The sequence below is a fragment of the Mesorhizobium sp. M0119 genome, from assembly GCF_040322615.1.
GTDB lineage: Bacteria > Pseudomonadota > Alphaproteobacteria > Rhizobiales > Rhizobiaceae > Mesorhizobium.
Genome location: NZ_JAMYTU010000002.1, coordinates 113543 through 226797, shown reverse-complemented (window position 1 = coordinate 226797; position 113255 = coordinate 113543). Strand labels below are relative to the sequence as shown.

Genomic DNA, 113255 nt, shown 5'->3' with positions numbered 1-113255 from the left:
CCTGGTGCTGACGCTGACGCGCGAGCCGGCCCGCCGTCCGGCGGATTATGCGCGGCGGATCGATGCCGCGATGATGGTGCAAGCCATGACGAGGCTGCCTGCGCCACCGAAGCTCGCCTTCGTCTGCGGCTCGAACGCATTCGTGACGGCCGCCGCCGAGGCACTGATCGATGCCGGCGTGCCGGCGGCACTCATCCGCACCGAACGCTACGGGGTCTGACCCGGTTCTGCTTGCCCGGTTGCTGCCTTCGCTGCCCGGCATAAACGGGCCAAAAACAGGCAGAACGGCGAGGCCGCGTTTGGCTGAAATGGTTAACGATTCGACAAACAACCTCGGTTGCGACTTTTATCGGTTTGGAAAATCGAACCGAACGGTTCGTTTCTGTTGACAATGCGTGCAGGATGTTGTGAACGCTGCCTTCCCAAGTCGCCTTGCAGCTAGGCCGATGCTATGGGCTATCTACTTGATCTTTAGTAATAAAATTGTGGCGAAGGGAATCTCTGGCACAATTTCAAGGTGTAGATTCTTGGTCCACACCAAACAACTTCGTGATTGGAAACTGGCCATTGGCTTTCCCACATCGGGGCTGTCCGAACGACGCGAATTCCTCCCAAGACACGCCGCTAGACGGACCGAAAACTAAGATACTGGAGTACTAAAATGAAAAAGATCGCTCTTGCCGCCGTCGCCGTTTTGGCCATCACCGGCAGCGCCTTCGCTGGCAGCGACAACTTTGGTTCCAATGGTGCGAACCAGCCTGCCGCTTCGGTCGACAGCTCGTACACGGCTTCCATTCAGAAGCCGGTTCATGCTGACCAGCAGCCTGTCCAGGGCGCCGACCGTAACCTCTTCGGCAACAACTAACAGCCGATCCCAGTATCAGGGCGGCGGGCATATCCGCCGCCCGGGATCTGAAAAAATTCAGGAGTATTAAGATGAAAAAGATCGTTCTTGCTGCCGCCGCCGTTTTGGCCATCGGCGGCAGCGCCTTCGCTGGCAGCGACAACTTTGGTTCCAACGGTGCCAACCAGCCTGCTGTCTCGGTCGATAGCTCCTACACGGCTTCCCTCAAGACGTCGGACCAGGCTGAAAAGCAGCCGGTTGTCCAGGGCGCCGACCGTAACCTCTTCGGCAACAACTAACAGCCGATCCCACCATCAAGGCGGCGGCATGCCCGCCGCCTGGATCCGAGAAATTCAGGAGTATTAAAATGAAAAAGATCGTTCTTGCTGCCGCCGCTCTCTTGATTGCCGCCGGCAGCGCTTATGCCCGCAACGACAATGTTGGCGGGACCGACATCAACAAGCAGACGACCGACAATGTCGACAACACGCAGACGTATTCGGTGCGTGACAGCAACTCGCCGATCTACAAGCTGCTGAATTCGTCTGGCGATGTGCCTAAGTCCGCGCCTCAGGGCGCCGACCGCAACCTCTTCGGCAACAACTAACAGCCGAACTGGAACTAAAAACAAGAGCGGCGGGCCACGCCCGCCGCTCTTGTTTTTTGCATAGCGGAAAAACGCCTGCCTCAAGCCGCCTTTGCTTCTGCTTCATGGAGCGCGAAGGAGTGTCCGTCCGCGTCGAAAATATGCAGGTCGCTGGCGTCCGCCGTCAGCCGCATCGCCGCTCCGCGCTTGACCTCGACATTGCCTGGCAGCTTGGTCACCAGCGGCAGGTCGGCGCGGCCGATGTCGACATAGACGAGCTGGACCTCGCCGAGCTGCTCGACATAATCGACCGTCCCTTCGAACAAATAGTCGGCGCCGGTGGCAATCATCAGATCCTCCGGCCGCACCCCGAAGCTCACCGCAGCGCCTTTCGCCGAGGCAGGCGTTGCGATCGGCACCGTCGCCTTGCGGCCGCCGACATGGCTGACAACGGTGGGGTTGCCGGTCCTGTCGATCGTTGCCGGCAGGATGTTCATCGCCGGCGAGCCGATGAACTGGGCGACGAATAGATTGCCGGGCCGCTTGTAGAGCTCCATCGGCGTGCCGACCTGTTCGATATGGCCTTCCTTCAGCACCACGATGCGGTCGGCCAGCGTCATCGCCTCGACCTGGTCGTGGGTGACGTAGATCATCGTTGTGGCCGGCATCGATTCCTTGAGCTTGGCGATCTCGATGCGGGTGGCGACACGCAGCGCCGCGTCGAGGTTGGATAGCGGCTCGTCGAACAGGAAGACCTTGGGATTGCGCACGATGGCGCGGCCGATGGCGACGCGCTGGCGCTGGCCGCCCGACATCGCCTTGGGCAGACGGTCGAGATATTTGGTCAGCTGCAGGATCTCGGCCGCCTGGCGCACCCGCTTGTCGATCTCGGCCTTGCTTTCCTTACCGATCTTCATCGAGAACGCCATGTTGTCGTAGACCGTCATGTGCGGATAGAGCGCATAGGACTGGAACACCATGGCGATGCCGCGCTTCGACGGCGGCACGTCGTTGACAATCTCGCCGTCGATCTTGAGCTCGCCGGAGGTGATCTCCTCCAGCCCGGCGATGCAGCGCAGCAGGGTCGACTTGCCGCAACCCGAGGGGCCGACGAAGACGATGAATTCGCCCGACTTTATGTCGAGGTCGACGCCGTGCAGAATGTTGAGATTGCCATATGATTTCCTCACTTGCCTTAGCGTGACATCGGCCATGGTACCCTCCAGTTCTTCCTAGAATTCAGTCGATACGCCCGAACCAGGCGCCGTAGCCGCCGAGGCGGATAGTGCCGGCGCCAGTCTGTCCCGAAAACCCGTGTCCCGGCAAGGGCTGCAGTGAGCGGCCGCCAAGATCGACCTCGGCCGGCTTTGCTCCGAGATTGAAGGCGCAGACGATCTGCTCGTTGCCTTCGCGGCGCGTGAAGGCGACGGTGTCGCCCTCGCTTTCGATGAACTCGATATCACCCTTGGCCAGTGCCGGATGGGCGCGGCGGAAAGCCAGGAAGCGCCGGTAGTGCTCGAGCAGCGAGCCGTCGTCGCCTTGCTGCACATTGACGGCTTGGGCAAGGTGCTTGCTGGGCACCGGCAGCCAGGGCTTTGCCGTCGAGAAGCCGCCATTGCGGGCCGCGCCGTCCCAAACCATCGGCGTGCGGCAGCCGTCGCGGCCTTTGAATTCCGGCCAGAAGCGGATGCCGTATGGGTCCTGCAGATCCTCGAAGCTGAGTTCGGCCTCGCTAAGCCCGAGCTCCTCGCCCTGATAGATACAGACCGACCCGCGCAACGACATCAGCAGCGCCGAGATGACCTTGAGATAGGCGGTCGGGTCGGGCTCGCCGGCTGCCCAGCGCGAGGCGGGACGCATCACGTCATGGTTGGAAAAGGCCCAGCACGACCAGCCGTCGCTGGCCACCTTGCCGAAGGTTTCCAGCACCGAGCGCACCTTTGCCGCGCTGATCTTCTCCGGCGCCAGGAAGTCGAAGGAGTAACACATATGCACGCGCTTGCCGCCGGCCGTATAGGCCGCCACCACTTCCAGCCCACGCTGCGAATCGCCGACCTCGCCAACCGCGGCCGTCGCCGGATATTCGTCGAGCAAGGCGCGGAAGCGTTCGAGGAAGCCGAGATTTTCAGGCCGGCTCTTGTCATAGAGATGGTCCTGGTAGTTGTAGGGGTTGACGGCTGGCGCCGTCTGGTCGTTGCGCTGCTCGGGCGGCAGCGGCGGATTGTCTTCCAGGCCCTGGCTGTGGAAATAGAAATTGATGGTATCGAGGCGGAAGCCATCGACGCCGCGCTCCAGCCAGAAGCGGGTGACGTCGAGCAGCGCGTCCTGGACCGCGCGGCTATGGAAATTGAGGTCGGGCTGCTCGGCCAGGAAATTATGCAGATAATATTGCTGGCGGCTGGTGTCCCACTGCCAGGCCGAGCCGCCGAAGATCGACAGCCAGTTGTTGGGCGGCGTGCCGTCCGGCTTGGCATCCGCCCAGACGTACCAGTCGGCTTTTGGATTGCTGCGGCTCGAACGGCTTTCCTTGAACCAGGGATGGATGTCGGCGGTGTGCGAGAGCACCTCGTCGATCATCACCTTAAGTCCAAGCCGGTGCGCCTCGGCGGTCAGCGCGTCGAAGTCGGCCAGCGTGCCGAACATTGGATCGACATCGCAATAATCCGACACGTCGTAGCCGAAATCCTTCATCGGCGATTTGAAGAATGGCGAGATCCAGATGGCGTCGACACCGAGCGAGGCGATGTAGGGCAGCCGGCCGATCATGCCCCTGAGGTCGCCGATGCCGTCGCCATTCGAATCCTGATAGCTGCGCGGGTAGATCTGGTAGATCACGGCACCTCGCCACCAGTCGCGATCTGTAACGAGATCGGGCTTCGGGGTGGCCTTCAAAGCGGATTGCATGATCTCAACCTCCTTTCACCGAGCCGGCAAGCAGCCCGCGGACGAAATAGCGCTGCAGCGAGAAGAACACGATCAGCGGCACGATGATGGTGACGAAGGCCGATGTCGTCAGGATCTCCCAGTCGCCGCCGCGCGAGCCGAGCAACGCATTGAGCTTGGCGGTCAGCACGATCTGGTCGCCTTCGGTACCAAGGAAAACCATCGCCACCAGCAGATCGTTCCACACCCAGAGAAACTGGAAGATGGCGAACGAGGCCAGCACCGGGAACGACAATGGCAGCACGATCTTGACGAAGATCTCGAAATCGCTGGCGCCGTCGATGCGCGCCGATTCCATGATCTCGCGTGGCAAGCCGGCGATATAGCTTCTCAGGAGATAGATGGCAAAAGGCAGGCCGAAGCCGGTATGCGCCAGCCAGATGCCGAGATAGGTCTTCGACGGCACGCCGAAGAAGCTGCCGACGCCGTTATAGAGCTTCAACAGCGGGATCAGCGACATCTGCAGCGGCACGACCAGGAGGCCGATGATGACGGCGATGAGCAGGGCCCGGCCGGGAAAGCGCATCCAGGCCAGCGCGTAGGCGGCGAACGCGGCGATCAGGATCGGGATGACGGTGGCCGGAATGGTGACGGTCAGCGAGTTCATGAATGAGCGGCCGATGCCTTCCGAAAACAGCACCGTGTCGTAATTGTCGGTGGTGAATTTCGGCGGCGCCGACGAGGCGTAATAGACGCGCTGGCCGCGTTCGCTTTCGAAAGCCTTCGGCGAGGTCATGACGAAACTGCCGTCGGCATTGAGCTGCAGGGTCACGCCGTCGCCGAGATCGGCTGTCGTGCCGGCGGGATATTGCGTCGGTGCGGCCGACTTGACGCCGAAGGCGCTGATGTTACGGGCCGGGCCATCGCCGAAAATATTGCCTTGCAAGACGAACTTGCCGTCCTTCTCGACCTGCGCCGAGGCGGGCGGCAGCCGTCCGGCTTCCGTCTGGCTGGAACTGGTGAACGAGTTCCACCAGCCCGAAGCGATGATCTGGTCCTTGTCGCGCAGCGACGAGACCAGAATGCCGAGCGTCGGGATCGTCCAGATCGCGACGAAGATGAAGACGGCGATATGGACGCCGAAACGGCTGACAAAGGACTTTCCGGTCGACGCGGCCATCTCAATGTCCTTCCGTCTCTTTGTTCGCCTGGCGGATGTTCCAGACCATGATCGGAATGACCGCGATCATGATGATGATGGCGATGGTGGCGCCGCGACCGAAATCGCCGCCGCCGCGGAACATCCAGTCGAACATCAGATTGGCCAGCACCTGGCTGTTCCACTGGCCGTTGGTCATGGTCAGCACGATGTCGAAAACCTTCAGCACCAGGATGGTGATGGTGGTCCAGACGACGGCGATCGTCCCCCAGATCTGCGGCACCATGATCTTCCAGAAGATCTGGAAAGGGTTGGCGCCATCGATGACGGCGGCTTCCAGCGTCTCTTCCGGAATGCCGCGCAAGGCCGACGACAGGATGACCATGGCAAAGCCGGTCTGGATCCAGATCAGGATGATCATCAGGAAGAAATTGTTCCAGAACGGCAGCGATATCCAGACCTGCGGCTGGCCGCCGAAATACTGGATGATGGCGTTGAGCAGGCCGATCTGCGTCTGCCCGTCGCCGCGATACTCGTAGATGAATTTCCAGATGACGCTGGCGCCGACGAAGGAGATCGCCAGCGGCAGGAAGATCAGGCTCTTGGCGATGGTGCCCCACCAGATCTTGTCGGTGAGCACGGCGATGATCAGCCCGAGGAAGGTGCAGGCGGCCGGCACCACCGCCAGCCAGATGATGTTGTTGAGGATCGAGTTGCGGAACTCGCGGTCGCCGAACGCCCATTGATAGTTGGCCAAGCCGACGAAATGGGCGCCGCCGCGATCGAGAAACGACAGCCTCAGTGTCTCCACCACCGGGTAGATCAGGTAGATAGTGAGAATGATCATCGCCGGGCCGACGAACAGCCAGGGTCGGATCACCCCCTGCCGGCGCAGATTGTTAATCGCCGCCTTGCCGGAAACGCCGCGTGCCGGAAAGATCGTGTCGAGTGCCTTGTTGGCGCCCCAGAAATAGGCGACGCAGCCGCCCACGCCGATGATGATGACGAATATCGCCGAAAAAATCTGAGCCGCCATGGGTCCCTCCCCCTGCGCACGGATCCGCCAGTCGATAATGGCTTTGGCGACGGGGTCATGCGCCGATTCAGTTGTCTGGAGCGCGACCAGCCGGAAAGCAGGTCACTGGGCGCGCGTCATGCCGGAATGCGTTGTGCTCACGACAACCGACGCGACGCCAAGCACCGGATAAGGTCCGGGCCGTTTGAGGCCCGGACCGCATCACATTCGGAACTCAAGCCGGCCGCTTACTTGATAGCGTCCCAGCTTTTCTGGATGTCGGTGGCGACGTCCTGGGCAGACTTGCCGCCGACCAGGTCGATCATGCCGGTCCAGAACGCACCGGCGCCGATCTTGCCCGGCATCAGGTCGGACCCGTCGAAGCGGAAGGTCGAGGCGTTGGCCAGGATCTCGCCCTGCTTCTTCAGCGCGTCGCTGGCATAGGCGTCCTTGTTGACCGACTTGAACGGCGTCACGAAGCCGCCCTGTGCCATCCAGATCTCATGAGCGAGCGGCAGCTTCAGGAATTCGATGAAGGCGCGCGCTGACTTGGAGTCCTTGGTGATCATGGCCAGCGTGCCGGCGCCGAGCACCGGAGTGCCGAGCTCGGGCTTGGAGGCGTAGGGCGGGTAGTAGAAGAAGTCGGCATCCTCGCCGATCTTGGTGCCTTGCGGGAAGAAGGTCGGGATGAACGATGCCTGGTGGTGCAGATAGCATTTCGGCGGCACCGAGAAGAGGCCCTTCGGGCTGTCGCGGAAATCGGTGGCCGCAACCGCCTTGGCGCCGCCCTCGACCATCTTGTCGTCGGTCGCGATCTTGCCGAAAATGTCGATGGCGTTGACCACGGCCGGATCGTTGAACGGAATTTCGTTCTTCACCCATTTGTCGTAGGTCTCGGGCGTCTGGGTGCGCAGCATGATGTCTTCGACCCAGTCGGTCGCCGGCCAGCCGGTGGCGCCGCCCGAACCAAGCCCGATGCACCATGGCGTGCCGCCGTCGGCGATGATCTTCTTTTCGAGCTCGGCAAGCTCTTCCTGCGTCTTCGGCACCTTGTAGCCGGCTTCCTCGAAATTGTCCGGCGAGTACCAGACCAGCGATTTCACGTCGGCCTTATAAGGAAAGGCGAAGAAGCCGGGCTTGCCGTCCTTGTCCTTGAAGGTGCCGAGGTCGACCCAAGATTGGCCGGCGCCGTAATTGTCCTTGACCCAGTTGGCGGTGTCGTCGCCGAGCGGCGTCAAAAGGCCCTTCGATGCCAGATCCTGGATCAGGCCCGGCTGCGGCAGCACGGCGATGTTGGGCGGGCTGCCGGCCTGCGTGTCGATGACGATCTGCTGCTCGTAATTCTCCGACGAGGAATACTTGATCTCGGCGCCGGTAGCTTCGGAGAAGTAATCGAGAACGGTGCGGATAAGCCCTTCGTCCTCGCCGCGCCACGGCCCGAAGATCGTCAGCGTCTCGCCCTTGAGGTCGACCTTCTTGAGCTCTTCGTAGTTGGCCCAGTTGAAACGGGGATCTTCGCCCGGCTTGAACTTCAGTTCGGCTTGCGCGGGCATGGCCAGGGCGAGCGTGGCAAACGCAGCGCCCAGCAGAAGCATTTTCTTCATCGGTATTCCCTCCCAGTGGTGACAAACACCGAACGAAACCTCCATTCCGTCCGCCGGCGCTGCAGGACTGTGACTCAGTCGGAAAGGAACTGCAACCTTTCGCAGAGTCTTCCAAAGCGCTTTGGTCATTTTGATCTCGCCACTGAATTGATCGGGAGTCAAGAGGAAGCCGGCTTAATCGATTTAATTTCTGCGGTCGAGTGCCGGCGAAAGTGCGCTGCAGCACAGTTTTCTGGCGGTGCAGCAGCAAATTCGGCTTCAAACCGGTCCGAACCGTGCGTATGGTCACTGCGCTCGGCAACGCGGTTCGTAGCGGCCACATCGATTCAGATTAAAAGCGCTTTGAGGTTTGGAGGCCTCCAGTGAACCTCAAGCAGCTCTCCCACATGCTGGCGCTTTCGCAGACCACGGTCAGCCGCGCATTGAACGGCTACCCGGAAGTCAACGAGGAAACGCGCCGGCGGGTGATGGATGCCGCCAAGCGTCACGGCTATCGCCCCAATCCGAGCGCGCGCCGGCTGGCGACCGGCAAGACCGGCATGATCGGCTATGTGCTGCCGACGGGAACGACCGTCGATATCGACCCGCATTTCGTCGAGTTCCTGTCCGGCCTCGGCGACTATGCGCGTTCGCACGAGCTCGACCTAGTGCTGTCACCGGCCGATGCCGACGACCAGGAGACGACCTACCGGCGCATTGTCGCCAACCGGCAGGTCGACGCGGTCTATATTTCCTCGCCGAGGCCTGCCGACCGGCGGGTGGCACTCGTCAATACGCTCGGCATTCCGTTCATCGTCCATGGCCGCAGCGAAGGCTTCGATTTCGACTACCCCTTCACCGACATCGACAATGAGGGCGCCTTCCACGAGGCGGCGCGGCTACTAGTGCAACTCGGGCACAGGCGGCTGGCACTGATCAATGGCGACGATCGCGAGACCTTCGCCATCTATCGCGAGCGCGGCGTGCGGCGCGCGCTTGCGGCAAGCGGCCTGGTGCTTCGCGATCAGCATGTCTGTTCCCTGACCATGACCGAGGAGAACGGCTACCGCGCCGCCAGGCGTCTGCTGGAACAAAGCGACGCGCCGACCGCGATCGCCTGCTCCAGCCTGATCATGGCGCTCGGCGTGGTGCGCGCGGTGCGCGATCTCGGCCTGACCATTCCGGGCGACGTGTCGCTGATCGCCCATGACGACGTCTTTCCGTGGCTGAAGCCGGAAAATTTTTCAGTGCCCTTGTCGACCACACGTTCGTCGATCCGCCTGGCCGGCGCGCGCATCGCCGAACGGCTGGCGGCGCGGATTTCCGGCCTGGAGGAGGGCGCTCGCGGCGAGGTCTGGCCGGTCGACCTGGTGGTCAGGGGATCGGTCGCCGGCGCGCCTGCCTAGGGGCACTCAATCACTCTGAACGGCCGAGGTCGACCTTGGCGGCTGTTGGTCAGCATCAGCGAGTGCGTCCTGGTCTCAGGCCGCGGATTTGAGGTGATCGATGAAGGCGCGCAGCTTCGGCAGGACCTGGCGCTTGCCAGGATGATAGAGGAAGACGCCCGGCGTCGTGGTGGCGACGCCGTCCAGCACCGACTTGAGTTTTCCTTCGGCTATCGGACCTTCGGCGAGTGGTCGCGGTGTCTGCGCCAGCCCAACACCCCGCATCGCAGCCCCGACCAATGTCGAATAGTCGTGCGCGATCAGTGGGCCTGAGACGACCGCTTCGATTGCACCATTGCCGTCGATGAACGACCAGGGCGCGATGCTGCCATTCGAGCGGCGCAAGCGTAAGCAGGCGTGGTCGCGCAAGTCGTCGACACGCTCGGGATGGCCGTGGCGCTCGAGATAGTCAGGGCTCCCGACGACCACGAACGAGAACGGCGCTGTCAGCCGCACTGCGACCATGTCGGCGGCGATGAGCTGGCCGAGGCGGATGCCGGCGTCGAACCCGCCGGTCGCGAGATCGACCATCTGGTCGCTCACGGCGATCTCCAGTTCGATCTCAGGATAGGCTTGGCAGAACGACGCGAGCACCGGCTCCAACATCAGCGGCACGATGGCGCGGGGCACAGACAGGCGTAGCAGACCGGTCGGCCGTTGGCCGATATCGCGGGCAGCCTCGCCGGCCGCGACGAGCTCCTCGAATGCTGGGCCGGCACGGTCGAGGAACCGCTGGCCAGGCTCGGTTAAACCGACGCTCCGCGTCGTGCGGACGAACAGCGCCGTGCCCAGGCGGGCTTCCAGTGCGCGCACCGCCTGGCTTACGGCGGACGGCGTCACGCCGAGATCGGCGGCGGCACGGCGGAAGCTGCGGCGCCTGGCGACGGCCAGGAACGCCTCGACGCCCTCCAGCGCACCATGTCGGACTGTGTAGTTCTGCTTCATAGGTTGTTGTGATTACACCGGATAGTCGAATTGCGGTAGCGGGCTTAAGGCCGCGTGAACCAACTGTTGAGAGGAGGCCAAATGTCCACGGAAATGGTGTTCCAAATCCATCTTGTTCTCGGCTATGTCGCGTGGCTGCTTTGCTTCGGAGCGTACGGTTTGCCGTGGCTCAGGTCGATGGACCGGGTCGCGGCGCAACGCGCTATCGCTACGCTGCACAGCTTCCGCTTCTTCGGGCTCGTCTTCATGGTTCCAGGCGTCGTAAGCCCCAATCTGCCCGCCGATTTCGCCGTGTTCGCCGCCTACGGCGTTTTCGCGACTGGCGTGCTGGCCATGCTGACGCTGCTCACGGTGAGGATACGCCCGCTCTTCTGGCCGTTGGTCGCCGCCTTCAACGTCGTAGGGACGGTCGACCTCATCGTCGACTATTACCACGCCATTCAGATCGGCCTTCCTGCACGCGCGGGGGAACTGGGCGCCACCTACGCGATCCCGATCATCTACGTACCGCTGCTGATGATCACGCACATCGCCGCGTTCTATTTTCTGGCACGTCCTCGGCAAAACGCGACTTAAGCGGGCGCGGCTACTCCTTCGCCGCTTCCGCCGCCTTGGTGTCCGGCAGGCCATTGCCGAAATCATTGTCCTGAAGCCGGAAAATTTTTCGGTGCCGCTGTCGACCACACGTTCGTCGATCCGCCTGGCGGGCGCGCGCATCGCCGAACGGCTGGCGGCGCGGATTTCCGGATTGGAGGAGGGCGCCCGCGGCGAGGTCTGGCCGGTCGATCTGGTGGTCAGGGCATCGGTGGCCGGCGCGCCGGCCTAGGGGGGCCCACCTCGATCACTCCGGGCGCCCGAGTTCGACCCCGAGCGGCCGGCCGACCCTGAGCGCCCGATGACGCGGGCCCACCCGTAGCAGAGAACGGACTGAAGAATAGCCGCGCTGCAGCAGCAAAGGAGATCGATCGCTTCCCCATACCAAAACCGCTATCGGTGGAGTACCGAATCGGCCGGCTGAGCCGTCGTTATCGGATCGGCATGACGATGCACAATCTTCCACAGACCATCTTCTGGGCGAAAGACGCTCGTCGCGCGTAACGCAAGAGGCGTGACATCGCTCCGACCGCCAACCTTGGACCTGAGCCGCTCCACTTCGACGATGTATGCCAGCTCAGACGTCACACACTTTGCTATGTTCTCGAAGCCGGTAGCGTCGCCGTCCCTGTAGTTCGATGCCGCTTGCTCCATCGTCTCAACGACCTGCTCCCATCCATGCGCGAATGGGCCAAAGGGATTGCCCAGTGTTACATCGTCTCGTTGGGAAAAGAGCTTCTTCGCTGGCGCGGGGTTTCCTTTCATGAACTCATCCAGAGCCAGGTGGTATTTTTCAACTGCTTGATCGAAGTCACTGGCGTCGAGGGACACGTCATCCTCCCTGTCGTTTTTATTTCTGATCAGGACTGGCGACCACAGGTCTACATTCTGTGTGCCCGCGGTGAAGCATTTTCCCTACTGCGGCGTAGTGCAGGTTGGCTTGGTCATTATAGCACGGCGTGAGACAAGTTTCGCGACAGCGTTGTGAGACGGCTCGGTAAATGGCCGCTCTCCACCGAGGCCGGTGGAAACCTGTCGCGATATCCTGAGCGTAGAATTCTGTTCTCGAATAATGCTGCTGCCCTTGAGAGCGTCGGCCAGAGTCGAGCTTTTACACGGCCTCCACCTTTCTCGGCCATTTGCGACAACCAACTGATTGAGCTTTGATAAGGCAGAAGCTTCAAACAAAAGACTTAGTCCTTCGCCGCCTCGGCCGCCTTGGTGTTCAGAAGGCCAAAGCCGAAATCATTGTCGCGCCCCGTGGGGCCGAGATCCTTTGCCGTGGCGGCCAGAGCTTTCTCGACCCAGTCGGCGGAGCGGTCGGGCGCGGCATGCAACAGATTGGCGATCGCGCCGGTCACGATCGCCGCTGCAAAGGAAGTCCCGGTCACCACGTCCGAGCCGGCGCCGCTCGGCGCCACCATCTCGACGCCGGGAGCGGAGATGAAGACGTAGGCGCCGCGATTGGCCTGCGCCATCAGCCCGTCCTTGGCATCGGTGGCCGTCACCGCGATCACGCCGTCGAAGGCGGCCGGATAACCATAGGGCGCCTTCGGCCCGTTATTGCCGGCGGCCGCGACCAGCACCATGCCAAGCGCGCGTGCATTGCCGCAGGCGATGCCGAGCAGGTCGTTCTTCGGACCGACGAAGCTCATGTTGATGATGCGGACATCCTGCTCCGCCGCCCAGTCGAGCGCCGAAAGGATCACGTCCATGGTCGACTTGCCGCCCTCGAAGGCGCGGGCGTGATAGATCCTGGCGCCTGGCGCCATGCCTTTGAACGCGCCGGTGCCGGCGATCAGGCCGTCGACCGAAGTGCCGTGATCGCGCGCCTTGATCGGCACGTCGGGCATGGCATCGAACTGCCCGGCAATAACGCCGGAAAGCGCCGCATTGCTGTCGTCGATGCCGGTGTCGATGACGCCGACGCGGACATTCTCGCCGCTGGCTTCGTTGGCGTCGAGCGCGATGCGCTCGAACGCATAATTGACGATGCTGGCCGCCTGCTGCAGCGCATAGACGTGGTTGGCCTCACGCCGCAAAGTACGGCCGTCGGCGGCAAGCTGCGCCAGCACGACGCCGACCGGGCGGCCATCGGGAATGCCGAAGCGCACCAGTGTGTTGCCGAGCAGCCGCGACTGCCGCTGCGAGCGTATTTCGAGGCCGAACGAGGCGGCGATCTGCTGGACCGCGCCGGCATCGCCATTGACGGTGACCAGCACCTCGTCGGGCACGAAATCGCCGATCACGGCGCGCGGCGGCTCGGTTGCGACAAGATCGGTGGGTGCTACAACCGGACCAACCCGCGCGGCAGCCTGTATTGCCGGCGTGCCGGCGGGCGGAGTGGACGGCGGCGCCGCAGGATTGCCAGGAGGTATCGGCGCGTCGGCGACTACGGCAGGATTGGGGAACAAGTCGACAATCAAGCCCGGAAGAAACACCGCGCGCGTCGTTCCAGGAGCCGGCGCTTTGCCGCCGTCCTTCTCGCCGCCGCCATCCTTGGCGCAGTCGGCGTTGGCAGCACTTCCCCTGTTCAGGCAGTCGATCTCAGCCTGGGTGAGGTTCGGGTCGTTGGTCTGCGCCATCGCGGACGCGGCAAAGATTGTCATCGCCGCCGTCAATCGAATGACCGCCTTAGCCGCCATCAGCCGGTTTCCTTCCCTCCAGGGCAGCTTCGGTGAAAGGCTGGGCGGCAATAAGGCCAAGCAGCTTCTGATAGTCGGCGGCGGTCTTGGCCGGAACGCCGAGGCGGAAGACGCCGTCGGGGATCGGCCCGCCGGCGATCTTCAGCTGGTTCTGGTCGAGAAAAGCGACGATGTCGGACAGCTTCGCATCCGGTTTGAACTTCACCAGTGCAAACGGCATTTTGGCCAGATCGTCCTCCGATCCGGCAATCTCGAAATCGCCACCTCTGTTGCCGGTCTGCACAAAGGATTGCGCGACGACCAGGGCCAGCAGCACCGCGGCCGCCGCCCAGGCGACGCCGGCGGGCACCGCCATGAAGCGGCTCCAGGCCTGCGTCAGCCAGGACGATGCCGCAGGCGCGCGGGCCGGGCCGGCCTCGGCGCCGAGCGCCTTGGCGAAGCGGCTGAGCGCATCGGCCGGCGGGCGGATTGCCTCGTTGGCGGCAGCGGTGCCGGAGAATTCGGCCTCGGCCTCGCCAAGTGCGGCCATCGCCGCCGGATCGCTCGCCAGCCATTCCTCGATGGCTTCGAGCTCGGTGCCCTCCAGCGAGCCGTTCAGATAAAACGGCAGCAGCATTTCCATTTTGTCGCGGCGCGACATTTTTTCAGCGGCGCTCATGGCCACCCCCTGTCGTAACCGGCGGCCTTGAGGGCTTCGCCGAGTTTCTTGCGGGCGTAGAACATCCTGGTCTTGACGGTGGCGACCGGGATGCCGAGCACCTCGCCGATCTCGCTCACCGATTGCCCGTGATAATAGGCAAGGTCGATCACCGTGCGGTGCTCTTCCGGCATGGCATCGATGAAGCGTCGCAAGGCAGCGGCCTTGTCTTCCTTCATCGTCACGACTTCCGGCGTGTCGGCACCGTCGGCGACCTGGGCCGCGTCATCGTCGTCGATCCAGTCTTCCTTCTTCTTGCGCAGCAGGGACAGCGCCTTGAAGCGGGCAATGCCGAGCAGCCATGTCGAGACCTCCGAGCGCCCCTCGAAGGCCGGCGCCTGCCGCCACAGCTCGAGGAACACCTCGTTCGCGATATCGTCGGCCATCAGTTCCGATCCCGTCTGGCGTGCCACGAAGCGGTAGACCCGCGCGTGGTGGCGCATGAACAGGAGCCGCACGGCGGCACGGTCGCCCTTCGCGACCCGCTCGACGAGCGCGCGATCGGTCTCCGCGGCCGTCATCGCCGGTCGAGCCGCCCGGCTCCTGCCTGCTCTGTCGCTGATCGGCCCAAAAAGGTTCACCGCATCCGCCCGAGAATTCTTGCGGAGGCTAGCCGAAGAGCGGAGAGGTTGCCAGAGTGCACAATTCTCCCCCTTTTTTGGGATACTGTCTCAGTCAGTGGCGCCAAGCGGAAGGCGGCCGCCAGGCTGGCAATGACGGCGGCCACGAGGTGGCTCATACCTATCGGGCAAGGTGCAGTCGTTCAGCCGCGGGCGGAGCGTAATTGGACGACATCGCCGTGCAGGGATTCCCGACAGTTTTGTAACTCAACGGTCCGCTGCCGGGCGACTAAGGTCCCGATCGCAAATGGCAATCCAGCCTGAAGAAACGAAATGTCATGACCAACAATAGCTTTTGCGGCCGCGATTCTCGTGGATCAGTCGCCGATGGCGGTGTTCGATGTGGTCAAGCGTCGACGCGAGTGGTGGGGCGCATGAAGCCTTGCGCGGTCGGAAGGAGCTTTCCATGAGACTGATTAGGCTGAAAGCGCCGGGAGGCTTGGAGAATCTCAAGCTGGTCGAGGAAGGTTGCCCAGAACCAGGGCCGGGTGAGTTGCTTGTCAGGATACGTGCGTGTTCGTTGAATTTCCACGACAGCATGGTGGCGCTGGGCAGGAAACCGTGCGCCGATGGCCGTATCCCGCTGTCCGATGGCGCCGGAGAGGTGGTTGCGGTCTCAGGCGGTGCCCAAGAATTCAAGGTCGGAGATGCCGTCGTCAGCACCTATTGGCCCCATTGGCTGGCAGGCGAACCGACGCCGGCCAATAAGAGCGGCGAATTGGGAGATGATGTTGACGGCTATGCCCGCGAGTATGTGTGCATGCCCTGGCATGCCTTCACAAGGGCACCGGCAGACTTCACGCATGTGGAGGCGGCAACGCTTACCTGTGCCGGCGCCACCGCCTGGAAAGCCCTGATGGTGTGCGGCCAGGTGAAGCCCGGTGATACGGTGCTGGTCCTTGGCACGGGAAGCGTATCGCTGTTCGCGTTGCAATTCGCAAAAATTGCCGGCGCTCGGGTTATTGCCACCTCCTCATCGGAGGAGACGCTGGAAAAGCTAAAGCGGTTTGGGGCCGACATTGTCGTCAATTACAAGGCAGTGCCGGATTGGGGCCAGAAGGCAAGGGTTTTGACGGACGGACGCGGCGTCGATCATGTGATCGAGGTTGGCGGACCCGCCACGTTGGCGCAGTCGATAGCAGCCTGCAGGATGGGCGGTCACATCGCACTGATCGGTGTCTTGACTGGTTTTGCCGGGCAAGTTTCGATCCCGGCGCTGTTTTCCAATCAGATTAGGGTCAGCGGAGTCTCGATTGGCAACAGGGCAGACCAGGACGACATGATTCGTGCCATAGAGGCCAACCGTTTGAAACCTGCTATCGACCGCAGTTTTCCGCTGCAGGAGATCGCCAGTGCCTTCAAGTACTACGATTCCCAAAAGCATTTTGGCAAGGTCTGTCTCGAACTTTGACTGCTGTATCCGGCCTCCATTCGGCGTCGCGCATTTCGGCCCGGCTTCATGTTCTCCGCAAGCAAGCAGGCTAGGCAGCAATCAGTCGAGAAATGGCTCGGCCTTCATCGTCGCCGGCACCGGCACGCCGAGGCGCGCAAGCACTGTCGGCGCGAGCTGCAGCTGATTGAGCACCGTGTTGGCTTCCGGACCCTCGCCGGATCCGAAGTAGTAAAGTGCGAAATCCTGCATCTCCTCGTCGTGGCCGCCATGATGGCCACGATCGGTCTGGCCATGATCGGCGGTGACGATCACCTCGTAGCCGGCTTCCCGCCAGCGCGGCAGGAAGCCGGCGAGCATGGCGTCTATTGCACAGACGGCATGATCCATCTCGTGGCAGTCATGGCCGAAGCGGTGGCCCATCGAGTCCAGCGTGCAGCTGTGCAGGATGCCGTAGTCGATGCCGTAGCGCCTGGTCAGCATGGTCAACGTCGCGAACAGGTCGACGTCGCTCGGCGTCATCTGGTTGCTGGCATTGTAGCCGGTCATGGTGTGGAACCGGCCATGGCTGATCGGCCTGCCCGGCTGGTCGAACTCCATGTCCTCGACCAGGTCGAACGGATAGGCCCGGAAGAATTCGGACCAGTAGGAATGGGTGACCGCACCCGTCTTGCCGCCGGCTCGGCTGACTTCGGAAAAGATGTCCGGCTGTTCGACGCGAAACCGGTTCTCGTTCGACAGGATACCGTGCACTTGGGGCGGCACGCCGGTGTGGATCGAGGCATAGCAGGATGCCGAGGTCGACGGCAGGACGGAGCGCATCTTCCATACGCGCGCTTCGCCTGATTGCACCCAGCCTTCGAGATTGCCCATCAGCCGTCGCCAGTTTCGGTAAGGCACGCCGTCGAGGATGATGAGCAATAGTTTTGTGTTGAGCGCCAAGGGCGCCTCCATGCGGCTTAAGCGGAAAAGTCAGGGCGGGCCTGCCGTTCAATCCACGCCCGGACAGGATCGTCGGGCCCAAAGGGCGGCCCGCTAGTTCCCCGCGCTGGCCATGCGCCGTCCCTTGATCGCCTTTTCCAGCCAGCCGATCTCCATTTCTGGCACCGACGACAGCAAAAGATCGGTGTACGCATCGAACGGTGGCGTCAGCACCTTGCTCTTGGCGCCGTAGCGCACCACTTCGCCGCGATACATCACCGCGATCGAATCGGCGATCGACTTCACTGTTGCGAGATCATGGGTGATGAACAGATAAGCGACGTTTTCCTCTTTCTGCAGCCCGAGCAACAGCTCCAGTATGCCGTGGGCGACCAGCGGGTCGAGCGCCGAGGTCACCTCGTCGCAGATGATCAGCTTCGGCTTGGCGGCGAGCGAACGGGCGATGCAGACGCGCTGCTTCTGGCCGCCCGAAAGCTCGGCCGGATAGCGGTCGACATAGCCTTTGCCCATTTCGATCTTGTCGAGCAGTTCGGCGACGCGGGCGTCACGTTGCCTTCCGCGCATCCCAAAATAGAATTCCAGCGGCCGGCCGATGATGGTGCCGACCGTCTGCCGCGGGTTCATCGCCACGTCGGCCATCTGGTAGATCATCTGCAATTGGCGCAGATCCTCCTTCGGCCGGTCGGCAAGCCGGTTGGCGAGCGGCCGTCCGTCGAAGGTGACGGTGCCTTGTTCGGGCGGCAAGAGGCCGGTGATGGCGCGCGCCAGTGTCGATTTGCCGGAGCCGGACTCGCCGACCACAGCCAGCGTCTGGCCGGGGAAAATGTCGACCGAGACGTTCTTCAGCACCTTGATGTGGCTGCGGCCATAGGCGGCGGTGATGTTCTTGACCGACAGGAACGGGATCGTGCCGGGCTTCTGCTCCTGGTGTTCGATCTCATGCACCGAAACCAGCGCGTTGGTGTATTCCTGGCGCGGCTCCTTGATGATCTGGCGGGTGCCGCCCCATTCGACCAGCCGGCCGTGGCGCAGCACCATGATCTCGTCCGAGACCTGGGCGACGACGGCAAGGTCGTGAGTGATGTAGAGTGCCGCCACATGCGTGTCGCGGATGGCGTCCTTGATCGCCGCCAAGACGTCGATCTGCGTCGTCACGTCGAGCGCAGTGGTCGGCTCGTCGAAGACGATCAGGTCGGGCTCCGAGCACAGCGCCATTGCTGTCATCACGCGCTGCAGCTGACCGCCCGACACCTGGTGGGGGAAACGCTCGCCGATGCTTTCGGGGTTCGGCAGGCTGAGCTTCTTGAACAGCGCCACGGCGCGCTTTTCGGCTTCGGCCCGCGTCGCCGTGCCGTGCAGGAGTGCTGCCTCGACCACCTGGTCCATCAGCCTGTGCGCCGGATTGAAGGCCGCTGCCGCCGATTGCGCGACATAGCAGACCTCGCGGCCGCGCAATTTGCGGAACCCTTCGTTGCCGCCCTTCAGGATGTCGCGGCCATTGAGGATGACCTCGCCGCCGGTGATGCGCACGCCGCCGCGGCCATAACCCATCGACGACAGGCCGATAGTCGATTTGCCGGCGCCGGACTCGCCGATCAATCCGAGCACCTTGCCCTTTTCGAGCGTCAGCGAGATATCGTGTACCAGAACGATATTCTTCGGCGCCTCGCCCGGCGGATATACGGTCGCCTCGATGCGCAGATTACGGATGTCGAGCAGCACGCCGGACTTCGGTTGCCCGGGCTTCGGTTGCCCGGGATTCGGTTGCTTGTCAGCCATTACCCGCGTCCTCCCTTCAGGCTTGTCGTGCGGTTGAGTACCCAGTCGGCGACGAGATTGACGGAAATCGCCAGCGCTGCGATCGCCGCAGCCGGAATGAGGGCGGCGCCTATGCCGAATACGATGCCATCCTTGTTTTCCTTGACCATGCCGCCCCAATCGGCGTCCGGCGGCTGCACGCCAAGCCCGAGGAAGGACAGCGTCGACAGGAACAGCACGGCATAGATGAAGCGCAGGCCGAGTTCCGAAACCAGCGGCGACAGCGCATTGGGCAGGATTTCGCGGAAGATGATCCAGCCGCTGCCTTCGCCGCGCAATTTGGCCGCCTCGACGTAATCCATGACGTTGATGTCGACGGCGACCGCCCTCGACAGGCGGTAGACGCGGGTCGAGTCGAGAATGCCCATGACCAGGATCAGCGTCACTAGATTGGATGGCAGCACCGACAGCACGACAAGGGCCATGATCAGTGTCGGGATCGACATCAGGAGATCGACGAGACGCGACAGAAGCGTGTCGAACCAGCCGCCGAAAACCGCCGCCGAGAAGCCGAGGATGGCGCCGAGCGAGAAGGACAGCGCGGTCGCCAGCACCGCGATGAACAGGGTGACGCGGGCGCCATAGATCATGCGCGACAACAGATCGCGACCGAGATTGTCGGTGCCCAGCCAATGCGCCGCCGACATTGGCTCCCAAGGGACGTCGCTGACGATCTCGGCATTGCCGTGCGGCGCGATCCACGGCGCGAAGATTGCCGCCAAGACGAACAGTGCCGTCAGCACGATGCCGATCAATGCCGGGATGGGGATGCGTTTGATGACGAGCATACCCGCCCCCCTCATTTCGGATGTCTGAGGCGCGGATTGGCGACGATCGCCGCTATGTCCGCGATGATGTTCAGGCTGATGTAGACGGCGGCGAAGATCAGCCCGACCGCCTGCACCACCGGCACGTCACGCTTGGTGACGTGGTCGACGAGGTATTGGCCCATGCCTGGATAGACAAAGATAACTTCGACCACGACGACGCCGACGATCAGGTAAGCGAGATTGAGCATCACGACGTTGATGATCGGCGCAATGGCATTGGGGAAGGCATGCCTGCGGATGACCGCGAAGGCCGAAAGCCCCTTGAGTTCGGCGGTTTCGACATAGGCCGACTGCATGACATTGAGGATCGCGGCGCGCGTCATGCGCATCATGTGGGCGAGCACCACCAGGGTCAGCGCCGCCGCCGGCAGTGCGATGGCCTGAATGCGTTCGCCGAAAGGCATCCCGTCATAGACAGTGGAAATGGCGGGAAACCATTGATGTTGCACCGCGAAGAAAAAGACGAGAACATAGCCGACGAAGAATTCCGGGAAGGACGTCGAGGCCAGCGCCAGTCCCGAGATCAGCTTGTCGACCCAGCCATTGCGGTAGCGCACCGCGATCAGCCCGAGGATGATCGCCAGCGGCACCGCGACGACCGCCGCCCAGAAGGCGAGGAACAGCGTGTTCCACAGCCTTCCCTTGATCGAGGTTGCGATATCCTGACCGCTCGACATAGCCGTACCGAGATCACCGGTCAGGATGCCGCCGAGCCAGCGAAAATAACGGATGTAAGCCGGATCATTGAGGCCGAGCTGCTCGCGCAGATTGGCGAGCGACTCCGGTGTCGCTGACTGTCCGAGAATGGCTTGTGCGACGTCGCCGGGCAGGATCTGGGTGCCGGCGAAGATCAAGACCGAAACGGCCAATAGAAGGATGATGCCCAGCGCAATGCGCTGGGCCACCAGTTTCAAGATGGGTGAGGACATATCCGCAAGGCCGGGCTCAGGCTTCGAGCCAGCACTTCGCGAGAGCATATCCGTTCATCAACTCCTGATGCGGATCATCCACCCAGCCGGCAACCTTGGCGCCCGTCGCGTCGATGAACTGATTGAACATCGGCAGGATCAGGCCGCCCTCGTCGCGCACCATCACAGCCATGTCGTGGTACATTGCCTTGCGCTTGGCCTCGTCGAGCTCGGCGCGAGCCGCCAGCACCATCTTGTCGAAATCCGGACGCTTGAACCGTGTGTCGTTCCAGTCGGCCGTCGACAGATAGGCCGTCGAGTACATCTGGTCCTGCGTCGACCGGCCGCCCCAGTAGGAGGCGCAGAAGGGCTGCTTGTTCCAGACTTCCGACCAGTAGCCGTCGCCCGGCTCGCGCTTGATCTCCAGCTTGATGCCGGCCTTGGCCGCGCTTTGCTGGAACAGCTGTGCGGCATCGACGGCACCGGGGAAGGCGACGTCCGACGTCCGGAGCAGGACGGCACCGTCATGGCCCGACTTCTTGTAGTGGAACTTGGCCTTGTCGGGATCGTATTTGCGCTGCTCGATCTCGGTGAATAGCGGGTACGATGCATTGATCGGGAAGTCGTTGCCGAGCGAGCCATAGCCACGCAGCACCTTGTTCAGCATCTCCTCGCGGTCGATCGCCAGCTTCAACGCCATCCGCAAGTCGTTGTTGTCGAACGGTGCGGTGTTGCAGTGCATGATGAAGACGTAGTGGCCGGGTCCCGAATGGTTGCGGATGGTGACGCCGGGCACGCGCTTGATCAGGTCGACGATCTTCGGCTCGACGCGGTTGATCATGTGGACCTGGCCGCCCTGCAGGGCCGCCGTACGCGCCGTGGCGTCGTTGATGACGATGATCTCGATCTGGTCGGCATGGCCCATCTTGTCGCCCTGCCAGTAATTGGCGAAGCGCTCGCCGCCATGGCGCACGCCGGGCTCGTTGGTGGTGACCTTGTAAGGACCCGCCGAGATACCGGCATCGGCCTTGTCCTTGCCGCCATTCGGCTGAATGATCAGGTGATAGTCGCTAAGCAGGTAGGGCAGGTCGGCATTCGGCTCCTTCAGCGTCAGCACCACTTCCTTGCCGCTGGCCTTGATGCTCTCGATGCCTTTCATGTAACCGAGCGCGCCGGACTTCGACTTCTCGTCCGAATGGCGTTCGAGGGTGGCGGCCACGTCCTCTGCAGTCACCTTCTTGCCGTTGTGGAACTCGACGCCATCGCGGATCTTCAGCGTCCAGGTCTTGGCGTCGTCCGACGAGCCGATCTCCTCGGCAATGCGGTTCTCGAGCTTGCCTTCGGGAGACAGCTCGACGATCAGTTCGCCCCACATCTTGCCGAAGGCGAACGGCACCTGCGTCATGAACAGCGCCGGATCGAGGCTGTTGGTGGATTCGCCACCGACCAGGCCGGCCTTGAGCGTGCCGCCCTTGACCGGACCCGCCGCACGGGAAGCGCTGGATAGCAGCGAGTTGGCGAAGGTTGCGGTGACGCCGAGCGCTGCCGCCCGGCCGAGAAAATCGCGACGGCTCAGCTTGCCGGACGCAACGCGCCGGCTCAGATATTCCAGTTCGTTCGACATGTTGAGTTCCTCACTCTGTTGGTCCGACCTTATGGTCGTTTTTCTCATTTCAATCGGGAGAATAATGACCGTAAGGGAAAGCGGTAAGCAAGACCGAATGCGACATGCCGTGGCGTAAATCGTGCGTCGCAATTGGACCAATCGCTATAAGCGCTCAAAGCAGTGCACGCGGGATTTTCTCCTCGAAGTTGCGCTCGAAGACCAGTTTCTCGCCTTCATAGGCTTCAATTCTGGCGCTAACCATGAAGCTTTGCGCGTCGGAGCGCATTTCGGCGAAGGTTTCGGTGCGCACCGACCATTCATTTCGCGACAGCGTCTGGGTCCAATGCGTTTTGCCCGACGCTGACAGCGGATTGTCGGGATGGATCGCCCATGTCTCTCTGGCGATGCTGCCGTTGGCGAGGCCATGCTCTCGGTCGCGCACTTCGCCGAAATCGTCGACGATGGAAAGCGTGATCATTCCGGTCTTTTCGTCGCGATCGACATGACGCTCGGAATTGGCGGCGCGGACCGTTTCGGTTGCCCAGGGCGTGGCGCCTTCGGGGGCGGGGAAGGTGACCTCGTCGCCTGTCGCCGGCGGGCGCAGCGGCAGCATCAATGTCGCGGCCGACAATTCCAGCCGGACCGGCTCCGGCGACGGCCAGATCATCGGCCAGTACGCGTTCGAAACGGCAACGCGCAAGCGGTGGCCGGCCGGCACGCGATAGGCGCATTGGTCGAGCACCACCCGGGCGCTGACGGTTTCGCCGGGCACCAGCGCTTCGGGAAATTCGTGCGAGTTGCGATGCGTCAGGTTGAGCACGCCGTAGGAGATCAGCTCCGACGCTCCGTCCGGATGGACGTCGCACAGCCGAACCGCGATGTTCGCCTGGCGCCGGTCCGACGAGACCCTGACCAGAACTTCGGGAGCACCGACGATGTCGACCGCTTCGGTCAGCACAGGCTGGTCGAAACACACCGACAGCGCATCGTCGGGGCGCTGGTCACCCGGCAATTCCGGGCCGAAGGTGAAGGGGAAATATTCGCCACCGGCAAGGCCGCAGTTTTGCGGCGAAGCGACGACAGCGCGGTTGCCTTCAGCGATAAGCTCAACCTCTTGCGTCTTGATGTTGGGTGACGGCCATTCCGATTCAGCGACCCAGCGGCCCGGCCGCTCGGGATGCCAGCGCGCCGGACGCACGCTGTCCATGACATAGGCGCGGTAGGCGGGGTCGGCCTCGACGCCGGTGTCGATGTCCTTCAGCCAGCGGTCCCACCAGCGCAAGGCCTCCTGCAGGAAGCCGATGCGCGGTTCGGGCGCGGCGTAATGCGGGTATTTGTGGATCCACGGGCCGACGATGCCCTTGACGGGCGCCTCGATATTGGCGGCGAGATAGGAAATCGTATTGCGATAGCCGTCATGCCAGCCGCCGATCGACAGCACGGCGGCGTGGATGGCGGAATAGTCCTCGCAGATCGAGCCGCGCTTCCAATAGGCGTCGCGGTGCTGGTGCTTCAGCCACAGCGGCGCCAGGAAGGGCTGGTTCTCCAGCCGGGTCAGCCACAGGTCGCGCCATCTATTGTCGCCGGCCAGCAACGGATCCGGCGGCCGCGACGAATAGGACAGCATGGTCGAGGCCCAGCCGAAATTCTCGATCAGCAGGCAGCCGCCCTTGTAATGGATGTCGTCGGCATAGCGGTCGACCGTCGAACAGAGACTGATGACCGCCTTTAGCGCCGGCGGCTGCTTAGACGCCACCTGCAGGCAGTTGAAGCCGCCCCACGAAATGCCCATCATGCCGACATTGCCGTTGCACCAGGGCTGGGCCGCCGCCCAGGCGATGACGTCGCAAGCGTCCTGCAATTCCTGCTCGGAATATTCGTCGTCCATCAGCCCTTCGGAATCGCCATTGCCGCGCATGTCGACGCGGATCGAGGCGTAGCCGTGGCCGGCGAAATAGGGATGCGTTAGCTGATCACGATAGATCGTGCCGTCGCGCTTGCGATAGGGCAGATGTTCGAGGATTGCCGGCACCGGATCGTCGGCAGCATCGGCCGGCATCCACACCCGCGCCGACAGGCGGCAGCCGTCCGGCATGACGATCCCCATGTCCGGAAATTCGACGACCTTGCGGGGAAATTCAGTGACGGTTTTCATGCGGCCACATGATGGAGCCGCTGCCGATGCGTCGTGGGCCAGCCAACGAATTCGGCTGGTCAATCCGCGTCAATTCAGCGGTATGTCGTTTTCGGCCTTGCTTGCCTGGTAGGCATCGGACAGCCCATCATAACGTGCGGAGATCGTCTTGATGCGTGCTTCCAGCCGCTCGCGCTCGGCGTTGGGCAGCAATCGTACGAGTCTGCGGATCGAAAAGCTCTTCCAGTAGGCATTCTCGGCATTGTAGCCGCCGGGATCGAGGGTGAAGACCTCCTTCAGGATCTTCAGATCGTGCGGGATGTCGAAGTTGTCGCGCGAGTCCTCATGGCTGAACAGATAGTAGAAATTGTCGAAGCCGGTCCAGGTGATCGCCGAAAGGCAGAGCGAGCAGGGTTCGTGCGTGGCAAGAAAGATCGCGTCCTTGGTATCGACGCGCTCCGCCTTCGGCATTTCGTAGAAGCGCTTCAGGCAGTGCACCTCGCCGTGCCAGAGCGGGTTTTCCGTCTCGTTGTTGGTTTCGGCAAGCACCAGCGAGCTGTCGTCCTTGCGGAGGATCGCCGCGCCGAACAGCTTGTTGCCATGCGCGACGCCCTCGGCCGTCTTCGGCACGATGTCGTGCGCGATGACGTCGAGCAGGCGGTCGATCAGCGAAATGTCAGCCATCACCGGCTCCCATCGGGAAGATGAATCTCGTAGGCGTGCGAGAAGTGGCACTCTTCGAGGTTGGAGCCGTCGCCGCCACGGTCGACGACCAGGAAGTCCTGGGGCTCGCCGATCGGCGTCAGCACGCCGTGCCACAAATTGCGCGGATAGTTGACGCCTTGCCCGGGCGCGGTGATGAACGCATGCGGCTCGCCCGGGCCTTCCTCGCCATCATGGCAGACGACGACCAGGAACGGCCGTGGTGACAGCGGGATGAAGGCCTGGCTGCCGAACGGATGGCGCTCCACCATGGTAAGCTTCAACGGCAGCTCATAGGGCGTGCCACGCACCATCGAGAGCAGCACGCGCGCATTCGGCCCTCGTGCTTCCGCGGTGGCGAGAGCGTGATAGCGCTCGGCCTTGCCGCCATTGATCGGATAATGGTTGTCGCCGCCCATATCGATGACGTCGCCGAATTCGGCGAAATTCTCGCGGGTCAGCGGCCGCGCGACGATGCGGGTCATGGTGTAGGTCTCGCCACGCCGGCGCTGCCAAGCTTGGCGTGGCGGTTGACGTCCTTGTAGAGGAGGTAGCGGAATTTGCCTGGCCCGCCGGCATAACAAGCCTGCGGGCAGAAGGCGCGCAGCCACATATAGTCGCCAGCCTCGACCTCGACCCAATCCTGGTTGAGACGATAGACCGCCTTGCCCTCCAGCACATAGAGCCCGTGCTCCATGACATGTGTCTCGGCGAAGGGAATGACTGCGCCCGGCTCGAGCGTGACGATGGTGACGTGCATGTCGTGGCGCATGTCGGCCGGATCGACGAAGCGCGTGGTCGCCCATCGGCCTTCGGTACCCGGCATCGGCGTCGGCGCGATGTCCTGTTCGTTGGCGAAGAACGCTTGCGGCGTGTCGATGCCGTCAACTGCATCATAAGTCTTGCGGATCCAGTGGAAGCGGACGGCGCCGCCGCCTTCATTGCGCACCGTCCACCCGCTCGCCGGCGGCAGGAAGGCAAAGCCGCCCGGCCTTAAGCTATGCTTCTTGCCGGCAAGCGAAACGCTTAGCTCGCCTTCGACCACGAACAGCGCACCTTCGGCGGCGGCGTCAAGCTCAGGGCGGTCGCTGCCGCCGCCGGGCGCGAGCTCGACGATATATTGCGAAAACGTCTCGGCAAAACCCGACAGCGGCCGCGACAGCACCCAGACGCGTGTCCCATCCCAGAACGGCAAAGCGCTGGTGACGATGTCCTGCATCACGCCTTTGGGGATGACGGCATAGGCCTGTGTGAATACAGCGCGGCCGGTCAGCAATTCAGTCTGGCCGGGATGTCCGCCCTGCGGCGCATAATAGGTTCGCTCGGCCATTTTCATCATATCCATAAATTCAAGCCTGTTGCGGAAGCCAGGGCCTATCGCGGCAGCCAAAGCCTATTGCGGAAGCATGTCCTTGAGACGAAGCAGCGCGATGCGCTCGACCTGTCTGCAGGCGGTTTCGAATTCGACATCGTGGCTGTTGCCGATACGCGCCTCGAACTCGGCCAGGATCTCCTCCTTGGTCTTGCCTTTCACCGCAATAATGAAGGGGAAACCGAAACTGGTGACGTAGGCGGCATTGAGTTTTGCGAACAGCTCGCGCTCCTTGTCGGTCAGCGCGTCGAGGCCGGCCGAAGCCTGTTCCCTCGACGATTCCGCCGTCAGCCGCTTGGCCTGCGCCAGTTTTCCGGCAAGGTTCGGGTGGGCGTTGAGAACTGAAAGCCGCTCGGCCTCGCTCGCCGCGCGAAAGGCGCGGCAGAGCGCATTGTGCAGCCCGCCGGCACTGTCATGCGCCGGGCCGAGCTCCAGCTCATAGGCGCGCTCGGCAATCCACGGCGAATGCTCGAAGACGCCGCCGAATGCGTGGACGAAGGCCTCGAATTCCATTTTCGACGGGCGTAGCGCCGGCAACCGGAACGGATGCGTCTCCTGCCAATGTTTTGCAATGTCGATGCGCCGTGCCAGCCAGACCTTGTCGTGTGATTTGACGTAGTCGATGAAGCGCTTCAGTGCCGCGACCCGGCCCGGCCTCCCAACCAGGCGGCAGTGCAGGCCGATATTCATCATACGCGGCCGCCCTGCCTTGCCCTCGGCATAGAGCGTGTCGAAGCTATCCCTGAGATATGCAAAGAACTGGTCGCCGGAGTTGAAGCCCTGCGGCGTGGCAAAGCGCATGTCGTTGGCGTCGAGCGTATAGGGGATGACCAGCTGCGGCTTCGCCGACCCGTCCGGTGTCACATGCTCGAACCAGTAAGGCAATTCGTCGTCATAGGTGTCCGACACATAGTCGAAACCGCCTTCTTCCGCTGCCAGACGCACGGTGTTGATCGAGGTGCGGCCGGTGTACCAGCCGGTCGGCCGCGCCCCTGTCACCTCATAATGCAGCCGGATCGCGGCTTCCATATCGCGGCGCTCGTCTTCTGGCGCGTGGTCGCGGTAGTCGATCCATTTCAGCCCGTGCGAGGCGATCTCCCAGCCGGCCTCCTGCATCGCCGCGACCTGGTCGGGCGAACGCGCCAGGGCCGTGGCGACGCCGTAGCAGGTGATCGGCACCTGTGCCTCGCCGAACAGGCGCAGCAATCGCCAGAAGCCGGCGCGGGCGCCGTATTCGTAGATCGATTCCATGTTCCAGTGGCGCTGGCCGGGCCAGGGCGCGGCGCCGACGATCTCCGACAGGAAAGCCTCCGAAGCCTTGTCGCCGTGCAGGACGCAATTCTCGCCGCCCTCTTCGTAGTTGACGACGAACTGCACCGCGACATGCGCCCCGCCGGGCCATTTCGGATCCGGCGGATTGGCTCCGTAGCCGCGCATGTCTCGTTCGTAACGCATTCTCGCTCCTGCCGGAAAGTGTGATCAGAATAGTCGAAAGGAGTGCCTGCGCATTCCCCCGAAATTTTTGAAAGTGTTTTTGTCGCGCTCCGCTCGACCGGGACTTATGCATCGCCTTTAATTGGCGCACAATTCATGAATAGTGTTCGACCGTGCAAGGAATGGAGCAGCCAGTGGCGGAAACGTCGAAAGCCGAAGGCGGGCGCCTGACGACCCATGTCCTCGACACTGCGGCCGGCAAGCCGGCGGCCGGTCTGTCGATCGAGCTCTATCATCTTGACGGCCAGGCCCGGACGCATCTGAAGACGGTCGTCACCAATGATGACGGCCGCTGCGATGCTCCGCTGCTTGCCGGCGCGGAATTCCGTACCGGCGAATACGAGCTGATCTTTGCGGCCGGCGATTATCTGCGCCGGCAAGGGACAAAACTGCCGGAACCGGCCTTCCTCGACCATGTGCCGATCCGCTTCGGCATGGCCGAGCCGGTGCACTATCATGTGCCGCTGCTCCTGTCGCCTTTCGGCTATTCGACCTATCGGGGAAGCTGAGATGGCTGGGATCAAGACACGCAACGAAATCCGCTTCATCCTCAATGGCGAGGACGTCGCGCTCGACACGGTTGCACCCGACCAGACACTGCTCGATTGGCTGCGGCTCGACCGCTCGCTGCGCGGCACCAAGGAAGGTTGCGCCGAGGGCGACTGCGGCGCCTGCACGGTGCTGGTCGGCAGGCTCTCCGGTGGAACACTGGTCTATGAAAGCGTCAATGCCTGCATCCGCTTCCTTGGCTCGCAAGACGGCACGCATGTCGTGACCGTCGAGCATCTGCGCGGCGACGCAGGAAAACTGCACCCCGTGCAGCAGGCGATGGTGGATTTCCACGGCTCGCAATGCGGCTTCTGCACGCCGGGTTTCGTCATGTCGCTTTATGCTCTGTGGATGCGGTCGCCGGAGCCGTCGGACGCCGCCATCGAAAAGGCGCTGCAGGGCAATCTCTGCCGCTGCACCGGCTACGAGGCGATCATGCGCGCCGCACGTGCCATCTCCAGCTACGGCAAGGCGGCAAAGGATCCGCTGGCGGCGGAGCGCAAGGCAGTCACGGCCAAGCTCGAAGCGATGAAGGACGGTTCGCGCATCGAGATCGGCTCCGGCAACAAGCGGCTGATCGTGCCGGCCAATGCCGACGATCTGGCCAGCGTGCTGGTCAAGGAGCCGGGCGCCACTATCGTTGCGGGTTCGACCGATGTCGGCCTTTGGGTTACCAAGCACATGCGCGATATTGCGCCGGCGGTTTTCATCGGCAATCTCGATGGTCTGTGCGGGATGTCCGAGGACAAGGGCGTCATCTCGATCGGCGCCGGTGTCACCTATAGCGAAGCCTTCGCGACGCTGGCGAAGCGCATCCCGGCGCTAGGCCCGCTGTTCGACCGCATCGGCGGCGACCAGGTGCGCAACATGGGCACAATCGGCGGCAATATCGCCAACGGTTCGCCGATCGGCGACACGCCGCCGCCGCTGATCGCACTCGGTGCCCGCCTGACGCTGCGCCGCGGCGACAAGCGGCGGACGATCCCACTCGAGGATTTTTTCATCGCCTATGGCCGACAGGACCGGCAGCCCGGCGAATTCGTCGAGGCCGTGCATGTTCCGGTGCCGGGTAGAGAGACGAAATTTGCCGTCTACAAGATCACCAAGCGCCGCGACGAAGACATTACGGCAGCGCTAGGCGCGTTTTTCCTGAAGCTCGCCGAGCATGGCACGGTGGCGGATGTGCGCATCGCCTATGGCGGCATGGCGGCAACGCCGAAGCGAGCCTTTGGCGTCGAAAAGGCATTGCTTGGCAAGCCCTGGACGGAAGCGACGGTCGAGGCGGCGATGGCCGCGTACGCCGGCGATTTCACCCCGCTAACCGACATGCGGGCAAGCGCCGAATACCGGGCGCTGGCGGCGCGCAACCTGCTGCTGCGCTTCTTTGCCGAAACCACCGGCACCCGGGCGCCGATCCAGGTATCACGGCACGAGGCGGCATGATGAACAAGCACGCCACCCCAAACCTGAAGGCGCAAAAAATCGCCGGCGGCGTCGCCACCGACCAGCGCCATGATTCCGCGCACAAGCATGTCAGTGGCACGGCCGTCTATATCGACGACATGCCGGAACCGGCCGGCACGCTGCACGGCTGCCTTGGGCTTTCGACGGCGACGAGTGCCACCATCACCAGCATGGACCTTTCGGCGGTGCGCGCCGCACCCGGCGTCATCGATGTGCTGACGGCGAGCGACGTGCCAGGCGAGAACGACATTTCGCCGACCGGCCGTCACGACGAGCCGGTGCTGGCTGACGGCAAGGTGCAATTTTTCGGTCAGCCGATCTTCTGCGTCATCGCCGAAACCCGGGAGCAGGCGCGCCGTGCAACGAGGCTGGCCAAGGTCGAATACAAGGAATTGCCGTTCGTCGCCGATATCGGCGAGCTCGATCCCCGGAAAGACAAGCTGGTCACGCCGCCGCTGACGCTGAAGCGCGGTGATGCAGCGGCTGCGATCAACGCGGCGCCGCGCCGGCTGAAGGGAAAAATGCGCATCGGCGGCCAGGAGCATTTCTATCTCGAAGGCCATATCGCCTTGGCCATCCCTGGCGAGGACCACGACGTCACCATCTATTCCTCGACCCAGCACCCGAGCGAAATCCAGCACATGGTCAGCCATGCGCTAGGTGTTCCGAGCCACGCGGTGACGGTGGAAATCCGCCGGATGGGCGGCGCTTTCGGCGGTAAGGAAACGCAAGGCAATCAGTTTGCGGCATTGGCCGCTATCGCCGCGAAGAAACATCATCGGGCCGTGAAAATCCGGCCCGACCGCGACGACGACATGATCGCCACCGGCAAACGCCACGATTTCCTCGTCGACTACGAGGTCGGCTTCGACGACGAGGGCAATATTCTGGGCGTAGATTTCATGTTCGCGGCGCGCTGCGGCTTCTCGGCCGACCTCTCCGGCCCGGTCACTGACCGCGCGCTGTTCCATTGCGACAACACCTATTTCTGGCCGGCGGTGCACGCGCAATCGGCGCCACTCTACACCAACACGGTATCGAACACCGCCTTTCGCGGCTTCGGCGGCCCGCAAGGCATGGTCGGCGCCGAGCGCGTCATCGACGAAGTCGCGTTTGCCGTCGGCAAGGACCCGCTCGAAATCCGCAAGAAGAATTTCTACGGCACCAGCGACCGCAACATCACGCCCTACCACCAGACGGTCGAGGACAACATCATCCACCGCATCGTCGCCGAGCTGGAGGCGAGTTCCGACTATGCGAGGCGCCGCCGCACCATCGATGCTTTCAATGCCAACAGCCGCTTCATCAAGCTCGGACTGGCGCTGACGCCGGTCAAGTTCGGCATCTCGTTCACCGCCACCCATTACAACCAGGCCGGCGCGCTGGTGCATGTCTATACCGATGGTTCGGTTCATCTGAACCACGGCGGCACTGAGATGGGGCAGGGCCTCTACGTCAAGGTGGCGCAGGTTGTGGCGGAAGAGTTCCAGATCGACCTCGATCAGGTCAAGATCACCGCGACGACGACCGGCAAGGTGCCGAACACCTCGGCCACCGCCGCGTCTTCCGGCTCCGATCTCAACGGCATGGCGGCGCAGAACGCCGCCCGCCAGATCAAGGACCGGCTGACCAATTTCGCCGCCGAGAAATACCAGGTGCCGCGCGACCAGGTGCTGTTCTTGCCCAACCGCGTGCGCATCGGCAACCAGGAGATCGCCTTCGCGGATCTCGTCAGGCAGGCCTATATGGCGCGCATCCAGCTTTCGGCGGCGGGTTTCTACAAGACGCCGAAAATCCATTGGGACCGCGACAAGGGCGAGGGCCACCCCTTCTACTATTTCGCCTATGGCGCCGCGTGCTCGGAAGTCTCGGTCGATACGCTGACCGGCGAATATATCGTCGAGCGCACCGACATCCTGCACGAAACCGGCCGCTCGCTGAACCGCGCCATCGATCTCGGCCAGATCGAGGGCGGCTTCATCCAGGGCATGGGCTGGCTGACGACGGAGGAACTGTGGTGGGACGACAAGGGGCGGCTGCGCACCCATGCGCCATCGACCTACAAGATCCCGCTCGCGTCGGACCGGCCGAAGATTTTTAATGTGACTTTGGCCGACTGGGCGCAAGCAGGCGAGCCGACGGTGCACCGCTCCAAGGCGGTCGGCGAGCCGCCCTTTCCGCTCGCAATGTCGGTGCTGCATGCCCTATCGGACGCGGTGGCGAGCGTTGCCGGCCACAAGATCTGCCCGCGCCTCGACCCGCCGGCCACGCCGGAGCGTGTGCTGATGGCGATCGAACGGCTGAAGCGGGAAGCCAGGACCGGCACTTGAATCCCGGAAAACGTGCAATTCAGGCCGAAAAACTCTATATTTCCCAATAGGGAACGCGAATGATGAACGCGAAAGTGCAGAGCCTGAAAGCCTTTCTTGCCGGTGCCGGCCGGGTCGCCTTGGTTGAGGTGGCCGGGACAAAAGGTTCGACGCCGCGCGAAACGGGTGCCTTCATGCTCGTCTCAGGATCGGCCACTTTCGGCACGATCGGCGGCGGCCAGCTCGAATACATGGCGATCGACAAAGCGCGGCAGATGCTTGGTCGATCTGCCGCAGGCCCTGGCGAGGTTGGCGCCGCCCCTCATCCGCCTGCCGGCACCTTCTCCCCGTATAGTGACGGGGAGAAGGGGGCTGGCCGCAACGCTGTCGCCACGCTCGACATCGCGCTCGGGCCGGAGATCGGGCAGTGCTGCGGCGGCAGGGTCGAGCTGCTGATCCGGCTGGTCGACGCCGCGCTTGAGGCCAAGCTTGTTGCGGAGGCGGAGGCCGAGGAGGCGCAACTGCCGCATGGCTATATCTTCGGCGGCGGCCATGTCGGCCAGGCGCTGGCCTCCGCGGTGGCCTTGCTGCCGGTGCATGTCGTCGTTGTCGAGACGCGAGCCGAAGCGCTGGAAGGCATACCGGAAGCGGTAGAAACAAGCCTGACACCGATGCCTGAGGCGGTGGTTCGCAAGGCGCCGGCCGGCTCCGCCTTTGTCGTCCTGACCCATGACCACGCGCTGGATTTCCTGATCGTCGCCGAGGCGCTGAAACGCCGGGATGCCGCCTATGTCGGCATGATCGGTTCCAGAACCAAGAAGGCGACGTTCCGAAACTGGTTCCTGAAATCGGCGGACGGAAGCGAGGCGGAATTTGCCCGCCTCGTCTCGCCGATCGGCGGCGGTGCCGTCAAGGACAAGCGCCCGCAAGTGATCGCCGCACTCGCCGCAGCCGAAATCATGACGGCGTTGGCGGCCCACGCGATAACACCGGCAGCTCCGTCCAAAGCCCGTCGCGGCAAGGCGATGGCCGGCTGACGTTCCTTCTATTCCTTCTCCTGCGTGTGCGCCTCCAGGAACCACAGTAATTTGTCGAGCGAGCGCGAATAGGCGGTGAAGATGTCGGCGGTGTCGGCGTCGCCCGCACCTGCCGCCTCGTCGATCGCCGCGCGTGCCCGCTTGGCGGTTGCGGCATAGCGGTCGATCAGCGCCGCCAGGTGACCGGGTCTTGTGGATGTCGGTCGGATAGGCCTCCAGCATAGTCGCCTTCGAGACCTCCTGCGAGGTGCCGAGCGCCGTGCCGCCGAGCTGTACGGCGCGCTCGGCAATGGTGTCGACATGGCCGTCGATCTCCTCGCGGAACGTGTCGAGCATCTCGTGGATGGCGATGAATTGCGGTCCCTTGATGTTCCAGTGCGCCTGCTTGGTGATCAACGCCAGATCGATGGCGTCGGCGAGGCGGGCGTTGAGAAGATCGATACACTCTTTCTTGGCATTGGATTGCAGGTCGTTGCGGGTGGCGATGGCATCCATGATCGGCTCCTGTGGCGGTGCGTCCGCGTGGTTTGAAGAGGGCGAAGTTTGTGGAAGGTCAATCGAACATGCGCGCAGACGCCCTCATCGCCGCGCGGCACAGCATCCCAAAACGGCGATCTCCGACTTTCGTTCCGCTCGTCGTTTACGCCGGCGTTTTCAAGCCGAGATGGTCGCGCAGTGTGCTGCCTTCATAGTCCGTACGGAACAGCCCGCGCCGTTGCAGCTCCGGCACGACTAGTGTGGCAAAGGCATCGAGTTCGCCAGGAAAATAGGATGGCATGACGTTGAAACCGTCTGCGGCGCCGCCCTCGAAGCGTGCCTCGAGCTCGTCGGCGATCTGGGCCGGCGTTCCGACGACGCGCCAATGGCCGCGCGCGCCGGCGAAATGGCGGGCAAGCTGGCGAATGGACAGCTTGTCGCGGCGTGATTGCTCGATGACCAGCGCCTGCCGGCTCTGCATGCCTTCGCTGGCCGGCAGCTCCGGCAGCGGTCCGTCAATGGGATAGCGCGCGAGATCGGATATGCTGAGATAGCTGGAAAGCAGCGCGACACCGACGTCGTCCGGGATCAGTTCCTGCAATTCATCATGTTTTGCCCGCGCTTCCGCTTCGCTTGCCGCGACGACTGGCGCGACGCCGGGCATGATCTTGAGGTCGTCCGGCTTGCGCCCATAGGCAGCCAGCCGTCCCTTGAGGTCGTCGTAGAAGGCCTTCGCTTCCTCGAATGTCTGCGCCGCCGTAAAGACCACGTCGGCGGTCCGGGCGGCGAGGTCACGACCCTCGTCCGACGCTCCCGCTTGCACCATGACCGGTGCACCTTGTGGCGAGCGCGGCAGATCGAGCGGGTCACGCACCGAAAAACTTCTGCCTTCGTATCCACCCTGGCCTCGCCAAAGGCCGGCAACCACGGCAGCGAATTCGCGCGCCCGCCCGTAACGGTCCGCATGCGGGCGCAGACCGGTCGAGCCGAAATTGGCGGCCTCGATATGGCTGGCCGAGGTGACAAGGTTCCAGCCGGCACGCCCGCCGCTCAGATGATCGAGCGACAGGAAGGTCCGCGCCAGCCCGTAAGGCTCGTTGTAACTCGTCGATGCCGTGGAGACGAGGCCGACGCGCTCCGTCTGCACCGCGAGCGCCGCAAGCAGGCTGATCGGCTCGAAGCCGATCGAGCGCGACGTTTGGCTGGCGATGTTGACATTGGCCTCGCGCACGCCGGCGGCGTCCTCGCAGAAGATCATGTCGAACTTGGCCGCTTCCGCCGTCCGCGCCAGCTGGATGTAATGGTCGATGTCGATGCCGGCCGTGACATGCGCCTGCGGATGGCGCCAGGCGGCGATGTGGTGGCCTGTCGCCCACAGGAAGGCGCCGAGCTTCATCTGGCCTCGACCGGCGTTCATTGCCGATCCTCCCCTGCAAGCCCGAGATGGGCGCGCAGTGTCGCCGCGCTGTAGCCGGACTGGACAAGGCCGCGGCGGCGAAGCTCCGGCAGCACGAGATCGATGAAATCGTCGAGCGCCGATGTGAACGGCATGGCGATGTTGAAACCGTCGCAGGCTTTCGAGCGAAAGCACTCTTCGAGCCTGTCCGCAAACAGGTCCGGCGCGGCGATAATTTCGGCGCTGACGGTAACGTTCATCAGCACTTTCAACGCCTCCGGCCTGCGCCCGAAGGCAAGCGCACGGCGCTTCAGATCGCCAGCCTTCGCCGGCTCGATCGATGGCTCATCCAGCAGGACGACATCGGCGGTGCGTGCGGCGATATCCATGGCGGGCTCGGACAGGCCGGACATGACCAGCACCGGCGTGTCCTGCGGCGACCGCGCCACGTTGAGCGGCCCGCGCACGGAAAAATATTCACCCTTGTGGTCGAAAAGGTGCATCTTCTCGGGATCGAAGAAGCGCCCGCCAAACTTGTCGAACAGCAGCGCGTCTGCGTCCCAGCCTTTCCACAAGCCTTGCACGATGCCGATGAATTCCTCGGCGCGCAGGCGGAAATCGTCGCCGGAAAACCCTTCCGGTCGGCTGAAATTGGCCGCCTCGCGCGGGTCGGGCATCATGCTCGCGTTCCAACCGGCGCGGCCATGGCTGATAATATCGAGCGAGGCGAAACGGCGCGCGAGATTGTAGGGCTGGTGGGCGACCGTCGAGGCCGCGGCGACGAGGCCGATCCTGCTTGTCACCGTCGCCAGGGCCGCCACCAAGGTCGTTGCTTCGAAGCGCATTTGCCGGTTCAGCCCGCCTGCAACCGGCGCGGAATCGCCGAGCAACACCATGTCCAGACCGGCCGCTTCGGCTTCTTGCACGAACCGCGTCAGCAGACTGAAGTCCGGGCCGGCGTCGGGCGGATGGGAAGGGGCGGCTTCCGGAGACAGTGAAACGGCGAGACACATTGTGGCGCCGTTGGCCATCGCTTTTCCCTGTTGAGCGAGATTCCTTGGGAATTATCTCGTCGGCTGGACGGAAAGCAACCGGCCAGCGGGCGATCATTTGCCGGCCAGAATATCCCTGATCAGCCGCTGGCAGCGCTCGGCCATGAAATCGAGCAGCAGCCGCACCTTCGGATCCTGCAGCTTCTTGTGCGGGTAGACGGCGGCAAACTGCACCGGCGTCGGCGGCGTGTTGCTCAGGATCACCTTCAGCCGCTGGTCGCGGATAAACGGCTCGACCTCGAAGCGCGGCTTATTGATGATGCCGCGGCCGGACAGCGCCCAGCCGGTCAGCACGTCGCCATCATCGGTATCGTAGGGGCCGTGCACCTCGAACTTTTGCGGCCCATTCGGCGTCTGCAGCGTCCAGACATATTCGCGCGCGCCGGAATAGCGCAGCATCAGGCAATCGTGCTTCTTGCCGATCAACTCCTGCGGCTCGGTCGGCTCACCGCGCACGTCCAGATATTGCGGGGCCGCTACCAGCACGCGCTCGCATTCCATGATGCCGCGCATCCTGAGGCTGGAATCCTCGATGATGCCCAGCCGGAAGGCAACATCGATGCCTTCCTTCATGATATCGACATTGTGATCGGAAAGCCGGAGCCGCACCTCGATATCTGGATACCTGTCGTGGAAATCCGGGATGCCGGATGCCACCAGCCGCCGCCCGAGGCCGAGCGGCGCTGTCACCTTTATGGTGCCGCGCGGCTGGCCGGATAACGCGCTGACCGCCGCTTCCGCCTCGGTGACCGCCTCCAGCACCTGCTTGGCGCCGGAGTAGAACACCGTGCCGTGCTCGGTCGGCATCAATTGCCGCGTCGTACGGTTGAACAGCCTGACGCCCAGGTGCTTCTCGAGCTCCTTGATCCGGTTGGAAGCGACCGCCGGCGAAATGCGCATGTCGCGCCCAGCCGCCGACAAATTGCCGAGCTCGACGACGCGGACAAAAACGGCGATATTATCGAGATAGGCCATGCGGCTTTCGTCGCTCTCATGTGGCTGCGTATGATCAGCCTAGTATTTTCCAATTTTTTTTGAAAGTCATCGTGCGCCTCGGCCCTTTCCGTTTGCGCTCCAGTCCGTAAAGTCAGTGGATCGGCAGGGACGATTTTTCATGATGGATTTCGCGATATTCTGGGATTGGCTGAGTTTCGCCGTGCGCTGGCTGCACGTCGTTACCGGCATCGCCTGGATTGGATCGTCCTTTTATTTCGTCGCGCTCGACCTCGGCCTGCGCCAGCGTCCGGGCATGCCTGCCGGAGCCTTCGGCGAGGAATGGCAGGTGCATGGCGGCGGCTTCTACCATGTGCAGAAATATCTGGTGGCACCGACAGAGATGCCCGAGCACCTGACTTGGTTCAAATGGGAATCCTACGCCACCTGGCTGTCGGGCTTCGCCATGTTGTGCGTCGTCTACTATGCCGGGGCGGACCTGTTCCTGATCGATCCAAATGTGCTTGCGATGTCGGTGCCTACAGGCATCTTGCTGTCGCTGGCGACGATTGGCGTCGGCTGGGTGGTCTACGATCTCTTGTGCCGTTCGCCGCTCGGCAACAGCGACACTGGCCTTATGCTGGTGCTCTACGGCGTGCTGGTATTCATCGCCTGGGGACTGACCCACCTGTTCACCGGGCGCGCCGCCTTCCTGCATCTTGGCGCCATCACCGCGACGATCATGTCGGCCAACGTTTTCATGGTCATCATCCCCAACCAGAAGATCGTCGTCGCCGACCTGATCGCCGGCCGTAAGCCCGATCCGAAATACGGCAAGATCGCCAAGCAGCGCTCGCTGCACAACAATTACCTGACGCTGCCGGTTTTGTTCCTGATGCTGTCGAACCATTATCCGCTGGCGTTCGGGACAGAGTTCAACTGGGTCATCGCCTCGCTGGTGTTTATTATCGGCGTGCTGATCCGGCACTATTTCAACACCAGGCATGCGCGCAAAGGCAATCCGACCTGGACCTGGCTGGCGGCCGCCATCCTGTTCGTCGTCATCATATGGCTGTCGACGGCACCGAAGCTGCTGACCGGCGAGGCGAAGGCGTCGTCGGCGGCCCAGGTCTATGTCGCCTCGGCGCACTTTCCTGCGGTGCGTGATACGGTGCTTGGCCGCTGTTCGATGTGCCACGCGGCGGAGCCGTCCTACGAGGGCATTTACCACGCGCCGAAGGGCGTGATGCTCGATACCGATGCCGGCATCGCCGAGCACGCCGGCGAGATCTACCTGCAGGCCGGACGCAGCCACGCTATGCCGCCCGCCAACGTCACCCAGATCACCGATAAGGAACGGGCGCTGTTGGTGGCATGGTTCGAAGGCGCAAGGAAATGACCAGCACGCTGCTGCGCGGCCGCACGCTGTCGTTCTTGCGCTGGCCCGAAACTGTCGACGACCATTCCGCCTGGCGTTACGAGCAAGATGGCGGCTTGCTGCTCCGCGACGGCAGGATCGTTGCCGCGGGCGCCTATGCCGAGGTCGAGAAAAAGGCGGGCGAGGGAACAAAAAAGATCGACCACAGGCCGCATCTGCTGCTGCCCGGGTTCATCGATGCGCACGCGCATTTTCCGCAGATGCAGGTCATCGCTTCCTTCGGCGCCGAGCTGCTCGACTGGCTGAACACCTACACTTTTCCGGAAGAGACCAAATTCCAGAACGCTCAGCATGGCCGCCGTATCGCCAGGCTGTTCCTGGACGAAGTGTTGCGCCACGGCACGACGACGGTCGCGGCCTATTGCTCGGTGCACAAGGAATCGGCCGAAGCGTTCTTTGCCGAGTCGCACGACCGCAACATGCTCAACATCGCCGGCAAGGTGATGATGGACCGCAACGCCCCGGAAGGCGTGCTCGACACGCCGCAATCGGGTTATGACGACAGCAAGGCGTTGATCGAGGAGTGGCACGGCAGGGGGCGCCAGCACTATGCCGTCACCCCGCGCTTCGCCATCACCTCGTCGCCCGAGCAATTGGAGATGGCGGGCGCGCTCTGCCGCGAATATCCTGATCTGCATATGCAGACGCATCTGTCGGAAAACCATGCCGAGATCGCCTTCACGCAGCAGCTTCATCCGCAGGCGCGCGACTATACCGATGTCTATGAGCATTACGGGCTGCTCGGGCGCAGAAGCCTGTTCGGCCATTGCATCCATCTCTCGGAACGCGAGGCGGATGCGCTTTCCGATAGCGGCTCGGTGGCGGTGTTCTGCCCGACCTCCAACCTGTTTCTCGGCTCGGGCCTCTTCGATTATCAGCGCTATCGCCGCCGCGAGAAGCCGCTTCGCATCGCCGCCGCCACCGATGTCGGCGGTGGCACCAACTATTCGATGCTGCGCACCATGGACGAGGGCTACAAGGTGGTGGCGCTGAATGGCGAGAAGCTCAATCCGTTCCAGTCCTTCTGGCAACTGACCCGCGGCAATGCCGAGGCGCTGTCGCTTGCGGAAAAGATCGGCACCCTGGAGGAAGGTAGCGACGCCGATATCGTCGTGCTCGACGCCCGCGCCACGCCGGCGATGCGGCTGCGGGTAGAGACGGCGGACACGCTCGCCGAGGAATTGTTTCTGCTGCAGACGCTCGGCGACGACCGCGCCGTGCGCGAGGTCTATGTCGCCGGCCGGGCCGCCAAGGCGGATATAGCGGTTTAGCCGTCGTATGCGGCCGGCTTGACCGGGCGGCAGCCATCCGGCAAAGCGTGCGGCGAAGTTGACAGGGGAACGACATGGCCGTTGCGGACGACATCGCTCTGATCGAGAAACAGGAAGCCACGCTTGTCTTTTCGGCCTTCGATGAAGCCGTCGCTTTCGAGATCGGCTCGGCGATCCGAGATCGGGCTCTCAAGGAAAACCTGCCGATCATCGTCGATATCAGAACCTTCGACCGGCCGCTGTTCTATGCGGCAATGCCCGGCTCGAACGCTTCCAATCCGGACTGGGCGCGGCGCAAGATCAACGTCGTGCGACGGTTCCTGAAAAGCACCTACCGCATGGTGCTGGAGCAGCAGCGGCCGGACCGCAGCTTCAAGCCTGGCGAGGGGCTGGACGTTGCCGACTACGTGCTGGCCGGTGGCGGCTTTCCCATCACTGTCAAGGGCGCCGGCGTCATCGGCGTGATCGCCGTCTCCGGTCTACCGGAGCGTGAGGACCATGGCGTGGTCGTCGATACGCTGTGTGAGCATCTCCGCATCGACGCGCGCGAGCTGGCATTGCCGGCGGAAGCAAAATGACAGAGGTAGACCCCAAGCCCTTTCTCATCTCGATCTTCAACGCCGCCGTTGCCGCCGCCGATCCCCAGAGGACGCTCAAGGATCATTTGCCCGCAAGGCCGAAGGGACGCACCATCGTCATCGGTGCGGGAAAAGGCTCGGCGCAGATGGCGGCGGCTTTCGAGAAAGTGTGGGACGGGCCGATCGAGGGGCTGGTCGTCACCCGCTACGGCTATGGCGCGGCCTGCCGGCGCATCGAAATCATCGAGGCGGCGCATCCGGTGCCGGATGCCGCGGGGCTCGAGGCCTCGCGACGGCTGCTCGAAAAAGTCCAGGGACTGACTGCGGACGACCTCGTCGTGGCGCTCATTTCGGGCGGCGGCTCGGCGCTGCTGCCGTCACCTGCCGAAGGTCTGACGCTGGCCGATGAGATCGCCGTCAACGAGGCGCTGCTCGCCTCGGGCGCGCCGATCGCCGCGATGAACACCATCCGCAAACACCTTTCCACGATCAAGGGCGGCAGGCTGGCGGCCGCCGCATATCCTGCCAAGGTGGTCTCGCTGGTTGTCTCCGACATTCCGGGCGACGATCCGGCTCTGGTCGCTTCTGGTCCGACCGTTCCCGATTCCGGCAGCCGTCAGGACGCATTGGCATCGATTGCTGCCTATGGCATGAACCTGCCGGTTTCGGTCATGGCGCATATCAATTCGCCGGCGGCCGATGCGCCACGTCCGGACGACCCGCGTTTTATCCGCAACGAGGTGCATCTGATCGCTTCCGCCGGCGTCTCGCTGGAAGCCGCAGCGGCCGAAGCGAAGCGCCAAGGCATTCAGGCGGTCATTCTCTCCGATTCCATCGAGGGCGAGGCGCGTGAGGTCGGCGGCGTCCACGCCGCGATCGCGCGCGAAGTGGCGACGCGCAACCGGCCGTTTGCAAAGCCGGTGCTGATCCTGTCGGGCGGCGAGACGACGGTGACCTTGCGCGCGAAAGGCAAGGGCGGCCGCAACTCGGAATTCCTGCTCGCCTTCGCCATTGGGATCAGCGGCATGGCCGGCGTCCACGCACTGGCCGCCGACACCGACGGCATAGACGGTTCGGAAGACAATGCGGGCGCCTTCGCCGACGGCTCGACGGTGTCGCGGATGCGCGAGGCGGGCGTCGATGCCAAGGCCATGCTTGCCGGCAACAATGCATGGACCGCGTTTAACGCCGTCGGCGATCTTTTCGTACCCGGTCCGACCGGCACAAACGTCAACGATCTCCGGGCGATATTGATCAAATAGCTCAGGCGGCCATCAGCCTTTTCACCGTTCTCATATCCTGCAGGAACCGGTCGCGTTCGGCCTGTTTGTCCGCCGGCTCGCGAATGCGCAGGATGAAGGACGGGTGGATGGTGACGAAGACACGCAAGCCATCGTCGCGCTCCACGACCGCCCCGCGCATCTTCATGATCGGCACCACCTTGCCGAGCAGCGCCTGCGCCGCCGTTGCGCCGAGCGCTACCGCCAGATTGGGCTTGATCAGATCGATCTCCTTGTCGAGCCACCAGCGGCAAGCCTGCACCTCGCCGGCGTTCGGCTTGGAGTGGATGCGCCGCTTGCCGCGCGGCTCGAACTTGAAATGCTTGACCGCGTTGGTGACGTAGACTTTCAGCCGGTCGACGCCGGCATCGTCCAGGATCGCGTCGAACACCTTGCCGGCCGGACCGACGAAAGGTTTGCCCGCCAGGTCCTCCTGGTCGCCCGGCTGTTCGCCGACGAAGATCACCTTGGCTTTGTCAGGGCCCTCACCGAACACGGTCTGCGTGGCGTCGTGCCATAGCGGACAGCGGCGGCAGATCTTGGCCGTTTCGCGCAGTTCGGGAATCGTCCTGGCGTCGATTTCTGTCGTTTCCGGGGATTTGCCGGTCGGCAAGCCTCTCGACTGCACCTTGGCATGGTGCGACGTGGGGGTCGTCTGCATCCTGGCGATCATGGCTAAGGCGGCCTTGTCCGCTTCTGTGATCAGAACCGGAATGAGCGAAGCCGCCGGAAGGTTCCTTCAAAACTGGTCCGGTCGGAACTTCGCCGGGCGAAGACTCTGCCGAACAGGGCCCTACACCTCGTGCAGATAGAGGTGATAATCCAGTTCGCTGACCGTGCGCGCCACGCGCAGATATTCCGACTGCTTGATCGCCACGAACGTCCGGTGCAGGTCTTCGCCCAATGCACCCTTGAGGAAACTCGACGCCCTTGCCGCCTCGATCGCGGCACGCCAGTCGACCGGCATCGTCGTGCGTGTGACGGCCGATTCGTAGCCATTGCCGGTGGTTTCGGGACCGGGATCGAGGCCTTCGTCAAGGCCTTTGACGATGCCGGCCAGCACCGTTGCTGCCACCAGGTAAGGATTCGCGTCGACGCCCGATGGCCGGTGCTCGATGCGGCGGTTCTTGGCATCGCCGGCCGGCACACGCAGTGCCACCGAACGGTTGTTGACGCCCCAGGTCGGCGCCACTGGCGCATAGGATTGCGAGACGAAGCGCCGCCATGAGTTGGCGTGCGGCGCGAAGACCAGCATCGATTCCGCCATCGTCTGGATCAGTCCGCCGAGGCCGCGCAGCAGCGGCAGCGACCAGCTTTCGCCGCCGGTTTCGGCAAAGACGTTCTTGCCGGCATCGTCCAGCAGCGAGACATGAAAATGCATGCCCGAGCCGGCATATTTCTCGATCGGCTTGGCCATGAAGCAAGCGGTGACACCATGACGGCGCGCCTGCGCCCGCACCAGCCGCTTGAGCATCACGAGATCGTCGGCCGCCCGCATCACGTCCTTGCGGTAGTTGAGCGTCAGCTCGTACTGGCCGGGCGCATATTCCGAGATGACCGTCTCGGCCGGGATGCCTTGCACCTTGGCTGCAGCATAGATGTCGGAAAACAGCGGCTCCATGCCGTGCAGATGGTCGACGGAATAGACTTCGGTCTTGGCCGAGCGGCGTCCGTCGAGCACCGCATGCGCCGGCTGCACCTTGCCTTCGGCATCGCGCTCGTTGGCGAGCAGGAAGAATTCGAGTTCGAAGGCGCCGGCCGGATGCAGGCCCTTGGCCGCGAGGATGTCTACCTGGCGGGCGAGTGCCAGCCGCGGGTCGGACGACATCGGCTGGCCATCGAGATGGTACATCGCCATCAGCACCTGGCCGCGCGGCGGCTGTGTGCCGAACAGCGGCACCAGTGTGCCGGGGATCGGCCACGCCCGCAGGTCGCCGTCGCCCGTCGTCCAGATCAGCCCGGTCTCGTGAACATCCTCGCCGGTGATGTCGAGGCCGAGGATCGAGATCGGCATGTGCCGGCCACCCTCGAAGATGCTCATCAACTCGTGCCGGCGCACGATCTTGCCGCGCCCGACGCCATTGGCGTCGGTCAGCACGATGTCGAACGCTTCGATCTCGGGATGAGCGTCGAGAAAGGCCTGCGCCTCGGCGGGCGTCGAGCCCGAAGGGGATGCCGTGACCAGGTTCAAACTTTGCTTGGGCGCTTGTTTCATGCCGCAAGCTTGTCTCACGCCGTAAGCTTTGCCGCAACCGCGCCGAAAGCGGTGATCAGCCGGTTCACCTGGGCAACGCTGGTTGCCGGCGAGATCAGCATCATGTTGTGGAAGGGTGCGATCAGCACGCCGCGATTGACCAGCGCAACGTGGACCGCCGCCTCGAGCTCCGGTGCATGCGCAGCTTCCGCCTCGCCGCCATTCCTCAACGGGCCCGGCGCGCAGATGAACTCGACGCGGGCGCCGACGCGAGCAACATGCCAGGGCAGACGGTAGCGATCGATGACGGCAGTCAGCCCGGCGTCGAGCCGCCGCGCCAGATGGTCCATATGGCTGTAGTTCTCGTCGGTCATGACGTATTCCAACGTGGCGCGCATCGCTGCGAATTGCAGTGGATTGGCCGACAGCGTTGTCCCCATGCCGGAATAGCCGGGCTCCTTCCGGCTGATGTAAGCGGCATAGCGCGCTGCAACGTCTTCGCTCATGCCCCAGACGCTCGCCGGTACGCCGCCGGCAATCGGCTTGCCGAGCACGAACAGGTCCGGCTCCAGCCCGTATTTGCTTGTATAGCCGCCGGGACCGGTCGAGATCGTGTGCGTCTCGTCGATTAGAAGCAGCGTGCCGGTCGCACGGGTGAGACGCCGCAAGCCATCATGAAAGCCGGCTTCGGGCAGCACCATGCAGGAATTGGTCAGCACTGGCTCGGCGATGACGCAGGCGACATCGTTGCCCCGGAGTGCCGCGTCGAGCGCCGGCAGATCGTTGAACTCGACGACATCAGTCGCGCGCGTCAGGTCGCGGAACTCGCCGGCCAGTCCCGGTCGATTCATCGCTTTCCCGGCGACCAGCCGCACCATCGTCTCGTCGACCGAGCCATGATAGCAGCCGTTGAAGACCAGTATCTTCTCCCGGCCGGTAACGGCGCGGGCAACCCGCAGCGCGAAGCGGTTGGCATCGGTCGCCGTCGTCGCGATCTGCCACAATGGCAAATCGAAACGCTGCTGCAGCAGCGGCCCGATGGCGAGCGCGTCCGCGGCAGGCAGCATGTAGGTCAGGCCGCGTCCGGCCTGCCGGCGGATGGCGTGGGCAACCGGCGGCGGCGAATGACCGAACATCGAACCGGTGTCGCCAAGGCAGAAATCGTCGAGCCGGTTGCCGTCGATATCTCTGATGATGGCGCCCCTGGCACTATCGACGAGGATCGGGAACGGCGTCGGCCAGTCGTTCATCCAATGCATCGGCACGCCGCCGAAGAAGCCGGGCAGGCCATGGCCGATTTTCGCCATCGATTTCGGCCGCGCCCGGCGGAAGACTTCTGCCTCGGTCGCGCGCAACTCGGCGATCCGGGCCGGGCCGATGCCGCCGATGGAAGTCTTTGAATGGTTGATGACGTTCATGGCGGCCCTCTCAGTCGCACTTTAGACAATCGGCATCCGCCACCGCAATTGGCCGGGCGGCTGCCCTGTGTTGGGTCAGCGGTCATTTGAATGAAAACAGGCGCTTGACCGCGAGCCGCCTTCGGGCGCCAATGGCACTTCGGCTGGAGGGGACAAGATGGTGCGGGCGATCGTCTGCGCAGCAACGCTGCTGTCGTCGGTTGGTGCGGCTCTGGCGTCCGGCGGCATCTGGTGTTCCGCCGAGGATGCAGCCGTCAAATTTCAGGTCGGTGCCGGGGTCACCAGAGGCATGGGCGGGCCGACCTTCAATTTTAGCGGCGAGCTCGAAATTCTGGGCAGGCCGGCTGGCGACAGTCTGCGCAAGACGGTATTCGGGGATCAGAACCTCACGCAATATTGGCTCGACAACAAGGAATTGCGGCTGCTCGTCTACCATGAACGGCAGGTCGAAAACGCCTACGGCTATGTCGAACTGGCGATCCTGACCAAGGCCAGCGATGAAGGCGTCTATGACGGCCGCTATTTGCTCTCGATCTATGATGTCACGGCCGATGCCGAAAAGGACGGCAAACCGGCTGAATTGACCGGCAAAGTATCTTGCGGAGCCGAGTAAGTAACAGGCTACGCCGAAATATCGATGACGCCGCAGTCGCCCGCGGCGCTGCCAAAGGCGACGCGGCGCTCTTCCTTGTCCCACATCATCGAGGTGACGGCGCCCTTGCCCGGCCGGCGCAACAGCACTTCCCTGGCGTCCGCGAAGCGCACCGCCATCACCATGCCGTCATCATAGCCGATAGCAACAACATCCTGGCTCGGGTGACAGGCGACGGAGGTGACCATCGCATTGCCGCGCGTGCCGAGTTCCAGCGGCGCCTTGCCCATCGGCCCGTCCTTGCCGGAAAACGGCCAGACGATCGCTGCCGGCGCGCCGGAACTCGCCAGCCATTTGCCCTTGGCGCTCCACGACAGGCTTTTGACCTTGCCGGGGTAGCCGGACATCCGCATGTGCTTGCCGTCGGCGAGCTTCCAGCCATGCAGCGCGTTTTCCTGCATGGTGGTGACGACGAAGCCGCCGTCCGGCGAGAAGGTGATGCCGGTGTGGGCGCCGGCCCATTCGAGCTCGACCGGCTTGCTGTCGGCAGCCGGGAAATGCAGCGTCGCGCCATTGTAGCGGGCAACGCCGAAGCGTATGCCCTTGGGCGAGAAGGCCAGCCCCTCGACCGAGCGCGGATGCGAGAATTCCCTGGTTTTGCCGTCGGCAAAGCGCACATGGGCAATCTTGCCCGAAGCATAGGCAACAGCGCCTTGCGGCCCGGCGGCGACGCTGGTTATCCATTTTTTGCCTGCGGTCGCCAATTCCGCTGTATTGCCGCCTGCTGTCACGGCAAAGATCCTGCCGTCCTCACCACCGGTGACCAGCCGGTCGTTTGCCGCATCATGGAAGGCGGCGAGCATTCCGTCATTGGCCTGCACCGTCTTGTGGCCGTGGTCGAGCCGATGGATTGTGCCGTCAGCCAGCGCAAAATGCGGCACGTCGCCGAGGAATACGGCGGCGAGGCAGTGGCCTTCGAGATCGAGCGGGGCGACTGTCGGCATGAGAGATCATTCCGTTTGAGATTTCTGCTGCCTCACCCTTAAGGGGTTGAGCTGCGGGTCTCAACCCGTGCTTCGGATCGTCGGGAGGAGAGACCGCCAGCGTTGCGGGCTACCCCTTCTCCCCCAAGGGCAGAAGGAAGAAAGGGTAGCTAAATCAAGCGGCCTGGCAGGCCTCGAAGCTTGTCTTCAGCCGCTCGGCGTCGAGTTCGCGACCGATGAACACCAGCCGGCTCTCGTGCTTCTCGCCGTCCTTCCAGGCGCGCTGGTGGTCGCCTTCGATGATCATGTGCACGCCCTGGATGACATAGCGCTCGTCATCGCCTTTCAGCGCAATGATCCCTTTCAGCCGCAGGATGTTGGGGCCTTCCATCTGGGTGACCTTCTCGATCCACGGGAAGAACTTTTTCGGGTCCATCTCGCCGCCGCGCAGCGACACCGACTGCACGGTCACGTCATGGATGTCGGAAGGGTGCGCATGATGATGCCCGTCATGATCGTGGCCGTCGTGATCATGGTGATGGTGGTCATGATCATGATGGTCATGATCGTCATGCGCCTCGAGGAAGTGCGGATCATTCTCCAGCGCCCGGGACAGGTCGAACGCACCGCGATCGAGCACCTCGGACAGCGCCACGCCGGCGCGTGTGGTGCGATGGATGCGTGCCGCCGGGTTGATGGCGCGGATCGTCGCCTCCACTTTGCTCAGCTCTTCGGGGGTGACCAGGTCGGTCTTGTTGAGCACGACGACATCGGCAAAGGCGATCTGGTCCTCGGCCTCGCGGGAATCCTTGAGGCGCAGCGGCAGGTGCTTGGCGTCGACCAGTGCCACCACCGCATCGAGCCTGGTCTTGGAACGCACGTCGTCGTCCATGAAGAAGGTTTGTGCTACCGGCACGGGATCGGCGAGGCCGGTGGTCTCGACGACGATGGCGTCGAAGCGGCCGGGCCTGCGCATCAGGCCTTCGACGACGCGGATCAGGTCGCCGCGCACGGTGCAGCAGACGCAGCCATTGTTCATCTCGTAGATTTCCTCGTCGGATTCCACGATCAGCTCGTTGTCGATGCCGATCTCGCCGAATTCATTGACGATGACCGCGTAGCGCTTGCCGTGGTTTTCCGAAAGGATGCGGTTGAGCAGTGTCGTCTTGCCGGCGCCGAGATAGCCGGTGAGGACGGTTACGGGGATCTGCGTCTGTGCGTCGCTCATATTGTGCCTCGAATAGGGATTGTCGGCTCCATATAGGACGTGTGCTCGGCTTTTGCACGAGGCAAACCGGTGGGCCAAAGAGAGGCCGGTATTGCCGAACTTTCCTCACATTGCCGAACTTTCATTGGCGCGGGCTGGCGGTGGGCCTAGATAGGCCGAGGATCATTTACGGGGGCTGTTCGCACTGAAGAGGCGCCAGATGTCCGACAAGTCCTTGCCACTAAGCCGTCGGCAGGCGCTCGGTCTCGTTGCGGTCACCGCCGGCGGCATATTCCTGCCCGCCGGCGCAAGGGCCGGGCAGGTTTCGCCCTATGCCGGGCTTGCCTTGTTCGAAGCCGGTGCCGGCGTCTGCGCCATCACGCCCGAGGTCACCGAAGGGCCGTTCTATTTCGACCCGAAGCTCGAACGCGCCAATATCACCGAGGGCAAGAAGGGCATCGCCCTCAATGTGCGGCTGCAAATCGTCGACGCCGCCTGCCGGCCGCTTCCCGGCGCTCGCGTCGATATTTGGCATTGCGACGCCCAGGGCGCCTATTCCGGCTATCCCGGACAGGGCGACGGTCAGGATGTCGACACGTCCGGCCAGAGCTTTCTCCGGGGCTGGCAGGGAACCGATGGAAGCGGCATTGCTTCTTTCGCCACCATCTATCCCGGCTGGTATCGCGGCCGCACCACTCACATCCATTTCAAGATCTTCCCCGACGACCGCTCGGTGATGACCGGCCAGATGTTTTTCCCCGACAGCCTCAGCGAGCAGATATTCGCCACCGTCGCGCCCTATAACGACCGTCCCGGCAAACGCGACACATCGAACGCGCGGGATGGCATTGCGCGGCAGGCCGGGCCGCTGTCGCAGGCAGCGCTGCGAGAAACGGCGGACGCCTATCAGGCCTTGATGGTGGTCGCGGTGAAGGCCGGTTGAGAACGCCTCGCCACGTGCCATCCAGCCATCACGGAAAGTCGTTTGTCATCTAACTGAAATAAACATCTGGCATTAGCCACGGCGAACATCGCGATGCTTGCCGGCAAAGCTATTTTCCGAGCCGGAATGTTTTCGATCGTCATTGCCAATCGGCGGCCTGCTTCTATGCTGCCCGCACCGGTTCGGCCGAGGAGGGATGAGCATGGCCAAGGCGGACAAGACTGCAACAATGAGCCGGCTGCATTCGGCGGCGCGGCTGGCGCGCACGGCGCTCGCCGCCCGGCTTCTGGCGCATGGTTTCTATGCCGGCCAGGACCAGATCATGCTGGCGCTCGACCGCGACGACGGGCAGACGCCCGGCAACCTTGCCGGCCGCCTCGGCGTGCGTCCGCCGACCATCACCAAGACCATCAACCGGCTGCAGGCGCAGGGTTTTCTGGAGAAGCGGGCCTCGTCCGCCGATGCCCGCCAGGCGCATATTTTCCTCACCGACACCGGCCGCGAAATCATCCACGCCATCGAGAAATCGGTGAAGAAGACCGAAAAGCAGGCATTGAAGGGTCTCGACAAGAAGGATCAGAAAGCGCTGTTCAAGCTGCTTGCCCGTGTCGAGGCGAACCTGTCGAACGGCGAAATGGTGCTCCCCGATGACGAACTGGATATCGAAGACAAGATGCTTGAATAGCTCACGCGTTCGCCGCTGACGGCCGTCGCGTCAGGGCCGACCAGCGTCCCGGCGTGACGCCGAACGCCTTCTTGAAATGCCGATTGAAATGGCTTTGGTCGCTGAAGCCGGCCGCGATGGCGATCTCTGCCAGCGGTTCGTTGGCTTCGATCATACGGCGGGCTCGCTGAAGCCGGCGCATCAACAAGAACCGGTGCGGGCTGGTGGAGAAGGTGGCGCGGAAATGCCGCGACAGGGCATAACGGTCCAATCCGGTTATCGCCTCCAATTCATCCGAACGTACAATCCGCGCGACATTTTCCTCCAGATAGTCGCGCGCCAGGCTGGCGGCGCGCCACGCAGTTTTCGCTACCGGTTTCGCCGGCTGACCGGCGTGCCGGGCCAGGCTTTGCATGAGCTGCGTCATGAAATCGACGACAAACAGCTCGTCCAGTTCCTGATTCAGCGGCCCGAGCGCCGAAAGCAGCGTCGCGCGGAGATCGCGGTCTGTCACTACGGCATTCCTGACGAATGGCAGTGATCCGCCGCCGAGACAATCGAGCATCAGGGACGGCTCCAAATAGAGCATTCTGTATCGCAAGCCATCTTCGGTGCCGGCACCGCCATCGTGCAGTTCGTCGGGATGAAGGATAATGATCTGGCCAGCCAAGCTCTGATGCGTTTGGCCGCGATAGTGGAAGCGCTGCACGCCATAAAGCGTCACCCCAATCGCATAGGTGTCGTGGCGATGGAGATCGAAGGCATTGCCGTGGAACCGGGCCTCGATGCGTTCCATGCCGGCAGCACGGGGTGCCGGTACGATGCAGTTCTCGGCTGCATCCACGCACAAACGTCCAAGACCCTGAAAGGCTTCCCCGTCTAGACCGTGCGGCATCGCTTCACTCGCAGCCTCGGATTGGCCCTCTTTTGGATTGGAAACTGTCGCATGTTCGATACGAAATTTGCAATCGTGCTCAAGGATGATCTTCCCGTCTGGCAAAAGCTCAACGTCACCGCCTTTCTGACCAGCGGCATCGTCGCGCAGTTTCCAGACATTATCGGCGACCCCTACCGTGATCGCGCCGGCAATATCTACAACCCGCTGTCGATCCAGCCAGTCATCGTGCTTTCGGCGGACGGCCAGACGCTCGGCGCGATCCACCGGCGGGCGCTGGAGCGTGGTGTGACGGTCTCGCTCTATGTCGAGGAAATGTTTTCGACTGGGTATGATCTGGCCAACCGTGCCGTCTTTGCCGAATTTGCGCCGGAGGATGCCAAGGTGGTCGGCATCGCGCTTCGCGCCGAAAAGAAGCTCGTCGACAAGATCACCAAGGGTGCCCGCATGCACACCTGACTCTTCGGCCACCAGGGACAAACACTGAGCCTGGTCGGCGGCTGTCGTTGTACCAGCCTGTTTTGGCTTGCCGGCAGGCGACAATTGCCGCATTGGTGAAGGACTGCCTTGCTTCCCGTCCGGCCTGAAATTGAATACTCCCCCAAGACATGACGAAAGCGCGACGTCGCCGGCGGCGATCCTGTGCATGCTTTCCGTCTACGTGTTTTTCACCTTTCTCGACACCAGCAGCAAATACCTTGTCCTGGCCGGCGTCTCGGCGCTGATCGTCGCCTGGACCCGCTTCGCGGTCCATGTCCTGATCGTCGGCGTCTTTCTGCGCGGATGGCGTGAGCCGTTGCGCTTTCGTCCCGCCAACCTGCCGGCGCATCTCACGCGCGGTCTCCTCCTGTTCGGATCGACGATATGCAACATTCTGGCGCTGCGGACGCTGCAGCTGGCGGAAACCACCTCGATCTACTTCTTCGGCCCGATGGTGATCACCGCGCTTGCCGGTCCGTTGCTAGGGGAATGGGCCGGCTGGCGGCGTTGGCTGGCGATCATGAGCGGCTTTGTCGGCGTCCTCATCATTACCCGGCCGGGCATCGGGGTTTTTGGCGTCGGCCATCTCTTTGCGCTCGGCTCGATGCTATCGAACAGTTTTTACGTCATCATGACGCGCCGCATGTCCGCGACGGAAACCTCGGAAAGCCTGATCCTGTTTTCGGCGTTGGCGCCGGCCGTGCTGCTGCTGCCGACACTGCCGTTTTCGCTTTCGCTGCCGCAGGATGGCTGGCACTGGTTCATATTGCTGATGCTTGGCGTTTTCGGCGCCATCGGCCATTGGCTTCTTGTGCAGGCCTATCGCCTTGCCAGCACCACGGCCCTGGCCCCCTATCCATATTCGCAGATGATCTGGATGATCGTCTCCGGCTTGATCGTCTTCAACCAGTTTCCCGATCGCTGGACGCTGGCCGGTGCCACAGTCATCGTCGCCAGCGGCCTCTACATCGTCCACCGCGAGCACCGGCTTCGCTTGCGCAACCGCGCGACGCTGGACGCGGAGGCGGAAGCGCTGGCAAAAAAACTTTGATTTGCTCGGGATCGATGGCATAAGAGCCGGCCTTTAAACAGTTTAAATTGCTTCAGGAGCGCAGGGCGCTGGCACAGAAGATCAAGCTTTCGACCATCGCGGATGCGCTCGGCGTGTCCACGGCCACGGTCTCGCTGGCCTTGCGCGACAGCCCGCTGGTCGCCGGCGGCACCCGCGACCGCATCAAGGAACATGCCCGCGCCATCGGCTATATCTACAACCGCCGCGCCGCCAGCCTGCGCACCTCGCGCTCGGGCATAGTCGGCGTCGTCGTCCACGACATCATGAACCCGTTCTTTGCCGAAATATTGCGTTCGATCGAGAGCGAGCTCGACCGCAGCCGGCAAACGTTCATCCTGTCGAACCACTACGACCAACTCGAGAAACAACGTACCTTCATCGACACGCTTCTGCAGCTGGGCGCTGACGGCGTCATCATGTCGCCGGCCATCGGCACGCCGCCCGAAGACATAATCGTGGCCGAGGAGAACGGTCTCCCGGCAGTGCTGATTGCACGCACCGTCGAAGGTGCCGACGTGCCGGTGTTTCGCGGCGACGACGCCTATGGCACCGGGCTTGCCACCAATCATCTGATCTCGCTTGGCCACAAGCGCATCGCCATGATCGGCGGTACCGACCAGACCTCGACCGGCCGCGACCGCTATCAGGGATATGTCAACGCCATGGAGGCGGCAGGGCTTGAGGTCAGGCCGTCCTGGCGCATCGCCGGCCCGCGCACCAAGCAGGCCGGGTTCGAGGCTGCCGGGCAGTTCCTGGCGCTGAAGGACAGGCCGACCGCGGCCTGCTGCTGGAACGACCTCGTCGCCATCGGCCTGATGAACGGCATTGCGCGCGCCGGGCTGGTGCCGGGCATCGACATCTCTGTTACCGGCTATGACGACCTCGAGGAGGCGGCGATCGCGACGCCGGCGCTGACCACCGTCTGGAACGGCCAGCGCGAGGTTGGCCGCCGCGCCGCCAGCGCGCTGCTCGACAAACTCAACGGACAGACGGTGCGGCCGTCGCAGGAACTGATCAAGCCGGAACTGCATGTGCGCCAGTCGACCGGCAAACCGGTGGAACGTGCATGACAAAAACCGAACAGCAAGCTGTCGCCATTCTGGTGCCGGGCCAGTTCAACGACCATGCGGTCGGTCGCATCGACGGGGCGTTCAGCCGGGTCCGGATCGAACGCGCCGATCCGTCGCTGGTCACCGACGAGATGCGCCTTACGGTGCGAGGCATAGCCGCCTTTGGCGGCATAAGCGCCGCGTTGATGGATGCGCTGCCAAAGCTCGAGATCATCGCCAATTTCGGTGTCGGCTATGATTCGGTCGATGTCCGCCACGCCGCACAGCGCGGCATCATGGTCACCAACACACCGGATGTGCTGACCGAAGAGGTCGCCGATACGGCGCTCGGCCTGTTGATCAATACCGTCCGCGATCTGCCGCGCGCCGAGGCTTGGCTGCGCGACGGAAGTTGGCTGCGCAAAGGCAACTATCCGCTGAGCCGGCTGACCTTGCGCGGGCGCCATGTCGGTATCTTCGGCATGGGCCGCATCGGCCTCGCCATTGCCCGCCGGCTCGACGCTTTCGGGCTGCCCATCGCCTACCACAACCGGCGCCGCGTCCAAGGCCTGTCCTATGATTATCACCCGACGCTGAAAGGTCTCGCCGAGGCGGTCGACACGCTGATTTCGGTGGCGCCTGGCGGGGCCTCGACGGAAAAGGCCGTCAATGCCGAAATCCTCTCGGCTCTTGGGCCGAACGGCGTCTTCGTCAATATCGGCCGGGGCAGCACGGTCGACGAACCAGCCCTTGCCGCCGCACTTGCCAGCGGCAGCATCGCCGCTGCCGGGCTAGACGTCTTTGCCGACGAGCCGAATGTGCCACCGGCGTTGCTTGCCGCGCCCAACACCTCGCTTTTGCCACATGTCGGCTCGGCCTCGCAGCACACCCGCCGCGCCATGGCGGACCTGTGCGTCGAAAATCTGGTCTCGTGGTTTTCGCAGCGCAAGGCGCTGACGCCGGTGCCGGAGACGGCAAATGTCAAGGCAAGGCCGTAAGCGGGCTGCCATATCTATTAACTTCAGCTTAACCCTTCGGAATCATTCTGGTCCCTTCCTAGTGTCTGTCCGCCTGACAGCACATGACAGCAAGATGAAGCGCGCCTCCTGATCTCTTCGAACGCGGCGCGCTTGAAATGCGCGGAGAAACAGGATGAAAACGCTTCCTGCATTGATGGCGATTGCTGTGCTGTTCGGCAGCGTCCAGCTGTTTTATGCCGGTAGCGGTGAAAGCCGTGCAGCCAGTGAGTCACCACCTTCGTCCAGCAACTACAGGCTGGTAGCCAATGGCGACGAGGCCTCTTGTGCAGTCAGCCGCGGCGCCGAGATTTCGCAAGGTTTGTCGCTGTTGACGGTCGCCGCGAATTGCCGCCGCGTGTTGCCCGGCGTCGAGCAGGCGAAGTTCTGGCGAGAGCAGGATGACGGCACGGTCACCTTCAGCGCCAACGGCACCGATCCGATCGTCATGTTCTCAGTCGCCGACGGCGATGGTTACGAATCCTACGCGCCGGCGCTGCCGCTGCTGACGCTGGCGTCGTCCGGCGACTGACGAGCGCGGCGGGATTATTCCGCCGCGGCGCGCGCGCCCGATTTCGCCGCCTGATGCAGGCGCACCGCATCGCCGAAAGCGCGAAATATCTTTACCGAGATGCTGTCCGATTTGACCCAGTATTCGGGATGCCACTGGACACCGACGGCGAAAGCCCGTGCATCGCGCACCGAAACCGCCTCGACAGTGCCGTCGGCGGCGACCGCTTCGACCTGCAGCTTCGGGCCAAGCCGGTCGATGGCCTGGCGATGCACCGAATTGACCATGATGTCGCCGGCACCGAAGACCCCGGCCAGGCAGCTGCCGGGTTTTATCGACACGCTCTGGCGGATGGCGAAGCGTTCGTCCTGATTGTCGCTTGCCGGCGCACGATGATCGAGCGAACCGGCGCATTCCTGGATTTCGGTGGCCAGCGTGCCACCCAGCGCCACATTCATCTCCTGGATGCCGCGGCAGATGGCGAGCAATGGCACCCCGCGCTCCACCGCCCGGCGGATCAGCGGCAACGTCGTCGCGTCGCGGGCGGGGTCGTAAGGGCCATTGGCTTCGCTGGCGTCACCGCCATAGAGCGAGGGATGAACGTTCGATTTGGAACCGGTGACCATGACGCCATCGACGGCGGAAAGCAGTTCATCGAAGTCGAGCCGGTCGCCGAAGGACGGTACCAGCAGCGGGAACACGCCTGCACCCGAAAGCGCCGCTTCGAGATATTGCTGCGGCGCGGCATGCCAGGTGTAATTGTCGAACTGGCGGACGTCGGTCGATATGGCGACGAGCGGCTGGTGCATTTGGTCCGGATCCCATCGGGTGCAACGAATTATCTGCCTGCAAAATAGGCGATCCGAAGGCGCATTTCCATGGCAAGTTTCGGCGTGTCGCGTAGGCCAGTTAATCGACCTTAGACTATAGTTGCAAGATCTGCCCCAACGCCGTGAATTTCCCCGAAATGCGCCACTCAAACCGGGCTGCCGCGCTGGACTCGACTCCTTGCCTGTGTATTGTCGGGCTCGAAGCCGATCCGGGCGCCGAAGCGTCCCGAATGTCGGTCAGTTGATCCAAAAGGGAGGAACTTCATGGATCGTCGTTCGTTCATCCGCAAGGCCGGCACCGCCGGCGTTGGCGCCGCGGCCGCTGCCGCGACACTTGCCGCGCCGGCCATCGCCCAGTCCAATCCGAAAGTGACCTGGCGGCTGGCGTCGTCCTTCCCGAAGTCGCTCGATACGATCTATGGTGGCGCCGAAGTGTTTTCCAAGATGCTGTCGGAGGCGACCGACGGCAACTTCCAGGTCCAGGTCTTCGCCGCCGGCGAACTCGTTCCCGGCCTGCAGGCCGCCGACGCCACCACTGCCGGCACCGTCGAGGCCTGCCATACCGTGGCATACTATTACTGGGGCAAGGACCCGACGTGGGCGCTGGGAGCGGCGGTTCCGTTTTCGCTCAATGCGCGCGGCATCAACGCCTGGCACTATCATGGCGGCGGCATCGATCTGTTCAACGAGTTCTTGGCGACGCAGGGTCTGTTCGGGCTGCCGGGCGGCAATACCGGCGTGCAGATGGGTGGCTGGTTCCGCAAGGAGATCAAAACGGTCGCCGACCTTTCCGGCCTCAAGATGCGTATCGGTGGTTTTGCCGGCAAAGTGGTGCAAAGGCTCGGCGTGGTTCCGCAGCAGATCGCCGGTGGCGACATTTATCCGGCGCTGGAAAAAGGCACGATCGATGCCGCCGAATGGGTCGGCCCCTACGACGACGAGAAGCTCGGCTTCTACAAGGTTGCGCCCTATTACTACTATCCCGGCTGGTGGGAAGGTGGACCGACTGTCCACCTGATGTTCAACAAGGCGAAATACGACGAACTTTCGCCGGCTTACAAGTCGCTGGTGCATACTGCCGCTCAAGCGGCCGACGCCAACATGCTGCAGAAATACGACTATCTCAATCCGGCGGCGGTTAAGCGGCTGGTTGCCGGCGGGGCCAAGTTGAGCCCGTTCAGCCAAGAGATCATGGCCGCCTGTTTCGAAAAAGCCAACGAAGTCTATGCCGAGATGGAAACCTCGAACGCGCCGTTCAAGAAGATCTGGGACTCGATCAAGGCGTTCCGCAAGGAGCATTATCTCTGGGCGCAGGTGGCCGAGTACAACTACGACACCTTCATGATGGTCCAGCAGCGCAACAGCAAGCTCTAGAACATTTTGCTACGCCGAGTGGCTCCACTCGGCGTCGCAGAAAAAGGGCTAAAACAAAGCGGATGCCCGGTTTGGTTCGAATGCATTCCGCTCCGGGCGTTTGATGGATCTTGTCAAAGGACCGCGGGCCACCCCCGCGGTCCTTCCCTGTCAGCCTTCGGACGCACTGACTTCCACCAGTATCCCACCCGGCGCATGGCAATAGAAAGCAGTCGACTTGATGCGGCCACGCATCAGTTGCTGGACCTCACCCGGTTGCAGGCCGGCGTCGGCATAGGTGGCGGGGTCGCCTTTCCCCGGCTTCATCAGCCCGGCTTCATCGGATTGAGGATGAAGCCATCGATGCCACGCAGAACCGCGAAACCCGCCGGTGGCAAACCGGCCCGATGGATCAGCCCTGAGGCACTACCAGGACCTTGACCTCGCCGGGCGCCGATGGGTTGGCAATGATCGCCACCGCCTCGTCGAGGCTGACTTGTCGCGATATCAGCCGGTCTACCTCGATCGCCCCCGAGGCGATAAGATCGGCGGCCCGGCGATGGGTAAAGGGATTGAGGAAGGAGCCCAGGACCTTCAACTCGCGGAACAGCAGGTCGAACGGTTCGAACGCCGCTTTCATGCCTTGCGGCATAACGCCGACGACGACAATTGTGCCGCCCGCCTTCGCCAGCCGCATCGCCTGCTCGACGGTGTCTTTCACGCCGGCGCATTCGAGCACCACGTCGACTCCGCCCGGCATCAAACCCGACCGGCCGACGATCGCGTCGGTGACGTCGGAAGCACTGGGATCGACCGTCACCGTTGCGCCCAGTTCCTCGGCGAGAGCCCGCCGCGAAGCCTGACGCGTCGACAAGATGATGGTCGTCGCACCGGCGAGCTTTGCCAGCTGAACGGTGAGCAGGCCGATCACGCCGCCGCCGAGCACCGCGACCGACGAGCCCGGTTTGATCGCGGCAAGGTCCACGCCATGCAGGCAGCAGCCGAGCGGCTCGCAGAACGCGCCATGCGTCGGCGCCAGATTGCCTGGCAAAACGAAGGCCTGTTTCTGCGGCAGGACAAGATATTCGGCAAAGCCGCCATCGCGATGGATACCGATGGCGCGCAAATTGCTGCAGAGATTGACCCGGCCGGTCTGACAATGCGCGCACCGGCCGCAGGCGATGTTAGGATCGCCGGTAACGCGGTCGCCGACGGAAAAGCCGGATACGGCAGGTCCGATCGCCTCGACGATGCCGGAGAATTCATGCCCGAGCGTCACCGGCGGCGTGCACGGGAATTCACCACGGAAAAGATGCCGGTCGGTGCCGCAGACGCCGCACGCCTCGATCCGCACCAGCAGCTCGTCCGGCCCGGTGGTCGGTTTCTCGACCTCGCACACGGCGAGGCCGCCCACTCGCTCCAGTCGCACCGCCTTCATGGCTGCCGGGCCTTCTTCAGTTGAAACTCGGGGGTTGCGACAGATCGGTTGCCGGTGCCGCCGGTTTCGCAGGGGGTTTTTCATCGAAGCTCGGCGGCTGCGACAGATCCTGCGCGCCGGGCGCAGCTGGTGCCGTGCTGCCACCGGCCGGCGGCGTGCCGAGCGGCGACAGGCTGGGCATTCCCGGCACCTGGATGTCGATCGTCCCCGGATCGACCACGGCGCCTTTGTAGTGCATCACCATCTGCGGGAAGCCGATGGTCAGGCCGATCATGATCACCTGGATACAGACGAAGGGCACTGCGCCCCAATAGATCTGCCCTGTGGTGACCGGCGCGATCTGCTTGCCGGTGAGCCGGTCGAGATAGGGCACGCGCGCGGCGACCGAGCGCAAATAAAACAGCGCGAAGCCGAAGGGAGGATGCATGAAGGAGGTCTGCATGTTGACGCCTAAAAGCACGCCGAACCAGATCAGGTCGATGCCGAGCTTGTCAGCCGCTGGCGCCAAAAGCGGCACGATGATGAACGCAAGCTCGAAAAAGTCGAGGAAGAAGGCGAGCACGAAGACGAGGATGTTGACGCCAATCAGGAAACCGACTTCACCGCCCGGCAGCGACGTCAACAGGTGCTCGACCCAGATGTGGCCATTGACCCCGTAAAAGGTCAGCGAGAACACCCGCGCGCCGATCAGGATGAACAGAACGAAGGACGACAGCCTGGTCGTCGAGGCCAGCGCCTGCTTGACCACGTCGAGCGACAGCCGCCCCTTCATCGCCGCCATCGCCAGCGCGCCGACGGCGCCCATGGCGCCGCCTTCCGTCGGCGTGGCGATGCCGAGGAAGATGGTGCCCAGCACCAGGAAGATCAGCGCCAGTGGCGGGATCAGCACGATGATCACCTGCTGCGCCAGCCTGGACATCAGGTTGATCTTCAGGCGCTGGTCGACGATCGCCACGACATAGATGAAGATGACGCCAATACTGGCGCCGAGGATATCGGCGTTGCCGCCATGGTTCGGGGCGAGGTAGCGATACGCCGCATAGGAAACCACCACCGCCGCCAGCAAGGCCGCCAGCAGCGACAGCACGCCGTGGCCGAGCGTGCGGGCCTCCAGCGGCAGGGCCGGCATCGACTTCGGCCGGAAGATCGACATGAGCAGGATGTAGAGCATGTAGATGCCGGTCAAAATGAGCCCGGGGATCAGCGCTCCCTTGTACATATCGCCGACTGAGCGGCCGAGCTGGTCGGCCAGGACGATCAGCACCAGTGACGGCGGGATGATCTGGGCAAGCGTCCCGGACGCGGCAATGACGCCGGATGCCAGCCGCCGGTCGTAGCCGTAGCGCAGCATGATCGGCAGCGAAATCAGACCCATGGCGATGACGGAAGCTGCCACCACGCCGGTCGTCGCGGCCAGCAGCGCGCCGACGAAAATCACGGCATAGGCCAGGCCACCACGGACCGGTCCGAACAACTGGCCGATCGTGTCGAGCAGGTCTTCGGCCATGCCGGATCGTTCGAGCACGATGCCCATGAAGGTGAAGAACGGGATCGCCAGCAGCGTATCGTTCGACATCACCCGGCTGCCATAGAAATTATCCGGCAACGCGTGCAGCAACGGCCAGGCGAGATTGATCGAGCCGCCCGAATAGGGCGACAGCAGCACGCCGATGAAGAAGAACATCAGGCCGTTGGCGGCGAGCGAGAAAGCGACGGGGTAGCCGATCAGCAGGAAGACGACCAGCGAGGCGAACATGATCGGCGCCATGTTCTGGGCGATGAACTCGATCACGAGCGCACCTCTTCGACGAGCGCCTTGGCCTCTAGCTCGGCCTGCTCATGCACCGATATGAACGGAGTGGGATCGTCCATCTGACCACGCATGATGGCGATTTTCTTGATGATTTCGGAAATGCCCTGCAGCGCGAGCAGAAAAAAGCCGACCAGCAGGATCGCCTTCGCCGGCCAGATGATCAGCCCGCCGGAATTGTTCGACATCTCGCCGCTGCGATACGACAGCGACACATAGGGAACGAAATAGACCACCATCAGCGTCACGAACGGCATCAGGAAGAAGACGTGACCGAAAAGGTCGATCCAGTGCTGCACGCGGCGCGAGAACATGCCGTAGACGATATCGATGCGGATATGGTCGTTCTGCTTCAGCGTGTAGGCGGCGGCCAGCATGAAGGCGGCGCCGAACAGATACCATTGCAATTCCAGCCAGGCGTTCGAGGACATGTCGAACACCTTGCGGATGACGGCGTTGGCGGCGCTTACCAGGATTGCCAGCAGGATCAACCACGAAACCCATTTGCCGATGAATTCGTTCAAACGATCAATGGCTCTGGAAAGAGCGAGAAGCCCTGCCATGCATTCCTCCCTTGTGTCAGAGCGCGGCGGTTCCGTGTCCGTCGCATCGCTGTGGACCAACGGTATGCAGTGCGTGGTTCGGCGGGTCAACATGGGACAGCCCGCATAAACACGGTTGTGAGGTGATGCCCGGCAAAATGCTGCCGCGTCCTATGCATCTCCAAGGACACGCTGCTCTTTCATCCAACCAAAGTCGGATGCGGCTCAGGCGATCTTCTGTTGGTCGCGGCCGGCGCCGATCAGCACAAGCATGGCGACGAGGAACAGGTACATCCAGCCGTCCCGCCATTCGAGCGGGAAATAGCCGGCCCATAGCGATTCGGCCATGCCGAAAGCGGCGGCGCCCAGCGCCGCCCGCAAAGGCGAAAGATAGCCGCCCACTGCGGTCACGAACAGGATTTTCAACCCGTAGACCAACCCTGTGCCGAAGCTGATGTTACCGTAGTAGAAGGCGGCGAGCACGCCAGCCAGTGCCGCGCAAAGGCCGCCGAAAAGCACCGCACGCCGAAACACCGCGCGGACATCGACACCGCACATCGCAGCGGCCTTGGGATCGTCGGATACGGCACGCCAGCTTCGGCCGAAGCTGGAATGTGTGAACCCCCACGCAGCCAGCGCAATAGCCGCCAGCACGGCGGCGCAATCGAGCAATTGGATCAGCGTCAACGTCGCCTTGAAGCTGGCATTCTGCGCGAAGACGATGGTCTGGGCCAGCATTGGCGGCAACCATAGGTCATGGGTATCGGCGGCGATGCGGCTGGCTTCCGACAAGACCAGCAATATGCCGAGTGTCGTCACCACGATGGCGTTGGGCGAGCGGTCGGCCAGCGGTTCGAAGATGCTTCGCGACAGGACATGGCTGAGCAGCGCCGCATAAAGGAATGCCGCCGCTACGCCGAGCGCGACCGATGCAAACAGCGTCAGCCACAGCGCCTGATAGCCGAACGCCGCGGTGAGGATCATCGTATGCCCGCAAAATGCGAACAGCGCGCCATAGGCAAGATTGGTGCGGTGCAGGATGCCGTTGGTCAGCACGTAGCCAAAGGCAAGCAATGCGTAGAGCGCGCCCGAATGCAGGCCGTTCAGAACCTGCTGGAAGAAATAGAGCATGCAAGACCCTCGATGCATGCCCCGCAATCGGGGCAGAGGTTTGGGACGAACGACATTCTCAATACGGCGATCACTCAGTGAGGAGCGTTGCACCCGGAATCTAACTTGTCAAACGCGATTTATCGGTTAGATTTCGCCGTATGACAGTATCCTGGACTCCGCACCGCTTCACCGGTGGCATGCTTGCGCTCGACACGGCGAATACCGTAGTTTTGCGGAACGATCCGGAGAAAACCTTCGACCGTTTCGACGATCCGGCCGAGATCGCCCGCTTTGCCGAAGCGGCGAGCGGCTTTCGCGCCGCCGAGCTCGGCGGCAGGCGGCTCGTGGCGCCGGCGCCTGAAAAGATCGCACCGGTGGTGCTGTCGATCCGGGAGACGACCGATCGGCTGTTTCGCGGCGCGGTGTCGAAAGATGCGATCGCGACCGGCGATATGCCGAAATTCCTGGAAGCCTGCGCCGATGGCCTCGCCCATAGCCGCACCGAAATCGGCACGCCCGGAAAACCGTTCGGCGACCCGGCAACGCCGATCGCCTTCGAGGCGGCGCTTGCGGTCTCGGCGCTGTCGCTGCTGCGTAGCGACACCATCGCCAGGCTGAGGATATGTCCGAACTGCAGCTGGCTGTTTGTCGATAAAAGCCGCAATTCCAGCCGCCTCTGGTGCGACATGGCGGTATGCGGCAACCGCCAGAAGGCAAACCGTCACTATCGCCGCCGGACCGCGGCCAGGGAGGTCACCAATGTCTAAGAAATGTTCGCGCGCGATGATTGTCGGCCTGGCATTGTTTGCGGCAGCCGCGCTCGGCGCCTGCCGCGATTCCGGCAAGGACCAGCTGTTCGCCATTTCCGGGAAGCTGTTCGAGTTCAATTACCGGCTGGGTATCGCCACCTATGTCATCACCCTCAATCCGCTGCGGCCGGTGGGTGAGGGGCAGGTCGCTGTGGTCTCCTTCCAGAACCCGGCCGGTGGTGATCCGATCATCGTCACCCAGAAAATATGGCCGAAGCTGCCGCATGTGACGCTCACCAGTCCGCCACTCACTTGTGTCGTCAAGGACAAGCCCTATGCGGTGTCGATCCGCATCGAGGATTCCAGCGGCAAGTTGCTGCAGAGTTTCGAGACCACTCTGACGTCCTCGCTCGACCAGTCGGTCCTGCCCGACCGGCCTCTGGTGGTCGGGCCAGTCTACGAGCTTAACAAGGACCTGGCCGGCCATGTCGATGGCAAGCTGCCCGGCGAACCCAAGCCCAGTTGCCCAAAGGCTGCATGATGCGTCACCAGCGGCACCGACCGCCGCCGAAATTTTCGTGCTCGGCCATCTTCCCCGACAGGCGTTTCGTGGCGCCATCTGGCCGCGCACGGATCGTTTGTTGCGGACCGCCTGGCACCTTCGATTTTGTTTGACCTCCCCGGCAAGGGAAGAAAGACTGTGGGCACTCGACTCCGACGTTGGCCGCGCACCTCCAGGCGCGGCCTCCGCACAGGAAATGCCTGATGACGCTGCACAATGTCGCGCTCGACGACAAGTTCGACCTGGCAAAGGAGCGCATCTTCCTGTCGGGTGCCCAGGCAGTCATCCGCATGCTTCTGATGCAGCGCGAGCGCGACCGCCGGGCTGGCCTGAACACCGCCGGTTTCGTCTCCGGTTATCGCGGCTCGCCGCTCGGCGGCCTCGACATGCAGCTGTGGAAGGCCAGGAACCAGCTCGCGCAGTCGGACATCGTCTTCCAGCCCGGTCTCAACGAGGAGCTCGCCGCCACCGCCTGCTGGGGCTCGCAGCAGGCCGAATTGCTGGGCGAGGGCACCCATGACGGCGTTTTTTCGGTCTGGTATGGCAAGGGTCCGGGCGTCGACCGCTCCGGCGACGTGTTCCGCCACGCGAATCTCGCCGGGTCGTCGAAACATGGCGGCGTGCTGGCCCTGATGGGTGACGACCACATGGCCGAATCCTCAACCAACGCGCATGCCACCGAGTTTCTGTTCGTCGACACCATGGTGCCGATCCTCAATCCGGCCGGCGTCCAGGAGATCATCGACTACGGCCTCTACGGTTTTGCCATGTCGCGTTTTGCCGGCACCTGGGCGGCGATCAAATGCGTCAAGGACAACATCGAATCGACGGCCTCGGTCGATGCCGCGCTCGACCGGCTAGACATCGTTATCCCGGACTTCGACATGCCGCCCGGCGGCCTGAACATCCGTAACGAGATCGACATGCTCGGCCAGGAGGAGCGGTTGCATGAATACAAGCGCGCCGCCACTTCGGCCTTCATCCACGCCAATGGGCTGAACCGGATCGTCTATTCGGGCGGCAGCAGCCCGAAGCTTGGCATCGTCACCATCGGCAAAAGTTATCTCGACGTTCGCCAGGCACTGGAAGACATCGGCATCGACGAAGCGGCCGCCAGTCGTATCGGTATCAGGCTTTTCAAGGTCGGCTGCCCGTGGCCGCTCGACCTGCAGCACATCGCCGACTTTGCTCGCGGCCTCGATACCATCGTCGTCGTCGAGGAGAAACGCTCGCTGATCGAGCTGCAACTGCGCGAGAACCTTTACGGCACCGCGACGCAGCCGGTCATCGTCGGCAAGAGAGACGAACGCGGCGACTGGCTGTTCCCGGCCAAGGGCGCGCTCGACCCCAACGATATTGCCATCGCGCTCGGCGAGAGGATCTTGCGAACGATCGGCCCGTCGGAAGAAATCGCCGCGCGGGTGGCGAAATTGCGCCAGTTCCAGGCGATGCTGGCCGACACGTCAGACATCGCCTCGCGCACGCCCTTCTTCTGTTCCGGCTGCCCACATAATTCCTCGACCAAGGTGCCGGACGGCTCGCTCGCCGCCGCCGGAATCGGCTGTCATTTCATGGCGCTGTGGATGGACCGCAATACGGTCGGCTTCACCGCCATGGGCGGCGAGGGCGCGCAGTGGGTCGGCCAGGCGCCGTTCTCGAAGCGCGAGCACATCTTCCAGAATCTGGGCGATGGCACCTACAACCACTCGGGTGTGCTGGCGATCCGTTTCGCGCTGTCGACCGACGCCAACATCACCTACAAGATCCTCTACAATGACGCCGTCGCGATGACCGGCGGTCAGCCGCACGAGGGCGGCCTGACGGTGGACATGATCGCCAGGCAGGTGCGCGCCGAGGGCGTCGAGCGCATCGCCATCGTCACCGACGAGCCGGACAAATATACCGGCAAGGTGGAATTTCCCGCCGGCGCCACCATCCACCACCGCGACGATCTCGATCTCGTCCAGCGCGAGTTGCGTTCGGTCAAAGGTGTCTCGGTGCTGCTCTACGACCAGACCTGCGCCGCCGAGAAGCGTCGCCGCCGCAAGCGCGGCACCTTCCCCGATCCCGACAAGCGCATCTTCATCAACGAACTGGTCTGCGAAGGCTGCGGCGATTGCGGCGTGCAGTCGAATTGCGTCTCGATCCAACCGGTCGAGACCGAATTCGGCCGCAAGCGCAAGATCGACCAGTCGAGCTGCAACAAGGACTTCTCTTGCGTCAATGGTTTCTGCCCGTCCTTCGTCACCGTCCACGGCGCCAAAATCAGGAAAGCTGAAGGCATAGCCGGCGCGGCCGACCCGCTCGCGGGGGTGCCGGCGCCGGCGCAATTTACGCTCGGTGAACAAGGCTGGGCGGCGATCATAGACGGTGTCGGCGGCACCGGCGTCGTCACCATAGGTGCAGTGCTCGGCATGGCCGCGCACCTGGAAGGCATGGGCTGCGGCATGATCGACATGGCCGGCCTCGCCCAGAAGGGCGGCTCCGTGTTCACCCATGTCCGCATCGCCCGCACGCCGGACGACATCCACGCCATTCGCGTATCGGCCGGCAAGGCCGACCTCGTGCTTGGCTGCGATCTCGTCGTTTCGGGTGCCAAGAAGGTGCTGGCCGCGGTGCGCGAAGGCCATACCATCTTCCTCGCCAACACCGCCGAGATCATGCCGGGCGAGTTCGCCCGTTCGGCCGATTTCACGCTGCCCGTCGAGCGGCTGAAGAAAGCGATAAGAACTGCCGCGGGCGACGACAGGGCGCATTTCTTCGACGCCACCCGCACCGCCACCGCGCTGTTCGGCAGCTCGCTTGGCGCCAACATGTTCATGCTCGGCTTCGCCTTCCAGCACGGCGGCTTGCCGCTGTCGGCGGAGGCGGTCGAGAAGGCGATTGAGCTCAACGGCGAGGCGGTGGCGATGAATGTCGCGGCATTTCGCTGGGGCCGCCGCGCCGCCCACCAGCCGGATTTCGTCCGCAGCCTTCTCGCCCAGCCGGGCAAGGCCACGCAGCATGCCGCCATTGCCGAGACGCTGGACAATATGATTGCTCGCCGCGTCGCCTTCCTGACCGCCTATCAGAACGCCGCCTATGGCAAGCGCTATGCCGACAGACTGGCGGCGCTGCGCAAGGCCGAAACCAATGCTGTGCCTGGGTCGACCGTGGTGACCGAGGCTGCCGCAAAGAACTTGTTCAAGCTGATGGCGATCAAGGACGAATACGAGGTGGCGCGGCTTTATACGGACAGCTCCTTTGCCGCAGAGCTCGCAAAGCAGTTCCAGAGCTACGACAAGCTCGAATTCCATCTCGCACCGCCGATCATGGGCAGGCGCGGCAGTGACGGCAGCCCGAGGAAATCGAGCTTTGGTCCGTGGATGATGAACGGGTTCCGCCTGCTGGCGGCGATGAAGGGGCTGCGCGGTACCGCTTTCGACCTGTTCGGCTACAGCGCCGAGAGGCGTATGGAGCGGCAGCTTCTAACCTTGTATGAGGCGGATCTGGATCTCGTCGCCGGCGCGCTGGCACCGGGCAAGATCGAGGCCGCCGCGGCGCTCCTCTCGGTGCCGGCGCTTGTCCGCGGCTATGGCCACGTCAAGCAGGCCAGTGCCGAAAAAGCCGCCGGCGAACGCCAGCGTCTGCTCGACCGCCTTTCGACGGCGCCGCTGCGGCCGCAGCTTCAAGCCGCCGAATAATTCAGCGTTGTGATACCCCTTGTTTACCTGAACCTGTAGTTTCCCTGTTTCCGCAACGTCAGCGATGGACGCCGGCAGGGCTCGAACCGCCGCTCTAAACCTTTCTTAAGGCCAATGTGACACTGCTGGGTTCCCCAGGGTTGGGATCCAGGCGTGAATCTGAGACGAAAAAACGAGATTCCGGTCGACGTTTACATTCCGTTCGTGGAAACTCTGTTTCGCGACGGGTTCACGCTGTCGATCGGCCTTGTTGCGCAGACACTCCTCGTCATTCTTGTCTATTGGAAGACCATGGACTTGGCGTATCTTCTAGTTGCCGCTGGGCTCATCATTGTCGGTACTCTGCGCCTTCGCAACATCCGGAAATACGGGCGGCTTCCTTCCCCCACGACATGGGAGGAAGCGCACAATCGTGAAAACGATTACATAATTTTTGGTTCGATGCATGGTTTCATGCTTGGCGCATTCTGTTTCGTCAGTATCTATCTGGCAAATGACAGCCACGACAACTATGCCGAAATAGCCTCTGTCTGCGTCACGTTGGCATCGGTCACGTCGATTGCCGGCCGCAATTATGGTTCGCCGCGCATGGTTATGATTTTTATCATAACCACCACATGGCCCATATCGCTTGGCTTTATCCTGCGCGGCGATATCTACCACATCATCCTCGGTCTGATGTCGGCCCCCTTTCTGTTTGCGATCAAGCGGTTCGCCGACATCGTCCGCGAGGTTCTGTTTACCGCCCTGTCGGAGGAAAAAAAGGCGAACCGCATCGCGCAGCGTTTCAACCGCGCGCTCAACACCATGTCGCATGGCCTTGTCATGCTTGGTCCCGACGGCCGGGTGGCGGTGGCCAATGCCGAAGCCGCGCACCTGATGTCGCTCAAATCGCCCGATGCGCTGCTAGGCCGCTCGATCCACGGTCTGCTGATGCGCGGCGCTGCAGGCGGCATGCTGGCGCCGAAGGATTGCCGTTACATCGAAGCCCAGCTGACGCGTGCGTTGCGCGAGGGCCGCGACCGCAAGGTCCTAGTCTCGCTCGCCAACGGCCAGCACTATGAATTTTCTGCCCGGGAAGGCAGCCAGGAACTGGGCGTCGTCACTTTCGAAGATGTGACCGCCCGGGTCGAGGCGGAAGACAAGATCCGCTTCATGGCGCGTTACGACAATCTCACCGGCCTGCCCAACCGCGCCTACTTCCACGAGTTGGTGGTGGATGCCATGGCCTCGGGGGATCCCGACCGTCTCTGCGGGCTGGTGGTGCTCGATCTCGATGACTTCAAGAGCGTCAACGACACGCTCGGCCATCCGGTCGGCGACGGATTGATCTACGCCGTTGCCGAGCGGCTGGCGGCAGTCGCTGGGCCAGGCATCACCGTCAGCCGCTTCGGCGGCGACGAGTTTATGATCTTCTTCGAGCGCGTCGAGGATGAAAGCCACCTGACCGGCCAGGTTGATGAGATCTTTGTCAATCTACAGGGCGAGGTCGATGTCGCCGGCCACGGATTACGCATCCAGGCCAGCGGCGGCGCGGTGCTGTCGCGGGTCAAGGATACCGACGTTGACGCCATGATCGTCAAAGCCGACCTTGCACTCTACAAGGCCAAGGAGCTTGGCAAGAACGGTTGGCGGCTGTTCGAGGCCTCCATGGATGCTGCCTTTCGCAGCCGTCAGCTGATGAAGGCGGACCTGCGCAGCGCCGTGGAAAACAACGAATTACGGGTGGTCTATCAGCCGATCGTGGCGATGAGCACGATGCGTATCGTCAGTTGCGAGGCGCTGTGCCGCTGGGATCATCCCGATCTCGGGCCGATCTCCCCCGGTATCTTCATTCCTCTGGCGGAGGAAATGGGCATCATTTCCGACATCAGCACCTTCGTCCTGCATGCGGCGTGCACCGAATGCGCCAAATGGCCATCCCAGACCAGCGTATCGGTCAATCTCTCGGCCAAGGATTTTCGTAACCGCGACGTTATCCAGAAGGTTCGCGAGGCGCTTGCCGGTTCCGGTCTGCCGGCCGGCCGCCTCGAGATCGAAGTCACCGAGACGGCGCTGCTCGACGACAAGTCGCTGACACGCCAATATATCGAGGAATTGAAGCGGCTCGGCGTGCGTATTGCGCTCGATGATTTCGGTACCGGCTATTCGAGCCTGAGCTATCTCCACAAACTGCCGCTCGACAAGATCAAGATCGATCGCTCGTTCCTGATCGACGTCACCCAGAACAGCCGGTCGCTCGAATTGCTCAAGGGCATCGTCAACCTGTCGCGCCCACTGGGACTTTCGGTCACCGTCGAAGGCGTCGAGACCTTCGAACAGCTCAAGATCCTGGCGCTGCAGGTCAAGCCGGACCTGGTCCAGGGCTTTCTGTTCGGGTCGGCACTCAGCGCGTCCGGCATCGAGACGATGTCGAGCACCGTCTGGCCCTTCGCCAAGGACATCCAAACCGCAAGGAAGGCCCCGCGGCGCTGACTTGCGCTAAAAAACCGCGTATTTTAGTATAATTTTATTAATTGTTAACCTTAACGAGCGGTAAACGACCTCCTACTTATTTTCATCTTTACATCTCATGACCCGTCCGTAGTGTCGGCTGGTGGCGGTAATCGCGGGGAATAGAGTTCATGTGTGCCCAGTTGAGTTCGCTCGGCCATGCGGCGGGCGCTGGTGGGAAAGACGCGTCCGAGACCATGTCCAGCTTCGCGCAGCATGTTTATGCGCTGCTTGACCGGACGGAGTACCGACGCTGTGAAAGCGGCGAGGACTTCGAAAGTATTTACAGGCTGCGCTACAATTCCTATCGGATGAACGATCTGGTGCCCGAGAATGCGTCCCGTCAGGTCCATGACGAGTTTGACGAACTGCCCAATTGCCATACGTTTGGAATCTACATCGAGGGGCGGCTGGTCAGCACAATACGGCTGCATAACGTATCTGCTGATAACGCGACATCACCAGCGCTCAGCGTCTACAAGGACCTCTTGATGCCGCGTCTGGCCGCCGGCGAAGTCTTTATCGACCCGAGCCGTTTTGCCGTGGACGCCGAATGGTCACGGCTTTACCCGCAGATCCCTTATGTGACGCTGCGCCTTGCCGGCATGGCTTGCTTCCATTTCGGCGCGCCTTATTGCATATCCATGATCCGCGAGGACCATGCGGCCTTCTACAAGCGCATCTATCGGGCGCGACCGATCGGCGATGCGCGGCCCTATGCCGGCGTGATCAACTGTTTCGCGCTGCTTTATCAAGCCGATGTCCTGGCGATCAAGAACGAAACCTACGCCCGCTTTCCGTTCTTCCGTTCGACGCCGATGGAGCAGCGCATGCTGTTCGATACGCCCGGTGCCGGCGAACTCGCCCCACTGACCATCCTGCCCACCGCCAAGTATTTTCGCGAAGCCGCCTGAACGAGCCCATGGAGCTTTCCGCTCGCTTCGGCGTTCTGGGCAAGGGTGCTGGCGGTAGGTTGGCATGGCCGACATCCGCCACGCATCGCTTCGACAGCGATCCGATCAAAGGAACCGATATGACCATTTCGACGCTCGCCCTTACCCCGCTTATCTCGCTGATTGCAGGCGTGCTGATCCTGGTGATGCCGCGGCTGCTCAACTATATCGTCGCCCTTTATCTGATCGTTGTCGGCCTGCTCGGGCTGTTCCCGCATCTCGCCGGCTAACGACATCGGCAATGGCGGACCTGCCATCCTTTGGGATTGGTACCGCGCTCCGCGCAGCGATTTCAAGTTTTGCTTGAGATTGTTGGCTGCGGCGATGCGGCAATAGCGCCATTGCCCTTAACGCGGCTTTTCGCTATGTGCCTGAAAGATGTCTTCGAAGGGGTATTCCTATGGCTGAACACACGCCGACCGGTCCTGTCGAACTGGGCGCGAAGATGGACTATGCCGAGCATGATCGGACCTATGCAGGCTTCCTCAGGCTCGCGAAATACGGATCGCTCTTTTGCCTCGCCGTGCTTCTGGCAATGGCTTTCGGCTTTTTTGCGGGAGGCTTCTTCTCAGGAACTATACTGTTCGTTCTGATCCTGGCCGTCGGCGCTTTTATTCTCCGATAACTCCTCCAACCTTTGTCGAAGGCACCGCCCGGGGTCGGTCGGCGTCTTGCGGTAGCGGGTTCCGGCCGAAAGGATCATGCGGTGGGACAGACGGTTTTCATCCCTCGTGAGCTCGACGCGAACGAGCCGCGTGTCGCGGCCTCGCCCGACACGGTGAAGCGGCTAGCGGCACTGGGTTTCGACGTGATTGTCGAAACCGGCGCCGGCACGGCGTCGCGCATTCCCGACGAGGAGTTCGCCAGGGTCGGTGCCACGATCGGCAAGGCCGGCGATGCAGCCAGGGCTGATGTGGTGCTGAAGGTGCGCCGCCCCACGGACGCCGAGCTGAAGGGCTACAAGTCCGGCGCCGCTGTCATCGCGATCATGGATCCCTACGGCAACGATGCTGCCGTCGCAGCCCTTGCCAGGGCCGGTGTTACTGCCTTCTCCATGGAGTTCATGCCGCGCATCACCCGCGCCCAGTCGATGGACGTTCTATCCAGCCAGGCCAACCTCGCCGGCTATCAGGCGGTGATCGATGCGGCTGCCGAATATGACCGGGCGTTGCCGATGATGATGACGGCGGCGGGCACCGTACCGGCTGCGAAGGCGTTCGTCATGGGCGTCGGGGTCGCCGGTCTGCAGGCCATCGCCACCGCGCGCCGCCTCGGCGCCGTGGTCACCGCCACCGACGTACGTCCCGCCGCGAAGGAGCAGGTCGCCTCGCTCGGCGCAAAATTCCTGGCCGTCGAGGACGAGGAGTTCAAGGCGGCCGAGACGGCCGGCGGCTACGCCAAGGAAATGTCGAAGGAGTACCAGGCCAAGCAGGCGGCGTTGACCGCCGAGCACATCGCCAAGCAGGATATCGTCATCACCACGGCGCTGATCCCCGGCCGTCCGGCGCCGAAGCTGGTTTCGGCGGCGATGGTCGCCTCGATGAAGCCGGGCTCGGTGATCGTCGACCTTGCGGTCGAGCGCGGCGGCAATGTCGAGGGCGCCGAAGCCGGCAAGGTGGTGACCACGGCCAACGGGGTAAAGATCGTCGGCCATCTCAACGTTCCCGGTCGCGTCGCCGCCTCCGCTTCGCTTCTCTATGCCCGGAACCTCTATGCCTTCCTCGAGACGCTGGTCGACAAGGCGGCGAAGACGCTTGCCATCAACTACGACGACGAACTGGTCAAGGCGACGATGCTGACCGATGCCGGCAAGGTCGTGCATCCCGCCTTCGTCAGGGCTGAGCAGGAGCCGCCAAAGGGCCAACATGTCGAACCGCCGGCCATTCCGGCCAAGACGATGGTTGCCGAGGCTTCGGCGAAGCCGGCTGCGAAGAGGCCGGCCGCTTCGAGGAAGCCCAAGACCACCGGAGGGATCGCGTGATGGATCAGACCCTGCAGAAAGCCCTCGACCAGCTCGACCAGGCCACAGCTGCCGTGCGGCTCGCCGTGCAGAACCTTGCCGTCGCTCCCGGCACTGAGGCGACCGGCGACGCCGCGCACGCGCTGTCCGGCGGCGCCATCGATCCCTTCGTCTTCCGCTTCGCCATTTTTGTCCTGGCGATCTTCGTCGGCTACTACGTCGTCTGGTCGGTGACGCCGGCGCTGCATACGCCATTGATGGCGGTCACCAACGCCATTTCGTCGGTTATCGTGGTCGGCGCGCTGCTGGCCGTCGGCATCTCGGCCTCGGGCGTCGCCACCGGCTTCGGCTTCGTTGCGCTGATGCTTGTATCGGTCAACATCTTCGGCGGCTTCCTCGTCACCCAGCGCATGCTGGCTATGTACAAGAAGAAGGAAAAGTAGGCCGCTATGAACGCCAACTTCGCCTCCTTCCTCTATCTGGTCTCCGGCATCCTGTTCATCCTGGCATTGCGCGGCCTGTCGCACCCGACCACCAGCCGCCAGGGCAATATGTACGGCATGATCGGCATGGGCATTGCCATCGCCACGACGCTGGCGCTGGCCACCCCTTCCGCCGGCCGCTTCGCGCTGATCGTGCTCGGGCTGCTGATCGGCGGCTCGGTCGGTGCGGTCACGGCACGGCGCATTGCCATGACCTCGATGCCGCAGCTGGTCGCCGCCTTCCACTCGCTGGTTGGTCTTGCCGCGGTCATGGTGGCGGCCGCCGCCATCTATGCGCCGGAAAGCTTCGGCATCGGCACCGTCGCCGATATTCATGCCCAGGCACTGATCGAGATGAGCCTCGGCGTTGCCATCGGTGCCATCACCTTCACCGGCTCGGTCATCGCCTTCTTGAAGCTCGACGGCCGCATGTCGGGCAAGCCGATCATGATCGGTGGCCGCCACTTCATCAACGCGGGCCTGGGCATTGCGCTGATCGTGCTGCTCGTGCTGCTCGTCACCACCGAGTCCAAGCTGGTGTTCTGGCTGATCGTTGCCGCCTCGCTGGTGCTGGGTGTGCTTCTCATCATCCCGATCGGTGGCGCCGATATGCCGGTGGTCGTGTCGATGCTGAATTCCTATTCGGGCTGGGCCGCCGCCGCACTGGGCTTCACGCTCGGCAATCTGGCGCTGATCATCACCGGCGCGCTGGTCGGCTCGTCGGGCGCCATCCTGTCTTACATCATGTGCAAAGGCATGAACCGGAGCTTCATCTCGGTCATCCTCGGCGGCTTCGGCGGCGAGACATCAGCCATTGCCAACGACGGCATCGAGCGCACGGTCAAGCAGGGCTCGGCCGAGGATGCCGCCTATCTGATGATGAATGCGCAAAAGGTCATAATCGTGCCGGGCTACGGCATGGCCGTCGCCCAGGCGCAGCACGCGCTGCGCGAAATGGCCGACAAGCTCAAGGCCAACGGCGTCGACGTCAAATACGCCATCCACCCGGTTGCCGGCCGCATGCCCGGCCACATGAACGTGCTCTTGGCCGAAGCCAACGTGCCTTATGACGAAGTGTTCGAGCTGGAGGACATCAACTCTGAGTTCGCGCAGGCCGACGTCGCCTATGTCATCGGCGCCAACGACGTCACCAACCCGTCCGCTCGTGACGACAAGTCCTCACCTATCTATGGCATGCCAATCCTCGACGTCGACAAGGCGCGCACCTGCCTGTTCGTCAAGCGCTCGCTCGGCTCCGGCTATGCAGGCATCGACAACACGCTGTTCTACAAGGACGGCACCATGATGCTGCTCGGCGACGCCAAGAAGATGACCGAGGAGATCGTCAAGGCGATGGATCACTGAAACGGCGTCGCTGCCAACTCACTGCCGATCGTCGAATACAGCCCGGCTCCGCGCCGGGCTTTTTCTTGGCTGTTACCGGTTCTGAAGATACGATGCCGACCCGTCGTCTTGCTAACGGCGTCATCGTGGAGGTGCTGGTGCCCGACCCTGGTTCTGCTGCATCGCCGGCCGCCGATCTGACCGCAGCAGAGAAGGCGCCACGCAGGCACAGCCAGGCGGTGGTGGTCGTGCACGGCATGGGCGAACAGCGGCCCATGGACACGTTGAGGGGGTTTGTCCAGGCCGTATGGAGCCACGATCCGGCCCGTGCTCCGTTCTATGCCCATGTCGCCGATCCGGCCGACCCGATGGGTGCGAAGATCAACCAGAGCTGGATCACGCCCGACAGCCGGACCAATTCGCACGAACTCCGCCGGATCACTACGCCCTATGATGTCGATGGCCGCCGCACCGATTTCTACGAGCTTTACTGGGCCGACATCACCCAGGGCACGACCCGGAGCCGCCTTGCTGCCTGGGTGACCACCCTGCTCTGGCGCAAGCCCGCCGATATTCCGCGCGATGTGCGCAAACTCTACGTCGTCACGCTTTTGACCACTGTCGTTGTCCTCGGCGCGGCGCTGGCGCTGGCAACGTCGGCCTGGCAAGGCTACATCTCCTGGACGACCGGCGTGCTTGTCACCGTCGTGGCGTCATTCGTCATCTGGTCGGTGGACCAGTTTGGCCTACCCTATTTCGGCGATGTCGCCGCCTATGTCCGGGCCGAAGCGGCAACGGTCGAGAAGCGGGCGCTGGTCCGCGAGCGTGGCCTCAAGCTGCTGAAGCGTCTCATGACGGACGACGCCTATGACCGCGTCGTGCTGGTCTCACACAGCCTGGGGTCGATCATAGCCTATGATCTGTTGCAGATATTATGGGCCGATTTCAGGCCTCGAAAGCTGGAAGCCATTCGCGACAGAGCGCGGCTGAAGGCGATCCACGCCGTCGACAAGGCGACGCTGGCCGCCGATGCCTCCGCCTGGCCCGACAGCCTCGACGACCTCCCCGCATTCCGGCGCAACCAATGGGAGCTCTACCGGCAGCTTCGCGTCGGCGACGCCGATCATCCGCTGTCGTGGAAGATCAGCGATTTCGTCACGCTCGGCAGTCCGCTGACCCACAGCGAGTTTCTGGTGACTTACAACCTCGCCGAATTCAGGCGCGGCATCGCCGAGCGGCTGTTCTCGGCATGCCCGCCGATCGCCGACAGGGCGGCGGGCGGGACCATGCTCTACCAGGAAGGGTGCAGCCATTCGGGCAAGCCGCAGCGGGCCGTGCATCATGGCGCGGTGTTTGCCGCGACGCGCTGGACCAACATTTTCGACAGGGGCAATGGCTGGCTGACGGGCGACCCGATTTCCGGGCCGATGACGGAGAACTTCGGTCCGGGCGTGGAAAACATTCAGGTCGAGCTGCGCGGCTCGCGCGGCCGCGTCTTCACGCACAGGCTCTATTGGTCGCTGGCGGCGAGCGGTGTCGAGATCAACGCGCCGGCCGGCGCACAGCCGCGCTCGCACCTAGCCGTGCTGCGCGATGCGGTCGATCTCGGCCGCAGGCTGGGGGACTGAGCTATCGGGGGCGAGCAGCGCACGACAATGCTGCGCCGGCAGTTCAAAGCAAGGTCCCCTTCGAGGGTAATCTTCCCGAAGCGGACCGAGTTCGCTTAGTCACCGATCAACGATTGGTCAGGAAAATCGCTTCCTCTTCGTCGCGCTGCCTGCCGCCAAGTGCTGCAGCCGCGCTGGCAATGAAGGCCCCGACGACCAGCGACAGCGCGCCAATCAGCGAGAAGGTGGCGCCTGCCTTTCTGGCGGTGTCGGCCGCCTGCTGGGCCTTGACCTTGGCGTCCTGCGCTCTGGCGATTACCGCATCGACGCGAGCGGTGGCATCCGCTTCGGACAGGCCTGTGCGGGCGGCCACCAGCCGCGACAGATAGGTCTTGTCGTCGGCCGATATTTCGCCTGCTGCGGCACTCGCGATCAGAATGCGCGATGCCTGCGCCGTTGCCGCAGCGTCGCTCTCCGGATTGGCGGCAGCGAGCCTTGCCGGATCGGCCGGGCGGAACAGCGTATCGACGAAATACGATGTGGCGTTGTCAGTCGAGGCGCTACCCGCGTTTGCAGCAGCACCTGCCGAAGTGCCCATTGCCGCGCCCGATGCCACACTCGAAGCAGCCTGGACACCGGTACCTATCGCGGCCGAAAGCGCCGTGCCGAGCACGCCGGCGACGAGCAGCGTCGCCAGCGCCCAGGCCAGGAAGCCGTGAGCGGTATCGCGGAAGAAGACTTCATCGTTGTGGATGCCGACCCATTTGGTGCGCAGGCGTCCGGCGAGGTAGCCGCCCAGGGCCGACGACAGCCACTGCACGACGATCAGCCAGACGGCGGTGGAAACGGCGAAAGTGGTGACTGACGCACCCGAGCCGGACCATGGCGACACCATGGTCAGCCCAAGCCCGGAGCCGAGCAGCATCAAGATGAAGGTAAGCGTTGACGCAGCAAAGGCGCCGGCGACGATTGGCCCCCAGCTGACAGCAGTGGAAGCGGATTCCGTCGGTGCGGAAACGTCGACAGTCGTTAGGGTGGACGGCATGGAAGCCCCCTACCTTGCAAACAGCATAATCAGAATAATGATCGGAATTGGGACTCCGAGAAGCCAGAGCAAAATGCCACGTCCCATGGATGCCTCCTGCGGCGATTGTGATCGACTACAATGCCTTGAAAGCCTTTCCGTTCCGGCGGTCCTGGTGATCTTTGTTGCGTTGCAGCAGTCGGTATTGGTGCGCCAAGGCGCACCAATGCACTTCATGCCTGCTGGCTGGGTATCTGGATGGCGGCTCAGATGTCCAGATTGGCGACCGACAGCGCGTTTTCCTGGATGAATTCGCGTCTTGGCTCGACCTCGTCGCCCATCAGCCGTGAAAACAATGAGTCCGCATCCGTTGCGTCATTGACCTTGACCTGTAAGAGCGAGCGCACATTCGGGTCAAGCGTCGTTTCCCAGAGCTGCTCGGCGTTCATTTCGCCAAGGCCCTTGTAGCGCTGCATGGTCAGGCCCTTGCGGCCGGTGGCAAACACGGCATTGAGCAGTGCCAGCGGCCCCGAAATGGTTTCGGAGACGTCCTTGCGGCGCAGCACCGGCGGCTCGCCATAGATTTCTGCCAAGCGCGGCGCATAGCGGTCGAGCTGGCGTGCGTCGGCGGAATTAACCAGCGCCAGGTCGAGATGTGCGAACTCCTTGACGCTGCGCACCGTTCGCTCGAAGACATAGCCGCCGATGCCCTCGTTCGAGGTCGACATGCGGCCGGTCCAGCCGCGCTCGGTGTCCTCGGCGATAATGTCGAGACGGCGGGCAACACGCTCGGCCGTCTCGTTGGCGCGACCGAGGTCGGTGAAAATCTCCGGGTTGAGCGCGCCGGCGATCGCTGCCTGCTCGACCACGCCTCTGTTATAGCGCGTGTGCAATCCGTTGATGAGCTGGCGGACAGCTAAGGCGTCGTCGATGGCGCTGCGCAGGTCCTGCCCGGCCCGCACCTCGCCTGTGCTGAGCGCAAGCGACGCTTCTTCCAGCCCGGAGCCGATCAGGAATTCCTCGAAGGCGGCTTCGTCCTTGATGTATTGCGAGCTCTTCCCGCGCGTCACCTTGTAGAGCGGCGGCTGCGCGATGTAGAGATGACCGCGTTCGATCAGTTCCGGCATCTGGCGGAAGAAGAAGGTCAGCAGCAAGGTGCGGATATGGGCGCCGTCGACATCGGCGTCGGTCATCAGGATGATCTTATGGTAGCGCAGCTTGTCGGCATTGAACTCGTCCTTGCCGATCGAGGTGCCGAGCGCAGTGATCAGCGTGCCGATCATGTCGGAGCCGAGCATGCGGTCGAAGCGGGCGCGCTCGACATTGAGGATCTTGCCGCGCAGCGGAAGAATGGCCTGGTTCTGGCGCGAACGGCCGCCCTTGGCCGAGCCGCCGGCGCTGTCGCCCTCGACGATGAAGATCTCGGATTTCGCCGGATCGCGCTCCTGGCAATCGGCCAGCTTGCCAGGCAACGAGGTGACGCCGAGCGAACTCTTGCGGGTGATGTCGCGTGCCTTGCGCGCGGCTTCACGCGCGGCAGCGGCCTGGATGACCTTCTCGATGACCGCCTTGCCCTCGGTCGGGTGCTCCTCAAGCCAGGTGCCGAGCGCTTCGTTGACAAGCCCTTCGACCACCGGACGGACCTCGGACGACACCAACTTGTCCTTGGTCTGCGAGGAGAATTTCGGGTCGGGAACCTTGACCGACAGCACCGCGGTCAGCCCTTCGCGGCAATCGTCGCCGATCAGCGCCACCTTTTCCTTCTTGGTCAGGCCCGAAGAGTCGCCATAGCCGGTTATCTGGCGTGTCAGCGCACCGCGAAAGCCGGCAAGGTGCGTGCCGCCGTCGCGTTGCGGGATGTTGTTGGTGAACGCCAGCACGTTTTCATGGTAGCTGTCGTTCCACCACATGGCGACTTCGACCGTGATGCCGTCGCGCTCGGCGCGGATCGAGATCGGCTTGTCGAGCAACGGCTTCTTCGTCCGGTCGAGGTATCGGACGAACTCTTCCAGCCCGCCATCGTAGTGCAGTTCATGGCGCACGATGTCGGCATGGCGGGCATCGGTCAAAACGATGCGCACGCCGGAGTTCAGGAAGGCGAGCTCGCGCAGCCGGTGTTCCAGCGTGCCGTAGTCGAATTCGACCATGGTGAAGGTCTCGGACGACGGCAAGAACGTGATTTCGCTGCCGCTGCGGCCTTCATAGGTGCCGGGGACCTTGTCTTGTTCATAACTGCCGGTGATGCGCAGCGGCGCGTCGGCATTGCCATGCGTGAAGCTCATTTCGTAGATATGGCCGTTGCGGCGGATTTTCAGTTTCAGCCAGGCCGATAGCGCATTGACGACCGACACGCCGACGCCGTGCAGGCCACCCGACACCTTGTAGGAGTTCTGGTCGAACTTGCCGCCGGCATGCAGCTGCGTCATGATCACTTCGGCCGCAGAAATGCCTTCGCCGGTGTGGATATCGGTCGGAATGCCGCGGCCATTGTCGATGACCGTCACCGATCCGTCCGGGTTGAGCGTCACCGTTACCAAGTCGGCATGGCCGGCCAGTGCTTCGTCGATGGCGTTGTCGACGACTTCATAGACCATGTGGTGCAGGCCCGAGCCGTCGTCGGTGTCGCCGATGTACATGCCCGGCCGCTTGCGGACGGCATCCAAGCCCTTCAAAACCTTGATGGAATCGGCGCCGTATTCGGCTTCAACGCCGTTGGCGATGTCGGTCTGTTCGCTCATGAAAACCTGTCTGATTGATGCCGTGTGCAGAGCGCGAAAAATCGGCTTCGAATCGCGCATTTCTAATGTCGTAGATATAGGCGCAAAAGGCGGTTTTTCCAAGGTTTGCAGGCATTTCCGAACGGAATGACCGTCGCGTCGGCCGGCTACCGGCGCTTGGCTTCGATCCTGGCCAGCCGCTCCCGCAGGAACTTGACCATGAACTTGTATCGCGGCGCCAGCCGACCGGTCCGGTCGAGCTCGAGCGTCATGTCGAGCGCCTTGGAAAGCACGGCCTTCGGGTCCTTTGCGACTTGCGCGTAGTCGATATAGGCGACCACAAGGTCGCGTTGCCAGGTGGCGTTGTTCGGATCGGACCGGGCAAGTTTCTCGCGAATGGCCAGGCTGTCCTGAAGGGCTTGCCGGGCTCCCCTGACGTCGCGCTGCCTTAGGCGCAGCGTGGCGACTTCGGACAGCGTTATCGATAAGTCCCGCTGCCAGTCGGAATTGGCGGGATCGAGCTTGGCCAGCCGCTGCGCAATCGCGTAACTGTCCAGATAGGCTTTCAGCGCGCCTTTGTGGTCGCCCTGTATTGCCAGGACGCCGGCGACTTTCTCGATGCACACGGACAGGTCGCGCTGCCAATCGGTGTTGTTCGGGTCGCCGGCGGCGAGCGCGCTGGCCTGCGAAAGTGCCTCACGATAAGCCGAAAGTGCCGCCGGCCAATTCTGCTGGTCGCTCAGCGCGTTGCCGATCTTGGCGTTGCCGACCGACAGGTCGCGTTTCAGTTCGGTGTCGTCCGGGTCGCGTTTCGCCAGTTGCTTGACGATCGCCAGGCCTTCCTTGTAGGCGGCCAGCGCCCCTGCCGCGTCGCCGCGTTCGCGCAGCAGGTCGCCTATCGTATCGTGGCTGACCGAGACGTCACGCTGCCGGTCGGCGTCTCCCGGTCTGTCCGCCGCCAGCGCCAGCCGCACCTTCAAGCTCTCTTCATAGGCCGCCTGTGCGTTGTCCAGTTGGCCTGCGACATGGGCAAGGTGACCGATCTCGTCGTAGGTGATGGTCAGGTCGCGCTGCAGTTCGGCACGGTCGGGCTCTCCGGCGGCGAGCTGTTTCTTGATCGACAGGCTTTCCTGGTAGACCTCCGCGGCGCCGGCCAGATCGCCTTGCGTCGCCAGTACGTTGCCGATCTTGTCGTCGGTCATGGCGAGGTCGCCGAACCACTCCAGATTATCTGGTTCTGCCTCGGTCAGGCCCTGCAGAATGGTCCTAGCGGTCTCATAATTCTGCAGCGCTGACGGCAGATTGCCTTGCGCCATCCGCACATTGCCGAGCTTGACGTGGCTGACGGCGAAGTCGCGCTTCACGTTGGGATCGGTTTCATGATGCGACCGCCGCTCGAGATCGGCTTGCAGCGCCTCGAAGGCACGGCCAGCCGCATCGATATTGCCGACCGTGGTATAGAGCTTGCCGAGCTCGTCCAGCGTGCGGATCAAGCGGTCGGCGTCGTCGAGCGACAGCACCACCTGTCCGGCTTCGCCATAAAGCGCGAGCACGGACTCATAGTCCTTGATGGCTGTGGCGTAGTCGAGGTCGGCGCGCGCTGCCCCGCCGGACAAATAGAGCGTCGCGGCTTCGGAGAGCGTGCGGCTGACGAAATTAGCCTTCAGCGCGTTGCGCGAGACATTGTCGATCTCGGCTGCCTCGGCAAGCTTTTTGCGGGCCGCATCGAATGCTCCCAGCGAAAGCTGCTCTTCGGCCTGCCGGCGCAACGCCGACACTCTGAGATCGTCGGATCCAAGCGTCTGCATTTCGCTCCGCACCTTGACGAAGGCGTCGGCTGCCTCACGCAGCCTGGCGTTCAGACTGTCCGCGGAGAGGTGGCCGGCATCGGAACTGATCAACGCGCCATAGAGCGGTGCCAGCGGCATGTCGGCGTCGCTGGCGATCTTCTCCACCTCGCCGCGCATGTCGGGCGTCACCTCGGCCATGGCGAGCAACAGACGTTCACGCTCCGGCAGTTTCTCCTTGGCCGAGGCGGCAAAGAACAACTGCGGCAGGCCGCTCTCGACATAGGGCAATTGCTTGCCGCGCGAGAGGTCGTAGACCTCCTGCTGCACGAGCGTCAGCACCGAGCGGATCTCGAGACCTTCGGTGCCGAGATATTTCGTCAGCGCCGCGGTGAACGGCGAATTCTGGCCGGTCCCATCCGCGGCGGTCTCGCCGGGCGCCGCCGAGAAGGCAAACAGGATGTTTTCTGCCCGCCCGAGGCGGCCAAGACCCGGCCGGACCTTGTCGCTGACCTTTTTTACCAGCGCCGTTGCGCCGCGGCCTTCGCCACCCGTAGCTGCGAACGGATCGCTACGGCAGGCATCGAGCACGATCAGTCCGACCTTGCTGGTGGCGGCGACGGCCTGGCGGATCTCCTCCAGCGGCAGGCTGGTGTTTTCCAGCGTAGCGAGCGACGACGCGTCTGCATCCACCGGCAGGAGCCGATTCTCGCCGGCGATCTCGACGCCGTGGCCGGAGAAGAACACCAGCGCCACGTCGGCGCCTTTGGCATCCTCGCGGAAATCGTCGAGTGCCCGGCGCATGCGCCGCAGGTCGCGGTTGGTTTCGAGGAAGACCTCGAAACCGAGCTTCCTCAGCACGGTTTCCATGACCTCGCCGTCATTGACAGGATTGGCGAGCGGCCGGATCAGCCGGTAGTCGTTCTCGGCGATGACCAGCGCAACGCGCCGCTCCGCCACGGCAGCGGAGGCTGTCGAGAGGATCAGCAGCAAGGCAAACAGAAAACGCAAATCGAACCGCCCCGGCCCGGTCATTTGCCGGAGCATTCCATCTCTTTATGGCATGAGCAAGTTATGGCATCGGCGAGCTCGGCCGTTAGCGTTGTTGGCTGGCTCGCATCGGCCTCAGCGCTTCGCTCCAGCGGAACAGCTCGTCCAGCATGGTCCTGGCCCCGCCGAGCACCTGCTCGCTGGGCACGAAGGCGCCCGTCTCGTCGAGCAGCTTCTGGTACATCGGCAGCGCCACGCCTTCCGGAATCGGCATGACGCCGACGGCGGTCAGCAGCGGTTTGACCGCCTGCGCCGCTCGCAAGCCGCCGGAGACACCGCCATAGCTGAGGATAGCGGCCGGCTTGTATCGCCATTCCCTGAGCAGGTAGTCGACCGCGTTGACGATCGCGGGGGCTGCGAAATAATTGTATTCCGGCGCCACGAAGACGAATGCGTCGGCGGCGTCGATTGCTTTCGACCAGGCTTTCGTGTGGCTGTTTTCGTATTTGCCGAGTCTCGGATGATGCGGCTCGTCCAACACCGGCAGGTTGAAGGCGGCGATATCGGTGAGCAACGGCTCGAATTTGCCGTGTTCGCGCGCAAAGCTTTCCAGCCAGTTTGCGAAAACGGGTCCAGCGCGGCCCGGCCGCGTGCTGCCGATGATGACGTTCAACTGGTGCTTCAAGACAGGCTCCCGCCGGTTAGTGGCATCTGTGGTGCTGCCACCTAAGACACGCAGCCGGACACAGCAAGCAGGCACTTTCCGGTGCCCCGGTCACATTCCAGAGAGCGGATGCTTCGCCTTGTCGTCCGGTCACATGGACGCCTGCCTTGCCCGCCACTACATTGGGGTGTCAGCGGAGCAAGTCATGGACAGTCAGCCCGTCCCCTTCGTCCCGCCAGCGCCGAAGCCGCGCACCGCGCCGCCCTCGACGCTGGAGATGATCCGCATCGTCTATCGCAATCCGCTCGAACTGTGGGGCGAGCCGACCTACAACGAGCCCTGGATTTCGGTGACCGGCATCGGCGGGCCGCTGGTCATCGCCAACGACCCCGGTCTCATCCGCCACGTGCTGGTCGATAACGCCAAGAACTATAAGATGGCGACGGTTCGCCAGCTGATCCTGCGGCCGATCCTGCGCGACGGCCTGCTGACCGCCGAGGGCGAGGTGTGGCGGCGTTCGCGCAAGGCGATGTCGCCGGTGTTCACGCCGCGCCATATCTTCGGTTTTGCCGAGCCGATGCTGAGGCGCACGAGGGAGTTCGTCACGCGCTACGAGGGCGGCGGCACGTTCGACATCGCTCACGACATGACGCTGCTTACCTTTGACATCCTGGCCGAGACGCTGTTTTCCGGTGAGATTTCAGGCGAGCCGGGCAGCTTCGCTAAGGAGATCGACCGCCTGTTCGAGACGATGGGTCGGGTCGATCCGCTCGACCTGTTGCGGGCACCCGATTGGCTGCCGCGCCTGACCCGCATCCGCGGCCGCAAGACCATGGCCTACTTCCGCAAGATCGTCACCGACACGGTGCAGATGCGCGAGGCGCGGCTGAGGCGCGCTCCGGACACGGTGCCGCAGGATTTTCTCACGCTGCTGTTGAAGGCGGAAGGGCCGGGCGGGCTGACCCGGGCCGAGGTCGAGGACAACATCATCACCTTCATCGGCGCCGGCCACGAGACTACGGCCAGGGCGCTCGGCTGGACGCTCTACTGCCTTGCCGAAGCGCCGTGGGAGCGCGAAAAGATCGAGCACGAGATCGATGCGGTGTTGGCGCTTGAGCCCGACCCGACGAAATGGCTCGACGCCATGCCGCTCACCCGAGCCGCCTTCGACGAGGCGCTCAGGCTCTATCCGCCGGCGCCGTCAATCAACCGCGAACCGATCGAGCCCGAAACCTGGAACGGCCTCTACATACCGCGACGCGCCGCGGTGCTGGTGATGCCGTGGGTCGTCCACCGCCATCGGAAATTGTGGGACCGGCCGGACGCTTTCATGCCGGAACGCTTTCATCCGGGGAATCGCGAAAAGATCGACCGTTTCCAGTATTTGCCGTTCGGCGCCGGGCCTCGTGTCTGCATCGGCGCCAGCTTCGCCATGCAGGAAGCGATCATCGCGTTGGCGATCATGCTGTCGCGCTATCGTTTCGACACCACCGCGGAAACCCGACCCTGGCCGGTGCAGAAGCTGACGACGCAGCCGCAAGGCGGGCTGCCGATGCAGGTCACCAGGCGCGCGTCGTAGGCAACCGGAAGTCCGTTCGTATTATGCGGCGGACTTGCGTTGGAACTGGCCGGCGGCGCGGTAGCGCCAGAGATAGCTGGGCAGGATGGTTCCGATCGACCGCGGCTGGATACCGAGGCCGGCGAGCGTCCTGTCGTCCTTGACGGCGGCCTCCGACACGACATTGTGCTGGCGCAACAGCAGGACCTGGTCCTTGGTCAACAACGGATTGGGCAGCAGCCCTAGAATTGACGCCTGGAGGTTCGCCAGCCACCATGGCACAGGCAGCAAAAACCGCTTGCGTTCGATGATGACGAGCAGCTCTTGCATGCATTCCTTGAAGGTAAGCACTTGCGGCCCGCCGAGTTCATAGACCCGGCCGCCCTGGACCTTGCCGTCGACCGAATGCGCCACCGCTTCGGCGACGTCGCCGACGTAGACCGGCTGGAATTTCGTCTGCCCGCCGCCGATCAGCGGCAGCACTGGGGAAAAGCGGGCCATGTTGGCAAAGCGGTTGAAGAAACCGTCCTCCGGCCCGAAATTGATCGATGGCCGCAAGATCACGGCGTCCTGGACCGTCTCCAGAACCGCCTTTTCGCCGAGCGCCTTGGTACGCGCATAGTCCGATTGCGCGTGGAGATCCGCTCCCAGAGCCGAGATGTGGGTGAGGCCGGCCCCGACGGCGCGCGCCGCTTCGGCGATAGCGCGCGCGCCGAACTCGTGGACAGCAGTGAATTTCTGCCGGCCGGCCTCATGCGCGATCGCCACCAGATTGACGACATGGTCGGCGCCTTGCACGGCGCGGTCGACCGACCAGCGCACCCGGACATTGGCCTGCACCGGCTGGATCTGCCCGACATTGCCGAGCGGTTGCAAATGACCGGCGAGATCGGGCCGGCGGCAGGCGACCCGGATGCGGTAGCCGCGCTTGGCCAGCGCCCGCACGACATGACGACCGACAAAGCCGGAGCCGCCGAACACGACGACGAGCTTTGGGGTCTGCAGGATTTCGGTCATGGCTGGCTCCGGCGGGCTATCCAGATGGCTTGGTTGAAGCCGTTTCATAGTCGGTTTCGCGCCAAAGGCAAAGGGCGACCATAGGTCGCCCGGCATTGTTGAAGCATGATTTCCGGTATCCGTTCGAAACGGCAGAAAACCCGCCGACGCCCGGCTTTAGGGTAACTCCATTCGGGACAGGAACCTTTGTTCGGTCGGCGATTTTAGATGTATAGTTTGATTCCGAATGGAGGATATTGCCGATGACGACAAAACGCGTTGCGATCTTCGCTCTGGCTTTCGCAACAGGCTGCAGCATTGGTGCCTCGGCATTCGCGGCAAACCGGCATCACCACCAAGCTCAACCCGAACGCTACGTTCCGGCCAACGGAGACATCATCGACATTCTGTTCGGTGGCCCGCGCTACTATGACAACCACCTGTTCACGACGGCCGCCGAACCCTGCTCCTACAACAGGGTAGGACCGGACGCGAATGCGGCGAACGTCATCAACGATCATTATTGCGGGAAGTAGGCTCGCGCTGCCGGATCGGCCGACCTCGTCAGCCGCTCATCGGACAAACGAATTTCTTCAGGACGAATAGCGCGCGGCGAATTCGGAAATGCGTTGCACCACGGCTTTCGGCGCGCTTATGCCGCGCGCCGCCGCCTTCTCCGCGGCCTCGGCCCGGGCACGCCCCGGCACATGCACGCCATAGCGCCGCCGCAGCCGGTCGAGCTGATCCTTCATCCGCTTTTCGAAGTCCGGATCGAGCAGCTTGGGCTCGACGGCAAGCACGAACAGGCCGGTCCCCGGACTGTCCGGCCCGCCGCTAAACCATGGCGCATCGAGCGACCAATTGGCACCAGACAGGCCCGCAGCCAGCACTTCGACCATCAGCGCGATGTTGGCGCCGCGCTGGCCGCCGAAGGCAAGCATGGCGCCCTTCATGGCGGCTGCCGGGTCCGTGGTCGGATTGCCGCTGGCATCCAGTGCCCAGCCTTCGGGGATCTTCTTGCCGTCCTCGGCCGCCTTGCGGATGTTGACGAAGGCGGTGGCGCTCGACGACTGGTCGATGACCAGCGCCGCCCCGTCCGCGGCGGGCGCAGCAAAGGACATCGGGTTGGTGCAGTAGACCGGCTTGACCGAACCCGAGCCGGCAAGCACGGCCGGGCCGTTGGTGGCGGCGAACGACACCAATCCCTGCGCGGCCAGCCGTCCGGTGAAGTAGCCGAGCGCGCCGCACGTATAGGCATTCTTCTGCGAAAAGATGGCGACGCCGAACAGCCGCGCCGCCTTGGCGAGGTCATCAATCGTGCGGTCGAAACCGGTATGCGCCAAGCCGCCGCGCGCATCGGAAAGATAGACCGCGAGCGCCGGCCTGGTGATCACCGGATCGGCGTTGCCGTCGATACGGCCGGCCTCCAGTGCTTCAAGATAATCGATGAAGTGCGACAGCCCGACGGTCGACAGTCCTTCCGCCTCGGCCGCGACGATCGAGGCAGCCAGCGACTGCGCCGCCTCTTCGTTGGCGCCAGCGCCAAGTGCGGCCATCCGGCACAGCCCTGTCGCCTGGTCGAGACTGAGTTGCATTGTGATTGCCATGGATATCTGAGGGAATGGGTGAATGGTGAATAGTGAATGGTGAGTGGGACTTAGCCGGTACCACTACGGGCTACTCACTACCGACTATTCACCATTTCACCTAACCAATCTTGTTCGGAATCCGCGCCTCGATCTTGCCCAGGGTGAAGACGAGGATGCCGGTGATCGCCATATAGATCAACGCGAGGAGCAGCAAGGGTTCATAGGTGAGGTAGGTATCCTGACGCACCTTTGAAGAGACGGCGAATATGTCGATCACGCTGATGGTCGCCACCAGCGGCGTCGATTTCAGCTGCAGCACGGTTTCGCCCGTCAGTGTCGGCAGCGCGCGGTAGAAGGCCTGCGGCAGCCAGATTCGCTGGAAAATCCTCCAGCGGCTCATGCCGAAGGCGCGGGCGGCTTCCAATTGGCCTTTCGGCACGCCGGCGAAAGCGCCTCGCATCACCTCGCCCTCGTAACCGGCGAAGGACAGCGTCAGCCCGAGGACGCCATAGGGCCATGCCTGCCTCAGATAGGGCCACATCCAAGACTCGCGAATCCATGGATATTGTGGAAACAGCGAGCCCAGCCCGTAATAGAGCAACCAGAGCTGCAGCAGCAGCGGCGTCCCTCTGATGACGGTGCAGAAGACCTTGGCGGGTGCCGCGAACCAGAACGAGCCGGCAGCCTGCGCCAGCCCGAGCGGCACGGCGAGCAGGAAGCCCAGCGTGCAGGTGACGGCAAGAATCCACAGCGCGCGCCAGATGCCGAGCAATCCCATCCCGCAATATTTAGGCAGCCAGTCCCAGCGCATGAAGACAGCCGCCGCCAAAACCAGTCCCAGCGCGATCAGGATCAGCACGATACGATGCGGCTTCAGCCACAGCGAAGCGCGTACGGCTATCTCGACGGCCGCTTCGCCAGTCATCACCGGGCCAGCCATCACCGGGCCTCCTTGAGCGAGGGCATGCCGCGGCGGGCCCAGCTCTCGATGCGGCCGATGATCAGGTTCGAAACCAGCGTCAACAGAAGGTAGATCGCGCCGGCGGCGACAAAGAATGTCAGATAGGCTTTGGTTACGCCGGCCGCCTGCCGTGTCGCCAATGTCAGCTCGAAAAAGCCGACGACCGCCAGCAGGGCGGTGTCCTTGGTGGCGATCAGCCAGAGATTGGCAAGGCCGGGTATGGCGAACGGCAGCATCGCCGGCAGCGTGATGCGCCGCAGCAGCAGGCCGGGAGACATGCCATAGGCGCGCGCGGCTTCGATCTGGCCTTGCGGAATGGCGAGGATCGCCCCGCGGATCACCTCGGTCGAATAGGCGCCCTGGCAGAAGCCGAGCACGGCAATGCCGGCCGCCAGCCCGCTAATGTCCATGCGCTGATAGCCCATTGCCGTCAGCATCTGATTGATCAGGTCGGTGCCGGCGTAATAGAGCAGAAGGATCAGCACCAGCTCCGGCACGGCGCGCACGACGGTCGTATAGACTGCCAGGAGATCGCGCACCACCGGACCACCATACAGCTTGCCGGAGGCGCCGCCGATGCCGATCAAAAGGCCGAGACAGGTGGCGCCGACCGCGATCTCGATCGTATGGAGCAGCCCAACGATGAGCGTTCCACCCCAGCCCGGCGGCACGGGCGAGAGAAGCGCGATGGCAGAGGCGGCCCAAGCCGGAACAAATGCGTCGATCAGCGTCGCCCTCGAATTGCTGGCGCTAAAACCGCCGGCGATCTCCGCCCGCGGAAGCTCGCGTGGATAATTTTCGGCGAAACCACGCGGCCCTATCGGGCGCCGCGTGGTTATTCGCTCATGGGACGCGGCCGTCAGTTCGACTGCGTGTCGGCGCCGTAAATGTCGAAGTCGAAGTACTTCTTCGAAATCTCGTCATATTTGCCGTTGGCGCGGATGGCCTTGATGCCGGCGTTGATCTTTTCCTTCAACTCGGTGTCTTCCTTGCGGACGCCGGCGCCGACGCCGGGCCCGAGTATGGCCAGATCCGGCGCGACCATGCCTTTCAGATCGCAGCATTGCTTGCCCTGGTCCGATTTCAGGAAGGCATCGAGGGCGATGGAATCGGCCTGCACCGCGTCGACCCGGCCGGCGGCAAGATCCTGGTTGGCCTCGTCTTGGGTCTGATATTCCTTGATTTCCGCCGCGTCAGCGAAGTGCTTCTTGGCGTAGTCGGCGTGCACGGTCGAGACTTGGACGCCGATGATCTTGCCCTTGAGGTCCTCCGGTGTCGAGCCGAACTTCTGGTCCTTCGGCCCGATGATCGCAGTCGGGGTGTTGTAATATTTGTCGGAGAAGTCGATCGTCTTCTTGCGTTCGTCGGTGATCGACATCGAGCTGGCGATGACGTCGATCTTCTTGGTCGTCAGCGCCGGGATGATGCCGTCCCAGGCGACCGGCGTGATGACGCAGTCGAGCTTCTCCTCGGCGCAGACAGCGTCGATGAATTCGATTTCCCAACCGACCCATTTGCCGGAAGCATCCGGCGAGGTGAACGGCGGATAGGGCTCGGCAGCGACACCGATCTTGACCGGATCGGCCTTGGCCACGCCCATGGCGGCAACGCCAAGCAGTAGCGCTGCGGCAAAGGTCTTGAGAATAATCTTCATCGTCATGACTCCCAGTTTTGTTGTTGTTCCCGGTTTTCGTCCGCCCACAGATTAACTGATGTTGCGGATGAACTGCTTCAGCCTTTCGGATTTTGGTGCGCCGAAGATCTGTTCCGGCGGCCCTTCTTCCTCGACCAGCCCGTTATGGAGGTAGACGACATGCGTCGCGACCTCGCGGGCGAACTTCATCTCATGGGTGACCAGCACCATGGTGCGGCCTTCGCGCGCCAGGTCGCCGATCACCTTCAGCACCTCGCCGACCAGCTCCGGGTCGAGCGCCGAGGTCGGCTCATCGAACAGCATGACGCGCGGATTGATGGCCAGCGCCCTGGCGATCGCGGCGCGCTGCTGTTGGCCGCCCGACAGATAGGCGGGATAGACGTCGCGTTTTTCGGCCAGGCCGACGCGGGCGAGCAATTTTTCCGCCTCGCCGATCGCCACATCGCGCTTGACGCCGAGCACATGCACGGGAACCTCGATGACGTTCTCGATCAACGTCATGTGACTCCACAGATTGAAGTTCTGGAAAACCATGCCGAGTTTGGAGCGGATGCGTTCGATCTGCTTGCGGTCGGCGGGCACGGTGTGGCCGTAGCTGTCGGCCTTCAGCTTAATCTCTTCGCCATTGACCCGGATCATGCCGCTGGTCGGGTTCTCCAGGCAGTTGATGCAGCGCAGCAGCGTCGACTTGCCCGAGCCGCTGCCGCCGATGATGGCGATCACCTCGCCATCGCGCGCCGACAGCGAAACGCCCTTCAATACATGCAGTTTGCCGAAATTCTTGTGCAGGTTCTCGACGTGGATGGCTTCGGCAGCGCCGTTCTGCGCCGTATGCTTCAGGGCGGTGGCCGGCGCTGTCATCGTCGCGGTGCCCCGCGGAGCAGCCGAGGCAGTCCTTGCTGGAATTTTTTACCCATTACCCGTCACTGGACAGCGTTCCGATTCTCAAGATGGACCGTTCCGCTTGCCTCCGTCAACCGCAGTTTTTGGACCATTGATCACGGCCAGCCGAGTGGCTATTGGCAGGAGGGGCGCGTTTCAGGAGAATTTAGTGGGCAAAGCATACGGGTCGCAGTCGATGGTCGGGCCGCTGCAGCGTGTGCTGATGCGCCCCGCCGCCAGCGCCATGCATCGAGCCAAAGCACTGGATTGGCACTACGGTCCCGGCTTCGACCCGCAAAAAGCGGCGGTCCAGTATGAAGCGTTGGCCAGGCTGATTTCGGCCTCAGGCGCCGAAATCGAATGGCTGAACGACGCCGATGACGGGCTTGCCGATTCGGTCTTTACCCACGATCCCTCGCTGATGACCGATCATGGCGCGGTCATCCTTGCCATGGGCAAGGCGCTGCGCCGGCCCGAGCCCGGCCTGCACGAGGCAGCCTACGGGCGCATGGGCATCCCCGTCCTCGGCCGTATCGAGGCTCCCGGCCAGGTCGAGGGCGGCGACTGCGTGTGGGTGGATGCAAACACGCTGGCCGTCGGCCGCGGCGTGCGCACCAATCAGCACGGCATCCAGCAGCTCTCCAACCTGCTTTCACCCAAGGGCATCCAGGTCTACGGCTTCGACCTGCCGCTCTGGCAAGGCGAGGAGGCCTGCCTGCACTTGATGTCGGTGATCAGCCCGCTCGCCGACGATCTGGCGCTGGTCTATGCACCGCTCCTGCCGGTCGCCTTCCATCAGATGCTGCGCGAACGTGGCATTCGGCTGGTCGAGGGCGATGCCGACGAATTCTTCGCCTCGAACGGGCTCAGCCTGAACGTCCTGCCGACCGCGCCGCGCCAGGTCATCGCCGTTGCCGGTTTTCCGAAGACGGCGGCTGCCATGCAGGCCGCTGGCTGTACGGTCTCGACATTCGAGGCCGATGCGCTGTGCATTGCCTGCGAGGGCGGCCCGACCTGCCTCACACGCCCGGTGTTAAGACAATGACGACGATCGGCGAAGCGCTCATCACCTTGCTCGAAGCGCACGGCGTCGACACCGTCTTCGGCATTCCCGGCGTGCACACGGTCGAGCTCTACCGCGGGCTGGCGCGGTCGAAGATCCGTCACGTCACGCCGCGCCACGAGCAGGGCGCCGGCTTCATGGCCGACGGCTATGCGCGCGCCAGCGGCAAGCCGGGCATCGCCTTCGTCATCACCGGGCCGGGGCTGACTAACACCATCACCGCCATGGGCCAGGCGCGCGCCGATTCGGTGCCGATTCTGGTAATCTCGGGCGTCAACGCCACACCGACGCTGGGCAAAGGCCTTGGCCATCTGCATGAACTGCCGGACCAGCGCGGCATGATGGAGAAGGTGGCGCTGTTTTCGCACCGTGTCACCGAGGCCGGCGAACTGCCCGGCGTGCTCGCCCGTGCCTTTGCGCTGTTTTCATCCTCGCGTCCGGGTCCGGTGCACATCGAGATCCCGACCGATGTCATGAGCCTGCCTGCCAACGGCATCGTGCCGCTGCTGCGGAATTCAGCGCCGCCCGAGCCGGATGTGGCGGCGATTGCAGAGGCGGCATGGCTATGCGCGTCTGCCCGCCGGCCGCTTATCCTGGCCGGCGGCGGCGCCAAAGCTGCCGAAGCGCCGTTGCAGCGCCTGGCCGAGAGGTTGGGAGCGCCGGTCGTCCAGACCGCCAATGCGCGCGGCCTGCTCTATCGCCATCCGCTTGGCGTGCCGGCCAGCCCCAGCCTGAAGGCGGTGCGTGCGCTAATGGCCGATGCCGACCTGGTCATTGCCGCCGGCACCGAATTCGGTCCGACCGACTATGATGGCTATGGCGACGGCGGTTTTGTCCTGCCCGCCAATCTGATCCGCATCGACATCGGCGCCGACCAGCTTGCCCGCCGGCCTGCGCGGATTTCGATCCAGGCCGATTGCGGAGCGGCGCTCGACGCGCTGCATGCCGAACTCGGCACGGGCGAGGCGCAATCGGGCGACGGCGCCGCTCGCGCCGCCGCGACGCGGCAAGCGGCCTTTGCCGAGATTGGCCCGGCTATGCAGGCGCAATTGCGCGCCGTCGAGACGATCCGTGATGCACTGCCTGGCGCGATCATCGTCGGCGATTCGACCCAGCCGGTCTACGCCGCCAACCTCTACTACGATCACGACCGGCCGGGCGGCTGGTTCAACGCCGCCACCGGCTTCGGCGCGCTCGGCTATGGCCCGCCGGCGGCGATCGGTGCCGTCCTTGCCAGGCCTGAGGCGCCGGTCGTTTGCCTCACCGGCGATGGCGGCTTCCAGTTCACCCTGCCGGAACTGGGCGCCGCGCTCGACGCGGCGGCGCCGGTGATCTTCGCCGTCTGGAACAATCGCGGCTACCGCGAGATCGAAACCTCGATGCTCGACGTCGGTGTCGAGCCGGTCGGCGTCTCCCCGGCCCCGCCGGATTTCTGCAAATTGGCCGAAGCCTATGGCATTGCCGCAGAGCGGATTTCCGGCGCCGGCGGCTTAGCGGACGCGCTTGGGCGCGCGCGGGCGACTGGACGACCTTACGTCATCGAGATTTCGGTTGAGTGATCGCGCTAAAGGCGCGACCTTCCGCATCGGCGGCGCGCAATGACGGAGCGGTCGAATATGACGGAAACACTGGACGGCAGACATATCGTGGTGACCGGCGGCACCGGTGCGCTTGGCGGCGCGGTCGTAGGAAAACTGCTGGAGCAGGGCGCGATCTGCCATGTGCCCAATGCCCACGCTGCCGCGCCTGCGCATTTTCCCTTCCCGGCGCATGACCGCGTCAGGCTGGCGCATAATGTCGACCTTGCCGACCCTGCCAAGGTCGACGCCTTCTATGCCAGCGTTCCGGATTTATGGGCATCGGTGCATCTGGCCGGCGGCTTCACCGCCGCGCCGGTCGAGAAGATCGAGCCCGCCTCCTTCGCCGAGATGATGGACACCAACGCCCGCACCACCTTCCTGTGCTGCCGCGCGGCGATACGCTCGATGCTGGAATCTTCCGTGCCGGGCCGCATCGTCAATGTCACCGCTCGAGCCGGGCTCGATCCGCGGCGCGGCTCCGGCAAGGTGGCCTACGCTGCGGCCAAGGCGGCGGTCGCCGCGATGACCGTCGCGATGGCCGAAGAGCTGAAGGGCAACGGTATCCTGGTCAACGCCGTGGCGCCCTCGACGCTCGACACGCCGGCCAACCGTGCTGACATGCCGAACGCAGATTTCAGCAGATGGGTCAGCCTTGAAGCGGCGGCCGAGGCCATTGCCTACCTTGCCTCGCCGGCCAACATGGCCATCAGCGGCACGCTGGTGCCACTCTACGGCCGGGCCTGAGCCTGCGGTCCGTCACAAGCAAAAGGTCACAAGCAAAAGCCCCGCCGGATCGTTCCGGCGGGGCTTTTTGTTTCGTTTATAACCCGCGCGAGGCGCGGTATTGGCTTAGCTGCCCTGCTTCTTCAGCGCGGCACCCAGGATGTCGCCCAGCGAAGCGCCGGAGTCGGTCGAACCGTATTGGGCGACCGCTTCCTTCTCTTCGGCGATTTCCAGCGCCTTGATCGAGACCTGCAGCTTGCGGGTCTTCTTGTCGAAGGCGATGACGCGGGCGTCGACCTTCTGGCCGACGGTGAAGCGCTCGGGGCGCTGCTCGTCGCGGTCGCGGCTCAGATCGGAGCGCTTGATGAAGGTCTCGATGCCGCTGTCGACCAGCCGCACTTCCAGACCGCCATCCTTGACGCCGATAACCTCGCAGGTGACGACCGCGTTCTTGCGCAGTTCGCCCGAAGTTGCCGCTTCGCCGACCGTGTCCTTGGCCAGTTGCTTGATGCCGAGCGAGATGCGCTCCTTGTCGATGTCGACGTCGAGCACCTGCGCCTTGACCATGTCGCCGCGATTGTACTCTTCGATGACCTGCTCGCCCGGACGGGTCCAGTCGAGGTCGGAGAGGTGCACCATGCCGTCCACGTCGCCTTCGAGGCCGATGAACAGGCCGAACTCGGTCTTGTTCTTGACCTCGCCCTCGACCTGGCTGCCGACCGGATGGCTGCTGGCGAAAGCCTGCCACGGATTCTCGAGCGTCTGCTTGAGCCCGAGCGAGATGCGGCGCTTGGCCGGATCGACCTCGAGCACCACCACGTCGACTTCCTGGGTCGTCGACAGGATCTTGCCGGGATGCACGTTCTTCTTCGTCCACGACATTTCCGAAACGTGGATGAGGCCTTCGATGCCCGGCTCCAGCTCGACGAACGCGCCGTAGTCGGTGATGTTGGTGACGGTGCCCTTGATCTTCTTGCCGATCGGGAACTTCGTGCCGATCTCCGACCACGGATCGCTCTCGAGCTGCTTCATGCCGAGCGAGATGCGGTGTGTTTCCTGGTTGATGCGGATGATCTGCACCTTGACCGTCTGGCCGATGTTGAGGATTTCGGTCGGATGGTTGACGCGGCGCCAGGCCATGTCGGTGACATGCAGCAGGCCGTCGATACCGCCGAGGTCGACGAACGCACCGTAGTCGGTGATGTTCTTGACGACGCCTTCGACCACCTGGCCTTCTTCGAGGTTCTGTACGATTTCCGAACGCTGTTCGGCGCGGCTTTCCTCGAGCACGGTGCGGCGCGACACCACGATGTTGCCGCGGCGGCGATCCATCTTGAGGATCTCGAAGGGCTGCGGGTTGTGCATCAGCGGCGAGACGTCGCGGATCGGGCGGATATCGACCTGGCTGCGCGGCAGGAAAGCCACGGCACCGTCGAGGTCGACGGTGAAGCCGCCCTTGACCTGGTTGAAGATGACGCCTTCGACGCGTTCGCCCTTGGTGAACTTCTCTTCGAGGCGGACCCAGCTCTCTTCGCGGCGAGCCTTTTCGCGCGACAGCATGGCTTCGCCAAGCGCGTTCTCGATACGCTCGACATAGACCTCGACCGTGTCGCCGACCTTGAGCGTCGTGTCCTTGCCCTTGACGCCGAATTCCTTCAGCGGCACGCGGCCTTCGACCTTGAGGCCGACGTCGATGATAGCCATGTCCTTCTCAATGGCAGTGATGATGCCCTTGACGACCTGGCCTTCGCCGGAATGGCCGGCGGAAAACGATTCTTCGAGCAGGCTCGCGAAATCATCGCGAGTGGGATTTGCAACTGACATAGTTTCTCCTGGAATGCCCCGCAATCTGTCGCGGGGCGGGCGCCGTGGGTTAGCGTTGCGTTGGCCTGCCGGCGTTCCGGGCAAAAAGCCCTTGGCCGCCCTTGAGCGGCAATTCCGGCGCATGAAGAATGCTGGCAGGCTGGTTCACGCCCAATATGGGAATTCTTTTGTCGCCGGCAATCGGCGGCGGCAGGAAAACCCGGCTCAGGCTTCGTTTCTCTTGGCCAAGACATCGTCGACGATCGCCTGAGCTGCCAGAAACGCGGCCTCTATAGCCATTTCCGACGTGTCGAGCAAGTGCGCATCGGCGGCCGGCTTCAAGGGCGAGTCCATGCGGCCCATGTCGCGCTCGTCGCGGCGCACGATATCGGCAAGGATTTCATCGAAATTGGCAGTGCCGCCGATGCTCTCGATTTCGTCCAGCCGCCGCTTTGCCCGCACCTCGGCACTGGCCGTGACATAGAGTTTTACGTCGGCATCGGGACAGACGACAGTGCCGATGTCGCGGCCGTCGAGCACCGCACCCGGTGGGGTTTTTGCGAAGGCGCGCTGCTTGTCGACCAGGATGCGCCGCACCGACGGGATGACAGCCACTTTCGAGGCAGCCTCTCCGACGGCGTGTGCCGAAAGCACGGCGCGGTCGAGCTTTGCCAGATCGACCTGACGAGCTGCCGTTTCAGCGGCCGAGACATTGTCGAGCGGCAGGCCGAGCCGGAGCAGCGAATGCGCCACCGCGCGATAGGTAAGGCCGGTGTCGAGCAGGTTCAGCCGGTAGTGATCGGCCAGCCGCCGGGCGAGAGTGCCTTTGCCGGCGCCGGCAGGGCCGTCGATGGCGATGGTGAAGGTTGAGGTCATTGGCCGCCCACCGGATTCGAAAAGCGCAATGATCCAGATTGGCGTGGCGATCCTTCGCGCCCCCCTCTGTCCTGCCGGACATCTCCCCCACTTGGGGGGAGATCGGCGGCCATCGCGGCTTTCGCCAATTGTCTACGTCGGAGGATTGAGCGGAGCGCCGAAGCTGCCAATCTCCCTCCTTGTGGGGGAGATGTCCGGCAGGACAGAGGGGGGCGCTGTCCCGCCGACGTTCCAGTTTGGCCCCAACGCCCAAGGCTATTGATTGCCATCAAGCTACTCGATCTCCGCGCCCAGCCCCTTCATCAGCCCCATGAATTCCGGAAAGCTCGTTGCGATCATAGCCTGATCGTCGATGGTTACCGGTTTTTCCGTCGCCAGCCCCATCACCAGAAAGCTCATGGCGATGCGGTGGTCGAGATGGGTCTGGACGATGGTGCCCTGTCCGTTGGGGTGTTGGCCGAGGCCCTTGCCGCCGGGTTTTCCGCGCACGGCCAGCGTGGCCTCGCCCTCGCTGCAATCGACGCCGTTGAGCTTCAGACCGTTGGCGACCGCCGACAGCCGGTCGGATTCCTTCACGCGCAGCTCTTCCAGGCCAAGCATCAGCGTTTCGCCCTCGGCGAAGCTGGCCGCCACGGCAAGCACCGGATACTCATCGATCATCGTCGGCGCCCGTTCGGGCGGTACGGTGACGCCTTTCAGCTCGGAGTAACGCACGCGCAGGTCGGCGACGTCTTCGCCGCCTTCATTGCGGCGGTCGAGAATGTCGATCCGGGCGCCCATTTCCTGCAGCGTCAGCAGAAGGCCTGTGCGGGTCGGGTTCATCAGCACGTTTTCGATGGTAATGTCCGAACCCGGCACGATCAGCGCCGCCACCAGCGGAAAGCCGGCCGAGGAGGGGTCGCCAGGCACCGCGATCGTCTGCCCCATGAGCTTGCCCTGGCCTTCGATGAAAATGTGTCGCACGCCGCGCTCGTCGGTCTCGACCGACAGATTGGCGCCGAACCCCTTGAGCATCTTTTCGGTGTGGTCGCGCGTCATCACCGGCTCGATGACGGTCGTAATACCCGGCGTGTTCAACCCGGCGAGCAGCACCGCCGATTTTACCTGCGCCGAGGCCATCGGCACGCGGTAGGTGATCGGTGCGGCGTGCTTGGGCCCGTGCAGCGTGATCGGCATGCGGTCGCCAGGCGTCGCCTTCAGCACCTGCACGCCCATCTGGCGGAGCGGTTCGAGCACGCGGCCCATCGGCCGGCCGGACAGCGAGGCGTCGCCGATGAAGGTGGTTTCCATGTCATAGGTGCCGACCAGGCCCATGGTGAGGCGGGAGCCCGTGCCGGCATTGCCGAAATCGAGCGGGCCTTCCGGCTGCAGCAGCGCGCCGTTGCCGGTACCGCGGATCACCCACTCAGCGCCATGCTTCTCGATATGAGCGCCCATGGCCTTCATGGCAGCGCCCGTACGCATTACGTCCTCGCCTTCCAGCAGCCCGGTGATGCGGGTTTCGCCGGAGGCCAGCCCACCGAACATGAACGAGCGGTGCGAGATCGATTTGTCGCCCGGCACCCGTGCCGCGCCGGAAAGGCCAGATGATTTGCGGGCGGTGGCCTGCTTCGGGGCGGCAGTGTGCGACATGGTTCTTTCCTGGGAAACGCCGGCGGCCGGTCATTTTCGTCTGGTTTGCGCGGTCTCCTATCATGGCGGACCGAAATGGTCATCCCCTTGGTATGAAGGCCTTCGAATTCAAGCTTTTTGGGACGCCGGCTTTTCGCTTTGACAGCGCCGTAAACTCTGGTTAAGGGGACCAAACTTTCATCGACGAGGCTTGCTGTGGCAAAACCCGAACTTGGCACCAAACGCATCGACCCGGAGACGGGTCGAAAATTCTATGACTTGAACAAGGACCCGATCGTCTCGCCTTACACGGGCAAGAGCTATCCGCGCTCCTATTTCGAAGAAGGCAAGATCGCCGCTGTCGAGGAGGAAGAGGAAGTTGCCGAGAAGGAAGTGGACGCCGAGGAGGAAGAGGGCGTCGAGGTCGTCTCGCTCGAAGAGGCGGACGAGGACGCGAAGGCCGACGAACTTCCCGATCTCGGCGACGATGAGGACGACGTCGATCTTGGCGATGACGAGGATGATACGTTTCTCGCCGACGAGGAGGAAGAAGACGACGACGTTGCCGACATGATCGGCGTCGGCGAAGATGACGACGAAGTCTGAGCGAACCGCATTCGCCGGCTTTCGCCGCGCCGCCTGGAAAAAGCGGTTCTTGAAGGCTTGATATTGACTGAAGGCGGGGTTAGAAGCCGCCAGCACTAACGGCGCGGTCTAGAACCCGCGCCGGATCTCTTCGCCGGAAACGGCGCCGGCGAACTGCCGGAGTGGGGCCATAGCTCAGTTGGGAGAGCGCTTGAATGGCATTCAAGAGGTCGTCGGTTCGATTCCGATTGGCTCCACCAGTTCTTCCTACAAGGAAATCAACAACTTAGTTGATGTCCGGTTTCGGGCCATTCTGCTAAAAATCCCTTGGGCACCGCCGGGGCACCGCCAGACTCCTTTTCGACCTAGAAAAGAGTTTGCCCCGCTGGGGGCGTTATTATTTACACTGCTCCTCGCCGGGGGTGATACACAATGACTTTCGATGAGTGGATTTCTGGTGGCGAGGTCCGACTGGCCGAAGCAATCCAGCAAGCTGCGCAAGAAACTCTGCAGCTCGACTTTAAAGGTTCGGCTGCCGGGAAGCCCGGCGCACTGTTCAACGACGGCAAGCTGACAAAGGACGGGCGGCGAGCTATCGGAAAAGTGCTTTCGGCGTTTAGCAACTCGGCTGGCGGGGTGGTGTTAATCGGCGTGGATTGCAGATCGATTGGCGAGGGGGCGGACGTCGCTCAAGCGCTCGATCCTGTACCAGTCTGGGAGACGGCCTTGAGCGCGGTAAGCTCGGCCGTTGGAGACCTACTACAGCCGAAGAACGGTGGCATTCGAGTGGCCGGATTTCCGTCTATGAATGATAATTCCGTTGGTTACCTATTAATCGACGTCCCTCGTTCGGAACGACGTCCGCACATGTGCAACATGGCGAAGCAGTATTTTAAGCGATCTGCTTCGAGCAGCTATGCGATGGAGCATTTCGATATCGAAGACGCTTTTCGCAGAAACGGCTCTCCGGACCTGGATCTTGTATATGACTTCACGAAGAACGTGACCTCCGGACCGCTGGTGAACGCCTCAATCAGCTTAGCGATAAAGAACGAGGGCCTAGCGACAGCTAAGCATGTTTCGCTGACCGTTATTGAGCGGTCGGGGGTTGGGACAAAAAATGGCAGCCCATATGGCGCCAAGCTGACCAAGGTTCAACAATTCGGAGAGAGTCTTCGCCTAATCGGCCCAGAGGGTTTCGTGGTGAACCCTGGTGATACGCAAATCTTCGAGCATTTCGCAATCCAGTTCAACTTCGAAGGGCCGGTTTTCAAGGCAGGCGGAAGGCCAATCGACGCCGCGACCTTGGGTCCTGCTGATTTCGATCGTGGGGCCCGCCTATTGAAACCAGGCAACATAAAGATGAGCCCACCATGAGGCGGGGTGCTCTGAAGGGACTGTTTGCCCGCTGTTTTCAAGCATGAATCCCTGTTGGCGCGGCTCACTGCTCCTCCACTGTTCTCAGTGGGGAACGGCCGCCGGACGCTGTTCCGCCGCTGTTTTCAGCGAGCGTGCTAACCGTTCCCCAACTGTTTTCAATTGCAGCGGTTAATCCGGAATCCCCGAATTAAATTCGGCTCAAGCCCTTGGCGGCACCACTCAAACGAATGGCAATTATCTGTCTGAATGCGTTTAGGGTCCATTCGCGGAGGCCCACGCATCCGTCGCGTGGGGGACACAGTAACTTCCCCTTTAAAGGCGTCGAGATGCCACGAGCACCGAAAAGTCAGTTCCTTAGACCTAAAGATCGAGCGATCTGCCAGCGGGTTGTCGACCAGATAGCCGCCGACGCCAAATCGTACAGCACCTCGATAGACAGCCAGATTCTCGCGTCGACCACACTGTCTCTCTTTCAATCCGGGGTCGTCAATGAAGTGAATTTGCTGGCACATGTTCGCGCGCGTCGCCATGACTTCACCAAGCAGGCCGGCACTGCGTCGCAGGTCGCTTCTTGACGCCCTCAGGAGCTGGCCGGCATGCACCGGCACTCGCCACCTTGCCCGATAGCGAGTGAACTACAGGCCCGAATTGGTTGGGATAGATGTCAATGGAGGGTTCAAGGTTGCCTACGACATCGCGCAAGGCGCGGGTCCATTGGCGGATCGCTTCGTGCGACGTGGTGATGTTGTAGAGATTGCTCAACTATGGTTCTCGATAAAATTCTGTCGTGGCTTTTCCAACCGCGCCGTTGGGTCCGTTTTGCTCGTCAACGTATTGCTGGTTCACTTTTTTGAATTTTTGATCGATGGAATGCAACCGCTGAGCAACAAAGCTCCTGAGACGATTACAACTGCGGTCGTTCTTCATCGACAGGTTAGCCGTTAACTCATCCATGGCGTTAGTCGTTTGAATGGCCCACTGTCGCGTTTTCGCGTCACTAGCGACCACTGTGGATAGGAACGCGTTCCAACGCTTTCGCAATTTCGGCGACACCTTGCCCTCTAGCCGCGGATAGGTCGTAATAAGATACAGCGTATAATCCGCCTCCCTGACATAGCAAGTGGATGGCTCCGAATGGGCAAACTCAATCTCGCGTCTTATGGTTGCCGTCAGCTTGGCTCCCCCACGTCGGGTCAACTGTCGGCCGATTTCCTTGGTGGAGATTCCCGTAATTCCGTAGGGGGTATCCTTTGGGATGACTTTGACACCGGCCTGCGCAACTGAAGCACAAATCAATGTTCCAGCCATCGCCAAAGCGGCGAACAAGTTGGATGCTGCCGATGCTGCTCGCATATAGCCCCCACTAACGTTTACCAAAAATTGGCCACCGACTTGTCCCGGCAGCTAAACTTGCCGCCCGTACCCGAGTCCTTGATGCTTCCGTTGCAGAAGCGGCCGTTGGAATATGTTACTCGTACAGGACAACTGGTGGTCAGGTGTACCCCGCTCACGCGCAAATCGCCAACTGCCGAGGCCGCGCCAGACAGCTTGCAGGCAGCAAATACCCCTAATTCCACGCTGCGTTACCCAGCCAAGCGGACAGCATCACCGATCAGCGGCCGAAAATTTGGATAAGCGCCCTAAGATCTCGCCGCCCCTTCCATCACAGACGAAAATGTCTGCCCTTGAGCATCAGGATATTCGGATCATCTTCCTCGTCTTCATCGGGCTCGTAAGCGGCCGGTGCCTCCAGCAGGTCGATGGCGGGCATCATTGAAAACAACGAAATGTAGGCGCGACTGCGGAGTGCTTAGTTTGATTTGACTCGCGTAATGCACCGGCAGTTTAATCTCCTGTCAGGGCAAAGAGGGGCCACGAACAGGGAGAAAACAATGGCCGTGCAAAAGGAAGACTACCGAACGAACAGAGCCGACTTTGCCATTGCTGCTATGCATAGTCGAGCGACCGCTGAGGACGACCGTGCCGAGCTAGTCGCATCAAGAAAGTCCCTTTGGCTCAGAGATCGGCGATCTGCAATATTGGTTGCAAACCCGTCAGAAAGCACCCCTCAACCGAAGGCTAAACCGCGCGGTTAGCGGGTCAGGTCGTAGCCACTTCCTCCTGCTATCGTCAATCGCGCCCTTGCGAGGGCGAAGCTTTTGACGTTGCGTGTGAGTAGGGGGATATCACATTGCGCAAACACCACACCTTCGCGGCGGCGGGGGCCGCGATTATCCTTTTGAGCGGATGCTCTGGTTCCGGGCCCAAGGATGCCGGATGGGGGTTCGCCAGGCCGAGGCAGCCGTCGCACTGGTTCTGTTTTGAACATCGGGGTGATGGCGAAGCCTATCTCTAGGGAGCGAGGATGATCACGCCGCCAAGACGACAGGGCGAATATGCCGATCGCGAGATCGACTGCCAGGAGGCGATGGAGCCGGGCTTTCAGGCGATCGTCGATTGCATGACAGAGGCCGGTTGGACGCGCGGGGAGATCATGCGGTCGCTTCGGCGGCTGATCGCGGCGGACAACATGACGCAGAAGGAAAACGCCAAGGTCGAGGCGCAGACCTTGCAGCATTGCCGCAGTTCGCTTGCCGACAACTATTCCTGCTGGAATTGACAGGGCCAATCTTCAGGCCTCGTCAAGCCAGAAGGCAACTCGGTCCGGGCGTCTCCGCAAGCCATGTTGAGCTGCCACTGGGACAGACCCGCCGAATTGGAAAGGTCGACGCCCTCGATACGGGTCAGAAAGAAAAAGGCGCGGTCAAAGTCTATCGGCGCGGTGAACCTCGCTCCTCGGAAGTCCGCCCGTGCGAGATTGGCAAACGAGAAGCGGCTGCCGCTGATATCGGCGTCATGGAACTGCGCACGCCCCAATTCTGCCTTTGTGAAATCAACATTGGTCAGATTGGCGTCCTGGAAATTCGAGCGCTGCATTTCCGCGCTCGCAAACACAGCGCCCTGCGCGTCCATACGGCTGAAGTCGGTCCTGTAGGCCTCGATTCTGTCGAACCGGGCGCCTTTGGCGGTCGAGTCGGCCAGGGAAGCACGCACAAGCGTTGCCTTCTCAAGATTTGCCGCAAGGAGATTGCTGTTCCTGAGGTCGGTCGAAGTGAAATCAACACCGAACAGGTTCGCCCCGCTCAGGTCCTGTCCTTCTAGGATGAGAAGCTTCTTGTCACACTCGTGCCAATTGACGCCAGGCGTCGCGGCTGCCTGGCAATTGTGAGCAGCAGTGGCGTTCTGCCAAGCAAACACAGTGCAAACCGCTAGAACCAAGCCGGATGCGCCGTAAGCTCTGGTTCGCCTCAAAGTCATTGTTGCTGGATCTCTGCTACTCGCCGACACTCAACCTTACCACATCTGCTGACACACCGTGACCACCGCCGTCACAGTCAGCGCATTTCTCATATTCAAGCTTTGATGTTGATCAACCGATCAACCCGCGCGTAGGGCGCGATTTGCGAGCCCCTCCCCATATCATCGGCGGTCCAGCAGAGATTCATTTGTCACCGGCCAGTCGCCCACTTATTTAGACCCGCTGCAGTGCGATAGCGATCCCCTGGCCCGAGCGGAGGGGCTTTCAGCCCAGGAACGCGCTGATGTCGTAATTTCCAATAGTCTTTGCGAGGTCTTCCGGCGAAGATCCGTGTTTGTTTTTGAGTGTCTTATCTGAGCCAGCTGAGAGCAGGAGCTTGATCAACTCGCCACGGCCGCGTGACTCAAATACGGCACGCCACAGCGGCGTGTTTCCATGATTATCCTGGGCAGTAACATCTGCGCCGGCCTTGATTAGAAGTTCGGCCGCTTCGCGCCGATATTCGCGAGCGGCAAAGTGCAGCGGCGTTTCCCCGTTCTTGTCCCTCACATTAACTTTCGATCCGCCCTCAATCAGTGCTGCGACGATCGCGTTGTCGCCATCTTTTGCGGCATAAAACAGTGGGGTCCGGCCCTCGCGATCTAGAGCATCGACATTATCTCCCTCCGAAATCGCCTGGATGACCTCAGGCAGGCTATGTCTCATCACCGCCCTGTGCACGGGTGTGGAACTATCTAGGTCGCTCATACATATGGCTCCGATTAGCCGATGGGTCTTCCAATTCATATTTGTCCGGGTCGTTCATTAGGTCGTTGAACTGCTCTTGAGTTAATCCTTCAGACTCTGCAGCTTGCTTTTCCCGCCAAAACTCGTTGCCTGGCTTGTGCCCGAAATCAGGTGTACCATCTAACAGAAGCCGACAATGAAGCCGGACTGATTGCGATCAGCACGGTGCCGAGCGTCACAGGCGCGAGGGACTTAACAACTGACATGATCATTTTGAGATCCTCCCCAAGCTCCCGTCGGTCAACATTCAGTCCTTGGGGTCGCAGGTGTAGTGCCCTTCGAAGCGTAGCCACTGCCGGCGGCCAACCGTTTCGGGATCGAGGCCGAAGCGATCCTGGCGCGCTCGATCGTCGTGCCGGCCGCGCCTGCCTCCGCATGACGGATGGCGCGGCTTCGCAAAGCGCACATGATTTCGTCACGTGAGATGCTGATGTCGCCAAGAACGTCATCGGGTAAACGGCTCAACTGGTCCGTTGCCGACAAGAGAGCTTTTCGCTCGGCGCGGAGGCGTAACCACCTGCGAAATGGACCAATGGCGGCAGCATGAATTATAACCATGATCAGATCGTCCCTTCATTGATCTGAATTGACCGGTACGGAACGGCGCGAACGGCACTCCGGGCGAGAGCGTCAGCCGTCCGCGAGGCAAGTTAGGCGTAGTGGTCGATGGATTGGTTTTGCCGCGGCGTGCCCATACGGCGGGCGGTGGCTGGCCCCGGGCCACGCATGTAATAAAGCTCCGGGCGGTAGCGCGGCGCGACGAATTTGCGAAACCCCGCAGCAAGTTTTGTGACGGGAGCCAAGAATTTCATGACTGTTCCCTTTCCCTTCGCCGGCTTGCACACGAGCCGGCGGGCCTGACGTTGCAACAAGGATATGACAGTCGAACCAGGCTCGGCTGTGGGAATTCCCACACCGGGGAAAACATTGGCGAAATCCGCTCCCAGTTTGCATCCCGGAAAGCGGGGCCTGCGGCCATCAAATTTCCTTGGATAGGGAGTAAGGTGAAGTACACTTGATTGAACAAGAGACCGTTGTGACAGGCTCTCTGGCCTTCATCTCAAGACTTTGCGATGCCGACCTCGCCGCGCTGACCAAACGGTGGCACGAGCGCAGCTATCGACACAACGAGCTAATCATTTCCCACGGCGACACTGGTCGCGATGTCTTCTTCCTGCTGGAAGGACGGGCTCGCGTGACACTGGTTTCAGCGGACGGCAGGGAGATAGCGTATCGCGATGTCGAACCGGGTGACATTTTCGGGGAGCTCGGAGGCATTGACGGGATTGCACGCTCTGCCAGCGTAGTCGCGCTGGAGGCAACCCGCGCTGCACGGCTGTCCGGCACAGCATTCCGGGATATCGTGATGACCCACCCGACTTTTGCCTGGATGCTGCTTGAGCATCTGTCTGCCCAACTCCGGCGCATGACCGAGCGGGTATTCGAATACAGCACTCTGGTCGTGCGAAAACGGCTGATCGTCGAGCTCCTGCATCGGGCGGAGAAAGCCGCACTCGTGGACGGCGAGGTGTCCATAAGCCCGGCACCGACGCATTCCGAGCTGGCGGCAACGATGAGCACGCACAGGGAAGCGGTCTCGCGCGAAATGAGCGACCTCGCCAAGAGAGGCCTGATCGAAAAGCGCGGCAGCAGGTTATTGCTGCATGACGTCTCGGCACTACGGGCGCTGGTCGACAAGAAGGAATAGAGAAGGCTGTCGCTGCGGCGGGGGCACCGCACGTTTCATACTCCTCGGCCGCAAGTGATTATTCCTTCCGGCAAACCGGGCAACCTAGCGTGCCAGCGCGCGGGTCGGGCTTTGATCGCTTCACCCCTTGCAAGAATCATGACTCGGCTTCTTGATGCGGGCACGGAACGTTATCCCCAGCCTGCTTGCAGACTTACAAGGGCGGATCGAAGGGTGAAGCCGCATGGACGTTAAATACAAAATCTTCGTCAGCTCGACCTACGCCGATTGGGTGGACGAAACACGGTCGGTCATCGAGGCCGTTCTTAACCTCGGGCATATTCCTGTGGGGATGGAGGCATTCCAAGCCAGCAATCGCGAGATCGACTGCCAGGAGGCGATGGAGCCTGGCTTTCAGGCGATCGTCGACTGCATGCTCGATGCTGGCTGGACGCGCGGGGAGATCATGCGGTCGCTTAGACGGCTGATCGCCGCCAACAACATGACGCAGAAGGAAAATGCCAAGGTCGAGGCGCAGATCGCCATCGCGCGCGCTATGATGCGCTTCGGCCGGCCTTGACGATCGACAGCCCAGCGCCAGTCGGCGATGGATGGGAACGATATCGGCCCCTATGTGTTAGAAATCCATGGACACTATGGAACCCCAGGGCCACGGGATGGCGGCCGATATTTTGACATCGGAAGTTGCCAATGCCAGGCAGCGCATCCACCGGACCGAGCTCGCGCTTCAACGCACTGAAGAAATGCTGGCCGAGAATCTTGCGCTGTGCAGCAGGATACGAACTGCGGTCGAGGCCGCAGACCGCTTGGTGGAGATCGATCCCCCCAGCGTTGAAGGACGCCGCGCGGGTTGACCTGGGCTGGCGTTTCATTCGTCGCGACCTTCAGGCCGGCGCCCAGGCCACCGGCGTCATCACCGTGCGAACAAGCCGGAACCAACGGCGACCACAAGCGGTTTACCAATCGAAGGGACCGCAATGGATTCGGAATAATGGAATTTTTGGATATGGAACTGGCGAGAGCCCGACAGCGGCTTAACCGGGCCGAGCGCTCCCTCGAACGTGCAAATGAAATGCTGGATGAAGGCTGCGGTGTCGGCATCAATATCGCGCTGTGCAGCAGGATCCGGGCTGCGCAACGACGCGTGGCCGAGGCGAGATTGCGGTTGACGAAGATCGAGCCTGGCCAGCCTGGCCGCACGGAGCAGCTCACAAGGTTTGAGCCTATTGGCCGATAGCCGCACAGCGATCTAGCGGCAGAGCGATAGGTCTGGCTCATGCGAAGCGGATGCGGCGTGGGCTGAACCGGCCTGCAGCTCGTGCGTCTGGCGATCGAGCTGACCTGCCCGGCCGGCGTGCTGCCGAGCGAGGAGGCAGTCAACTTGCTCTATGGACCGTTGCCGGTGCATGAGGGCGAGGCGCTTGCAAAGGCCATCATCGAAACCGTCGAGCGACTGACCCGGTGCCGAGACCAAGTCAGTGACCAAGCCCTAAAGCTTCGGCCGCAGATCGAGGGTCAACAGACGCGCTTCTCTTAGGATCGAGGCACGATCGAGCCCGATCAGAGATGCAATGTCACGTATTTGCTGCTCAGTGGCACCGGACACCCGTGCAAGCGCGCGTAGATTTTCGTCCGTCAGGCCTGCCGGCCTTGATTCTTTTTCGGCCATCACACCAATGCCTCCGGTTGGGGCAGGAGTGCGATGGTCGCTCCCAAGCGTCAGCGCCCATGGTGCGTAGCTGGCGATCTTTCATAGTACGTTCTCGCGCCGATTTTAGCCAGTGGCCTTCGTTTTAGGCAATGTCTCGGGTGACACTACCTTCTTTTAGTGGTCCTGATCCTCGTCGTCGAAGCCCAGCAGCGAAGCGTGGCGTACCATGATCATTTTATTAAATTAGCAATGATGCATGAACGGGCGTATAATCCGCTCCAGCTGGGGGCGAACGCTCTCAGCCGGTACGCCCAGCGGCCAAATCGCCCCTCCAACTGCCGTCGCGCTATCAGGTTATGATGGGTGACGACGTGAGACGGGATAAGCACAATCCGCCAACTATGAAGGGCAAAATCCACGGGTCGCCGGACAACGACGAACCGGGGCATTTGGAGTTCTGCCCAATTTGCGGCCAGACATTCGACAAGCGAAACCTTGTCGAAGTGCTGCATCATCACCTTCCCGAGCATGAGCCGTTCGCGACGGATAGGTGACAGAGGTCGAAGCCGCCTCGGTATTCCGCGAATTGGATAAAAAGTCCCGCCGCACATGCCAGGACGGCGGGATCCGATCAAGTGGCTTGCACCAGGCTGGGGGGATGCGGGGGTTGGGCTTGCCCGGTGCACGGGGACCGTCCGGAACTTTAGGCCCATCATCTGCAATGCGTCCACCAACCGTCGGTGGAAGAAATTCGGCTACCGACAGATCGGTCATCCCGGATCGCTGTGGCCAGCAACTCGTGCCAGTGACGGCATCTCGTGTGAAAGCCTTTGTTGAAGAAACTAAGGAACGGCTCACGCGCATGGCCGAGGAAGGCGGCAAGGTGACAATCGATCTTGGAACGCTTATGACGATTGATATCGACCAGGTCAGGCTGGTCGAGAAGTACAGGGCGCCGAAGCGCAAAAAGCCCCTGCGGGACATGCTGAATTAGCTCTTTGTATGTAAAAAACAGACATTGAACATTTTCCGGCAATCCTAGTTAGGATGGATGCCGCGCTATTTCTTCGACTTGTCCAGCAATGGAGAGACCTTCCCAGACCCTGAAGGTTCAGAGCTTCCGAGCCTGGAATCTGCGGAGGACGAGGCAGCAAAAACGCTGCTTGAAATCGCAAGAGAAAAGCTGTCCGATGGCACCTACCACGAGGCTGGCATTCAAGTCCGCGACGAAGCAGGCAACCAGCTAGTCCAGATCGTGGTCAAATTCGAACTGAACCGCATAGCGCCCATCAGACAATGAATCGATGGGAACCTGATCGTCTTCACCTTGAAGGTGCCCGGTCTGATCGTCTTCACCTTGAAGGTGCCCGGTTATGCCAAGCGCGGGCGTGGCGTCATGTGGCCGACCTTCATTCGACTATCGAAGAGACGCGTCGGACAATCGAAGCATCGCGCTAGTTGCTGGCCCAGCTAGCCGCCAAAGAGGACCGGCCCCCTGATAACTGATCAAGAAGAACGGCCGTCCCGGGCTGGCCGCCGCCGATCGCGGAACCTAGCTGAGACTAGTGTAATCGGCCGCCCGGCCTAGGCTCGCCCTTCATCCAAAAATGGCGAACCCGTGCCCGGTCAGTGCACGTTTCTGCCTGTAGTTTGAACCGCGAGCGCCGGTCTGAACCAGGCAGCGGGCTGAAATGACCGCTGAGCAAAACTCCATTACTTGTTGCAGTTCTGCATATCCGACGTCATAGCCCCGCTGGGGGTGTTGTTGTCGGCATCGTTGCCCGCCGTATCCTTGCAGCGGTCCTCCATACCGTTTGTCTGCGGCGTGGTGGCATTCGTTGCGTTCGGATCGATCGTGTTCGGGGTAGTTGCGCTGCCAGTCCCGGTGTTGCCGCCGGAAGTGCCTGTGTTGACGCCGGTATTGGGGCCGTTACCCGTTCCGCTGGTCCCGGAGCCCATCGATTGTGCCATGGCAGATGTAGCCAGGCCGATAGCAAGTAGGAATGCAGAGAGAATTTTGATCATCTTAGTGTCTCCATCGAGTTGCATCGCGCTATCGCGATCTATACCCAACGAGAGTTTTTTCGAGATGTTCCGTTGGACAGAAATAGTGATCGATACAATCACTATGGACCTTTGTTGCTCGTCGTTTCATGAATGTGACGCCGAAATTCCTGCCGCATAGCGGCAATTTCGTCTGGAACCAAATCGAGCATGCCGCGTTGTTGCGCTTGCGGGGAGTTGTGTCGGGCCGCAGGGGACAGTTTCACCAGGACATTCAAGAAATCCGTGAGCTGGGAGGGGCGCTGTGAGCGTGCTTGCATCCACAAGGCAATTGGATCGCCGTCAAATACTGAACGCACTGAAGGCTTTTCGGAGCGGTGATTTCTCCGTTCGCATCGACAATGTCTATGCCGGCCTCGATTCCGAGATCGCCGATACCTTCAACGAAATCGTAGAACTCAACGATCAGGTCACGCGCGAGTTCGAACGCCTCAGCAAGGTCGTCGGCAAGGATGGCCGGATCGGCGAGCGCGGCCGTGTCCGCAACGCCACCGGCAGTTGGGAATCGAGCGTCCGTTCCGTCAACGATCTGATTGAGGACATGGTTCAGCCGACGGCGGAAGTGGCGCGCGTCATCGGCGCGGTCGCCAAAGGCGACCTGTCGCAGACGATGATGGTCGAAATCGACGGCCGGCCGTTGCGCGGCGAATTCCTGCGCATCGGCAAGATCGTCAACACCATGGTCGGGCAACTGGCCTCCTTCGCCTCGGAGGTGACGCGCGTGGCGCGCGAGGTCGGCACCGAAGGCAAGCTCGGCGGCCAGGCCCGCGTGAAGGGTGTGGCCGGAACCTGGAAGGACCTGACCGACAACGTCAACGCCATGGCGACGAACCTGACCGGGCAGGTGCGCAACATCGCCGAGGTGACGACCGCCGTCGCTTCCGGCGACCTGTCGAAGAAGATCACCGTCGACGTAAAGGGCGAAATCCTCGAGCTCAAGAACACCATCAACACGATGGTCGACCAGCTCAATTCCTTCGCCTCGGAAGTGACACGCGTGGCGCGCGAGGTCGGTACAGAAGGCAAGCTCGGCGGCCAGGCGCGCGTCGAAGGTGTCGGCGGCACCTGGAAGGACCTGACCGACAACGTCAACCTGATGGCCGAAAACCTGACCGGCCAAGTGCGCAACATCGCCGAGGTGACCACGGCTGTGGCGCTTGGCGACCTGTCGAAGAAGATCACGGTCGACGTCAAGGGCGAGATCCTCGAGCTGAAATCGACCATCAACACCATGGTCGACCAGCTGAACTCCTTTGCCGGCGAAGTGACGCGCGTCGCCCGCGAAGTCGGCACCGAGGGCAAGCTCGGCGGCCAGGCTCAGGTGCGCGGCGTTGCCGGCACCTGGAAGGACTTGACCGACAACGTCAATTCGATGGCCGAGAACCTGACAGGCCAGGTCCGCAACATCGCCGAGGTGACGACCGCCGTCGCTTCGGGCGACTTGTCGAAGAAGATCACCGTCGCGGTGCAAGGCGAAATCCTCGAGCTCAAGGACACCATCAACACGATGGTCGATCAATTGAACTCCTTCGCGTCCGAAGTGACGCGCGTGGCGCGCGAGGTCGGCACCGAAGGCAAGCTCGGCGGCCAGGCCGAGGTGAAGGGGGTCGGCGGCACCTGGAAAGACCTGACCGATAACGTCAACCTGATGGCCGCCAACCTGACCGGCCAGGTCCGCAACATTGCCGAGGTCACAACCGCAGTGGCCCGCGGCGACCTCTCGAAAAAGATCACCGTCGACGTCAAGGGCGAAATCCTCGAGCTCAAGGACACCGTCAACACGATGGTCGACCAGCTGAACTCCTTCGCCTCGGAAGTGACGCGTGTGGCGCGCGAAGTGGGATCGGAAGGCAAGCTCGGCGGCCAGGCGCATGTCGAGGGTGTCGGCGGCACCTGGAAGGACCTGACCGACAACGTCAACGCCATGGCCGGCAATCTGACCGTGCAGTTGCGCGACGTCTCCAAGGTGGCAACGGCAATTGCGACGGGCGATTTGACCCAGAAGATCACCGTCGATGCGCTGGGCGAGATCCTGCAGATCAAGGACGTCATCAACACGATGGTCGACCAGCTGAATTCCTTCGCCTCCGAGGTGACGCGCGTGGCGCGCGAGGTCGGTTCCGACGGCAAGCTCGGCGGCCAGGCACAGGTGCGCGGCGTTGCCGGCACCTGGAAGGACCTGACCGACAACGTCAATGCGATGGCCGCCAACCTGACCGGCCAGGTGCGCAACATCGCCGAGGTGACGACTGCAGTGGCGCTTGGCGACCTGTCGAAGAAGATCACCGTCGATGTGCGCGGCGAAATCCTCGAGCTGAAGGACACCATCAATACTATGGTCGACCAGCTCAATTCCTTTGCCTCGGAGGTGACGCGCGTGGCCCGCGAGGTCGGCACCGAAGGCAAGCTCGGCGGCCAGGCGCAGGTGCGCGGCGTTGCCGGCACCTGGAAGGATCTGACCGACAATGTGAATTCGATGGCCGAGAACCTGACCGGCCAGGTCCGCAACATCGCCGAGGTGACGACGGCTGTGGCGCGCGGCGACCTGTCGAAGAAGATCACCGTCGACGTCAAGGGCGAGATCCTGGAGCTGAAATCGACGATCAACACCATGGTCGACCAGCTGAACTCCTTTGCCGGCGAAGTGACGCGTGTCGCCCGCGAGGTCGGCACCGAGGGCAAGCTCGGCGGCCAGGCGCGGGTCGAGGGCGTTGCCGGCACCTGGAAGGACCTGACCGACAACGTCAATCTGATGGCGACGAACCTGACCAACCAGGTGCGCGGCATCGCCGATGTCGTGACCGCGGTCGCGCAAGGCAATCTCAAGCGCAAGCTGACGGTGGATGCCAAGGGCGAGATCGCCTCGCTCGCCGACACCATCAACGGCATGATCGAGACGCTGGCGACCTTCGCCGACCAGGTGACCAACGTCGCCCGCGAGGTGGGCATCGAAGGCAAGCTCGGCGGTCAGGCCCGGGTGCCCGGCGCTGCCGGCCTTTGGCGCGACCTGACCGACAACGTCAACCAGCTCGCGGCCAACCTGACCACGCAGGTGCGCGCCATCGCCGAGGTGTCGACGGCGGTGACCAAGGGCGATCTGACCCGCTCGATCAGCGTCCAGGCCTCCGGCGAGGTCGCGGCCCTGAAAGACAACATCAACGAGATGATCCGCAATCTGAAGGACCAGACGCTGAAGAATGCCGAGCAGGACTGGCTGAAGACCAATCTCGCCCGCTTCTCGCGCATGCTGCAGGGCGAGCGCGACCTGGCCACGGTCTCGCGTCTCATCATGTCCGAACTCGCCCCGCTGGTGAATGCGCAATATGGCGTGTTCTACGTGACCAA

104 protein-coding genes, 1 tRNA gene and 3 pseudogenes (2 of these 108 running past the window's edge) are annotated in these 113255 nt (G+C 62.7%); 51 read left to right on the top strand and 57 right to left on the bottom strand.

Annotated elements, in window-relative coordinates:
• From NKJ40_RS02935 to NKJ40_RS02920, 4 genes are all read left to right on the top strand, one after another.
• Window positions 1-220: the final stretch of an FAD-binding oxidoreductase gene (locus NKJ40_RS02935; RefSeq protein WP_352464587.1), read on the top strand. The gene continues 527 nt to the left of window position 1, outside the view; only the last 220 of its 747 coding nucleotides appear in the window; its start codon lies off the left edge, out of view; the stop codon is at window positions 218-220.
• Between the two features lie 441 nt (window positions 221-661).
• Window positions 662-865: a DUF680 domain-containing protein gene (locus tag NKJ40_RS02930; RefSeq protein WP_352464585.1), complete on the top strand. Its 204-nt coding sequence runs from the start codon at window positions 662-664 to the stop codon at window positions 863-865.
• Window positions 866-936: 71 nt separating this feature from the next.
• Entirely contained in the window at window positions 937-1143 is a 207-nt protein-coding gene (locus NKJ40_RS02925; RefSeq protein ID WP_352464583.1) for a DUF680 domain-containing protein, read from the top strand.
• Between the two features lie 68 nt (window positions 1144-1211).
• The gene (locus NKJ40_RS02920; RefSeq protein ID WP_352464581.1) at window positions 1212-1451 is read left to right on the top strand and encodes a DUF680 domain-containing protein; all 240 of its coding nucleotides are present in this window, start codon (window positions 1212-1214) and stop codon (window positions 1449-1451) included.
• 80 nt (window positions 1452-1531) lie between these two features.
• Here NKJ40_RS02920 and NKJ40_RS02915 read toward each other — a convergent pair whose 3' ends face one another.
• From NKJ40_RS02915 to NKJ40_RS02895, 5 genes are all read right to left on the bottom strand, one after another.
• Window positions 1532-2644, bottom strand: coding sequence for an ABC transporter ATP-binding protein (locus NKJ40_RS02915; protein ID WP_352464579.1), 1113 nt, complete (start codon window positions 2642-2644; stop codon window positions 1532-1534).
• Between the two features lie 25 nt (window positions 2645-2669).
• Window positions 2670-4334: a beta-galactosidase BglA gene (gene bglA / locus NKJ40_RS02910; protein ID WP_352464577.1), complete on the bottom strand. Its 1665-nt coding sequence runs from the start codon at window positions 4332-4334 to the stop codon at window positions 2670-2672.
• Between the two features lie 4 nt (window positions 4335-4338).
• On the bottom strand, window positions 4339-5493 hold the full coding sequence (locus NKJ40_RS02905; RefSeq protein WP_352464575.1) for a carbohydrate ABC transporter permease: 1155 nt from the start codon (window positions 5491-5493) through the stop codon (window positions 4339-4341).
• A gap of 1 nt (window position 5494) precedes the next feature.
• Window positions 5495-6508 carry a carbohydrate ABC transporter permease gene (locus NKJ40_RS02900; protein WP_352464574.1) on the bottom strand — a complete coding sequence of 338 codons (1014 nt, stop codon included), beginning with the start codon at window positions 6506-6508 and terminating at the stop codon, window positions 5495-5497.
• 227 nt (window positions 6509-6735) lie between these two features.
• Complete coding sequence (locus NKJ40_RS02895; protein WP_352452249.1) at window positions 6736-8091, bottom strand: ABC transporter substrate-binding protein; 1356 nt, start codon at window positions 8089-8091, stop codon at window positions 6736-6738.
• Between the two features lie 362 nt (window positions 8092-8453).
• On the opposite strand from NKJ40_RS02895, the gene NKJ40_RS02890 reads away from it, so the two are divergent.
• Window positions 8454-9476: a substrate-binding domain-containing protein gene (locus NKJ40_RS02890; protein ID WP_352464573.1), complete on the top strand. Its 1023-nt coding sequence runs from the start codon at window positions 8454-8456 to the stop codon at window positions 9474-9476.
• 75 nt (window positions 9477-9551) lie between these two features.
• On the opposite strand, the gene NKJ40_RS02885 is transcribed toward NKJ40_RS02890, so the two are convergent.
• Window positions 9552-10460, bottom strand: coding sequence for a LysR family transcriptional regulator (locus NKJ40_RS02885; protein ID WP_352464571.1), 909 nt, complete (start codon window positions 10458-10460; stop codon window positions 9552-9554).
• A gap of 81 nt (window positions 10461-10541) precedes the next feature.
• Between NKJ40_RS02885 and NKJ40_RS02880 the strand changes: the two genes are divergently transcribed.
• A complete protein-coding gene (locus NKJ40_RS02880; protein ID WP_352464569.1) occupies window positions 10542-11036 on the top strand; it encodes a DUF8737 domain-containing protein in 495 nt (164 codons plus the stop codon).
• Window positions 11037-11106: 70 nt separating this feature from the next.
• Window positions 11107-11286, top strand: a pseudogene (locus NKJ40_RS02875) (transcriptional regulator); the annotation flags it as partial.
• A 161-nt stretch (window positions 11287-11447) separates the two neighbouring features.
• On the opposite strand, the gene NKJ40_RS02870 reads toward NKJ40_RS02875, so the two are convergent.
• The 4 genes from NKJ40_RS02870 to NKJ40_RS02855 all read right to left on the bottom strand — a co-directional run bounded on the left by NKJ40_RS02870 (window position 11448) and on the right by NKJ40_RS02855 (window position 14917).
• Window positions 11448-11885: a YybH family protein gene (locus NKJ40_RS02870; protein WP_352464568.1), complete on the bottom strand. Its 438-nt coding sequence runs from the start codon at window positions 11883-11885 to the stop codon at window positions 11448-11450.
• 362 nt (window positions 11886-12247) lie between these two features.
• Window positions 12248-13699 carry a S8 family serine peptidase gene (locus tag NKJ40_RS02865; protein ID WP_352464566.1) on the bottom strand — a complete coding sequence of 484 codons (1452 nt, stop codon included), beginning with the start codon at window positions 13697-13699 and terminating at the stop codon, window positions 12248-12250.
• Window positions 13689-14357: an anti-sigma factor gene (locus NKJ40_RS02860; protein WP_352464564.1), complete on the bottom strand. Its 669-nt coding sequence runs from the start codon at window positions 14355-14357 to the stop codon at window positions 13689-13691. The genes NKJ40_RS02865 and NKJ40_RS02860 overlap by 11 nt, the downstream gene beginning before the upstream one ends.
• On the bottom strand, window positions 14354-14917 hold the full coding sequence (locus tag NKJ40_RS02855; RefSeq protein WP_352452243.1) for a sigma-70 family RNA polymerase sigma factor: 564 nt from the start codon (window positions 14915-14917) through the stop codon (window positions 14354-14356). The genes NKJ40_RS02860 and NKJ40_RS02855 overlap by 4 nt, the downstream gene beginning before the upstream one ends.
• Window positions 14918-15422: 505 nt before the next feature.
• On the opposite strand from NKJ40_RS02855, the gene NKJ40_RS02850 reads away from it, so the two are divergent.
• The gene (locus tag NKJ40_RS02850) at window positions 15423-16427 is read left to right on the top strand and encodes a zinc-dependent alcohol dehydrogenase family protein (protein ID WP_352464783.1); all 1005 of its coding nucleotides are present in this window, start codon (window positions 15423-15425) and stop codon (window positions 16425-16427) included.
• A gap of 81 nt (window positions 16428-16508) precedes the next feature.
• On the opposite strand, the gene NKJ40_RS02845 is transcribed toward NKJ40_RS02850, so the two are convergent.
• The 10 genes from NKJ40_RS02845 to puuE all read right to left on the bottom strand — a co-directional run bounded on the left by NKJ40_RS02845 (window position 16509) and on the right by puuE (window position 28173).
• Window positions 16509-17348, bottom strand: coding sequence for an alkaline phosphatase family protein (locus tag NKJ40_RS02845; RefSeq protein ID WP_352464562.1), 840 nt, complete (start codon window positions 17346-17348; stop codon window positions 16509-16511).
• Between the two features lie 93 nt (window positions 17349-17441).
• Window positions 17442-19127, bottom strand: a complete 1686-nt coding sequence (locus tag NKJ40_RS02840; RefSeq protein WP_352464560.1) for an ABC transporter ATP-binding protein — start codon at window positions 19125-19127, stop codon at window positions 17442-17444.
• Window positions 19127-19954 (bottom strand): ABC transporter permease, encoded by an 828-nt coding sequence (locus NKJ40_RS02835; RefSeq protein WP_352464558.1) that lies wholly within the window; start codon window positions 19952-19954, stop codon window positions 19127-19129. Before NKJ40_RS02835 ends, NKJ40_RS02840 begins: the two co-directional genes overlap by 1 nt.
• Before the next feature lie 11 nt (window positions 19955-19965).
• Window positions 19966-20925 (bottom strand): ABC transporter permease, encoded by a 960-nt coding sequence (locus tag NKJ40_RS02830; RefSeq protein WP_352464556.1) that lies wholly within the window; start codon window positions 20923-20925, stop codon window positions 19966-19968.
• A 16-nt stretch (window positions 20926-20941) separates the two neighbouring features.
• Window positions 20942-22528 (bottom strand): ABC transporter substrate-binding protein, encoded by a 1587-nt coding sequence (locus NKJ40_RS02825; protein ID WP_352464554.1) that lies wholly within the window; start codon window positions 22526-22528, stop codon window positions 20942-20944.
• A gap of 154 nt (window positions 22529-22682) precedes the next feature.
• Window positions 22683-24665, bottom strand: coding sequence for a CocE/NonD family hydrolase (locus NKJ40_RS02820; protein ID WP_352464552.1), 1983 nt, complete (start codon window positions 24663-24665; stop codon window positions 22683-22685).
• 69 nt (window positions 24666-24734) lie between these two features.
• Window positions 24735-25328 (bottom strand): nucleoside deaminase, encoded by a 594-nt coding sequence (locus NKJ40_RS02815; protein WP_352464550.1) that lies wholly within the window; start codon window positions 25326-25328, stop codon window positions 24735-24737.
• A complete protein-coding gene (locus NKJ40_RS02810; RefSeq protein WP_352464548.1) occupies window positions 25328-25831 on the bottom strand; it encodes an ureidoglycolate lyase in 504 nt (167 codons plus the stop codon). The genes NKJ40_RS02815 and NKJ40_RS02810 overlap by 1 nt, the downstream gene beginning before the upstream one ends.
• Complete coding sequence (locus NKJ40_RS02805; RefSeq protein WP_502903683.1) at window positions 25828-26676, bottom strand: bifunctional allantoicase/(S)-ureidoglycine aminohydrolase; 849 nt, start codon at window positions 26674-26676, stop codon at window positions 25828-25830. The genes NKJ40_RS02810 and NKJ40_RS02805 overlap by 4 nt, the downstream gene beginning before the upstream one ends.
• Before the next feature lie 63 nt (window positions 26677-26739).
• Complete coding sequence (gene puuE / locus NKJ40_RS02800) at window positions 26740-28173, bottom strand: allantoinase PuuE (protein WP_352464544.1); 1434 nt, start codon at window positions 28171-28173, stop codon at window positions 26740-26742.
• A gap of 173 nt (window positions 28174-28346) precedes the next feature.
• Here puuE and uraH point away from each other — a divergent pair, with 173 nt between their 5' ends.
• The 4 genes from uraH to xdhC all read left to right on the top strand — a co-directional run bounded on the left by uraH (window position 28347) and on the right by xdhC (window position 33571).
• Entirely contained in the window at window positions 28347-28721 is a 375-nt protein-coding gene (uraH, locus tag NKJ40_RS02795) for a hydroxyisourate hydrolase (protein ID WP_292656185.1), read from the top strand.
• A 1-nt stretch (window position 28722) separates the two neighbouring features.
• On the top strand, window positions 28723-30204 hold the full coding sequence (gene xdhA, locus NKJ40_RS02790; protein ID WP_352464541.1) for a xanthine dehydrogenase small subunit: 1482 nt from the start codon (window positions 28723-28725) through the stop codon (window positions 30202-30204).
• Complete coding sequence (xdhB, locus tag NKJ40_RS02785; RefSeq protein ID WP_352464782.1) at window positions 30204-32555, top strand: xanthine dehydrogenase molybdopterin binding subunit; 2352 nt, start codon at window positions 30204-30206, stop codon at window positions 32553-32555. The genes xdhA and xdhB overlap by 1 nt, the downstream gene beginning before the upstream one ends.
• Before the next feature lie 62 nt (window positions 32556-32617).
• Window positions 32618-33571: a xanthine dehydrogenase accessory protein XdhC gene (xdhC, locus tag NKJ40_RS02780; RefSeq protein ID WP_352464781.1), complete on the top strand. Its 954-nt coding sequence runs from the start codon at window positions 32618-32620 to the stop codon at window positions 33569-33571.
• Between the two features lie 8 nt (window positions 33572-33579).
• Here xdhC and dps read toward each other — a convergent pair.
• The 4 genes and pseudogenes from dps to NKJ40_RS02760 form a co-directional block, all read right to left on the bottom strand.
• Window positions 33580-34066: pseudogene (gene dps, locus NKJ40_RS02775) on the bottom strand (DNA starvation/stationary phase protection protein Dps).
• A 145-nt stretch (window positions 34067-34211) separates the two neighbouring features.
• Window positions 34212-35465, bottom strand: coding sequence for an LLM class flavin-dependent oxidoreductase (locus NKJ40_RS02770; RefSeq protein WP_352464539.1), 1254 nt, complete (start codon window positions 35463-35465; stop codon window positions 34212-34214).
• Window positions 35462-36475 carry an LLM class flavin-dependent oxidoreductase gene (locus NKJ40_RS02765; protein WP_352464536.1) on the bottom strand — a complete coding sequence of 338 codons (1014 nt, stop codon included), beginning with the start codon at window positions 36473-36475 and terminating at the stop codon, window positions 35462-35464. The genes NKJ40_RS02770 and NKJ40_RS02765 overlap by 4 nt, the downstream gene beginning before the upstream one ends.
• A gap of 75 nt (window positions 36476-36550) precedes the next feature.
• Complete coding sequence (locus tag NKJ40_RS02760) at window positions 36551-37471, bottom strand: LysR family transcriptional regulator (protein ID WP_352464534.1); 921 nt, start codon at window positions 37469-37471, stop codon at window positions 36551-36553.
• A 139-nt stretch (window positions 37472-37610) separates the two neighbouring features.
• Here NKJ40_RS02760 and NKJ40_RS02755 point away from each other — a divergent pair, with 139 nt between their 5' ends.
• From NKJ40_RS02755 to NKJ40_RS02740, 4 genes are all read left to right on the top strand, one after another.
• Window positions 37611-38828 (top strand): urate hydroxylase PuuD, encoded by a 1218-nt coding sequence (locus NKJ40_RS02755; protein WP_352464532.1) that lies wholly within the window; start codon window positions 37611-37613, stop codon window positions 38826-38828.
• Window positions 38825-40138, top strand: coding sequence for a guanine deaminase (guaD, locus tag NKJ40_RS02750; RefSeq protein WP_352464530.1), 1314 nt, complete (start codon window positions 38825-38827; stop codon window positions 40136-40138). Before NKJ40_RS02755 ends, guaD begins: the two co-directional genes overlap by 4 nt.
• A 74-nt stretch (window positions 40139-40212) precedes the next feature.
• Window positions 40213-40716, top strand: a complete 504-nt coding sequence (locus NKJ40_RS02745; RefSeq protein WP_352464528.1) for a heme-degrading domain-containing protein — start codon at window positions 40213-40215, stop codon at window positions 40714-40716.
• Complete coding sequence (locus NKJ40_RS02740) at window positions 40713-41978, top strand: glycerate kinase type-2 family protein (RefSeq protein ID WP_352464526.1); 1266 nt, start codon at window positions 40713-40715, stop codon at window positions 41976-41978. The genes NKJ40_RS02745 and NKJ40_RS02740 overlap by 4 nt, the downstream gene beginning before the upstream one ends.
• Window position 41979: 1 nt before the next feature.
• Here NKJ40_RS02740 and NKJ40_RS02735 read toward each other — a convergent pair whose 3' ends face one another.
• The 3 genes from NKJ40_RS02735 to NKJ40_RS02725 all read right to left on the bottom strand — a co-directional run bounded on the left by NKJ40_RS02735 (window position 41980) and on the right by NKJ40_RS02725 (window position 45608).
• Window positions 41980-42702 carry a UdgX family uracil-DNA binding protein gene (locus NKJ40_RS02735; RefSeq protein WP_352464780.1) on the bottom strand — a complete coding sequence of 241 codons (723 nt, stop codon included), beginning with the start codon at window positions 42700-42702 and terminating at the stop codon, window positions 41980-41982.
• Between the two features lie 87 nt (window positions 42703-42789).
• Window positions 42790-44211 (bottom strand): glutamine synthetase family protein, encoded by a 1422-nt coding sequence (locus NKJ40_RS02730; RefSeq protein WP_352464524.1) that lies wholly within the window; start codon window positions 44209-44211, stop codon window positions 42790-42792.
• Between the two features lie 14 nt (window positions 44212-44225).
• Window positions 44226-45608 carry an aspartate aminotransferase family protein gene (locus tag NKJ40_RS02725; protein ID WP_352464522.1) on the bottom strand — a complete coding sequence of 461 codons (1383 nt, stop codon included), beginning with the start codon at window positions 45606-45608 and terminating at the stop codon, window positions 44226-44228.
• Between the two features lie 157 nt (window positions 45609-45765).
• On the opposite strand from NKJ40_RS02725, the gene NKJ40_RS02720 reads away from it, so the two are divergent.
• Window positions 45766-46221, top strand: coding sequence for a hypothetical protein (locus NKJ40_RS02720; RefSeq protein ID WP_352464520.1), 456 nt, complete (start codon window positions 45766-45768; stop codon window positions 46219-46221).
• 8 nt (window positions 46222-46229) lie between these two features.
• Here NKJ40_RS02720 and NKJ40_RS02715 read toward each other — a convergent pair whose 3' ends face one another.
• Together NKJ40_RS02715 and NKJ40_RS02710 are read right to left on the bottom strand one after the other, a co-directional pair.
• Complete coding sequence (locus tag NKJ40_RS02715; protein WP_352464518.1) at window positions 46230-47204, bottom strand: WD40 repeat domain-containing protein; 975 nt, start codon at window positions 47202-47204, stop codon at window positions 46230-46232.
• Window positions 47205-47358: 154 nt separating this feature from the next.
• Window positions 47359-48411, bottom strand: coding sequence for a CobW family GTP-binding protein (locus tag NKJ40_RS02710; protein WP_352464516.1), 1053 nt, complete (start codon window positions 48409-48411; stop codon window positions 47359-47361).
• A gap of 199 nt (window positions 48412-48610) precedes the next feature.
• On the opposite strand from NKJ40_RS02710, the gene NKJ40_RS02705 reads away from it, so the two are divergent.
• Together NKJ40_RS02705 and NKJ40_RS02700 are read left to right on the top strand one after the other, a co-directional pair.
• Entirely contained in the window at window positions 48611-49333 is a 723-nt protein-coding gene (locus NKJ40_RS02705) for an intradiol ring-cleavage dioxygenase (RefSeq protein WP_352464514.1), read from the top strand.
• A 202-nt stretch (window positions 49334-49535) separates the two neighbouring features.
• Window positions 49536-50018 (top strand): MarR family winged helix-turn-helix transcriptional regulator, encoded by a 483-nt coding sequence (locus tag NKJ40_RS02700; protein ID WP_352464512.1) that lies wholly within the window; start codon window positions 49536-49538, stop codon window positions 50016-50018.
• A 1-nt stretch (window position 50019) separates the two neighbouring features.
• On the opposite strand, the gene NKJ40_RS02695 is transcribed toward NKJ40_RS02700, so the two are convergent.
• Complete coding sequence (locus NKJ40_RS02695; RefSeq protein WP_352464510.1) at window positions 50020-50892, bottom strand: AraC family transcriptional regulator; 873 nt, start codon at window positions 50890-50892, stop codon at window positions 50020-50022.
• A 51-nt stretch (window positions 50893-50943) separates the two neighbouring features.
• Between NKJ40_RS02695 and NKJ40_RS02690 the strand changes: the two genes are divergently transcribed.
• The 5 genes from NKJ40_RS02690 to NKJ40_RS02670 all read left to right on the top strand — a co-directional run bounded on the left by NKJ40_RS02690 (window position 50944) and on the right by NKJ40_RS02670 (window position 55041).
• Complete coding sequence (locus NKJ40_RS02690; protein ID WP_352464508.1) at window positions 50944-51351, top strand: DUF2000 family protein; 408 nt, start codon at window positions 50944-50946, stop codon at window positions 51349-51351.
• A gap of 187 nt (window positions 51352-51538) precedes the next feature.
• Window positions 51539-52423, top strand: a complete 885-nt coding sequence (locus NKJ40_RS02685; protein ID WP_352464506.1) for a DMT family transporter — start codon at window positions 51539-51541, stop codon at window positions 52421-52423.
• Between the two features lie 68 nt (window positions 52424-52491).
• Window positions 52492-53514, top strand: a complete 1023-nt coding sequence (locus NKJ40_RS02680) for a LacI family DNA-binding transcriptional regulator (RefSeq protein ID WP_352464779.1) — start codon at window positions 52492-52494, stop codon at window positions 53512-53514.
• Window positions 53511-54491 (top strand): 2-hydroxyacid dehydrogenase, encoded by a 981-nt coding sequence (locus tag NKJ40_RS02675; protein WP_352464504.1) that lies wholly within the window; start codon window positions 53511-53513, stop codon window positions 54489-54491. Before NKJ40_RS02680 ends, NKJ40_RS02675 begins: the two co-directional genes overlap by 4 nt.
• Before the next feature lie 154 nt (window positions 54492-54645).
• On the top strand, window positions 54646-55041 hold the full coding sequence (locus tag NKJ40_RS02670) for a hypothetical protein (RefSeq protein ID WP_352464502.1): 396 nt from the start codon (window positions 54646-54648) through the stop codon (window positions 55039-55041).
• Between the two features lie 14 nt (window positions 55042-55055).
• Here the strand turns inward: NKJ40_RS02670 and NKJ40_RS02665 are convergent, their stop codons facing one another.
• Window positions 55056-55829, bottom strand: coding sequence for a gamma-glutamyl-gamma-aminobutyrate hydrolase family protein (locus tag NKJ40_RS02665; protein WP_352464501.1), 774 nt, complete (start codon window positions 55827-55829; stop codon window positions 55056-55058).
• Between the two features lie 285 nt (window positions 55830-56114).
• Between NKJ40_RS02665 and NKJ40_RS02660 the strand changes: the two genes are divergently transcribed.
• Window positions 56115-57224, top strand: coding sequence for a TRAP transporter substrate-binding protein (locus NKJ40_RS02660; RefSeq protein ID WP_352464500.1), 1110 nt, complete (start codon window positions 56115-56117; stop codon window positions 57222-57224).
• Window positions 57225-57374: 150 nt separating this feature from the next.
• On the opposite strand, the gene NKJ40_RS02655 is transcribed toward NKJ40_RS02660, so the two are convergent.
• From NKJ40_RS02655 to NKJ40_RS02635, 5 genes are all read right to left on the bottom strand, one after another.
• Window positions 57375-57530 (bottom strand): hypothetical protein, encoded by a 156-nt coding sequence (locus NKJ40_RS02655; RefSeq protein WP_352464499.1) that lies wholly within the window; start codon window positions 57528-57530, stop codon window positions 57375-57377.
• A gap of 85 nt (window positions 57531-57615) precedes the next feature.
• Entirely contained in the window at window positions 57616-58641 is a 1026-nt protein-coding gene (locus tag NKJ40_RS02650; protein WP_352464498.1) for a zinc-dependent alcohol dehydrogenase family protein, read from the bottom strand.
• A gap of 16 nt (window positions 58642-58657) precedes the next feature.
• The gene (locus NKJ40_RS02645) at window positions 58658-60430 is read right to left on the bottom strand and encodes a TRAP transporter large permease (protein ID WP_352464778.1); all 1773 of its coding nucleotides are present in this window, start codon (window positions 60428-60430) and stop codon (window positions 58658-58660) included.
• A complete protein-coding gene (locus NKJ40_RS02640; protein WP_292658329.1) occupies window positions 60430-61014 on the bottom strand; it encodes a TRAP transporter small permease subunit in 585 nt (194 codons plus the stop codon). The genes NKJ40_RS02645 and NKJ40_RS02640 overlap by 1 nt, the downstream gene beginning before the upstream one ends.
• A 204-nt stretch (window positions 61015-61218) precedes the next feature.
• Window positions 61219-62124 carry a branched-chain amino acid ABC transporter permease gene (locus NKJ40_RS02635; protein ID WP_352464496.1) on the bottom strand — a complete coding sequence of 302 codons (906 nt, stop codon included), beginning with the start codon at window positions 62122-62124 and terminating at the stop codon, window positions 61219-61221.
• A 140-nt stretch (window positions 62125-62264) separates the two neighbouring features.
• On the opposite strand from NKJ40_RS02635, the gene NKJ40_RS02630 reads away from it, so the two are divergent.
• The 11 genes from NKJ40_RS02630 to NKJ40_RS02580 all read left to right on the top strand — a co-directional run bounded on the left by NKJ40_RS02630 (window position 62265) and on the right by NKJ40_RS02580 (window position 75960).
• A complete protein-coding gene (locus NKJ40_RS02630; protein WP_352464494.1) occupies window positions 62265-62873 on the top strand; it encodes a CGNR zinc finger domain-containing protein in 609 nt (202 codons plus the stop codon).
• On the top strand, window positions 62866-63396 hold the full coding sequence (locus NKJ40_RS02625; RefSeq protein ID WP_352464492.1) for a hypothetical protein: 531 nt from the start codon (window positions 62866-62868) through the stop codon (window positions 63394-63396). Before NKJ40_RS02630 ends, NKJ40_RS02625 begins: the two co-directional genes overlap by 8 nt.
• Before the next feature lie 224 nt (window positions 63397-63620).
• Window positions 63621-67100, top strand: coding sequence for an indolepyruvate ferredoxin oxidoreductase family protein (locus NKJ40_RS02620; RefSeq protein WP_352464490.1), 3480 nt, complete (start codon window positions 63621-63623; stop codon window positions 67098-67100).
• Between the two features lie 153 nt (window positions 67101-67253).
• The gene (locus NKJ40_RS02615) at window positions 67254-69575 is read left to right on the top strand and encodes a putative bifunctional diguanylate cyclase/phosphodiesterase (RefSeq protein ID WP_352464489.1); all 2322 of its coding nucleotides are present in this window, start codon (window positions 67254-67256) and stop codon (window positions 69573-69575) included.
• Window positions 69576-69724: 149 nt separating this feature from the next.
• Window positions 69725-70507: an N-acyl amino acid synthase FeeM domain-containing protein gene (locus NKJ40_RS02610; RefSeq protein ID WP_352464487.1), complete on the top strand. Its 783-nt coding sequence runs from the start codon at window positions 69725-69727 to the stop codon at window positions 70505-70507.
• A 119-nt stretch (window positions 70508-70626) separates the two neighbouring features.
• Window positions 70627-70776 carry a DUF3096 domain-containing protein gene (locus NKJ40_RS02605; protein WP_013528205.1) on the top strand — a complete coding sequence of 50 codons (150 nt, stop codon included), beginning with the start codon at window positions 70627-70629 and terminating at the stop codon, window positions 70774-70776.
• Between the two features lie 170 nt (window positions 70777-70946).
• A complete protein-coding gene (locus NKJ40_RS02600; RefSeq protein WP_292658309.1) occupies window positions 70947-71171 on the top strand; it encodes an aa3-type cytochrome c oxidase subunit IV in 225 nt (74 codons plus the stop codon).
• 81 nt (window positions 71172-71252) lie between these two features.
• Complete coding sequence (locus NKJ40_RS02595) at window positions 71253-72527, top strand: Re/Si-specific NAD(P)(+) transhydrogenase subunit alpha (RefSeq protein WP_352464485.1); 1275 nt, start codon at window positions 71253-71255, stop codon at window positions 72525-72527.
• Complete coding sequence (locus NKJ40_RS02590; RefSeq protein WP_352464777.1) at window positions 72527-72949, top strand: NAD(P) transhydrogenase subunit alpha part 2; 423 nt, start codon at window positions 72527-72529, stop codon at window positions 72947-72949. The genes NKJ40_RS02595 and NKJ40_RS02590 overlap by 1 nt, the downstream gene beginning before the upstream one ends.
• Before the next feature lie 6 nt (window positions 72950-72955).
• Entirely contained in the window at window positions 72956-74353 is a 1398-nt protein-coding gene (locus NKJ40_RS02585) for an NAD(P)(+) transhydrogenase (Re/Si-specific) subunit beta (protein WP_352464483.1), read from the top strand.
• A 92-nt stretch (window positions 74354-74445) separates the two neighbouring features.
• Window positions 74446-75960 carry a hypothetical protein gene (locus NKJ40_RS02580; RefSeq protein WP_352464481.1) on the top strand — a complete coding sequence of 505 codons (1515 nt, stop codon included), beginning with the start codon at window positions 74446-74448 and terminating at the stop codon, window positions 75958-75960.
• 106 nt (window positions 75961-76066) lie between these two features.
• On the opposite strand, the gene NKJ40_RS02575 is transcribed toward NKJ40_RS02580, so the two are convergent.
• From NKJ40_RS02575 to NKJ40_RS02560, 4 genes are all read right to left on the bottom strand, one after another.
• Window positions 76067-76984 (bottom strand): hypothetical protein, encoded by a 918-nt coding sequence (locus NKJ40_RS02575; protein ID WP_352464479.1) that lies wholly within the window; start codon window positions 76982-76984, stop codon window positions 76067-76069.
• Window positions 76985-77229: 245 nt separating this feature from the next.
• Entirely contained in the window at window positions 77230-79701 is a 2472-nt protein-coding gene (gene gyrB, locus NKJ40_RS02570) for a DNA topoisomerase (ATP-hydrolyzing) subunit B (protein WP_352464477.1), read from the bottom strand.
• Window positions 79702-79847: 146 nt separating this feature from the next.
• Window positions 79848-82514: a caspase family protein gene (locus NKJ40_RS02565; protein WP_352464475.1), complete on the bottom strand. Its 2667-nt coding sequence runs from the start codon at window positions 82512-82514 to the stop codon at window positions 79848-79850.
• A 49-nt stretch (window positions 82515-82563) separates the two neighbouring features.
• The gene (locus NKJ40_RS02560; RefSeq protein ID WP_352464473.1) at window positions 82564-83142 is read right to left on the bottom strand and encodes an NADPH-dependent FMN reductase; all 579 of its coding nucleotides are present in this window, start codon (window positions 83140-83142) and stop codon (window positions 82564-82566) included.
• A gap of 184 nt (window positions 83143-83326) precedes the next feature.
• Here NKJ40_RS02560 and NKJ40_RS02555 point away from each other — a divergent pair, with 184 nt between their 5' ends.
• The gene (locus NKJ40_RS02555; protein ID WP_352464471.1) at window positions 83327-84700 is read left to right on the top strand and encodes a cytochrome P450; all 1374 of its coding nucleotides are present in this window, start codon (window positions 83327-83329) and stop codon (window positions 84698-84700) included.
• Between the two features lie 21 nt (window positions 84701-84721).
• On the opposite strand, the gene NKJ40_RS02550 is transcribed toward NKJ40_RS02555, so the two are convergent.
• Window positions 84722-85696 carry a complex I NDUFA9 subunit family protein gene (locus NKJ40_RS02550; protein WP_352464470.1) on the bottom strand — a complete coding sequence of 325 codons (975 nt, stop codon included), beginning with the start codon at window positions 85694-85696 and terminating at the stop codon, window positions 84722-84724.
• A 242-nt stretch (window positions 85697-85938) separates the two neighbouring features.
• Between NKJ40_RS02550 and NKJ40_RS02545 the strand changes: the two genes are divergently transcribed.
• Complete coding sequence (locus NKJ40_RS02545; protein ID WP_352464468.1) at window positions 85939-86211, top strand: hypothetical protein; 273 nt, start codon at window positions 85939-85941, stop codon at window positions 86209-86211.
• A gap of 57 nt (window positions 86212-86268) precedes the next feature.
• Here the strand turns inward: NKJ40_RS02545 and NKJ40_RS02540 are convergent, their stop codons facing one another.
• From NKJ40_RS02540 to NKJ40_RS02520, 5 genes are all read right to left on the bottom strand, one after another.
• A complete protein-coding gene (locus NKJ40_RS02540) occupies window positions 86269-87270 on the bottom strand; it encodes an Ldh family oxidoreductase (protein ID WP_023676270.1) in 1002 nt (333 codons plus the stop codon).
• Between the two features lie 112 nt (window positions 87271-87382).
• Window positions 87383-88189 carry an ABC transporter permease gene (locus tag NKJ40_RS02535; protein ID WP_352464776.1) on the bottom strand — a complete coding sequence of 269 codons (807 nt, stop codon included), beginning with the start codon at window positions 88187-88189 and terminating at the stop codon, window positions 87383-87385.
• 14 nt (window positions 88190-88203) lie between these two features.
• Entirely contained in the window at window positions 88204-88869 is a 666-nt protein-coding gene (locus NKJ40_RS02530) for an ABC transporter permease (RefSeq protein ID WP_292660496.1), read from the bottom strand.
• Window positions 88870-89084: 215 nt separating this feature from the next.
• Entirely contained in the window at window positions 89085-89879 is a 795-nt protein-coding gene (locus NKJ40_RS02525; protein WP_352464466.1) for a transporter substrate-binding domain-containing protein, read from the bottom strand.
• Between the two features lie 51 nt (window positions 89880-89930).
• Window positions 89931-90740, bottom strand: coding sequence for an ABC transporter ATP-binding protein (locus tag NKJ40_RS02520; protein ID WP_352464465.1), 810 nt, complete (start codon window positions 90738-90740; stop codon window positions 89931-89933).
• A gap of 217 nt (window positions 90741-90957) precedes the next feature.
• Here NKJ40_RS02520 and NKJ40_RS02515 point away from each other — a divergent pair, with 217 nt between their 5' ends.
• From NKJ40_RS02515 to NKJ40_RS02505, 3 genes are read left to right on the top strand one after another with little or no spacing between them, the layout of a single operon-like run.
• Window positions 90958-91806, top strand: a complete 849-nt coding sequence (locus NKJ40_RS02515) for a dimethylarginine dimethylaminohydrolase family protein (protein ID WP_352464775.1) — start codon at window positions 90958-90960, stop codon at window positions 91804-91806.
• Complete coding sequence (locus NKJ40_RS02510) at window positions 91803-93383, top strand: 5-guanidino-2-oxopentanoate decarboxylase (protein WP_352464464.1); 1581 nt, start codon at window positions 91803-91805, stop codon at window positions 93381-93383. The genes NKJ40_RS02515 and NKJ40_RS02510 overlap by 4 nt, the downstream gene beginning before the upstream one ends.
• Window positions 93384-93440: 57 nt before the next feature.
• The gene (locus NKJ40_RS02505; RefSeq protein ID WP_352464463.1) at window positions 93441-94148 is read left to right on the top strand and encodes an SDR family NAD(P)-dependent oxidoreductase; all 708 of its coding nucleotides are present in this window, start codon (window positions 93441-93443) and stop codon (window positions 94146-94148) included.
• A 105-nt stretch (window positions 94149-94253) separates the two neighbouring features.
• Here NKJ40_RS02505 and rpsA read toward each other — a convergent pair whose 3' ends face one another.
• From rpsA to aroA, 3 genes are all read right to left on the bottom strand, one after another.
• The gene (gene rpsA / locus NKJ40_RS02500) at window positions 94254-95951 is read right to left on the bottom strand and encodes a 30S ribosomal protein S1 (protein ID WP_352464462.1); all 1698 of its coding nucleotides are present in this window, start codon (window positions 95949-95951) and stop codon (window positions 94254-94256) included.
• Between the two features lie 204 nt (window positions 95952-96155).
• Window positions 96156-96806 carry a (d)CMP kinase gene (gene cmk / locus NKJ40_RS02495; protein ID WP_352464461.1) on the bottom strand — a complete coding sequence of 217 codons (651 nt, stop codon included), beginning with the start codon at window positions 96804-96806 and terminating at the stop codon, window positions 96156-96158.
• Between the two features lie 273 nt (window positions 96807-97079).
• On the bottom strand, window positions 97080-98438 hold the full coding sequence (gene aroA, locus NKJ40_RS02490) for a 3-phosphoshikimate 1-carboxyvinyltransferase (protein ID WP_352464460.1): 1359 nt from the start codon (window positions 98436-98438) through the stop codon (window positions 97080-97082).
• A 195-nt stretch (window positions 98439-98633) separates the two neighbouring features.
• Between aroA and NKJ40_RS02485 the strand changes: the two genes are divergently transcribed.
• The 3 genes from NKJ40_RS02485 (at window position 98634) to NKJ40_RS02475 (ending at window position 100379) form a co-directional block, all read left to right on the top strand.
• Complete coding sequence (locus tag NKJ40_RS02485) at window positions 98634-99023, top strand: TIGR02300 family protein (RefSeq protein ID WP_352464458.1); 390 nt, start codon at window positions 98634-98636, stop codon at window positions 99021-99023.
• A gap of 163 nt (window positions 99024-99186) precedes the next feature.
• Window positions 99187-99262, top strand: a tRNA-Ala gene (locus tag NKJ40_RS02480).
• A 172-nt stretch (window positions 99263-99434) separates the two neighbouring features.
• Complete coding sequence (locus NKJ40_RS02475) at window positions 99435-100379, top strand: AlbA family DNA-binding domain-containing protein (RefSeq protein WP_352464456.1); 945 nt, start codon at window positions 99435-99437, stop codon at window positions 100377-100379.
• Window positions 100380-101144: 765 nt separating this feature from the next.
• On the opposite strand, the gene NKJ40_RS02470 is transcribed toward NKJ40_RS02475, so the two are convergent.
• Window positions 101145-101735: a DUF922 domain-containing protein gene (locus NKJ40_RS02470; protein ID WP_352464454.1), complete on the bottom strand. Its 591-nt coding sequence runs from the start codon at window positions 101733-101735 to the stop codon at window positions 101145-101147.
• 1012 nt (window positions 101736-102747) lie between these two features.
• Here NKJ40_RS02470 and NKJ40_RS02465 point away from each other — a divergent pair.
• Window positions 102748-103002 carry a hypothetical protein gene (locus tag NKJ40_RS02465; protein WP_352464452.1) on the top strand — a complete coding sequence of 85 codons (255 nt, stop codon included), beginning with the start codon at window positions 102748-102750 and terminating at the stop codon, window positions 103000-103002.
• On the opposite strand, the gene NKJ40_RS02460 is transcribed toward NKJ40_RS02465, so the two are convergent.
• From NKJ40_RS02460 to NKJ40_RS02445, 4 genes are all read right to left on the bottom strand, one after another.
• Window positions 102984-103700, bottom strand: a complete 717-nt coding sequence (locus tag NKJ40_RS02460) for a pentapeptide repeat-containing protein (RefSeq protein ID WP_352464450.1) — start codon at window positions 103698-103700, stop codon at window positions 102984-102986. The genes NKJ40_RS02465 and NKJ40_RS02460 overlap by 19 nt on opposite strands.
• Window positions 103701-103965: 265 nt before the next feature.
• Window positions 103966-104448 carry an ankyrin repeat domain-containing protein gene (locus NKJ40_RS02455; protein WP_352464448.1) on the bottom strand — a complete coding sequence of 161 codons (483 nt, stop codon included), beginning with the start codon at window positions 104446-104448 and terminating at the stop codon, window positions 103966-103968.
• A complete protein-coding gene (locus NKJ40_RS02450; RefSeq protein ID WP_352464774.1) occupies window positions 104432-104614 on the bottom strand; it encodes a GH-E family nuclease in 183 nt (60 codons plus the stop codon). Before NKJ40_RS02450 ends, NKJ40_RS02455 begins: the two co-directional genes overlap by 17 nt.
• A 523-nt stretch (window positions 104615-105137) precedes the next feature.
• Complete coding sequence (locus NKJ40_RS02445) at window positions 105138-105299, bottom strand: hypothetical protein (RefSeq protein WP_167522729.1); 162 nt, start codon at window positions 105297-105299, stop codon at window positions 105138-105140.
• 224 nt (window positions 105300-105523) lie between these two features.
• Between NKJ40_RS02445 and NKJ40_RS02440 the strand changes: the two genes are divergently transcribed.
• The 3 genes from NKJ40_RS02440 to NKJ40_RS02430 all read left to right on the top strand — a co-directional run bounded on the left by NKJ40_RS02440 (window position 105524) and on the right by NKJ40_RS02430 (window position 107049).
• Window positions 105524-106195: a Crp/Fnr family transcriptional regulator gene (locus NKJ40_RS02440; RefSeq protein WP_029356805.1), complete on the top strand. Its 672-nt coding sequence runs from the start codon at window positions 105524-105526 to the stop codon at window positions 106193-106195.
• Between the two features lie 223 nt (window positions 106196-106418).
• Window positions 106419-106754 (top strand): DUF4062 domain-containing protein, encoded by a 336-nt coding sequence (locus tag NKJ40_RS02435; protein ID WP_352464446.1) that lies wholly within the window; start codon window positions 106419-106421, stop codon window positions 106752-106754.
• 97 nt (window positions 106755-106851) lie between these two features.
• Window positions 106852-107049: a hypothetical protein gene (locus NKJ40_RS02430; protein WP_352464444.1), complete on the top strand. Its 198-nt coding sequence runs from the start codon at window positions 106852-106854 to the stop codon at window positions 107047-107049.
• A 59-nt stretch (window positions 107050-107108) separates the two neighbouring features.
• Here NKJ40_RS02430 and NKJ40_RS02425 read toward each other — a convergent pair whose 3' ends face one another.
• On the bottom strand, window positions 107109-107333 hold the full coding sequence (locus NKJ40_RS02425) for a hypothetical protein (protein ID WP_352464442.1): 225 nt from the start codon (window positions 107331-107333) through the stop codon (window positions 107109-107111).
• Between the two features lie 351 nt (window positions 107334-107684).
• Window positions 107685-107864, bottom strand: a complete 180-nt coding sequence (locus NKJ40_RS02420; protein WP_352464441.1) for a hypothetical protein — start codon at window positions 107862-107864, stop codon at window positions 107685-107687.
• A gap of 844 nt (window positions 107865-108708) precedes the next feature.
• Between NKJ40_RS02420 and NKJ40_RS02415 the strand changes: the two genes are divergently transcribed.
• Both NKJ40_RS02415 and NKJ40_RS02410 read left to right on the top strand, forming a co-directional pair.
• Complete coding sequence (locus tag NKJ40_RS02415; protein ID WP_352464439.1) at window positions 108709-108840, top strand: hypothetical protein; 132 nt, start codon at window positions 108709-108711, stop codon at window positions 108838-108840.
• 57 nt (window positions 108841-108897) lie between these two features.
• The gene (locus NKJ40_RS02410) at window positions 108898-109146 is read left to right on the top strand and encodes a DUF6894 family protein (protein WP_352464438.1); all 249 of its coding nucleotides are present in this window, start codon (window positions 108898-108900) and stop codon (window positions 109144-109146) included.
• Between the two features lie 413 nt (window positions 109147-109559).
• On the opposite strand, the gene NKJ40_RS02405 is transcribed toward NKJ40_RS02410, so the two are convergent.
• The gene (locus NKJ40_RS02405) at window positions 109560-109871 is read right to left on the bottom strand and encodes a hypothetical protein (RefSeq protein ID WP_352464436.1); all 312 of its coding nucleotides are present in this window, start codon (window positions 109869-109871) and stop codon (window positions 109560-109562) included.
• Window positions 109872-110160: 289 nt separating this feature from the next.
• Here NKJ40_RS02405 and NKJ40_RS02400 point away from each other — a divergent pair.
• Window positions 110161-113255, top strand: a pseudogene (locus tag NKJ40_RS02400) (HAMP domain-containing protein) (it continues 2620 nt past the right edge of the window).

What these genes read in the sequence shown, in the direction of transcription:
- NKJ40_RS02430 (WP_352464444.1), top strand. Translation starts at nt 106,852, where the DNA reads ATGGCGGCCGATATTTTGACATCGGAAGTTGCCAATGCCAGGCAGCGC.
- xdhB (WP_352464782.1), top strand. Translation starts at nt 30,204, where the DNA reads ATGAACAAGCACGCCACCCCAAACCTGAAGGCGCAAAAAATCGCCGGC.
- NKJ40_RS02550 (WP_352464470.1), bottom strand. Translation starts at nt 85,696, where the DNA reads ATGACCGAAATCCTGCAGACCCCAAAGCTCGTCGTCGTGTTCGGCGGC.
- NKJ40_RS02605 (WP_013528205.1), top strand. Translation starts at nt 70,627, where the DNA reads ATGACCATTTCGACGCTCGCCCTTACCCCGCTTATCTCGCTGATTGCA.
- NKJ40_RS02620 (WP_352464490.1), top strand. Translation starts at nt 63,621, where the DNA reads ATGACGCTGCACAATGTCGCGCTCGACGACAAGTTCGACCTGGCAAAG.
- NKJ40_RS02525 (WP_352464466.1), bottom strand. Translation starts at nt 89,879, where the DNA reads ATGAAGATTATTCTCAAGACCTTTGCCGCAGCGCTACTGCTTGGCGTT.
- NKJ40_RS02930 (WP_352464585.1), top strand. Translation starts at nt 662, where the DNA reads ATGAAAAAGATCGCTCTTGCCGCCGTCGCCGTTTTGGCCATCACCGGC.
- NKJ40_RS02700 (WP_352464512.1), top strand. Translation starts at nt 49,536, where the DNA reads ATGGCCAAGGCGGACAAGACTGCAACAATGAGCCGGCTGCATTCGGCG.
- NKJ40_RS02650 (WP_352464498.1), bottom strand. Translation starts at nt 58,641, where the DNA reads ATGAAGGCGGTGCGACTGGAGCGAGTGGGCGGCCTCGCCGTGTGCGAG.
- NKJ40_RS02590 (WP_352464777.1), top strand. Translation starts at nt 72,527, where the DNA reads ATGGATCAGACCCTGCAGAAAGCCCTCGACCAGCTCGACCAGGCCACA.
- NKJ40_RS02710 (WP_352464516.1), bottom strand. Translation starts at nt 48,411, where the DNA reads ATGAGCGACGCACAGACGCAGATCCCCGTAACCGTCCTCACCGGCTAT.
- NKJ40_RS02610 (WP_352464487.1), top strand. Translation starts at nt 69,725, where the DNA reads ATGTGTGCCCAGTTGAGTTCGCTCGGCCATGCGGCGGGCGCTGGTGGG.
- NKJ40_RS02685 (WP_352464506.1), top strand. Translation starts at nt 51,539, where the DNA reads ATGCTTTCCGTCTACGTGTTTTTCACCTTTCTCGACACCAGCAGCAAA.
- NKJ40_RS02755 (WP_352464532.1), top strand. Translation starts at nt 37,611, where the DNA reads ATGATGGATTTCGCGATATTCTGGGATTGGCTGAGTTTCGCCGTGCGC.
- NKJ40_RS02600 (WP_292658309.1), top strand. Translation starts at nt 70,947, where the DNA reads ATGGCTGAACACACGCCGACCGGTCCTGTCGAACTGGGCGCGAAGATG.
- NKJ40_RS02855 (WP_352452243.1), bottom strand. Translation starts at nt 14,917, where the DNA reads ATGACGGCCGCGGAGACCGATCGCGCGCTCGTCGAGCGGGTCGCGAAG.
- rpsA (WP_352464462.1), bottom strand. Translation starts at nt 95,951, where the DNA reads ATGTCAGTTGCAAATCCCACTCGCGATGATTTCGCGAGCCTGCTCGAA.
- NKJ40_RS02665 (WP_352464501.1), bottom strand. Translation starts at nt 55,829, where the DNA reads ATGCACCAGCCGCTCGTCGCCATATCGACCGACGTCCGCCAGTTCGAC.
- NKJ40_RS02740 (WP_352464526.1), top strand. Translation starts at nt 40,713, where the DNA reads ATGACAGAGGTAGACCCCAAGCCCTTTCTCATCTCGATCTTCAACGCC.
- NKJ40_RS02505 (WP_352464463.1), top strand. Translation starts at nt 93,441, where the DNA reads ATGACGGAAACACTGGACGGCAGACATATCGTGGTGACCGGCGGCACC.
- NKJ40_RS02835 (WP_352464558.1), bottom strand. Translation starts at nt 19,954, where the DNA reads ATGCTCGTCATCAAACGCATCCCCATCCCGGCATTGATCGGCATCGTG.
- NKJ40_RS02815 (WP_352464550.1), bottom strand. Translation starts at nt 25,328, where the DNA reads ATGGCTGACATTTCGCTGATCGACCGCCTGCTCGACGTCATCGCGCAC.
- gyrB (WP_352464477.1), bottom strand. Translation starts at nt 79,701, where the DNA reads ATGAGCGAACAGACCGACATCGCCAACGGCGTTGAAGCCGAATACGGC.
- NKJ40_RS02455 (WP_352464448.1), bottom strand. Translation starts at nt 104,448, where the DNA reads ATGAGCGACCTAGATAGTTCCACACCCGTGCACAGGGCGGTGATGAGA.
- NKJ40_RS02860 (WP_352464564.1), bottom strand. Translation starts at nt 14,357, where the DNA reads ATGAGCGCCGCTGAAAAAATGTCGCGCCGCGACAAAATGGAAATGCTG.
- NKJ40_RS02830 (WP_352464556.1), bottom strand. Translation starts at nt 20,925, where the DNA reads ATGTCCTCACCCATCTTGAAACTGGTGGCCCAGCGCATTGCGCTGGGC.
- NKJ40_RS02690 (WP_352464508.1), top strand. Translation starts at nt 50,944, where the DNA reads ATGTTCGATACGAAATTTGCAATCGTGCTCAAGGATGATCTTCCCGTC.
- NKJ40_RS02895 (WP_352452249.1), bottom strand. Translation starts at nt 8,091, where the DNA reads ATGAAGAAAATGCTTCTGCTGGGCGCTGCGTTTGCCACGCTCGCCCTG.
- NKJ40_RS02655 (WP_352464499.1), bottom strand. Translation starts at nt 57,530, where the DNA reads ATGAAGCCGGGGAAAGGCGACCCCGCCACCTATGCCGACGCCGGCCTG.
- NKJ40_RS02625 (WP_352464492.1), top strand. Translation starts at nt 62,866, where the DNA reads ATGTCTAAGAAATGTTCGCGCGCGATGATTGTCGGCCTGGCATTGTTT.
- NKJ40_RS02675 (WP_352464504.1), top strand. Translation starts at nt 53,511, where the DNA reads ATGACAAAAACCGAACAGCAAGCTGTCGCCATTCTGGTGCCGGGCCAG.
- NKJ40_RS02765 (WP_352464536.1), bottom strand. Translation starts at nt 36,475, where the DNA reads ATGGCCAACGGCGCCACAATGTGTCTCGCCGTTTCACTGTCTCCGGAA.
- NKJ40_RS02670 (WP_352464502.1), top strand. Translation starts at nt 54,646, where the DNA reads ATGAAAACGCTTCCTGCATTGATGGCGATTGCTGTGCTGTTCGGCAGC.
- NKJ40_RS02630 (WP_352464494.1), top strand. Translation starts at nt 62,265, where the DNA reads ATGACAGTATCCTGGACTCCGCACCGCTTCACCGGTGGCATGCTTGCG.
- NKJ40_RS02640 (WP_292658329.1), bottom strand. Translation starts at nt 61,014, where the DNA reads ATGGCAGGGCTTCTCGCTCTTTCCAGAGCCATTGATCGTTTGAACGAA.
- NKJ40_RS02635 (WP_352464496.1), bottom strand. Translation starts at nt 62,124, where the DNA reads ATGCTCTATTTCTTCCAGCAGGTTCTGAACGGCCTGCATTCGGGCGCG.
- aroA (WP_352464460.1), bottom strand. Translation starts at nt 98,438, where the DNA reads ATGTCGCACACTGCCGCCCCGAAGCAGGCCACCGCCCGCAAATCATCT.
- NKJ40_RS02900 (WP_352464574.1), bottom strand. Translation starts at nt 6,508, where the DNA reads ATGGCGGCTCAGATTTTTTCGGCGATATTCGTCATCATCATCGGCGTG.
- NKJ40_RS02535 (WP_352464776.1), bottom strand. Translation starts at nt 88,189, where the DNA reads ATGACTGGCGAAGCGGCCGTCGAGATAGCCGTACGCGCTTCGCTGTGG.
- NKJ40_RS02865 (WP_352464566.1), bottom strand. Translation starts at nt 13,699, where the DNA reads ATGGCGGCTAAGGCGGTCATTCGATTGACGGCGGCGATGACAATCTTT.
- NKJ40_RS02465 (WP_352464452.1), top strand. Translation starts at nt 102,748, where the DNA reads ATGATCACGCCGCCAAGACGACAGGGCGAATATGCCGATCGCGAGATC.
- NKJ40_RS02445 (WP_167522729.1), bottom strand. Translation starts at nt 105,299, where the DNA reads ATGAAATTCTTGGCTCCCGTCACAAAACTTGCTGCGGGGTTTCGCAAA.
- NKJ40_RS02545 (WP_352464468.1), top strand. Translation starts at nt 85,939, where the DNA reads ATGACGACAAAACGCGTTGCGATCTTCGCTCTGGCTTTCGCAACAGGC.
- NKJ40_RS02810 (WP_352464548.1), bottom strand. Translation starts at nt 25,831, where the DNA reads ATGACCCGCATCGTCGCGCGGCCGCTGACCCGCGAGAATTTCGCCGAA.
- NKJ40_RS02720 (WP_352464520.1), top strand. Translation starts at nt 45,766, where the DNA reads ATGGTGCGGGCGATCGTCTGCGCAGCAACGCTGCTGTCGTCGGTTGGT.
- bglA (WP_352464577.1), bottom strand. Translation starts at nt 4,334, where the DNA reads ATGCAATCCGCTTTGAAGGCCACCCCGAAGCCCGATCTCGTTACAGAT.
- NKJ40_RS02905 (WP_352464575.1), bottom strand. Translation starts at nt 5,493, where the DNA reads ATGGCCGCGTCGACCGGAAAGTCCTTTGTCAGCCGTTTCGGCGTCCAT.
- NKJ40_RS02415 (WP_352464439.1), top strand. Translation starts at nt 108,709, where the DNA reads ATGGCCGAGGAAGGCGGCAAGGTGACAATCGATCTTGGAACGCTTATG.
- NKJ40_RS02915 (WP_352464579.1), bottom strand. Translation starts at nt 2,644, where the DNA reads ATGGCCGATGTCACGCTAAGGCAAGTGAGGAAATCATATGGCAATCTC.
- NKJ40_RS02575 (WP_352464479.1), bottom strand. Translation starts at nt 76,984, where the DNA reads ATGCCGTCCACCCTAACGACTGTCGACGTTTCCGCACCGACGGAATCC.
- NKJ40_RS02920 (WP_352464581.1), top strand. Translation starts at nt 1,212, where the DNA reads ATGAAAAAGATCGTTCTTGCTGCCGCCGCTCTCTTGATTGCCGCCGGC.
- NKJ40_RS02540 (WP_023676270.1), bottom strand. Translation starts at nt 87,270, where the DNA reads ATGCAACTCAGTCTCGACCAGGCGACAGGGCTGTGCCGGATGGCCGCA.
- NKJ40_RS02695 (WP_352464510.1), bottom strand. Translation starts at nt 50,892, where the DNA reads ATGCCGCACGGTCTAGACGGGGAAGCCTTTCAGGGTCTTGGACGTTTG.
- NKJ40_RS02825 (WP_352464554.1), bottom strand. Translation starts at nt 22,528, where the DNA reads ATGTCGAACGAACTGGAATATCTGAGCCGGCGCGTTGCGTCCGGCAAG.
- xdhA (WP_352464541.1), top strand. Translation starts at nt 28,723, where the DNA reads ATGGCTGGGATCAAGACACGCAACGAAATCCGCTTCATCCTCAATGGC.
- NKJ40_RS02435 (WP_352464446.1), top strand. Translation starts at nt 106,419, where the DNA reads ATGGACGTTAAATACAAAATCTTCGTCAGCTCGACCTACGCCGATTGG.
- NKJ40_RS02715 (WP_352464518.1), bottom strand. Translation starts at nt 47,204, where the DNA reads ATGCCGACAGTCGCCCCGCTCGATCTCGAAGGCCACTGCCTCGCCGCC.
- NKJ40_RS02760 (WP_352464534.1), bottom strand. Translation starts at nt 37,471, where the DNA reads ATGGCCTATCTCGATAATATCGCCGTTTTTGTCCGCGTCGTCGAGCTC.
- NKJ40_RS02405 (WP_352464436.1), bottom strand. Translation starts at nt 109,871, where the DNA reads ATGATCAAAATTCTCTCTGCATTCCTACTTGCTATCGGCCTGGCTACA.
- NKJ40_RS02580 (WP_352464481.1), top strand. Translation starts at nt 74,446, where the DNA reads ATGCCGACCCGTCGTCTTGCTAACGGCGTCATCGTGGAGGTGCTGGTG.
- NKJ40_RS02470 (WP_352464454.1), bottom strand. Translation starts at nt 101,735, where the DNA reads ATGCGAGCAGCATCGGCAGCATCCAACTTGTTCGCCGCTTTGGCGATG.
- NKJ40_RS02585 (WP_352464483.1), top strand. Translation starts at nt 72,956, where the DNA reads ATGAACGCCAACTTCGCCTCCTTCCTCTATCTGGTCTCCGGCATCCTG.
- NKJ40_RS02745 (WP_352464528.1), top strand. Translation starts at nt 40,213, where the DNA reads ATGGCCGTTGCGGACGACATCGCTCTGATCGAGAAACAGGAAGCCACG.
- NKJ40_RS02520 (WP_352464465.1), bottom strand. Translation starts at nt 90,740, where the DNA reads ATGACAGCGCCGGCCACCGCCCTGAAGCATACGGCGCAGAACGGCGCT.
- NKJ40_RS02705 (WP_352464514.1), top strand. Translation starts at nt 48,611, where the DNA reads ATGTCCGACAAGTCCTTGCCACTAAGCCGTCGGCAGGCGCTCGGTCTC.
- NKJ40_RS02925 (WP_352464583.1), top strand. Translation starts at nt 937, where the DNA reads ATGAAAAAGATCGTTCTTGCTGCCGCCGCCGTTTTGGCCATCGGCGGC.
- NKJ40_RS02725 (WP_352464522.1), bottom strand. Translation starts at nt 45,608, where the DNA reads ATGAACGTCATCAACCATTCAAAGACTTCCATCGGCGGCATCGGCCCG.
- NKJ40_RS02885 (WP_352464571.1), bottom strand. Translation starts at nt 10,460, where the DNA reads ATGAAGCAGAACTACACAGTCCGACATGGTGCGCTGGAGGGCGTCGAG.
- NKJ40_RS02510 (WP_352464464.1), top strand. Translation starts at nt 91,803, where the DNA reads ATGACGACGATCGGCGAAGCGCTCATCACCTTGCTCGAAGCGCACGGC.
- guaD (WP_352464530.1), top strand. Translation starts at nt 38,825, where the DNA reads ATGACCAGCACGCTGCTGCGCGGCCGCACGCTGTCGTTCTTGCGCTGG.
- NKJ40_RS02660 (WP_352464500.1), top strand. Translation starts at nt 56,115, where the DNA reads ATGGATCGTCGTTCGTTCATCCGCAAGGCCGGCACCGCCGGCGTTGGC.
- NKJ40_RS02880 (WP_352464569.1), top strand. Translation starts at nt 10,542, where the DNA reads ATGTCCACGGAAATGGTGTTCCAAATCCATCTTGTTCTCGGCTATGTC.
- NKJ40_RS02565 (WP_352464475.1), bottom strand. Translation starts at nt 82,514, where the DNA reads ATGCTCCGGCAAATGACCGGGCCGGGGCGGTTCGATTTGCGTTTTCTG.
- puuE (WP_352464544.1), bottom strand. Translation starts at nt 28,173, where the DNA reads ATGCGTTACGAACGAGACATGCGCGGCTACGGAGCCAATCCGCCGGAT.
- NKJ40_RS02475 (WP_352464456.1), top strand. Translation starts at nt 99,435, where the DNA reads ATGACTTTCGATGAGTGGATTTCTGGTGGCGAGGTCCGACTGGCCGAA.
- NKJ40_RS02820 (WP_352464552.1), bottom strand. Translation starts at nt 24,665, where the DNA reads ATGAAAACCGTCACTGAATTTCCCCGCAAGGTCGTCGAATTTCCGGAC.
- NKJ40_RS02420 (WP_352464441.1), bottom strand. Translation starts at nt 107,864, where the DNA reads ATGGCCGAAAAAGAATCAAGGCCGGCAGGCCTGACGGACGAAAATCTA.
- NKJ40_RS02410 (WP_352464438.1), top strand. Translation starts at nt 108,898, where the DNA reads ATGCCGCGCTATTTCTTCGACTTGTCCAGCAATGGAGAGACCTTCCCA.
- cmk (WP_352464461.1), bottom strand. Translation starts at nt 96,806, where the DNA reads ATGACCTCAACCTTCACCATCGCCATCGACGGCCCTGCCGGCGCCGGC.
- NKJ40_RS02770 (WP_352464539.1), bottom strand. Translation starts at nt 35,465, where the DNA reads ATGAACGCCGGTCGAGGCCAGATGAAGCTCGGCGCCTTCCTGTGGGCG.
- NKJ40_RS02555 (WP_352464471.1), top strand. Translation starts at nt 83,327, where the DNA reads ATGGACAGTCAGCCCGTCCCCTTCGTCCCGCCAGCGCCGAAGCCGCGC.
- NKJ40_RS02730 (WP_352464524.1), bottom strand. Translation starts at nt 44,211, where the DNA reads ATGAAACAAGCGCCCAAGCAAAGTTTGAACCTGGTCACGGCATCCCCT.
- NKJ40_RS02840 (WP_352464560.1), bottom strand. Translation starts at nt 19,127, where the DNA reads ATGGCTGACAAGCAACCGAATCCCGGGCAACCGAAGCCCGGGCAACCG.
- NKJ40_RS02460 (WP_352464450.1), bottom strand. Translation starts at nt 103,700, where the DNA reads ATGACTTTGAGGCGAACCAGAGCTTACGGCGCATCCGGCTTGGTTCTA.
- NKJ40_RS02805 (WP_502903683.1), bottom strand. Translation starts at nt 26,676, where the DNA reads ATGGCCGAGCGAACCTATTATGCGCCGCAGGGCGGACATCCCGGCCAG.
- NKJ40_RS02850 (WP_352464783.1), top strand. Translation starts at nt 15,423, where the DNA reads ATGAGACTGATTAGGCTGAAAGCGCCGGGAGGCTTGGAGAATCTCAAG.
- NKJ40_RS02515 (WP_352464775.1), top strand. Translation starts at nt 90,958, where the DNA reads ATGGTCGGGCCGCTGCAGCGTGTGCTGATGCGCCCCGCCGCCAGCGCC.
- xdhC (WP_352464781.1), top strand. Translation starts at nt 32,618, where the DNA reads ATGAACGCGAAAGTGCAGAGCCTGAAAGCCTTTCTTGCCGGTGCCGGC.